The sequence below is a fragment of the Paraburkholderia fungorum genome (assembly GCF_003610895.1).
GTDB classification, from domain to species: Bacteria; Pseudomonadota; Gammaproteobacteria; order Burkholderiales; family Burkholderiaceae; genus Paraburkholderia; species Paraburkholderia fungorum_B.
This window is the reverse complement of record NZ_MCAS01000067.1, coordinates 1-115343: the sequence shown is the minus strand read 5'-3', so window position 1 is coordinate 115343 and position 115343 is coordinate 1. Positions and strand designations below refer to the sequence as shown.

The window sequence follows — 115343 nt, the reverse complement described above, 5'->3', positions numbered from 1 at the left end:
GCGGAAACCCCGGACGGTGTGAAGCATATCTACGCCATGCCGGAAACGCCGGCTTCATCAGCGGCGGGTGCGGCGGGTGCCGCCGGCGACGATACGCTGGCGAGCGCGGACGGCGCGTCGGACGCATTGCCCGCTACCGTCAAATCGGGCGCCGCGGCCGGCGTAATGCAACCGGTCGGCGACTCCGGTCCCGCGACACCTACGCCGTTGCCGACGAAGTGAAACTCTGGAGATGATGGACATGTACGAACCACTCGAAACCTGTGCCGCCGATTTCAATAATTTGCAGAAGATGCTCGACGATCCGGCGGGCGGTCCACGCCTCACCGCGATTCGCACGGCGCTCGAAGCCACGGCCAAAAATATCAGCGAGGCGACCGGCGCGACCGAGGTCGATCGCAACAATCTCGCGAAACTGTATCGCGGCCTGCTCGCTGCCAGCCGGATCGTGTCGCACCTGCAGGACAAACGCGGCGCGGCTTGAGGGCGCTCGCTACCGGCGCAGCGCGCCGGGCACCAGGCTGGTTTTGCACGGCACATGCTTCGAGAGAATGTGCAAGACGGCAAACTTTTCATCTAGACCGAGGAGGTTTTTATGGCTTTGAGCGGAGCAGCAATGGGTGCGATGGATGGCATGACGGCCCAGGGGATTGCAACCACCCTGGATTCAGCCAAGGATCAGCAGGAGCTGTCCGAAGCTGGCGCGGTCGGCAACATCATGAAGACGCTTGGCAGCAATCTGAGCCAGGCATCCCAGCACCAGGGTTGACGCGGGCCGGCAACGCCCCGCAGCAGGCCGCACGACGGCTGCCTGCTGCCCTTCGCAACACCGGGCGGTTTGCGCGTTTCGCGCATGCCGCTCGCTCTTTTTCGCCTGCCCGGCCGCTGCGGCCTGAATCTCCTGGACTCCACAGTTGGACACCACAGACAGCTCCGAGCGCTATGTGCAACTGGTCCGCGACCTCTGCAATACGGTAGGGCTCGCCGACGCCGAGCATGTGCTGCGCACACGCTCGATCGAAGTCGAGGGCTTCGACGTTCAACTCGAACACTTCGAGAACGACCTCGAGGCAATCTACGCCAATTTCCACTATGGCGCTGTCACCACCGGGCGCACGCTCACCGTGTTCCGGCTGATGCTCGAAGCAAATCTGCTGATCTACGCGCAGGACCAGGCGCAACTCGGTCTCGACACCGATACGGGCGGCATCGTGCTGGTGCTGCGCGTACCAATGACCTACGACGTGGACGGCGCGGTGCTTGCCGATCTGCTCGCGCATTACGCGGAGCACGGGCGCTACTGGCGGCAGAACATCATCGAATCCACCGACGAGATGTTCGAGGGTGTGGCCGCGGGCGACTATGTGTGGTTGCGCGCGTGAACCACGTGGGTGAGCGCATTCCTGCGCTTCAGCGCCTCACCCCGCGCACCACCCTGCACATTGCCCGGGAATCAGACCTTGCGTGAGGCTTCGAGAATGACGTCGGCGGCTTTCGTCGCGACGCCCGCGAGTTTTTCCGCGTCCCGGCCGGCTTGCCGCAAAAGACTGCCTGCGATCTGAGTCAATCCCACGTGATTGTGTGCCGGATGTTGCGGCACATCGGGGGCTGCAGAAGTACGAAATGATTTTCCGGCGCTCTGCGTCGTCACGCCGCTCAGCGCAACGAGCGCCGCGCCAGGTTTCGTTTGCGTGGGCGTCGCTACGGCTGTTTTCCCAGTGGGCGCGAGCGGCGTGCCGTTTTCCGGTGTGCTGCCCGATGTGCCACGAACCGACAAGCTATCGATTTTCGTCATTGCGCTGAACCTCTCGATGGAATCCGCGCGGCCTGCTTCCAACCCGCGCACGGGTCCGCCATTTATAGCGAAACGCCGACAGGTGCATGGCCCGTCATGCGAAGGAGGGGGATGCCACCCGAAGCAGTTCATGACTCGTGCTTTTGTGCATTGCGCCATGAAATGAACCACGCGGACCACGCTTCTGGCAGCGTCGGGTGTCGTGGCATCGCTGCCATACGTTCGCGCGTGTGCGTGCTGCTTCGCGATCCGTCCGTGGACCCTGCCATGAATCCGACACAATCGGTTAATCCACTGTGCGCGGAGTCTGCCGATGTCCCAGTTTCGTCCTCCTGAATTGATCGAGTCCGACGAACTGCTGCTGCGTCCACCGGAACCACGCGACGCCGCGATGCTCTTCGACGAAATGCTCGGCGATCCCGAGACGACGCGTTATCTGTGCTTTCGCTGCCACGCCTCGCTCGACGAAACCCAGACTTTCATCGACGAATCGCAGCGGGGCTGGCAGGACGGCACGCTGATTCGCTGGGTGCTCGAGGACAAGACAAGCGGCCGGCTTACCGCCCTGATCGAGTTGCGCCCGCGGCCGCCGCGCGCCGAACTGGGCGTCGTCATCAGCCGCCGCGGCGGCGCGCGACGGCGGCGCGCCGGAATCTACGCGTTGCGCAAGTTGCTCAAATGGTTGCTGGCCCAGCCTCCGATTTTCCGTATATACGCGTATTGCGCCGTCGATGGCGATGCACACAGCAGCATGGAGCGGCTGGGCTTTACGCTCGAGGCAAAGCTGATCAATCACGAATGCCGGCCGAATCTGGGGCTTCTTGCCGGCGATAGTTACCTGTACGCGATGACCCGTCCGCTGATCGCGCCACCCGTGACGGCAGCGGCGGCGTGGTTGACCGAGCACGTCGAATGGGAACCGGCGTGACCCGGCAAGCATGGCTCGCACGCTACCGCAAAGCCTAAGGATTTGACAAAGCTCTCCTTGCTCATCCGCTCGACACGCCATAAGCTTGCGGCATTTCATTGCGCGCTCCTCGCGCCAGGTCGGCACGCACACGCATGTCGAAGCCGGGGGCAGCGCGGCGCGGCCGCATTCTGTGCATGCGCCACCCACCGTACCGCTCTGCCCATCCCTGCTGGAGATCCACGATGTCGTTAACGCGACCTACGGTGCTGGTCATTGCCTTCGGCCGCTACCGGTTGTCGCAGAACCCGCCGCGGCTCACCGTCGACGGCGTCGCCGTCGAAATCAGCGGTCGCGCCCTCGAACTCCTGTTCGCGCTCGTCGAAGCCGAAGGGCGGCCGGTTCCGCTCGCCGAACTCGGCCAGCGCGCATGGCCGAGCGTGAACGTCGAGGCCAATACCGTGCAGGCCCAGGTGTCCGCGCTGCGCCGCGCGCTGGGCAACGATCGCGATCTGATCGCAACCGTGCCGGGATACGGCTACCGCTTCGCCGGCCGCGCGCAGACGCTCGATGCCGACGCCGCCGCGCCTGGACCGGACGGGTCCGCGGTTGCGAGCACGAGCCCTGCGGCGCCGGCATCGCTTGAACCGCCTCCCCTGCGCATGCCGGTGCGTCTTACGACATTTATCGGCAGGCACGCCGAACTGTCCGAACTGCTCGGGCTCATGTCCACCGCCCGCGTCGTCACGCTGACCGGCACACCTGGGCTCGGTAAGACACGCCTCGCACACGAAGCCGCACGGCGGCTCGCCGCGCATGTTCCCGATGGCGTATTCACCATCACGCTGCCGCCGCACGTGCCGGCGGACAGTCTGATCGACACCTGGGCAATCGCCATGCGAATCGCGCCGAAGCCGGGTATGCCGGTGTTCGAACGCGTGCTTGCAGCGATCGGCACACGCCGGCTGCTGCTGATCGTCGATTGCAGCGAGCCGCTGCGCGAGCCCACGGCCCATCTGCTCGACAGGCTCGTTTCCGCAACCCCGGGGTTGCGGGTGATCGTCACGGGGACCGCGCCTCTATTCATGGCGAGCGAGCATGTCATGGCGCTCGGACCGCTACGCACCCCTGATCATGTCAAGGTGAGCGCCGTTGAAGCACGGGAATTCGATGCGCTGCGCCTGCTGTTCGCGCGGCTCGCACTGCTGCTGCACACGCATGAGCAACGCCCCGTGCGCCAGCGAACGGCTGCCGACCTGCAGCCACTGTCGGACCTCGACACCGGACATCTCGCCCCGAACACGCTCGCGAAGGCTGCGCTGATCGCGCGGCGCCTCGATGGTGTTCCGCTTGCGCTCGAACTGGCCGCCTCGGCCATCGAGCGGCGCATGCGCACGCAACTCACGCTCGACGCCGCGTTGTTCGCGTTCGCTCGCGATCTGGACGACCTGATGGTACGCAGTGCCGGCACACCCAATTTGCCGCTGTCCCGGCTCGCGCCGGTTGCCGCCGCGCTGCAGTTGTACAGCGCTGAATTCCCCGAGGTAACCCGCACAATTTTCCGGCGGCTCGGCGTTTTCAATGGCGAATTTACCCGCTGCTCGGCGGTCCGCCTGCTGGCGGAATGCTCGCCGTCGCAAGACGGCAGCGACGCGAATGCCGTGCACGCCGAACGCGGAATCGAAGTGTCGCTCGATGACCTGCTTGACGCAGGGCTCATCGAACAGGTAGAGGGCGACGCGCAAACCACACTGCGCCTGCCGCGCGCCGTGCAGTTGTTCGCGCGCGATGCGCTCGCCCAGGCAGGCGAGTCCGACCTGGCCGCGGCGGCCCACGCGCAGTCGCTCGCGCCGCGCCTCGCCGCAGGCCGCACGCGCCACGACCGCCAGCCTGGCGAGGTGCTGGATCGCGCCGACATCGAGGACCTGCGCGCCGCGCTCGACTGGTCCTTGCGCAATGACAGGTTCGAAGGCGCGATTGCCTTGATCGAATCGTCCACTGCGCTATGGCGCACACTTTCGCTGACGCATGAGTACCTGCACACGATCCGTGCCGCGCTCGCACGCGTGGAGGCCGGTACACCACGCCGCATACGCGACGAAATGCGACTGCGCGTGGCGCTGGCACACGCCCTCGCTTTGACCCAGGTTCCGCTCGAGGAGGTGACGAACGCCTGGCAGGAAGCCTATGAGCTGGCCAATGCCTGCGCCGACAACATATACCGGCAGCATGCGCTGATCGGTCTGATCGTGTGTTCGGCGAGGGCTGGTGAACTCGAACGTGCGATAGACCTGCAGGCCTCTTACGACCGGATCGCGCAAGCCAACTGGAAGACCGCGCAACGGGCGGGGGAAACCTAGCTCGCGGCTTGCTTCGCATTTCGTGTCATCGCTTCGCCTCACGCTGTTTCCCGCGGGCTCGCGTGTCACATTCGACGGCCATAGTGCAAGCCGGTCCCACGCTGCCGCGCTGCCATGTCCGATCGCAACCGGATCAACCTTCCCGCTCCCGCCGCCTCGCAATTCATCGAAACCGGCCCTGACGCGCGCGCCGCCAATGCGGCCGCCGCGGCACAAGCGCCCGGCACCGCGCCGTCGCATCACGTGAACACGCCTCAGCCGGCGGTCCCTCACGGGGTGCTGGGCCGGCTCAAGTCGTCGCTGTCGCGTTCGGCGGACACCTTGCGTGCGCGGCGCTTCGATCTCAGCACACTGGTCAATCAGCACAGCACGCACGGCAGAACCTCGGGGCCGGAGAACCACGTCGAAGGCAGCAAGCGCTACGCGCCGCAGCAGCCTCCAAGGCAGGTGCGAGTGGCCGGCTCGGCGCTCGAGATCACCGACGAACTGGTGTCGCAGGCTGTCGCGCAAACGGCATTGCCGGCGGCGTCCGGCGCGACGCCCGCAGAACGGCCGCGCCCTGCCCCGCTCGACACGGTCGCCAGCCGCGAAGATCTGCTCGCCTACGTGCAACAGCAGTTCATCTGTCCGCCCGAGCGCCTGCTCGATGTCAGCGCGCTCGCGTCCCGGCTCTACCATCTCACGCCGCCAGACGCCGCGACGCACACGGCACCGGCCACCGCCGCCACACGCGGCGCATTGCTTGCGCAAGCCATCAAGCAGGCAGGCGTTACGGATGTCCAGCACGCGCAGCTGGCGCTCGAACGCGTCGGTATGCTCGACTTCCACGCGCCGCACACGCGCCATTCCACCAGCCCAGCCGAGCGCGAGGCGTGGCAGATCGCGCGTGTGTTGTCGCGTTCGAGCGAAGGTTTCGAGACCCTCGGCGCGCTGCGTGCGTCCGTCATGCAGCCGTTCACCGGCGCGGGCCAGCGGCTCGCCGTCAAGGTCCTGCTGGAGAGTGCCGATGCGCTCGACTCCACGCCGCCGGGCACGCCGTACCCGCCCGGACAGGATCGTGCCCCCGGTGCGATCGCACTGCAGGCCGGACTCGGCAACGGTCCGCTCACCGCTGACGAACCCGGGCCGAACGCGCTGGCGAAGCGCGCCTTCGATGCCGCGGCGACACTCCTCGAACACGGCCGCGGCGCACTGACGCCCGATCAGCGAGGTGCGTTCTTCGCCTGGCGCCAATCGTTCAGCGAAGACGAACGGCATAGCGATCTATCGCAGGCCCGCGAGCGGTTGAACAAGTTCTCCGCGAAGACGATCGGCCGGGTGAGCGAAAACCGCTGGAAAACGCTGCTGCCGCGCATGTTCCGCGGCAAGCACAAGTCGCCGCTGTCCGCCTTGCGTTACGGCACTCAGGGCGTGCCGCGCAAGACCGTCGAAGAAGAGCGTGCCGCGTTGCAAAAGGGGCTGCGCGAAGCACGCCTGACGTTCGACCAGAGCGCCGCGTTGCGGCCCGCGGCAGCGCTCACTCATGCGCGGCCGGAACGTTCGCTGGTCGAGCTGGCAGCGCTGCATACGTGGCTCGAGCGCGGTGGTTTTCCACATGGCCGGATGGACGAAGACGCGATCGTCGCGACCGCGCAGCGCGCCCAGCAGATGAGCGCGGAACTGCAACCGGGCGACGTCCCTTCAGCGCGCCTCCTCGCCCATGTCCAGCAGTTGACGGCGCGCTGGAGCGCGATGACGCCACAGCAGCTCGCCAAAACCCGGCCGTTCAGCGCGATCGCCAAACAGCCGTTCACGATCGAACGGCTGGCGGTCTGGGGCAAGGTTGCGCGCGTACCAGACGACGCCCCGTTCTGGGTCTCGGTCGACACGCTACGCACGCTCGCCGAACCCGCGACCCCGGCGCGCGCCGCCGACAATGCGGACGACGTGCGCGCGACGCTCAAGGACGTGATCGAAGGATTGCCGTCAGGCGCGCGCCTGCGGCTGACCGATGGCAGCCGCCAGGGTATCAGCACGCGCGGCCTCAACGCGACGTTGATGCAAGCCCATGGCATTCCGGTTTCGCCGCGCCTCGACCTGCGGGCGTCGCGCACGCGTGAGTCGGTCGTCGAAGTGAGCCGCGCGACGCACGGGGTCGAAATGTTCGTCGGCACCGCGGAAAGCACCTCGCGTCACGTGGGCGCCGGGCTGATGGTCGGCTACGACCTCGAAGCGGGCGTCACCGCCGTGCGCGCGGGACTGGTCACCAACGTGATCCTCCATTCGCGGGAACTCACGCAGCCGCGCGGCGTATCGTTGCGCGTCGCGCGCCGCCTCAAGCCCGATGGCACCGGCTACGACGACAAGGCGATGCGCGAGAAGCTGAACGAAATTGTCGACCACGTCTTCAACGAAGCCACCCAGGCCCATGGCGATGGCTCGAACGGCGTCTGGAACCGTCTTGCGGAACGCTTCTTCGACGATCCCGACGTGTCGATCAGCTGGACCGCCGGGCAGGCCAGCAATACGCGGCGCGGCGTCACGGTCGATGCAACCGCAACCGTCAAGCTGCCGGCCTTCGGCCATGGTACGGAGCGGATGTCGGTCCGGGTTGGTCCGTCGCTTGGCGTGGGCTGGGAAAAGTCGCGGCAGACGGTCGATTCCGCCGAGCGCACCGGCCGCCTCCAGGTCGAACAGCATCGTGTGGGACTGGGCAGCCTCTGGCAGGTGCGCGCCGGCATCGCACCCGGTTTTTCGCATGCGCTCGATTCGGCCGGCAAAACCAGTGTCGGCCTGTTTTCGGTCGACACGCCAGCCGCCACGATGACGCTCAGCGACCGGAACCGCTCCGCCAAGCTGCAACTGGTGCGCGAAGACGGCAAACTGAACTACCGTGCCTGCATGCTCGACGTCGAATTCCTCAGCGCCAGCATGTACACGCGTGCCGTCGACGCTGCCCGCCCCGAGCTGATCGGGCTCTTCGCCGCGAATATCGTCGCTCAGCGGCAGCGCGAGGGCCCGCAGGCGCTCGCGGGCGGCCCGGCGCCGCAGGAGGATCCACAGGTGCTCGCCGGCCGGCGCATCGACCAGCATCTGGCGACGGTGCGCAAGAACCAGCGGCCCAATCTGACCTACATGTACCGCTATCGCCTGCATCGCGACGCGGCACTGCGGCTCGACGCGAACGCGGCTTTGCTCGCGCAATCGGGCAACGATCCGCACGTGAAGGAGACGGTCGACGCGCGTAACGCGGAGATTCTCGGCGCGCCGTCGTCATGGATGCCGATCGAGTTGAAGGTCAAGGAGCGCAACACCTATACGCAAAGCTTCGGACCCAACATGATGTTCCAGCTGAGTACCCGAACCAGTGCGACGGGTGACCGCGAAATCGTGACCGAGAGTGTGTCGTTCGACGTGCTGGAGGCGCTCGACGAGCGAGGCGTGTAACGTGTCAGACGCTCTCCCGCGCGGCACGCTTGAGTTCGCAAGCGAACCGGCCACTTGATTTGCGAAGTTTTCCGTTTGCCAATCGTCGTGCGGATTGCCTAAGATCAGACGATCGATGACCTCAAGCCGGTAGACCCAGTGCAGCGACAGTCGATCAAAACCGCTTCCCTCTCGTTTGGCGTTGCTCTCGTCGTCGCGACATCGGCGCACGCTGCGCCGGACTACGCGGACCTGGCCTGCCAGGCCGAAGCCCATTCGGCGCAAGCCATCGCGCGGGATCGCGATGCGGGAGTTTCGAAGGAAAGCGAACTGCGCAAGATCATGCTGGAGAGCGAGCAGATGCCTTACGAGACGGCGATGCGCGCGCGGGCCGAGTTGCCGGCCTTCGTCAACGGCCTGTACGGCAAATACGCCAACGTGCCGGCCACCGACGTCTACCCCAAATATCTCGCCTACTGCCGCGGACAGCTCGCCAAGGGGCGCGGCGCGCAGTAGCGCTGCCCGTAGGTGAAGGGAGGATTCCGCGGTCAGGCTGCCAGATCGTAGTCCTCGCTGCCACCTGCCGCCTTGCGTGCCCTGATGTCTTTCAAGGCGTCGTCTCGCGCCACGTTGATTTCTGACATCCCCTGCCCGTCGCCGCCCAGGTCCGGATGATGCTGCTTTGAAAGCGCCCTGTGGGCCGCCTGTATCTCATGCTCGTCGGCATCCGGCGATACGCCGAGGACGGACGCCCACGCGGGCACTTCCCGGCGCTCTCCGGTTGGCGGCGTCGCAGTGCGGCCGGTGGCGCCGGTGCGATTCGACCAACTGCTTGCGCCGCGCGGCGGCTGGCGGCATACCCCACGCCCGCCCCCAGGCGTTCTGACGCGGCCCGTACTGACCGTTCGACGGCACAGCATTGCCGCTGTACCCACAGCCGTATTGAGCGGATCTCATCAGGCTGGCGCGCCGCATGGCGGAGAACGCGGCCGCGCCCACCAGCAGGGGCAGCAGGCCCACGCCGCTCATGCTCAGCGCGCTCACGCCCAGCATGCCCACCCCATAACCCGCCAGCATGGCCATCCCTCCACCGAGCCCGCTTAGAAGCGGTGCGCCGTAGCGCATCCTGCCGGACATCGGTTGGGTAAAAGCGGAGTAAGACGGACCGTAACCGCCGCCCTGGCGCGGCCAGCCTGCCGCGAAGCGCCCACCCAGTGGCCGTGGAAAACCGAAGAAGCGCTGACCCGCCGTGCGTGCGCTCGCCATCCCGGCTTTTGCCTGGACCCGCGCACTGCGAAACGTGTCGCGCAGTTTTGCATCCGCCTGGCGCAGCCCGCCTGCCATCCGCTGCTGCGCGCCAGCGAGACCGGACAGGCCAGCCATGACCGCGCCGCGGATGCCGCCGCGCGGCGCATCCGCTTGCGACGCACGGGTCGCGCCCCGCGCTTCGTCAGACTGCGGCCCTGCGGCAGAACCGGCCGCAGACCCTTCCGGAATCCTCATGGACATAACCCAGCTCCTCGGCAAAACGTGAACGAGGTAAACACGCAAACGCGCCCGACAGGCCGAACACCTCGAACACGTCAAACGGAAACGGGCCTGCGAAGGCCCTCGGCCATTATTCGCCGGCCAGACTGTCGTGCCGCCCTCCTTGCGAAGCCAGCGCTGTGTGCGCGAAGCGGGGAGCCAGAAGCGCCGGACATTCACGGCACCGGCTATCGGCGCGCCATCACCGTTCTCATCGCAGCCACGTCACCGCGATCAGGCTCGTTCGATTGGGGCTCCGCGGCCTTGCTCTTTGCCGCAGTGGTCGCGCTGCCGGTGGGTTTGGCCGGATCGGTGGCGAGCCTGGTCTCGATCTTGCGAACGACGATGCTCTGGATGGCCGCCGTCGCTTCGCTGCGCCGCATGCCGAGATCGCGCAGCAGGTCATAAGCTGTGCGAAGGTTGGCGTCGCCTTTGACTAAAGCGGTAAGCACCTTCTTCTTTTCGCGCAGCGAAGCCCCTGGCCGATGCACGTCGCGATGAAACTGCTCGAGATTGCCAAAGCCACGGGCAGCGAACTGGTCGACGTGATAGTCGATCACGGTCAACGCGTGCGCCGCCACCTGATCGCCGAGTTCGCCCTTCTTCTCCGAGGACTTCTGCTCATTGATGATGCTGCCCGGAAAGATCTTGCCGAACACCTTCGCGTCGGCCTCGACTCGCGCGCTGTCTCGCATGGCGGCATGAACGCCGTCTATGGCTTCGTCCGGCGTGCCCTCGGGTATGGCACCTGGCTGCAGATTCAGCCGTTGTCTGAGGAAGTTGTTCTTGATCTCCTTCTGCTTGTCATCGCGGATACGCTGTTTGACGCCTCGCACCCCCTTGCCCACATCGAGCGCATTCGCCATGCCGATGCCGAGTCCGGCCTGCTTGGTCGCAATCGCCGGCGCGCTGGCCGCAGCAGCCGCGACACCGTGCGTTCCTGCCACCAGCAGCGCCGCGGACGTCACGCCCAAGGTGTTGCGCCCGAGCTCATAGAGGGCGCGGTTCTGGCGCTTGCCCGCCACTTCGTCCTTGATATAGGCAGTCAACAAGACGTTTTTTGCATGGGCGATTTCGTCCGCGTATTTCGGGTTGTCGCTCGCGGCCAGCTTCGCGACCTTGGGAAGGTCGTAGGTAAACCGCCCCTTCCTGTCTCTCGTGACGATCATCGTTTCCTGATTCGGATTGCTCCTGAAACGCTGCACGTCTCGTTGCAGCATCGACGCAAGCTGATTGCCATAACGTGCGCGCTTTCTTCCCGAGGCGAACAACGCATGACCGTTGAAGCCGCCGGCCACCAGTTCATGCGCTCCACCGACGGATATCCCAGTGAGTGCCAGATCGGTACCTTGCTCGCCGTGCGAGTTGGCAGCGAAGGCGTTGAAGAGATTGCCGTACGGCCTGATGCCGTTGACTTCGACCGCGGTGAAACCCGGCTTGCTTCGATCGAATGCCTGACCGGGCTGCGACTTCGTCGAAGGCACGACGAACCCGGGATCGTCAGCGCCCTCAGCCTTGGCGGCGGGCTGCGCCAGCGAAGCGTGATCGACATGGGGAATACCGTTGAGCCAGTCCGATCCGTCTGGCGTAAACGACAGAGGCTTGAACTCGACGCTCTCCGACGATGTGGATAACGAAGTTTGTTGCCCTCGCGACGGCAGGCGCCAGGTTCCGAGCGAGCGGAATCTGTCGAGGGGATTGTCGGTGCGCCTGGTCGCGTTCGTTGCGGTAGTGGATTGCTGGCCACCGGCAGAAGGCGGCACCAGAGACTTTGCCTCGGGCGTGAATTTGACGTGCGGTGTGGGCTGTGGCCGCGTACTGACGGGTGTCGAGACTCCGAAGCTGTGCCCGGTCTGCGGCAACGGCTTGATCGCTTCGAAGTGGCCACCCTCGTCCCAGACCACCACGCGATGGGTCGGTTCGCTGCCAGGCGGTCTCGTGCCGCTGCCTTCATACACGCCAAGCTGCGTGACAGGGTGTGATGCTTCGATACCGGCCTGGACCACGCCTACGGCCATATCCACGTTGTACCGTTGATTGACCAGCGAGATCAGTTCGGACGCGTGGCCGCCCTGCTGCCCGTCGAGCAGCAGCATGTTCCCCTGCTCGTCGGGATGACGCTGGTCGAACTGCTGACGGATGTCAGCCACTACCCGGTCGAGCGCGGGTCCTCGCAGGGTGGGCGACGCGTGTTGCACGAGTGCATAGATTGCGCAATTGTTTCCCCTTCCCGGGTTCGGGACGACCTGCAATCCATGGTCCGCGAGAAATGCGCGAAAACGGCTATTGGGTTCCGCAAACGCCGCATGTTGCTGCATGCGATTGCTGGAAGACACCTGGGCGACCTGTCCCGTTGGAGCCATCGTGCCGGATGTGCCGCTGCCCGCAGCACGCGCAGCTGACAACGCGTCCTGATTGCCACGCCGGTTGGGCGTCGTAAAACCCAGCACATCGAAGGGATGCGTCGGCGGCAAGGCGGCGCCGTTGGCGTTGGCGTTGGCCTTGGTGGGTACCGTATCGCCACGCGTGCTGAGTCTGAGCTGAGCTAACTCGATGCCGACCTGTGTTCCGGCCGCCTTTGGTTTGCCTTTTCCGATGGAATCCTGATTAATATCTTTCGGATCAGCGGTAGTGGAAGTCGAATTTCGGAGGCCAGCGTAGATTTTCGAAAACATCGAGCGACTCCCGGAATGCCAGATGCCGGTTGACTTGCCAAGCCTAAGCCAGGGAATTTTTCAGGGTAATCGTGTCGGAACGAGGGAGAGATGAAGAGGCGAAGTCAGTCGTTGAAAGCCGAAGCAGCCTGATCGCACAAAAGAAAAAGCCACTCATGAAGAGTGGCTTTCAGGTGTTTGGTGGGCCTCCCGTGAGTCGAACACGGCACCAACGGATTATGCTTACCAGCTACGGCTTTCACCGCCCCTTTCGGGTTTGTGGTCTGGACTGTCTCTTGTCTTTACGACCTGCCCGTTCAGTCTCTACACGTTCTCTACAAGAGAGCTTCGCTCGGGATTACCACGCTGCCAAGGCAACAGAGGGTTCCCCGAATTTGAGCAGTTCTACCGAGGGGCAGAGCTAACTTACCCCAAGGCAACCCATTCTTGACTCACCATGCCGTACTGCATGGTTTAGGTGAGCCTTTGCTAAGTCCGCTGCTCTAACCAAGCATGAGCTAGAGGCCCTGAAAACTGAAGATTTTACTGTATCTGATAACGATCGACGCAATCAAACGCCATCAAACACAGCCAAAGAAAAAGGACCTGGTCATGAAGGCCGGGCCCATTCCGATTGGCCGACATACTACACGAAAATAAGCTAAAACTCGCGAAAAAAGGGCCTCCGCAACCGCTTCGCCGAAACGAAACAACCGGGAGGCCCCTTCAAACTGCTACGTCGTTTCCCACAACCGCCAGGCTTCGATCAATTCCCTTCGAGGAACGACTTCAGCTTGTCCGAGCGGCTCGGGTGACGCAGTTTGCGCAGCGCCTTCGCCTCGATCTGACGAATCCGTTCACGCGTCACGTCGAACTGTTTACCGACTTCTTCGAGCGTGTGATCGGTGCTCATCTCGATACCGAAACGCATACGCAGCACCTTCGCTTCACGCGGCGTCAGCGAATCGAGCACGTCTTTCACGACATCGCGCATGCTGGCATGCAAGGCGGCGTCGGCCGGCGCGACCGTATTCGTATCTTCGATGAAGTCGCCCAGATGCGAATCGTCGTCGTCACCGATCGGCGTTTCCATCGAGATCGGCTCTTTCGCGATCTTCATGATCTTGCGGATCTTGTCTTCCGGCATTTCCATCTTCTCGGCCAGCGTTGCCGGATCCGGCTCGAGACCGGTTTCCTGCAAAATCTGGCGCGAGATGCGGTTCATCTTGTTGATCGTTTCGATCATGTGAACCGGAATCCGGATCGTACGCGCCTGGTCAGCAATCGAACGCGTAATGGCCTGACGGATCCACCACGTGGCATACGTGGAGAATTTGTAGCCGCGACGATATTCGAACTTGTCCACCGCCTTCATCAGGCCGATGTTGCCTTCCTGGATCAGATCGAGGAACTGCAGACCGCGGTTCGTGTACTTCTTCGCGATCGAGATCACGAGCCGCAAATTCGCCTCGGTCATTTCACGCTTGGCCTGACGCGCCTTCAGTTCACCGGCCGCCATCTGGCGGTTGGTTTCCTTCAGGTCCTTCAGCGGCAATACGACGCGCGCCTGCAAATCGAGCAGACGCTGCTGCTGTTCCTGAATGGCCGGAATGTTGCGCGTGAGGATCGCGCTATACGCGTGCCCTTCACCGACGATCTTGTCAGCCCAGTCCAGATCCGTTTCGCTGCCCGGGAAACGCGCGATAAATTCCGCACGCGGCATGCCGCACTTGTCGACCACCGTATGCAGAATCTGACGCTCGACCTGACGCACTTCGTCTACCTGCGCACGCAACGTGTCGCACAGACGCTCGACGGTGCGCGCGGTAAAGCGGATCGTCATCAGTTCGTTCTGGATCGTTTCCTGCGCCTTCAGATACGACTTGGACTTGTAGCCTTCCTTTTCGAACGCGCGACGCATCTTGTCGAACCATTCGCTGATCAGAGCGAACTTCTCGAGGGACGCACGCTTGAGCGCTTCCATCTGCGCCGCGTTGGCCGTGGCTTGCGCCGCGCCGTCGTCTTCTTCCTCGTCGTCCGACTCTTCTTCCTCTTCTTCCTCGTCTTCGTTCTCGATCGCTTCCGCTTCCTGCACCGAGAAGCCGTCGGCATCTTCCGCGTTGGCGTCGATCAGGCCGTCGACCAGTTCGTCGATACGGATTTCCTCGTTCGCGACGCGCTCAGCCATGGCCAGAATGTCGGCGATCGTGGTCGGGCACGCGGAGATCGCCATCACCATGTGCTTGAGGCCGTCTTCGATCCGCTTGGCGATTTCGATTTCGCCTTCGCGCGTGAGCAGCTCGACCGTACCCATTTCACGCATGTACATGCGGACCGGGTCGGTGGTGCGGCCGAATTCCGAGTCGACCGTGGAGAGCGCGACTTCCGCCTCCTCTTCCACTTCGTCGTCTGACGAGGCCGCGGGTGCGTTGTCGTTCAACAGCAGCGTTTCGGCATCCGGCGCCTGTTCATACACCGCCACGCCCATGTCATTGAACGTGCTGATGATGCCTTCGATCGCCTCGGTCTCGGTGAAGTTGTCCGGCAGGTGGTCGTTGATTTCCGCGTACGTGAGGAAGCCGCGCTCCTTGCCGAGCTTGATCAGCGTGCGCAGTTTGGAGCGGCGCTCTTCGAGTTCCTCGACGGTGCCCGGCTGCGACGACGCAAACGCGTCTTTCAGCAGTGCTTTTTCCTTTGCACGACGATCGCGAGCCTTGACCTTCTCCACCTTGCCGGGAACGGCCGCAGGGGTTTCTTCGCTTTGGGTTGCGTCGTCATCGACGGGTGTTTCGTTCAGCTTTTTCGTCATGGAGTTCGTCGTACCGGCTGTAGTCTCGACTCGCGGCTGTTGGACAACAGCCGGTTGAACCGTGGATACTGGAATCTCGCGCTCTACCGCATCGTCCTGCGCGGCAGGCGCTTCCCTTGCGCTTCTGACACCCGGCCGTTTTGCGGCCGGTGGTGGTACAGCTTTCGCCGCCCTGACCGGCTCCGCGCGCGCAGCGGAACTGGTCGAGGATTTCTTCCCGGCTGCAGGTGTGACGCTTGCGGCAGACGTTTTTCTGGGGGAAGAAGCTAACTTGGCCTCAGTGACCTTTCTGGTCGGCTCATTAGAGCCCGTGCCCGCTGCTTTTTTTCCGCCTGGTGTCTTTGCCATCGCAATCGCCTTTTCGCCTTTGCTAGGAAAACCATTGAAAAAACAAACCGCTAGAAACCTTTTATTATAGCACTCGGCCTTCTGCCACCTCGCTTACAGCCCGAGCTGGCGCTTCATCTCGGCCCGCTTCTGATTCAGCCCCGTCAGCTCAAGAAACTCCTCCGGCGTGTGCCGGGATTGCCGTGAAAGCTGCTCGAGGCGATCGCAGTAAGCGTCGTATCGCATCTTCAGAATCGCCGCTTTCAACTCCTCTCCGACGATCCGCTCCTGCTCGCGCCGTTCCTCGATGACGGTCGCATCCTCCGGGTCTTTCAGCAGTAAATCCCGAACGTTTTCATCATAGTCTAGAATTTTGCGAAAGATTTCCTCGAAAGTTGGGGCATTTGCGCCGTTTCGCAATAGGTCGGAAAGCAACTGAAATTCCGCCGAATCGCCCAGTGCGCGCGCATGCGTCGTCACTTCTTCGAACAACTCGCCGTGCCGCGTGACGCTCAGGAGCGCTTGCTCGGCTTCCTCGTCGAGCACCGCCACCGTGCGCGGGTGCATCACCAGATTGCGCAGCGTTTTTTCTTCGATCCCGGTCACACTGCGCCGGTCCTTGCGGGCCGGCGCCGATCGGGCAGCCGCCGCGATCCGGGCATCGACCTCGCATAATGCGGCCACTTCCTCGAACGGCACGTCGAGCCGGTCGGCAAACATATGCATGATCTGCGCGCGCAGCGCGTTCGCCGGCAATTGCTGCAGCAACGGTTTCGCGTCGAACAGCGCACGGGCGCGGCCTTCCGGCTGGTCCAGCTCCTTGCCGGTCAGCACCTCGTTCAGCATGAATTGCGACAGCGGCATGGCACGCTCGACCTGCTCGGCGAACGCCTCGGTGCCGAATTCGCGCACGTAGCTGTCCGGATCGTGCTCGGACGGCAGAAACAGGAACCGGATGGTCCGGTTGTCCGCCGCATGCGGCAGGCAGGCGTCCAGCGCCCGGCGCGCCGCGCGGCGCCCGGCCGAATCGCCGTCGAAGCTGAAAATGACCGTATCGGTCTGGCGCATCAATTTCTGCACATGAATCGGCGTGCAGGCCGTGCCGAGCGTGGCCACCGCATTCTGGAACCCCAATTGGGCCAGCGCGACTACGTCCATGTAACCTTCGACCACCAGCACGTAATGCTGTTCGCGAATCGCCAGACGTGCCTCGAACAGCCCGTACAGCTCGCTGCCTTTGTTAAATAGTGGCGTTTCGGGCGAATTCAAATACTTCGGCTCGCCGCCGTCCAGTACGCGCCCGCCGAAGCCGATCACCTGTCCTTTCACATTACGTATCGGGAACATGATCCGCTCGCGGAAGCGGTCGTAGCGGCGGTTCTGACCTTGCGCATCCGACTTTTCGCTGACGATCACGAGCCCCGATTCGACCAGGGAATCATCCCGATAGTTGGGGAACGCGGGTTCGAGATTCTGCCAGCCGTCCGGCGCATAACCGAGGCCGAAGCGGGCGGCGATCTCGCCGGTCAGGCCACGCTTCTTCAGATACTGGATCGCGACCGGCGCGCCGCGCAGTTGCTTGCGGTAGAAATCGCAGGCGGTCTGCATGACATCGGACAGCGCCGTGGTGACCGCCTTGGAGGCAGCCGGCGAATAACCACCCGACCCGCCCCCGCCATATCCCGGCGAAGGCTCATTCGGCACGGTCAAGCCGACCGATTGCGCGAGTTCGTTGACCGCCTCCGGAAAGGTGGAGCCGACGTGCTCCATCAGGAAACCGATCGCCGTACCATGCGCGCCGCAACCGAAACAGTGATAGAACTGCTTAGTCGGACTAACGGTAAACGAGGGGCTTTTCTCGTTGTGAAACGGGCACAGCCCCATGAAGTTCGCGCCGCCCTTTTTCAACTGCACATACCGGCCGACCACGTCGACAATATCGACGCGGTTAAGCAGGTCCTGCAGGAATGACGGTGGAATCACAGTGAATGACGCTACCTAAAAAAGCTCAAGTCCGCGCGTGCCGTCGAACAACGGCGCGCACCGACCGGAAATACAGGAATTACTTCGCGAGCGCGGCTTTGACCTGCGCCGAGACAGCGGTCATGTCGGCACGGCCGGCCAGTTTCGGCTTGAGCACGCCCATCACCTTGCCCATGTCCTGCGGGCCGGCGGCGCCGGTTTGCGCGACCGCGGCCTGAACCTCGGCAACGATCTCCGCTTCGGACATCTGCGCCGGCATATAGGCGGACAGAATGGCCAGTTCGGCCTTTTCCTTGTCGGCGAGATCCGTACGGCCGGCGGCTTCGAACTGGCTGATCGAGTCTTTGCGCTGCTTGATCATCTTGTCGATGACGGCGGTGATCGCCGTGTCGTCAAGGGTGACGCGCTCGTCGACTTCGCGCTGCTTGACCGCCGCGAGCAGCAAGCGGATCGTGCCGAGACGCTCGGTCTCACGCGCCCGCATGGCAGCTTTCATATCGTCGTTGATCTGGTCCTTGAGACTCATCACTCACCTGAATGCGTTGAAAATTTAAAAACCGGCCGCTGACGGTACCAATGCGCCGAATCCAACACAAACGCCCGCTTGGGACTGCTTCCTCAAGCGGGTTGGCGCAATTTTGCGTAATGGATGCGACCCTGCCGGCTGGCCCGAAGGGCCGTATTTTCCGTGACGGCACCTGCTGCGCCCTCACCGGTTGGATGTCGCCGCTCCGTTCGACAGGAACCGCGGCAACGCCAGAATCAGTAGAACTTCTTTGGCAGCATCTGGCTACGCAGACGCTTGAAATGACGCTTAACCGCAGCCGCCTTCTTGCGCTTGCGCTCAGCTGTAGGCTTTTCGTAAAACTCGCGGGCGCGCAGTTCGGTCAGCAACCCGTTTTTCTCCATCGTGCGCTTGAAGCGCCGCATGGCAACTTCAAACGGCTCGTTGTCTTTTACGAGGATGGTCGTCATTTTTCAATAACGGAACTTTGTAAAGGTTCAGGAGTATAGCAGAGCTTTCTCACAAAGCTAATGCGCCGTCAAGCCCCTGAAACGTAGTCCGCCGCCGCCTGGCCGGCCGCCACGCCGGAGGCCCACGCCCATTGGAAGTTGTAGCCGCCGAGCCAGCCGGTCACGTCGACTGCCTCGCCGATAAAGTACAAACCCGGCGTGCGGGCGCTCATCATCGTCGCCGACGACAGCTCGCGCGTGTCGATCCCCCCGCGCGTGACTTCGGCCTTGCGGTAGCCTTCAGTGCCGTTCGGGGTGAGCGTCCAGCGCGACAACGCCTCACCGACGCGGCGCAGCGTCTTGTCCGGCAGATCGGCCACACGCGCCTCGGCGGGAATCTGGTGGGTTTCCAGCCAGACATGGGCAAGCCGTTGTGGCACCCATTCCGAAAGCAGGTTGGCGATCTGGCGCTTCGTGCCGGTTTTGGCCTCCAGCAACGAGCTCGTGGCGTCCTGCTCGGGCAGCAGATTGATGTGAATCGGCTCGCCGGGCTGCCAGTAACTCGAAATCTGCAGAACCCCCGGACCCGACAGGCCGCGATGCGTGAGCAGCAGATCTTCGTTGAATTCGGCGCCGGTCTTTTTGTTGCCGGTTGCCAGTTGCACTTCGAGCGAGACGCCGGAGAGCGCCGCGAACGGTTCCCAGTCGGCCGGGGCAAAGGTCAGCGGAACCAGCGCGGGGCGGGTGTCGATCAGTTTGTGACCGAATTGCTTGGCGAGGCGGTAGGCGAAATCGGTGGCGCCGATCTTGGGAATCGACAGGCCGCCGGTCGCCACGATGAGCGCGCGAGCCGTGATCTGGCCCGAATGGGTATCCAGCGTGAACCGCCCTTCGGCGTCATGCCGCACCTGTTCGACCGCAAGCGGCGTGCGCCACGCAATGCGGCCTGCGTCGCACTCGTTCTTCAGCACGTTGATGACCGCGTCGCTCGACTGATCGCAAAACAGCTGCCCCTTGTGCTTCTCGTGCCACGTCACGTGATGCCGCTTGAGGAGCGCCATGAAGTCGCGCGGCGTATAACGCGCTAGCGCCGAGCGGCAGAAATGGGGATTGGCCGACAGGTAATTGGCCGGTCCGGCGTACAGATTCGTGAAGTTGCACCGGCCGCCGCCGGAAATGCGGATTTTTTCCGCGAGACGCTGCGAGTGGTCGATCAGCACCACGCGACGGCCGAGTTGCCCGGCCACGGCCGCACACATCATGCCGGCCGCGCCCGCGCCGATCACTGCGATATCGAAGGATTCCATGGGGCCGCATTGTACCCGCGCGTCTGCGGCCCCTTGCCCGCGCTGCTATACTTTCAGGCTTACCTTTTCACTTTTGGGCGCCGGAGTGGCTTTACCCGCGCGCCCGCTGACACCGGCCCAATCCCCCCACCATGCTCGTTCTCGGCATCGAAAGCTCCTGCGACGAAACTGGTCTCGCGCTCTACGACACAGAGCGCGGCCTGCTCGCGCACGCGCTGCATTCGCAAATTGCGATGCACCGGGAGTACGGCGGCGTGGTCCCGGAGTTGGCGTCGCGCGACCATATCCGGCGCGCGCTGCCTCTGCTCGAAGAAGTGATGGAGCGGGCCGGCGCGGTACGCAGCGACATCGACGCGATCGCCTACACGCAGGGTCCCGGCCTCGCGGGCGCGCTGCTGGTCGGCGCGAGCGTCGCCAATTCGCTCGCCATGGCCTGGGACAAACCGACCATCGGCATCCACCATCTCGAAGGGCATCTGCTGTCGCCGCTGCTGGTGGACGAGCCGCCGCCGTTTCCGTTCGTCGCACTGCTGGTGTCGGGCGGCCACACGCAGTTGATGCGCGTAACGGACGTGGGCGTCTACGAGACGCTCGGTGAAACGCTGGACGATGCCGCCGGTGAAGCCTTCGACAAAACCGCCAAGCTGCTCGGCCTCGGTTATCCGGGCGGTCCGGAAGTGTCGCGAATGGCTGAATTCGGCACGCCCGGTGCCGTGGTCCTGCCGCGCCCAATGCTGCATTCCGGCGACCTCGATTTCAGCTTCAGCGGCCTTAAGACCGCTGTCCTCACGCATGCCAGAAAGCTCGGCGGCGCAAATATCTGCGAGCAGGCGAAGGCCGATCTGGCGCGTGGTTTCGTCGACGCCGCCGTAGACGTGCTGGCGGCGAAATCGCTGGCCGCGCTCAAACGCACGAAATTGAACCGGCTGGTGGTGGCAGGCGGCGTGGGTGCGAACCGGCAATTGCGCGAGGCGCTTTCCGCTGCAGCCAAGAAACGAAATTTCTTCGTGCACTATCCGGACTTGTCGCTGTGTACGGATAACGGCGCGATGATCGCACTGGCAGGGGCATTGCGATTGCAACGCTGGCCCGATCAGTCCGGCAAAGACTACGCGTTCACGGTGAAGCCACGCTGGGACCTGACGTCGCTCGCACGCTGAATTTCAGCAACTTGACGGTGTAAAAAAAGAGCCGCTCGAAAGAGCGGCTCTTTATATTCCGGCAATGAAGCGCGCGAATCAGGCCGCCCGCTTATCCCGCTCGATCACGGCATACGCGCTGTGATTGTGAATCGATTCGAAGTTCTCAGCTTCGAGCACGTAAGCGACGATGCGTTCGTCCGCGTTCAGACGCTGCGCGACATCACGCACCAGGTCTTCGACGAACTTCGGATTTTCGTAGGCACGTTCGGTGACGAACTTCTCGTCCGGACGCTTGAGCAGGCCCCACAGTTCGCACGAGGCTTCTTCTTCCGCGATACGAACCAGCTCTTCCACCGCCACGTCGCCCGCCAACTCCGCATTGATCGTGACGTGCGAGCGCTGGTTGTGCGCGCCATACTGCGAAATCTTCTTCGAGCACGGGCACAGGCTCGTGACCGGCACCAGTACTTTCAGGAACAGACGCGTCGCGCCGTTGCGGGTCTCGCCTGTCAACGTGACTTCATAGTCGAGCAGACTTTGCACGCCCGACACCGGCGCGGTCTTGTTCACGAAGTACGGGAACGACACCTCGATGCGACCCGCCTCGGCCTCGAGCTTTTCGAGCATCGCGGCGAGCATGGTGCGGAACGTGGCCGCCTCGAGCGGCGCCTTGTTCTCTTCAAGCAGGGCGACGAAACGCGACATGTGTGTGCCTTTCTGATCGGCCGGCAGATGCACGTCGAGGTTCCATGTGCCGACCGTCGGCTGCACTTCGCCGCCTTGCGTGCGCACTGTCAACGGATGGCGCACTGCCTTGACCCCGACTCGTTGAATCGGAATCTGACGCGTATCAGGCGTGCTTTGCACGTCGGGCATCACAAAGGCGGGATTCATCTGGTTCATGTTCTTGTCCTTTCAAGAAAACGCCGGGCCGGGCCAAGCTGGCCACCCCAAGTTTTCCGCTCCGCGGGAAAGCCTCCCGCCCCTAGGGAAGTCCCAAGGAAGATTAGCGGATTACCCCATCGGGGGTTGTCGCCAGGCGACAGGTTTGCGTGCTCCTGGCGACCCTGCGGGCCGGGCAATCGGGCCGCACAATGGCGAACGCCGGCCCCTGCCGGCGTTGGATGATGGACCCGAAGGTCCATCGACTCAAGTTGGAGATTGCTATGGCCGCCATAGCCGCGGCATGGCGCACGGCAGAGCGGCTGAACGACTCAGCCAACCGACCCAGTCAAGTGATGCAACCAGGCGACGCAGTTAAGCAACCCGCTTCACCGAGGATTGACCGGCGAGCGCGCCGCTGGAGAGAAAACGTTCGCGAATCGACTTGGCAATGCCCGTGGCGTCGAGACCACACGCGGCGAGCAACTTGGCCGGATCTCCATGATCGATGAAGCGATCCGGAAGGCCCAATTGTAGTACGGGCCGCATAACCCCACTCTCAAGCAGGGCTTCGACGCAAGCCGAACCCGCGCCGCCCATCACACAGCCTTCTTCGATCGTGACAATGGCGTCGTGTGTTTCGGCCAGCTGGCGGACCAGCTCGGCGTCCAGCGGTTTCACGAAGCGCATGTTCGCCACCGTGGCGTCCAGCTGCTCGGCCGCGGCGAGCGAGGGTGCCACCATCGTACCGAAGGCCAGAATCGCAATCCGCTTGCCGGCCGGTTGCGACGTTTCGCGACGAATCTCACCCTTGCCGAGCGGCAGCGCCGTCATCTGCTTGACGGTTGCAACGCCCGTGCCGGCACCGCGCGGATAGCGCACCGCCGTCGGATTCGGCTGCTGCAGCGCGGTGTACAGCATCTGACGGCATTCGTTTTCGTCCGATGCCGCCATCACGGTCATGTTCGGGATACAGCGCATGAACGCCAGATCGTAGGCACCGGCGTGCGTGGCGCCGTCCGCGCCGACCAGACCCGCGCGGTCGATGGCGAACACCACCGGCAGGTTTTGCAGCGCGACGTCGTGGATCAACTGATCGTAAGCACGTTGCAGGAAGGTCGAGTAGATCGCGACCACCGGCTTCATGCCGTCCGCGGCCAGGCCGCCGGCGAACGTCACCGCGTGCTGCTCGGCAATACCGACGTCGAAGTAGCGATCCGGGAAACGCTTCTCGAACTCGACCATGCCCGAACCTTCACGCATGGCCGGCGTGATACCGACCACGCGCGCGTCCAGCTCGGCCGCGTCGCACAGCCATTCGCCGAACACCTGCGTGTAGGTCTTCTTCGACGGCGTGGTGGCCGGCTTGATGCCTTCGGCCGGGTTGAACTTGCCCGGGCCGTGGTACAGCACCGGATCGGCTTCGGCCAGCTTGTAGCCCTGACCCTTTTTCGTCACGACGTGCAGGAATTGCGGACCGCGCAGTTCCTTGATGTTCTGCAGCGTCGGGATGAGCGAATCGAGGTCGTGACCGTCGATCGGGCCGATGTAGTTGAAACCGAACTCTTCGAAGAGCGTGGCAGGCACGATCATGCCCTTCGCGTGCTCTTCCAGCTTGCGCGCCAGGTCGAGCATGGGCGGCGCCACGCGCAGCACGCGTTCGACGCCCGCACGCGCGGCGGCGTAGAAGCGGCCCGACATCAGGCGTGCCAGATGGCGATTCAGCGCGCCGACCGGCGGCGAAATCGACATGTCGTTGTCGTTCAGAATGACCAGCAGCGGCACGTCGTCTTCGACGCCGGCGTTGTTCATCGCCTCGAAGGCCATGCCGGCCGTCATCGCGCCGTCGCCGATCACGGCGATGCCCATGCGGTTCTCGCCCTGCAGCTTGCTGGCGACCGCCATGCCGAGCGCGGCCGAGATCGAGGTGCTGGAGTGCGCGGTGCCGAACGTGTCGTATTCCGACTCGTCACGCTTCGGGAAACCCGAGATGCCGCCCAGCTGACGCAGCGTGTGCATCTGGTCGCGGCGGCCCGTCAGGATTTTGTGCGGGTAGGTTTGATGGCCGACGTCCCACACGATCCGGTCGCGCGGTGTATCGAACACATAGTGCAGAGCAATGGTCAACTCGACCGTGCCGAGATTGGACGAAAGATGGCCGCCCGTCTGCGATACGCTGTCGAGCACAAAAGCACGCAACTCGTCGGCAAGCGGTTGCAATTGGCGGCGATCGAGGCGGCGCAGGGCTGCCGGGTCGTCGATGGTTTTCAGCAAGTCGTACATCGTCGTTCCATTGTAGGAAAACTTACGCGCCCGCACTTCATACATGCACCTCGTAGCAAAGGTGCGCGGCGGCGGGCTTTCGCGTTCAGCTAACCCGGTTCACCACCAGGTCGGCCAATTCGGCAAGACGCTGCGCGCGCGCGCCAAACGGCGCAAGCGCAGCGTGAGCGTCGCTGCGCAGTTGCGCAGCAAGCGCACGTGACGCATCTAGCCCAATGATCGACACGTAGGTCGGCTTGCCGTCCTTCGCGTCTTTACCCGCCGTCTTGCCAAGCGTCGCGGAGTCGGTCGTGACGTCGAGAATATCGTCGACAACCTGAAACGCGAGGCCGACAGCGGCTGCATACGCGTCGAGCGAACGCATGGCGTCCGCATCCGGCGTTTCACCCGCCAGCGCGCCCATGCGCACCGCGGCACGCAGCAAGGCGCCGGTTTTCATCCGGTGCATGGTTTCGAGTTGCGCGCGCGTCAGCGTGTGGCCGACGCTCGCGAGGTCGATGGCCTGGCCGCCGCACATGCCGACCGAACCGCTCGCCAAAGCCAGTTCACGCACGAGCGATGCCTGCTGCGCCGGCGCCAGCACCTCCGACGTCAGCGCGACGAATGCCTGCGCCTGCAGCGCGTCGCCGACCAGCAGCGCCGTGGCTTCGTCATACTTGACGTGTACCGTGGGTTTGCCGCGACGCAGCGCGTCGTCGTCCATGCAGGGCATGTCGTCGTGCACGAGCGAATACACGTGGATCATTTCCAGTGCCGCCGCCGCCGCATCCAGGCACTCGGCCCGCGCGCCAGTCAGCTCGCCGGCCGCGTGGCACAGCAGCGGGCGCACCCGCTTGCCGCCGCCCAGCACCGCATAGCGCATGGCTTCATGCAGTTTGGCCGGCTCGGTTGCTTCCGTGGGCAGGTAGTGTTCTAGTGCCGCTTCGACGCGTTCGAGTACTGCGCGCGTCCATTGTTCGAATGTCATAGGTCGTCCCCGCTTTCAGTAGCGGCTGTGCCTGCGGTATTCATGGGCAGTGGCTTGAGTGTCTCGCCATCGAGCACGCGCACCTGCTGCTCGACCTTCTCGAGCTGCTGCTGGCAAAACGCGACGAGGGCCGCACCGCGCCGGTAGGCGGCGAGCGACTCCTCGAGGCTGAGATTGCCGCCTTCCATGCGCGCAACCAGCCCTTCCAGCTCGGCCTGAGCCGCCTCGTAGTTCTCGGGCAGCGGCGTGGTGTCGACGCCTTCAGCCGACGCGGCAGCAGTATCTTTCGACGCGGTCTTCGCCATGAATAGTCGCAAAATTAAAACAAGTCGGACATTCTACGGCAAAAGCGACATTTCCGATCCCACCGGCCGCCCACGCCCCGTCATTACCCTCCGTATCCGGCCCTCAGTCTCGCAGAAAAAATTCGATTGGTCTGCGGCAAAAACCGTGAACTTCTCTGACATTTTTGACCCAAATCAGGCACTTAAGCGCCCCAAGGAAGGGGAATCGGGTATAATCGCGGGCTCCCTAAATCGAATCCATCGATGGTTGGGTTGTTCACTGCTTTCACGTCTTCACGGGAGTGGGAATGTCCAATCTGAGCAATGCATTGCAGTTGCGGTCTGTCCACAGCCAGCTGCCAGTCACGGCTTACTTTGACGAAGCGCTTCTAACGCGCGAAATCGACACCCTTTTCAAGAAAGGTCCTCGCTACATCGGCCACGATCTCATGGTGCCCGAAGCGGGAAATTATTTTGCCTTGCCCAGCGAGAGCGAAGGGCGTGTGCTCGTCCGTAACCAGCAGTCACAAGTCGAACTGCTGTCGAACGTGTGCCGCCACCGGCAAGCCATCATGCTCAACGGCCGCGGCCAGGCGGAGAACATCGTCTGCCCCCTGCATCGCTGGACGTACGATCTGAACGGCCAGCTCCTCGGCGCGCCGCATTTCGCGGACAACCCCTGCCTGAATCTCGGCGCCACGCCGCTGCAGAACTGGCAAGGCCTGCTGTTCGAAGCGCAGGGGCGCGACGTCGCGCGGGATCTGGCACGCCTCGGCACCAAGCAGCACTTCGATTTTTCGGGCTTCATGTTCGATCACGTCGAAGTGCACGAGTGCAATTACAACTGGAAGTCCTTTATCGAGGTCTACCTGGAGGACTACCACGTCGCGCCGTTCCATCCGGGCCTCGGCAGCTTCGTCAATTGCGACGATCTGACGTGGGAATTCGGCGAGTGGTATAGCGTGCAGACGGTCGGCGTCCACAAGGATCTGGAGCAGCCGGGCAGTCCGACGTACCGTAAATGGCACGACGCGGTGCTGCGCTTCCGCGGCGGCAATCCGCCCGAATTCGGCGCGATCTGGATGGTGTACTACCCCGGCATCATGATCGAGTGGTATCCCCACGTGCTGGTCGTGTCGTGGTTGATTCCGCGTGGCCCGCAAAAAACCACCAACGTGGTCGAGTTCTATTACCCTGAGGAAATCGCGTTGTTCGAGCGTGAGTTCGTCGAAGCCGAGCGCGCCGCCTATATGGAAACGGCCCGCGAAGACGACGAGATCGCCGAGCGTATGGACGCGGGACGCCGCGCGCTGATGGAACGCGGCGAATCGCAGGTCGGTCCGTATCAGAGTCCGATGGAAGACGGCATGCAGCACTTCCACGAATTCTTGCGGCGCGAGCTCGGCACAATCTGATCCGCGCGGGGTCCGCGCGTGCTCCGTATGCATCGGCGTTTGAACCGATCGCTTGCGCGAGCCGCATCAAAGCATGGAAAGACGGGCTTCGGCCCGTCTTTTTTTGTTTAGACTATCAGTATCGTTCGGCCATTCGCTAACGGCGCCAAGCCGCCGGGCGAGCGCCGCAATCGCCCGCTTTACAACCATCTTGCATGGGACCGGAGACGTCATGCCGCACACTCACTACACCACACTCATCTCCGCGACCAACCTCGCGGAACGGCTGGCTGCCGCGCCGGGCACCGTGTTCGTCATCGATTGCCGCTTCGATCTGGTCGACACCGAGGCGGGCGAGAAAGCCTATCTGGCTGGGCATTTGCCCGGTGCGCATTATCTGAACCTCGATCGCGATCTGTCAGGGCCGAAGAACGGCAGCAATGGCCGCCATCCGCTGCCGGACCGCGCGCGGCTGGTGGAGACGCTGGAGTCCCGCGGGCTCAAGCAGGGGCAGCAGGTAGTCGCTTATGACGCGCAGGGGGGCATGTATGCCGCGCGTGCATGGTGGCTGCTGCGCTGGCTCGGCCACGACGCGGTTGCGCTGCTCGACGGCGGATTGCAAGCCTGGCAGGCCGCCGGCCATCCGCTGACGCAGGACGCGCCGGCGCAGAACACCGGCGACTTCAAGGCAGGCGCACCGCTTTCTGTCACCGTCGACGCGCAGACCGTCGAGCGCAATCTGGGCACGAAAGAACGCGTGGTGGTCGATGCACGCGCGAACGATCGTTATCGCGGCGAGAACGAAACGCTGGATCGCGTCGGCGGCCATATTCCTGGCGCGCTCAACCGGTTCTTCAAGGACAACCTCACCGCCGACGGCCGCTACAAACCGGCCCACACGCTACGCGAGGAATTCCATGCATTGCTGGGCGACACGTCGCCGGAGCACGTGGTGCTGCAGTGCGGCTCGGGCGTGACGGCATGTGTAAACGCGCTCGCCATGGAAGTTGCGGGCCTGCATGGCGCCGCGCTCTATGCGGGGTCCTGGAGCGAATGGAGTTCCGACCCGAAGCGGCCGGTGGCAACGGGTCCGAATCCTTAAGCGACCTGAGCGCCCAAACGGCTTAAACGGTTCAGGCAACGCCGTGCTGCTTGAACCACGCCAGCACGCGGCGCCAGCCATCTTCAGCATCGACTTTCTTGTAGCTCGGCCGGTAGTCGGCAAAAAACGCGTGGCCCGCGTCGTCGTACACGACGAACTGCGAGCCGCGCCCCGCCTGCGGGCCCTGCGCGATGGCCTGCTTCATCTGTTCGAGCGTGTCCTGCGGAATGCTTTGGTCCTGGCGGCCGTATAGACCCAGCACGGGTGCGTGCAGATCGGCCACACGGTCGAGCGGGTTCGCCGGGTTCGTTGCGCTGTGATCGCCGCCGACCCGGCCATACCATGCCGCGGCCGCCTTCAGCCGGGGATTGTGCTCGGCATACAGCCACGCGATACGTCCTCCCCAGCAAAAGCCATTCACGCCTAACCGGTTCAGATCGCCGCCGTGTTCGCCCGCCCACGCGACCGTGGCGTCGAGATCGCTCAGCGCCTGCTCGTCGGGCACCTTACTCAGAATTTGACTGCTGATTTGCTGGATGGTCGGCAGCGTCGACGGATCGCCTTCGCGGACGAACAGATCGGGCGCAATCGCCAGATAACCGAGCTTGGCAAAGCGCCGGCACACATCGGCGATATGCTCATGAACGCCAAAGGCCTCATGGATGACGATGATCACCGGCAAATGCGTCTTGCCCTTGGGCTGCGCGCGATAGGCCGGCACCAGCGTGTCACCGGAATGTACCGCGATCTCGCCGGCTTCAAGACCCTCGCTATCGGTATGGATGGTTTGCGCCGACACCGGCAGCACAGCAGCGGCGAAACCGGTGCCGAGCGCGGCTTTGATGAAGGTGCGGCGATTGAAGGGAACGTGCGGGACCAGGCTGTCAATTTCGGGTTTCAGCATGCGGCGCTCCTCGTGGGGAAGGGTGGATGCAACAGAATACGCTTCAGCGGCATCCTGTTGCAGATGCACCCTTCTCAGGCGCGCTCAGCCTGCCACCAGGCTTCAGTGCAGTTTGACCCGCGGCAGTGTGGTGCGCCGCAGCCAGTGCGCGAAGGTGTCGAGCACCATCCGCGCGTAGCCATGCAACGCCGCGATATGCAGCCGGTAGAGCGACATGTACATGAAGCGCGCGAACAGCCCTTCGATCAACATATTGCCGCCGATCACACCGCCCATCAGATTGCCGACCGCGCTGAAGTGCCCGAGCGACACCAGCGAGCCGAAGTCGCGGTAGGTGAACTCCGGCAGCGGCTTGTTCTCGAGCCGGGCCGCCAGCGCCTTCATCAGGAAGCTCGCCTGCTGGTGTGCCGCCTGTGCCCGCGGCGGCACGTTGCGCTCATTGCCCGGCCACGGGCAAGCTGCGCAATCGCCGAGCGCGAAGATGTTGTCGTCGATTTCGGTTTGCAGCGTGCGGCGCACGACGAGTTGCCCCAGACGATTGACCGGCAGGCCGTCGAGCTCGCTCAGGACGGCCGGCGCCTTGATGCCTGCCGCCCATACCGTCAGGTCCGCACGCACGGTTTTGCCGCTGGCCGTGCGGATCATGCCGGGCGCGACTTCCGCCACGGTCTCGCCGATCATCAGCTTCACGCCGAGCTTGGTGAGCAATTCGGCGGTGGCGGTCGATACACGCTCCTGCAAGGCCGGCAAAATGCGCGGGCCCGCTTCGATCAACACGATGCCGACGTCGTGCCGCGGATCGAGCTTATGCAAGCCGTAAGCGGACAACACCTGGGCCGTGTTGCGCAACTCCGCCGAGAGTTCGACGCCCGTCGCGCCGCCGCCGACGATCGCCACCTGGATGCGCGGCTCGGACGAAGGCGAGGTACCCGGGTTCGATTCGACCGGCTCATGCACCTGATGCTCAGCGCGCATGCAAGCCGCGATCAGGCGCTTGCGGAAGCGCTCTGCCTGGCTGACCGTGTCGAGCGCGAGAGAAAACTCGGGCGCGCCCTTCACGCCGAAGAACGCCGTAGTGCTGCCGATCGCGATGATCAGCGTGTCGTATTCGAGTTCGCGTGCGGGCAGCAATTCGGCGCCATCGTCGTCGAGCACGGTGCCGAGCGTGAGACGTTTGTTCGCGCGGTCCAGCCCGGTCAACTCGCCCTGCTGAAACTCGAAGCCATGCCAGCGCGCTTGCGCCGCATATTCGAGTTCCTGGGTGAACGGGTCCATGCTGCCGGCCGCCACTTCATGCAGCAGCGGCTTCCAGATATGGGTTGGGTTACGGTCGACGAGCGTTACTTGCGCGCGCACACCGCCTTTATTCTTGTGAGGCGCATAGCGGTCACCTAAGCGTGTCGCCAGTTCCAGCCCTCCCGCACCTCCGCCAACGACGATAAAACGATGCATTGAACTCTCCGTATTTGCCGATGGGTTATGCGTCGCGACGGCGCGCCTTGAGCATCAAGAACGCGCCGCCTGTTCTGGCTGATTGTCCGCGAGCAGTACGGGTTGTCACAAGCTATCAATACGCATATGTGACATGTGCACGACGTTATCGCCTTTCAGGCGCCTTCGTCACATTCACGTCAATGCGCTTCTTCCCAGTTCAGGCCGGCGCCCACTTCGGCGACCAGCGGCACTTTCAGCGCGGCGACACCGCACATCAGTTCCGGCAAGCGCTTACGTACATCGGACAGTTCCGCGTCTGGCACCTCGAGAATCAGTTCGTCGTGCACCTGCATGATCATGCGCGTGCCGACCTTCGATTCTTCGATCCACTTCTGCACCGCGATCATCGAGAGCTTGATCAGATCGGCGGCCGTGCCCTGCATCGGCGCATTAATGGCTGCGCGCTCCGCTGCCTGGCGGCGCGGACCGTTACCGCCGTTGATCTCCGGCAGCCACAGGCGGCGACCGAACGCCGTTTCCACGTAGCCCTTGGCCTTCGCGCTCAGACGCGTTTCGTCCATATAACGCGCGACGCCCGGATAACGCGCGAAGTAGCGGTCGATATACAGCTTCGCTGCGTCGCGCGTAATGCCGAGGTTCGCGGCAAGACCGAACGCGCTCATGCCGTAGATCAGGCCGAAGTTGATGACCTTCGCCACGCGCCGCTGATCGCTCGAGACTTCGAGCGGCGTTACGCTGAAAATTTCCGCTGCGGTGGCGCGGTGAATGTCTTCGCCTTGGGAGAATGCGCGCAGCAGCGATTCGTCGCCGGAAATGTGCGCCATGATGCGCAACTCGATCTGCGAGTAATCGGCGGACACGAGCTTGTGACCCGGCGGCGCGATGAACGCCTCGCGAATGCGGCGGCCTTCGCCAGTGCGCACGGGAATGTTCTGCAGGTTCGGATCGTTCGACGCCAGCCGGCCCGTGACCGCTACCGCCTGCGCATAGTTCGTATGCACGCGGCCGGTGGTGGCGTTGACCATGCGCGGCAGCTTGTCGGTATACGTCGATTTCAGCTTCGACAAACCGCGGTGTTCGAGCAGGATCTTCGGCAGCGGATAGTCTTCGGCGAGCTTTTGCAGCACTTCTTCGTCGGTGGACGGCGCGCCGCTCGGGGTCTTCTTGACCACCGGCAATTCGAGCTTTTCAAAGAAGATCTGGCCGATCTGCTTCGGCGAACCCAGATTGAATTCGCCGCCGGCCAGCACGTACGCTTCGCTTTCCAGTTGAATCAGACGCGCGGCGATTTCGCTGCTTTGCGCGCGCAGCTTTTCCGCGTCGATCAGCACACCGGTACGCTCCATCTTGCGCAAGACGCGCGAAGTGGGCACTTCGATGTCGCGATACACGTAGTCGAGCGTTTTCTCCGCGGCCACTTGCGGATACAAGGCCTGATGCAGACGCAAGGTAATGTCGGCGTCTTCCGCTGCATACTCGGCGGCCTGCTCCAACGCGACTTCGTCGAAGCCGATTTGCGATGCGCCCTTACCCGCGACCTCTTCGTATTTGATCGTCTTGATGCCGAGATGGCGCAGCGCGAGGCTGTCCATATCGTGTGTGCGATGCGACTCGAGCACGTACGATTCCAGCAGCGTGTCGTGTTCGACGCCGCGCATTTCGATGCCGTAGTTCGCCAGCACCTGTTCGTCGTACTTCATGTGCTGGCCGACTTTTTTATGTTCGGCACTCTCCAGCCACGGCTTGAGCTTTGCCAGCACTTCCTCGCGCGGCAGTTGCACGGGCGCGTCCGGACCGCGATGCGCAAGCGGCACATAAGCGGCATAGCCCGGTTCGACCGACAACGACACGCCCACGATTTGCGCGGTCATGGGATCGAGCGAGGTGGTTTCAGTATCGAACGCGGTCAATTCGGCCGCGTTGATTTTCTCGAGCCACGCGTCGAACTGTTCCCAGGTCTGCACGGTGTCGTAGTGACGTTCGTGATCCACGGTGAGCGCCGGCGGCACGTCGGTCTCGGGACCTTCCACGACCTCGGCGACTTCCACTTCGCGCAGCCAGGTCTTGAAGCCGTTGCGCGTGAACACGTCGCGCAATTCCTCGCGCGATTCCGGCCGGCTTTGCAGGCTTTCCTCGATCGACACGATATGGCCGGTCAGATCGCATTGCCGCTCGACGGTGACGAGTTTCTTCGCCATCGGCAGAAAATCGAGCGCACGTCGCAGATTGTCTCCTACCGCACCTTTAATTTCGTCCGCATGTGCGACGATGCCGTCGAGTGTCTCGTACTGCGTGAGCCATTTGATCGCCGTTTTCGGCCCGCATTTGTCGACGCCGGGCACGTTGTCGACGGTATCGCCGATCAACGACAGGTAGTCGATGATGCGCTCCGGCGGCACGCCGAATTTGGCGATCACGCCTTCGCGGTCGAGCTTCTCATTAGTCATCGTATTGATGAGGGTGACATGATCCGACACGAGCTGCGCCAGATCCTTGTCCCCAGTCGACACGATCACATTCATGCCGCGTTTTTCGGCCTCGGTGCTGAGCGTGCCGATCACGTCGTCGGCTTCGACACCTTCGATCATCAGCAGCGGCCAGCCGAGCGCGCGCACGGCGACGTGAATCGGCTCGATCTGGCGGGCGAGGTCGTCCGGCATGGACGGCCGGTTCGCCTTATAGTCGGCATACCAGTCGTCACGGAACGTTTTGCCCTTGGCGTCGAACACGCACGCGCTATACTCTGCGGTGACTTCCTTGCGCATGCGCCGCAGCATGTTGATCATTCCATAGAGCGCACCCGTCGGACCACCTTCGGGTCCGCGCAGATCAGGCATCGCATGGTAGGCCCGGTACAGATAACTCGAACCGTCGACCAATAGCAGGGTCTTACCTTCAAGGCTTCGTTCTTCAGGCATTATGACTAAGAGAAAAGTGATTCCGAGTCTGCGATCACTCGCAGATCAAGAGCGCGCTACGGCTAAGAAGGCCCGCGCATCGTGGCAGATGTTCACGATTATGGCAGAGTTTATCGAGGCGACCGAGTACCTCTCGGAGATTCGTCCGGCTGTCAGCATCTACGGTTCAGCGCGCCTGAAACCGAACTCGCCCTATTACAAACTCGCCACGCAAATCGCGCGCAAACTGTCGGACGCGGGCTTCGCGGTCATCTCCGGCGGCGGCCCCGGCATTATGGAAGCCGCCAACAAGGGCGCTCATGCCGGCAAGGCCCCTTCGGTCGGCCTGAATATCGAACTGCCGCACGAGCAATCGGGCAATCAGTGGCAGGACATTTCGCTGCGTTTTCGCCACTTCTTCACGCGCAAGGTCACGTTCGTCAAGAACTCGGATGCGGTGATCGTCATGCCTGGCGGCTTCGGCACGCTTGACGAGCTCGCCGAAGTCCTCACGCTGATTCAAACCAAGAAATCGCGCCACGTGCCGATCATTCTGGTGGGCGGCGAATTCTGGGAAGGCCTGCTTGCGTGGTTCAAGAATTCGCTCACGCCGATGGGCCTGATCAATCCGACAGATATGGACTTGATGCAGGTGATCGACGATCCGGACCAGGTGCTCGAAGCGGTGCTGAAGTTCTACGAAGACCGCGAAGAAGCCGAGCCTCATCCGGCCAAGTCGGATGAAGACCGGATGTTCTATCTGTAAAGCTGTATCTTCGCGCCCCGTGCGTGAAGCAAGTGCGCCCGGTAACTGCGTACAACTGCGCACTATTCAAGCCGCATTGAGCAACGTGCGCGGGTTCTAGCGGGCGGCCTCCAGGCCGCTCGCTTCCGCCACATCAGTCTGATCCCCCTGCGCCTGCAGCCATTGGCAGAACTGCGCCACGAGCGGCGCCTGCGCGACCTCCCGCCTCGCCACCCACCAATAACCGCGTGCATCGATACGTGGACCAGACAGGGGCACAACGAGCCGCCCCGATGCCAGCTCATCCGCCAGCAAAGGCAACGGACCGAGCGCCACGCCGAGACCGTCCACCGCCGCCTGCAAGGCCAGATAGAAGTGATCGAACGACTGCTTTTTCCGGCATTTCGCGGTGACCCCTGCTGCCGATAACCAGTTACTCCACGCGTCGGGCCGCGTGTCCGAATGCAGCAGCACGTGCTTCGCGAGATCGTCGGCCACCTTGATCGGCGAGCGTTGCAGGAGCGCCGGGCTGCACACCGGGATTTCGCTCTCGCCAAGGAAATGGCCGCTCACGCAGTTCGGCCAATGCGCCGGACCACGCCGCACCGCGACGTCGAAGCTGTCCAGCGTTTCGACCGGTGCGTTTGAAGTCGACAAGCGCAGTTCCACATTCGGTACTTTGCGCTGGAACTGATGGAGTCGCGGCAGCAGCCATTTCATTGCGAAGGTCGGCAGCGCATTCACCCTTAAAACGTGAACTACACCCGTATCACGCAGTTGGTCCGTGGCCAGCGCGATGCTGTCGAACGCGGCCTGCACGGTGGCCAGATAACGGCGGCCGTCGTCGGTCAGGCGCACGCGCTTGCCGCGTCGATGGAACACCTGCACACCGAGCCAGGTTTCGAAAGACGCAACTTGCCGGCTGATTGCACCGTGCGTCACATGCAATTCGTTCGCCGCGGCGGTGAAGCTTTCATGCCGCGCGGCAGCTTCGAAGGCACGCAGCGCGGGGAAGGGAGGAAGATTACGGGCCATGCTTGTGATTCTAAGTCACAAAGGCGCGCTCAAAAATCGTTTTGCCTGGAGCCGGTTCGGCGCTAACCTCCTGAGCTTGAACTGGAAGCTTAGCGATATGGATCAGGATCTCACTTCGGCCGAGGCCGCTCTCGCGCCCACGCCCACACTGCAGGAAATTTTTGGCGGCTTTCTCGGCCTCGGGCTGATCTCGTTCGGCGGGGCGCTGCCGCTGGCACGGCGCGCCCTGGTCGAGCAGCGGCGCTGGCTGACCGGCGCGGAATTCACCGATTTGCTCGGCTTATGCCAGTTCTTACCGGGCGGCAACGTAATCAACCTTTCGGTAGCGATCGGGATGCGCTTTCGCGGCGTGCCGGGTGCGCTGGCGGGATTGCTCGGGTTGATCGCGGGGCCGTCGCTGGTGGTGATCGGCCTTGGCGTGCTGTACGAACATACGCAGAACGACCCGCACGTTCGCCATCTGTTTGCCGGTCTCGCCGCTGCGGCGTCCGGTCTGCTGATCTCGATGGCCGTGAAAATCCTGCTGCCGTTGCGCAATAAACCGATGGCCGCGCTTATCGCGGCGCTCGGTTTCATCGCGATTGCCATCATGCGTCTGCCGCTTCTGCCGACGATGCTGGTGCTCACGCCGCTCAGCATCTACATCGCGTCGAGGGCCGCACCATGAACGACACGCTCATTTCGCTTGCGATTATTTTCAGTCAGCTTTCGCTGCTCGCATTTGGTGGCGGCAACACGATTCTTCCGGAGATGCAGCGTCAGGTCGTGGATGTGCATCACTGGATGCCGGCCAGCGAATTCAGCGCGCTGTTCGCGCTCGCCCAGGCCGCGCCGGGGCCGAATCTGATGATCGTCACGCTGATCGGCTGGCACGTGGCCGGTTGGGCGGGGATGCTGGTGACTTCGGTGGCGAAATTCGGACCGTCTTCGCTTGTGACGATTCTCGCGCTGCATGCGTGGGATCGCTTCAAGGACCGCCCATGGCGGCGTTACGCGCAAATGGGGCTGGTGCCGGTGACGGCCGGCATCGTCGCGGCAAGCGCGTCGCTGATCGCTGAGGCGTCGAACCCGACGGCGATTGCCTGGGCAATCTGCGCTTTTACCGCGGTGCTGGCGTTGAAGACGCGGATTCATCCGCTGTGGCTGCTGGCGGCTGGGAGTTTGATCGGGTTGACGGGGTTTGGGCAGTTCTGAATCGCTTCAGGCGAGGGCGAGCGGAACAGACGCTCGCCCTCGCCTCATCGTGCCGTATCGACAGACGCTCACTGAAACGCCACTTCCGCAAAACTACGCAGCTTCCGGCTATGCAACCGGTGCAGCCCATTCATCCGCAACAACTCCATCGCCTTCACGCCGATCTGCAGATGCTGATCGACCTGCGCGCGATAAAACTGATCCGCCATGCCCGGCAGTTTCAATTCGCCATGCAAAGGCTTGTCCGACACGCATAGCAAGGTGCCGTAAGGCACGCGGAAACGGAAGCCATTCGCGGCGATCGTCGCGCTTTCCATATCGAGTGCGACCGCACGGCTTTGCGACAGCCGCTGCACCGGCTCGCGATGGTCGCGCAGCTCCCAGTTGCGGTTATCCACACTCGCAACCGTGCCCGTGCGCATCACGCGCTTCAATTCGACGCCGTCCAGTTGTGTGACTTGCGCGACCGCGCGTTCCAACGCCACCTGCACTTCGGCAAGCGCGGGAATCGGCACCCACAGCGGCAAATCGTCGTCGAGCACGTGATCTTCACGCACATAGCCGTGCGCCAGCACGTAGTCGCCCAAACGCTGCGTATTGCGCAGACCCGCGCAGTGACCAAGCATGACCCACGCATGCGGGCGCAGCACGGCAATGTGATCCGTAATCGTCTTCGCATTCGACGGCCCGACACCGATGTTGACCATCGTGATGCCGCTACCGTCGGCCCGCTTCAGATGGTACGCGGGCATCTGCGGCAAACGCGGCGGCGCCGTGCCTTCCTGCGCCTGCTCGCCGAGATTCTCGTTGTAGGTGATCACGTCGCCCGGCTCGACGAACGACGTGTATTCGCTGCGATAGGCGCGCAGTTCCTCGTCGTCGGTATGGGCCATCATCGTGCGGCCGAGTTTGACGAACTCGTCGATGTAGAACTGGTAGTTCGTGTACAGCACGTAGTTCTGGCAATGCGTGGGCGAGGTCGCCGTGTAGTGCTTCAGCCGATGCAGCGAAAAATCCACCCGCGCCGCCGTGAACAGCGCGAGCGGATGCGGCTCGCCCGGCAGCGGCTCATAGGTGCCGTTGACGATGCGGTCGTCGAGCAGCGCGAGGTCCGGCGTATCGAACACGTCGCGCATCAGGAAGAGGCGCTCGCGATCCAGATCGCCTTCGAGGTGAATGCCTTCAGCGAACGCGAAGTGAATCGGAATCGGCTGGTCGGAGACACCCACTTCGATCTTCACGTGGTGGTTCTTCGCCAGCAGACGCAATTGTTCACGATAGTAGTTGCCGAACAGGTCGGGACGCGTGACGCTCGTCTCGAACACACCCGGGCCCGCGACAAACCCGTACGAGCGGCGCGAGTCGATATGCGTGTTGACTTCGGTACACACGCGCACGAACGGGTAGCAGGCGCGCACCCGGCTTTCGAACAGTTCGTTGCGGCGATAGCGCGCGAAGGCGTCGCGCAGGAACGAGGTGTTCGCCTCATAAATCGCCGACAGGCGCGTGACAGCGTCGGTCGCGTCGTCAAAGGATTCGGTTGGGAAGCTGTTGGCGGGAGTCTGCACCGCGCGTTGATTGGTATCGTTGTTCATCTTCATTCACCTCAATTGATGAGACGACATTACCACGGAACCTGTGATCGCCAAATGACCCCGCGGCGCCTACCACAACTGCCGCGATGGCGGCCGCAAGATTGCGCGCACGTCGCGCGAAAGCGGCGCAAAATAAGGTGATCGCGCCCGGGGGCAAAGCTGGATTTGCTAGAATCGGGGCACCATATTGGAGAATCACCATGAAGCCGCTCCTTCCCGTCGCCGTTGCACTGGCCTTCGCCTTTGGCAACGCCGCGATGGCTGCCCAGCCTGTCGATGACACTCCGCCCCCCGATGCACCCCAGTCCGCTAATGAACGGGCCGGTTTGCCTGACCTGGCGAAGATCAATCGTCCGGCCGCCGAGGTCAGCTCGAAGGTCGAAATCAACGTCCCGCGCACGCCGAGCTTCTACGAACGCAGCGCCAACGGCACCGAAATCACCGAATATCGCGACAAAGGCAAGCCCGTCGAAATCAACGTGCATTCGAATCTCGGCACGCGCTATCAGATGAGCGCACCGCTCGACACGTCACCCACCGTGCGCGACAACGGTCGCGCGAGCACGCGTTTGCCGTCGGTGAATCTGACTTATTGATGCATGCCGGGGCGGCGGCGCGACGTAAGCCGCCCCCCTCTATCTGTGCGGCCCACGGGCGTCGCCCCGGGCTTTCACCCTGCTTGCCGATTTTCAGCACCTCACACCTCGCACTGGCCGCCTTGCGCCAGCCCGACTAACCTGATCCGACGTTTCCCGCATGGCTGTCTTCACCGCTGTCACCGAACCCCAACTAGCAAAATGGATGCGTCACTACGATCTCGGCGAAGTCGTCGAGTTTCGCGGCATCCCGTCCGGTATTGAGAACAGCAACTTCTTTCTGACGACGACGCGCGGCGAATACGTCCTCACGATTTTCGAAAAGCTGACGGCCGGGCAACTGCCGTTCTATCTCGATCTGATGCAGCATCTGGCCGCACACCGCGTGCCGGTGCCGGATCCCATGCCACGCGAAGACGGCGCGCTGTTCGGCACGCTGCACGGCAAGCCCGCGGCCATCGTGACCAAGCTCGAAGGCGCGCCGGAGATGGCGCCGCAAGTCGAACACTGCGTCGAGGTCGGGCAAATGCTCGCGCGCATGCATCTGGCGGGCCGCGATTACCCGCGCCATCAGCCGAACCTGCGCAGCCTGCCGTGGTGGAAGGAAACGGTGCCGACCATCCTGCCGTTCCTCGAGGGCGAGCAACGCGACCTGCTGTCGTCCGAACTCGCGCATCAGGAGGCGTTCTTCGCCTCGGCGGACTACGCCAGGTTGCCCGAGGGCCCCTGCCACGCCGATCTGTTCCGCGACAATGCGCTGTTCGCGCATGCCGCGCCGGAAACCGGCCATGAGGTGCGCCTGGGCGGCTTCTTCGACTTCTATTTCGCCGGCTGCGACAAGTGGTTGTTCGATGTCGCGGTGACGGTCAACGACTGGTGCGTCGACCTCGCCACCGGCAAGCTCGACGAGGCGCGCACCGAAGCCATGTTGCGCGCCTATCAGACCGTGCGCCCGTTCACCGCCGAAGAAAACCGCCATTGGGGCGACATGCTGCGTGCGGGCGCTTACCGCTTCTGGGTCTCGCGCCTGTATGATTTTCATTTGCCGCGCGCGGCCGAGCTGCTCAAACCGCACGACCCCGGCCATTTCGAGCGCATCCTGCGCGAACGCCTGACCGGCGTTGCACTTCCAGGCATTCATACCTCATGCAACTGATCGAAGTCCCCGCGAAAACCGGCTATGTCTGGTTCCGGCAGGGTATCTGGCTGTTCCGCAAGAACCCGCTCGCGTTTCTGACGCTGTTCTTCACCTATCTGCTGGTCATGACGCTGGCGGCGCAGATTCCGGTCGTCGGCGGGGTGCTGCCGCTGATCTTCATCCCGGGCGTCGCGGTCGGCTTCATGGCGGCATGCCGCAACACCATCGCGGGCAAACCCGTGTTCCCGACCATTCTGGTGGACGGCTTCCACTCGTACGGCCCCGGGGTCGCCAAACGTCTGCTGCTGCTGGGCGTGCTGTACGTTGCCGCAATGGCGCTGGTGCTGGCCGGCTCGGCGCTCGCCGACGGCGGCATGCTGCTGAAGGTCATGCTCGGCATGGCCACGGTGGATCAGGACGTGGTCGCCAACAGCAATATTCCGCTGGCGGTGCTGACCGCGTTCGCGTTCTATGTACCGGTCGCCATGATTTTCTGGTTCTCACCAATTCTTACCGCGTGGCACGATGTGCCGCCCGTCAAGGCGATGTTTTTTAGCGTTGTCAGTTGCTGGCGCAATCGTGGTGCGTTCATCGTATTCGGCGCCTTGTGGTTCGCCGTGGCGACAACGGTCTCGTTCGGTCTGACCGCACTGATGCAGGCGCTCGGCGCGGGCGACTTCGCCTTCGCGATCCTGATGCCCGCCACGATGATCGTCACGACCATGCTGTATTGCTCGTTCTACGCGACCTACCGCGGCTGCTTCGGCGTGCAAACGCCCGAAGCGCCGGACCTGCCGACCACGCCGGCGGCTTGAGCACTTGCGAGGCGGGGCGCTTTTCTGCGCCCCGCCCGCCGTCCTGCCCTGGCGCGCGCCGCCCGCGGCTTCATTGAATCCTCCGACTCGTCAGCCTGCCCCGATTTGCGGCACAATGGTTTGCGCGCAATCGATTTGCACGCTCTTTTATTATGCGAGATGCAACATGACCCAGCGCCCCGCCTTACCCTTCACGCTCGACGAGCAACTCTGCTTCGCCCTCTATTCGACCTCGCTTGCGATGACGAAAGCGTACAAGCCGCTCCTCGACAAGCTCAACCTCACTTATCCGCAATATCTGGCGATGCTGGTGCTGTGGGAGGCCGACGACGTGACGGTCAAGGACCTCGCGGCGCGCTTGAATCTCGACTCGGCAACCGTCACGCCACTGCTCAAACGTCTCGAAGCGCAGGGCTACCTGGAGCGGGTACGCGGCGTCGAGGATGAGCGGCTCGTCTATATCCGCCTCACCAAAGCCGGCACCGCCCTGAAACGTCAGGCACGCGAAGTGCCCGCGGAAATCTTCTGCGCGACCCAGCAGTCGCCGGAATTCCTGCTCCGTCTACGCGACGATCTGACACGTTTGCGCACTACACTCAACGATTACATGGACCAGTAACCGGCCTGCTTCAAAACGCACGCTATCGACACGATGCAAAAATTCATTTGCACACAAATGATTTGTGTACTATCTTTATCACATGCCGCTTCGATAGCACCTCGCCAGAACGGCTGGCAAGCAACAAGCGGCAAGCAAGCAAACCCTGACAACCGAGATAAAGGAGCAACACCATGAACATCCTGTACAAGGCAAGCGCAACGAGCACCGGTGGCCGCGATGGTCGTGCAGTGTCGTCGGACAATGCACTGGACGTGAAACTGGCTGCACCGCGCGAACTGGGCGGCAACGGCGCCGCCGGTACCAACCCGGAACAACTCTTTGCGGCCGGCTACTCGGCGTGTTTCCTGAGCGCGATGAAATTTGTCGCCGGTCAGCACAAGCAGGCTTTGCCGGCTGACACGCAGGTTACGGCAGAAGTCGGCATCGGCCCGAACGACAAGGGTGGCTTCGCGCTCGACATCGATCTGCGCGTCTCGCTGCCGGGCCTTGCTGCAGACGCGGCCAAGGAACTGGTCGATGCAGCACATCAGGTCTGCCCGTACTCGAACGCCACGCGCAACAACGTCGCGGTACGCCTGCAAGTGGTCTAAGCCACGGACTGAATGGTTCGTTGATGAGTAATTGACACCGCGCGGCAAAACCGCGCCGCGCCGAACAGCGCCCGCACCCTGCAAAACAGGGCCGGGCGCTGCACCGTTTTATGGGTGCGGCACGTAATGTGCGTTATGGGAGCATGCAATCACTTACCATCGCCAATTCTGTGAATAATCGCCCGGTTCCGTCATATTGTCTCCGGGCAGCTCATCATTGCGCCGGTCGATGCTCGATCACGCAGCCATTCACCCTCGTCCACGATTCCGATGACACGCGTCCGACGCCTGAACGACACTTTCGATACCGGCCTGGTCTGGTTTCGCCGCGACCTGCGCAGCACGGACAACGCCGCGCTCTACTACGCGCTCAAGCATTGCGAGCGCGTCTGGTGCGTGTTCGTATTCGACACGACGATCCTGCAACCGCTGATCGACGCCTGGCAGACCCGCCATCCGGATACACAAGCGCAGGACCGCCGCATCGAGTTCATCCTTGCCGCGTTGGGCGAGTTGGACGAGGCATTGCGCGCCAAGGGCGGCGGCCTCGCCGTGCTGTATGGCGACCCGGTCGATCTCATCCCCAGGCTTGCCGAAGAACTCGGCGTCGACGCGGTTTTCGCGAATCACGACTACGAACCGGTCGCGATCGAACGTGACGAGACAGTGCGGGAGCGGCTTGCCGACGCTGGACGCCAATGGCTGACGTTCAAGGACCAGGTGATTTTTGAGCGTAATGAAGTGCTGACGGGTCAGAACAAACCGTTCACGGTGTTCACACCGTACAAGAACGCATGGCTCAAGCAGTTGACGGCCTTCGATTTGAAGCCGTATCCGGTGGAAATCTATTCGAATCGTCTGACCGCGCTGCCGCCGAAACTGGACCGCCAGTTGCCGACGCTCGATCAGTTGGGCTTCGCACGGAGCAATCTCGCGCAACTCAACTTGCCCACCGGCATGAGCGGCGCGCAACGTCTGCTCGACGACTTCATGACCCGCATCGACAGTTATCAGGACCGGCGCGACTTTCCCGCCGTCAAAGGCCCGAGCTACCTGTCGATGCATCTGCGTTTCGGCACGGTCTCGATCCGCACGCTCGCGCGGTTCGCCTACGAAAACTCGCTGCAGCCCGACGGGCAAGGCTCGGCCACCTGGCTTTCGGAACTGGTCTGGCGGGATTTTTACTTCATGATCCTCTCGCACCATCCGCGGCTGGCGGCCGGCGCTTCGTTCAAGGAAGAATACGACCGGCTCCGCTGGGAGCAAGGCCCGGCGGCGGACGACGCTTTTGCCGCGTGGTGCGACGGCCGCACCGGCTATCCGCTAGTCGATGCCGCGATGCTGCAGCTGAACCAGACGGGCTACATGCACAACCGCCTGCGGATGGTGACGGCGAGTTTTCTGGTGAAGGATCTGGGTATCGACTGGCGGCTCGGCGAGCGCTATTTCGCCGAGCAATTGAACGACTTCGATTTCGCGGCGAACAACGGCGGCTGGCAGTGGGCGGCATCGACGGGATGCGACGCGCAACCATACTTCCGGATTTTCAACCCGATCACACAATCTGAAAAATTCGACGCCGAAGGGCGTTTCGTCAAACGCTATCTGCCGCAACTGGAGAAATTGCCGACCAAATGGATTCACGCGCCATGGCTGGCGGGTGCGGAACGGCTTGCGGAATTCGGCGTGATATTAGGCCAGGATTACCCGGCGCCGATCGTGGATCATGCTGAGGCGCGGCAACGTACACTTGCGCGTTTCGGCAAGTAAGTGCTCGCTCACATCATTTGTTCAAAAATGTCTGGAGGAGACTGAGCGATGCGTCTTTTGCTGTCGCGAGACTTCCAGCGACTTGTGGTTTGTGGCTTGTGACAGTTGGGCCAACCGACCCCAAACACCGGCGTTCTTCACTACGCGCCGATGTTGCAAACCCGCGCAGCTTAATGCTGGCTCATCCACGACGGATGACGGGCGGTGGCTTCACGGTCCAGCTTGCGCATACGGAATTCCAGATCGTACAGATCGGTTGCTTCTGCGAGGAATGCGTCAGCGCGTTCTTTCGCGAGTTGATCGGGCGATTTGGTCAGAAACAGAAACAGGCGGGTAAGCAGGTACACGGTCAACCTCGACAATGAATTTAGGCGTTAACGCCTAAGGGATAACCCGTATTATAGGGAAAACCCTAGGAATGCGCCAATACTCATTTCGAAGTGTTGCTCCAACCTTACTGTGTGTCCGCCGAGGCTTCTGTGGCGGTGCTTTCAGCGATACGCCCGGTGCCCGTGCGGCGCTGGTGTCTGAAAAACTCCCACACCATGGCACTCGCGTCCGGACCTTTGGCGGAATGGAACGGCACGGCGTCGTCACCGCCGCTCCAGGCGTGCGCGAGACCTTGCACGCGGCACAGTCGAACCACGCGCCGCCCGCCTCGCAGATAGTCGCGCATCACCACGCCGCCTTTGCGCTCTTCCTTGACTTCGCCGGATTTGCGCGCGCCTTTCTCGTCGACGATCCGGTTAAGGCGGAGGAACTGCACCGCCAACTGGTCCGCATTGACCGGCGCAACCACGTGATCGGTGTCACCGTGGAGAATGATGGCCGGCATGCCGGGGTATTCGGCCACATTAACGAGTTCGTCGACCAGCTCGGCCGGCTCGCGGCGCGCACCGCGCCGCATCACGTCCATGGCCGCAATGCCCGAGCGGGCCTCACCGAAAGCGGGGCCGGAATGCAGCGCGACCGCCGCGAAATGCTCCGGATAGTTGACGGCCAGAAGCGCTGTCAGGCCTGCGCCGGCAGAGATGCCGGCAACATACACACGCTCGCTATCGAAACCATGCTGGGCAATCAGCGAATCCACCAGCGAGACGACCGCGCGCGCCTCGGCGCCGCCGGCGCTGTCGCCTGCGTCGTACCAATGCCAGCAGCGATGCGAATGCACGTGCTTTGACTGTTCCGGATAAACCACGGCGAAACCGAACCGGTCCGCCAGCACGTTCATCCGCGTGCCTTCCGCGAATTCGTCAATCGACTGGGTACAGCCGTGCAGCATCACGACCAGCGGCATCGACTCGTGCGCATGGCCGGACGGGATATACAAACCATACTGAAGATGGTTGACGAGCCGCCCGGGCGCAGCAGGCGCCGAGTGGAACGAGCGCGTCCACGAACCGCTTGCCCAGGCCGAAGCGCGCGGGCGAACCCGCGACTCCCGTGGGGCGGCGCGCGGCGCTTCCCGTTTCGCGGACGCGCGTAGCGCGGCCACGGATTTGGCAGGGCGGACCTTGGCCGAAGGCTTGCTGGTGGCGGCGCGTGCCGGGCGCGTGGGGGCGCGCTTAGTGGTTGCCTGGGCGTGCTCGGTTTGAATGGCGAGCAGCCGCTTGAGGCCGCGCAGCCAGATTTTCGATAGACTTTTTGCCATCGGCGGGTAACCTCGCAAAAAGGGACAGGTGCCGTCCGATAGGACGACGCTTTGTTGTGCAATGCACAATAACACCAATCCTCATGCGATGCTGGCGGCCTGAATCACTGTCGAGCACCGAATTTTCCGCCCGGCGAACCTTGTAGCAGCGACAACGTCAAACCTCTGCAGTGCCTGTTCGCCAGCCAACGGCCCGCCACAAAAAGCGTGGCGCGTGGCAAGTCTGCTCCGAAGCACCCGTCTATACTGGTGAGTAAATAATTTCGGAATACGCCTTCGCGGCGTCGGCGCTTCACGCCGTTCGCGCGTTAAACCATTACCAACCCGATTCTACGCGGCCTTGGTCGCTCTTTTGCCATGCCCGATTTACCTGTCCACCTGTGGTACTCGATCACCAGCCTCGGCGGCGCCGGCATGACGTTGCCGCTCGCGTTCGCCATCGCGCTTTGGCTGGGAATCGGCTACTCGTGGCGCATGGCGGCTGGCTGGTTGTTGCTGCTTGGCGCGGCCATCGGCATTGTGACGGTGACCAAGCTGGCCTTTCTCGGCTGGGGTGTCGGCATACGCGAACTGGATTTCACCGGCGTCAGCGGTCATGCCATGCTGTCTACCGCCGTCTATCCTGTCGCCCTCTTCCTGATGCTGCTGCCGGCGCGACCGGCCATCCGTCTACTGGGCGTCGTGTTCGGCCTGGCCGCGGGCATCGCGGTCGGCTTGTCGCGCGTCGTGCTGAGCGCTCACTCACCGTCTGAAGCCGTTACGGGCTGCCTGGTCGGCGCACTGGCGGCGCTGGTTTTCGTGCGCATGGCGTGGAATCTCCAGCCGGGCCGGCTGTCGGCGTGGCCCGTTACCGCAAGTCTGATGGTCCTCGCGGTGCTGATGCACGGCGTGCATGTCCCGACGCAACGCTGGGTCACGCATATCGCGCTGAAAGTGTCCGGTCACGACCGGCCGTTCATTCGCGCCAAGTGGCGAGCCGTACGCGACGTCCGCCCCGCTACGGCACCGGTATCTCAAACGCTCAATACGCTTACGCCGTCGCACACTCCGGACGTCTGAAGCACTCTTAGCCGGGCGCGCTCCCGGCGGCTGCAGCCTCCGCAGGCCGATCCGCGCGGCACTTCATGCGCGCAACTGAATAGTCGTCATGGGTACCGCTATAACCTTTCATATATTACGATAGCGTTTTAACCCGCTGTTCCGGCCCCTGCCGGACATCCATACCTTCATGACACTGTCCCGCCGCCTTGTGAAACATGCGCTGTTCATCGCCAGCGCCGTCTCCGTTGCCGTTAGCGCCAACGCACGTGCCGACGAACTGGTGGTCTCCGCCGCCGCCAGCCTGACCAACGCGTTCAAAGCAGTGAGCGAGGTTTTCGAACAGCAGCATCCGGGCACCAAGGTCCTCCTGAACTTCGGCGCGTCCGATGTGCTGATGCAGCAAATCGTCAAGGGCGCGCCTGCCGACGTGTTCGCCTCCGCCGACCAGAAAGCGATGGACAAGGCCGCCGCGGAAAAAGTGATCGTTCCTGCCACACGTAAAGACTTCGCCGCCAATTCGCTGGTTCTGATCGTGCCGGCCGACAGCCATTTCGCACCGGCCTCGCTGAACGAGTTGACGTCCGCGACGGTGAAGCGCGTGGCCTATGGCGATCCGGCCTCGGTGCCGGTTGGCCGCTACACGCAAGGCGCGCTGCAGGCCGCAGGGGTATGGGACGCGGTCAACGCGAAGGCCGTGCTGGCATCGAACGTACGCCAGAGCCTCGACTACGTGTCGCGCGGCGAAGTCGACGCCGGCTTCGTGTTCAGCACCGATGCCGCGGTCATGCCCGACAAGGTCAAAGTCGCGATGAACGTGCCGACGCAAACCTCGATCACTTATCCGATCGCGCAGGTCGAAGGCAGCCGTCACGCAGCCGACGCACAAGCCTTTATGAGCTTCGTGCTCTCGCCGGCCGGCCAGGCCGTGCTCGCGAAGTACGGCTTCAAGCCGGCGCACTAACTCGGGTACCGCACACTCATGCAACAGGCCTGGATTCCGCTCCTGCTATCGCTGAAAGTAGCGGGCTGGGCCACCGCGCTCAATCTGGTGTTCGGCGTCGCGGCCGGCTTCGGTTTGTCGCGCTGGCGCTCCGGCGCGCGCGACGTGATCGATTCGCTGCTGATGTTGCCGCTCGTGATGCCGCCTACCGTGCTGGGCTACTACCTGCTCGTGGTGCTTGGCCGACGCGGCGTGATCGGCGGGTGGCTCGACCGCTTCGATATCCAGCTGGTGTTCACCTGGCAGGGTGCGGTGATCGCGTCGACGGTGGTGGCGTTCCCGCTCGTCCTGAAGTCGGCGCGCGCCGCCTTTGAAGCGGTCGATCCGCAGCTCGAGCGGGCCGCGCGCACGCTCGGCGTCAGCGAGACCGCGCTCTTCTTTCGCGTGACGCTACCCCTCGCCGCGCGCGGCATTCTCGCCGGCGGATTGCTGGCATTTGCGCGCGCGCTCGGAGAGTTCGGCGCGACGCTGATGATCGCGGGCAACTTGCCGGGCCGCACGCAGACGCTTTCAGTCGCGGTCTATTCAGCCGTGCAGGCCGGCGACGACAGCACCGCCAATTTCCTCGTGCTTGTGACTTCGGTCACGTGTGTCGTGATCCTGTTGCTCGCGGGCCGTCTGGTACCGCAGCACACGCTTTTGACGTCCCGCTGATATGCCGCTCGCCGTCGACATCCGCAAGACTTTCCAGAGCGCCGAGCGCCGCTTCACGCTCGACGTCGCATTCAGGACCACCACGCAGCGCGTTGTGCTGTTCGGGCCGTCCGGTGCGGGAAAGAGCTTAACGCTACAGGCCATCGCCGGCTTGCTGCGTCCCGACGAAGGGTCGATCACGCTGCACGGCAATGCGCTATTCGACAGCGCGCGCAGCGTCGATCAGAAACCGCAGGCGCGCAAGATTGCGTATCTGTTTCAGGACTACGCGCTGTTTCCGCATCTGAACGTGCGGCAGAACATCGGCTTCGGGTTGCAGCAGGGCTGGCTCAATCCGCGCGCGCGAATCTCGCACCCGCAAGTCGACTACTGGCTCGATGCGCTTGAATTGAAAAGCGTGGCGGGCAATCATCCGGCGCAGCTTTCAGGCGGACAGAAGCAGCGCGTGGCGCTGGCGCGGGCGCTGGTCGCGCGACCTCAATTGCTGTTGCTGGACGAGCCGTTTTCCGCGCTCGATAGCGCGCTGCGTCAGCGCATGCGCAGCGAATTATCGGACCTGCAAACGCGGCTCGATATTCCAATGGTGTTGATCACGCACGATCCTGACGATGTCGCCGCGTTCGGCGATCAGGTTGTGCAGGTCAGCGATGGTTGCGTGCGCGAGAATCAGACATTCGCAGGCTACGTGCGCAGCGAGTCTTGACCTGATGGCGCGCCTTTGCAGCGCCCCTGGTCCACTCAGTCCTTCACGCCGAGAATCACGCTCGACGCCTTGAATGCCGCAACCGCGGTTCCGCCTTCCACAAGCCCGAGCGTATCGACGCTTTCATTCGTGACGACCGCGGTAATCACCGCGCCGCCCTCCAGCACCAACGACACCTCGGCGTTGACCGCGCCGCGCTTCACGCTCTGCACGGTACCGCGCAACTGATTGCGCGCCGACAGTTGCAAGGGCGCGCCGTTTTCGTTCTCCACGAGCAACACGACCCACGACGCCTTGATCAACGCGAACGCCGCCGCGCCCTCCACGAGGCCCAGCGTCTCGGTGCTCTCGTGCGTGAGAACCGCAACGAGCGCGTGGCCGCCTGGCAGCGCCAGCGTCACTTCATCGTTGACCGTTCCGCGCGTGATCGCCGTCACCGTTCCATACAGCTGATTACGCGCGCTTGTTTTCACGCCGATGCGGCCGATCAGATCCCACTCCGTCGCAAAGCCTTCAATGGCCGCCCCCGCCCGTTCGAGAAAGCGCCGATGCTCGCGCTCGACCGCGCGAAACGTCTCGATCAGCTTTACGGCGCGCGGCGTAAGCGTGGTGCCGCCACCGCCTTTGCCGCCCGTCGAGCGCACCACGAGCGGCTCACCGGCGAGGTTGTTCATCGTGTCGATGGCGTCCCACGCGCCCTTGTAGCTCATGCCGATGGCTTTCGCCGCGCTGGTGATCGAGCCGGTCTCGCCGATCGCCGCAAGCAGCGCGATCCGCGACGCGCCGCCGAGCGTTTGCGCGCCGGCCTGAAACCAGATGGAGCCGCCGAGTTCAAGGGATTCATGAGACGGATCGAGATGGTCGGATGTCATGGCGGCGGCAGGCGATGTGCGAGGAAAGGACAGCGAACCATTATAGCGACGCAGCACCGCCCATCTCATTCGCCAGTCACTCAAACCGCGTATTGCGCGATCCCGTTTCCGAACGACCAGTTTTCCTTCAGCACTTCGACGAGATTGATGAACACATCCTCTCGTCGCAGCCCCGGCGACTCCGCCAGTTCATCCGCCATACGCTTGTACAGCGCCTTCTTTTGCTCGAGCGTGCGCGTGTTGTTCAACGTAATCTGAACGATCACGAGATCGTCGCTTCGTTCGACGTTCAGATACTGCCTGTCGTACACAAAGTTGCCGGCTTCGTGCTCGGTGATAAGCATGAAGATGTCGTCTTTCGGCACGTTGCACGTCTCCACCAGTGAGCGCTGGATGCTGTCCGTCAACGCCTTCCGGTATTCCTCTGACTTTCCTGCACGCAATGCGATTCGTGTGAGCGGCATGATGAAACTCCCTGGTTGCAGTGATTGGGTAAACACAGCTTAGGCGCACTCGGTCATAATGAATAGCCATCATCGGCTATTTCATCTATATTCAACTGAAATGAAAGTCCTCGATCTCGATGCCGTGCGCGCCTTCGTGCTGGTCGCCGATCTGCACAGCTTCACGCGGGCCGCCGACGCGCTCGACACCACGCAATCGGCCGTCAGCCTGAAGCTCAAGCGGCTGGAGGCGCACCTCGGCAAGCAGTTGGTGGAGCGCACGCCGCGCGTCGTGCGTCTTTCCGCGGACGGCAACGCGTTCCTTGGCGCGGCCCGCGATCTGCTGGGCGCGCATGAGCGGGCGCTGGGTTCGCTGTCGGTGGCGCGCCGGCGGCTCACGCTGGGGCTGAGCGAGCATGTCGCGGGGCCGAACCTGCCGCAATTGCTGGCGCGGCTCAACGCGCACGATCCGGGTCTGGTGGTGGAATTGCATCTGGGCACGTCGGCGACGCTGCTCGCGCAATTCGATGAACGGCGCCTCGACGCGGTGATCATCCGCTATGGCGCCGACGAGCCACCGCGCGACGACGCGCAGGTGCTGTTCACCGAGCCGCTCGGCTGGCTCGCCATGCCGGAATGGCTGCCACGCGTCGGCGAGCCGTTGGCGTTGGCGCTGCTGAGTCCACCGTGCAATGTGCGCGACGTCGCGCTGCACACGCTGAATGAGGCCGGGATTGCCTGGCAGGAAGTGTTCGTCGGTGGCGGTGTGGCGGCGGTCGGCGCCGCGGTGGCAGCCGGTCTCGCCGTGTCGCCGCTGGCGCGCAGGGTGGCGCCGCGGGGCCTGGTGGAGGTTGGCGCCCGGCTGGGTTTGCCACAATTACCGGAATCGCGCGTGACGCTGAATTCGCGAGTGAGGGACAAGCGATCGATGGAGACGTTGCGATTGGTGACGAATGGATTGGCAACGTAATGACGAAACGACTTGTCGCGCCAGACCATGAATAAAGTTCGCCAGCTTTCGCTTACGCTGAACAGCTAACCATTTCATCCAAGAAGCAGATTAGTGGACCTCGACCCCCGACAAACCACCGCCGTCCGTGCGGTCATCGAAACAGGCAGCTTCGAGCAGGCCGCCGCGCGCCTGAACATCACGTCATCGGCGGTATCGCAGCGTGTGCGTGCGCTCGAAACGCGCCTGGGCAGTCCGCTGATCGTGCGCACGCGCCCATGCCGCGCGACGCAGATGGGCCAGCGTCTATTGCAGTATTTACGGCGCGCCGCCCTGCTCGAAGACGACTTTGCGAGCGATCTGGCCGGCGCCAATGAAGCGCTGCTGAACGTCGCCGCGGCCGTGAACGCCGATACGCTGTCCACGTGGTTTTTCCCCGCGCTCTCCGAGATCCTGCTGCGGGAAAACGTCCTGCTGGATCTGACGGTCGACGACCAGGATCACACCCACGCGCTGCTCGCCTCAGGCCTCGCGATCGGCTGCATTACGACCGAACCCGCGCCAATGCGCGGCTGCTTCGCGGAGCGGCTCGGCGCGATGCGCTACCGGCTGGTGGCCTCGCCTGCGTTCGTCGAGCGATGGTTTCCGAATGGCTTGACGCGTGAAAGCGCACGGCGCGCGCCGGTGATCCTGTCTTCACGCAAGGACGCGTTGCAGGCGCGCTTTCTCGAGACGCGCTTCGGCCTGCCGCCGGAAGCTTATCCGTGCCATTACGTGCCGGCGCCGGTACCACGTTACATGGCGATCCAGCGTGGCCTCGCGTACGGCATGGTGCCCGAACTGGAATTCGGCAATGCCGTGGAGCGCGGCGAACTGGTCGATCTTGCGCCGAAGCAGCCCACCGATGTCGAGCTGTACTGGCACGCCTGGAAGGTCCAGTCGCCACGGCTCGAAAAACTCTCGGCGCGCATCGTCGAACTCGGCCGCGCCGCACTGGGTCCACCGGGCGCCAAGACCAAACGCAAACGCGCCGCCTGAACCGGCGACTAGTGAAGGATCGGCGGCAATGAACCGCTGCTGGCGGTAGCCGGATTAGCGTTGGAGCCTGCGGGACTTGCCGTGACGCTTGCGGCAGCCGGGTTCGGCGCTATGTTTGCGGCCTTGGCAGGCGCGCTCATGGAAACGGCAGCCGGTTTCGCCGCCACCTTAACCGTATGGGGGTGCGCTGCATGGCCTGGGATCAGATTGGCGCGCACGATCTTGCCTTGACCCGGCTTCGCCTGAGTCATTTTTGCGTGCGGCTTTTTACCCTGCGCCGCCACGGCGGCCTTCGATTTAGGCTTGCCCGCGTTCTTGACCGCGCCGCTGCGGCCAGCATTCTTGTCCGCGACCTTCTTTACGCCGCCATGCGCGCCGCTCTTCGACGCCGACGCAACCCGCTGCGCGCCATGCTGAGCGCTCGCGGCGTGCTTCGAATCCGTCTTTGCGCCGGCTGCCGGCTTGACCTTGGCAGCCCCCGCCGGTTTTTTCGCATGCTTCGCCGCATGCCCGGTCGACTCGGGTGGATTCCACACTTCCGCATAACCAGCGGCCATTGCTACACCCGATACACACCACACTGCAACTGCTGTTGCTACTGCACGAACCCACATCTCCTGCTTCTCCTGATCTTCGGCTTCATAACGAGCCGGGATTATATTCTCTTGCAAAAATCCATATTTAGACTAATATCAACAACAAGTACAGATAAGGACTCACCCAGTCATGGCTCACGCTGCCCGCGCCACCCAGCCCGAATCGCCGATCCGTCGGCCGGTTTCGGAACCCACGCTCACAGAAATGTCGGCGGCAGGCTTGCGCGCGTTCTTCAACATCGCGCGAGACTGGGACTTGAGCGCCGACGAGCAGATCGTGCTGCTAGGCTCGCCGGGCCGCTCCACCTATTTCAAGTGGAAATCCACGCCGCAAACAGCACGTCTGGGTCGCGATACGCTGGAACGCCTGTCGCTGCTGCTTGGCATCTATAAGGCACTGCAAATTCTGCTGCCGCAGCCCAGCGCCGCCGACACCTGGATCAGGCGCCCCAATAGCGCGCCGCCGTTCGGCGGCCGCCGCGCGCTCGACCGCATGCTGGCCGGCAACATCAGCGATCTCGTGGCCGTGCGCCAGTATCTCGACGCGATGCGAGGCGGCTGGGCGTGACAAAACCGCATTGGCAGGACCGCTGGCGCAGCGCGCCGCTCGACTGGTCGCCCGCGTATCGCGTGATTCCCACGCGCTTTCCGGCCGTCAATCTGTTCGACCGTGTCGCATCGCCCGAAGATTTCGACGCCCTCTACGCGCTCGAAGCGATGACCAACGACCGCTTGCGCACCGAAGTCGGCGAACTCGATCTCGTGCCGCGCGAAGAGCGCCGTTTCGGCCCGGGATATGGACCGATCATGGCCGCGCTGACGCATCTGAATCCACTCGGCAGCCGCTTCTCGGACGGCACGTATGGCGTCTTCTACTGTGCCCGCTCGCGTGCCACCGCAATCGCCGAAACGCGCTATCACACGGGAAAGTTTCTGGAGGCGACCGCCGAGCCGCCCATGCGGCAGCAGATGCGCCTCTACACCGTGGCGGCACAAGGCAACGTGGTCGATATTCGCGGCGACGCATCGTTCGATCTCGCGGTGTTGTCGCCCGACGACTATGTCGCCGGACAATCGCTCGGCCGCGCCGTGCGCGAGGCCGGCGCGCCGGGCATCGTGTATCCGTCGGTACGGGATGAAGAAGGCGAGTGCCTCGCCGCGTTCAGCACCACGCTGCTGCGTGACTGCCATCATGCGGCTTATCTGGAATACAACTGGAACGGCGCGGCTATCGATATCGTGTTCGAACTCAATCAGGTAGGTTGAGCGGCAATCAAGGCAAGGCTAGCGCCGCCGCTCCGCTCTCCCGCGCCGCCTCGACTGAGATCGACCAGCGCCTCAGCGCCAGGGGTTCCACGATCGTCAGCTTGCCGCCAGGTCCGAATGCGCCGGTGTCGATAAACACCTGTGAGCCGACCTGCTGGATGTCGCGCATCGGCGTATGGCCGCAATACGTCAATGAAAGTCCGCGCTGCCGCTGCGGATCGCCATTACCCAAGGCCAGATCGCGCCCCCACAGCAATTGCTGGCGCGTTTCGGCGGAAAAATTGCCGGCATCGAGTTCGGCGTCCGTGCCGAAAAATTCGGCATGCAGAATATTGAAGCGCTCCTTGCCGCTGCCCACCACGCGCACGAGCGGCAGCGTTCGCAGACGTTCGGCGTACTGCTGCAAGCGCTCGTCGGGCACATCCGCGGCCCACGTCCCGCCGATTCCATACCACCACTGGCGCCGCATGCGCCCATCGACGACCGCGCACAACGTGTCTTCGTGATTGCCTAGCACTGCGTAAAACCACGGCTTGTCGAGCAGGGCCAACGCCTGCTCGGAATGTTCGCCACGATCCACCAGATCGCCGACCGAAAAGAGCCGGTCGCGCGCCGGATCGAATGCGATGTCGCGCAGCAGATAGCGCAATGCATCGACACAGCCATGCAAGTCGCCTACGACAAAGTCGCGGCCGCCCGGATTGGCTGGATGATGCTGAACGAGGTTGACGAGTGCGGAATCCATGCGCTCATGATAGTTCGGCATCCGCAAGTGCGTATGCGCGGTCCCTATCTTTCCTGGCGTCACAGATCACCGGATTCACGTAGAAACGACGCAAAAATGGCGCGCCTCCGGCAGAACTTACCGGCAAACGCGCCAATAGCACAGTCGTTATTGCTGCGTACGCAATTTGGCAATCTGATCCGCCGTCACCGTGGACTGCGGATTACCGAACTGTTTGGTCACATAGTTGGTGATGGCCGCCACCTGATCGTCGGTGAGCTCAGTGCTGAACGCGGGCATCAGCACGTCGGCCTGTTTCGTCGTACGAGTGACGCCGTGCAGGATCACCATCGCCAGATTATTGGCGTCGCTCGCGCCGACCGCCGAGTTGTGGATCAACGACGGGTACGCCCCCGGCGCGCTTGCGCCAACGCCCTGCCCGGTCCAGTTATGGCACGTCGCACAATTGGCGATGAACAGTTGCGCGCCGTTCACCGTATTGATCGTGGTGCCGCGTAGCGCGGTGACGTCGTCGGCGGCCGGATTGCCCCACTGGTCACGCGGGCGCGATTCACCGCCGTTGATCGGCGGCAGCGAGCGCAGATACTTGACGATCGAGCCGACGTCTTCCTGCGTCAGATACTGCGTGCTGTCGGTCACCACTTCGGCCATCGGGCCGGCCGCATTGGCGCGCCCCGGCGCCGCGCCGGTCGAGAGATACGCCGCCAGTTCGTCATCGCTCCAGTTGCCCACGCCGCTGTTCTTGTCGGGCGTGATGTTGTACGCATGCCAGCCGGCCTGAACCGCGCCGGAGAAACGCGAACTCGTCTTCAAACCCTGCATGAAATTGCGCGGCGTATGACATTCCTCGCAATGCGCGAGACCTTGAACCAGATACGCGCCGCGATTCCACTCGGCGCTTTGCTTCGGATCGGGCACAAAGCGGCCTTCGTTGAAATTGAACAGGTTCCAGAACACCATCAGCCAGCGCTGATTGAAGGGAAAGTTGAGCGTATTGCCCGGCGGTGCATAGTGAATCGGCGCCAGTGTCTTCAGATACGCGCGAATCGCCATCACGTCCTGATCGGTGACCTTGGTGTACTCCACATACGGGAAGGCCGGATACAGCCGCTCACCGCTCTTGCCGATACCTTCATGCATCGCGCGCAGAAAATCGGCGTCGCTCCATTGCCCGATGCCGGTGTCCGGATCGGGCGTGATGTTGGGCGTCACGATCGTGCCGACCGGCGTGTTGATCGCGAGGCCCCCCGCGAACGGGCGTGTTTTGTCAGCCGTGTGACAGGCCACGCAGTCGCCGACGCGCGCAAGATATTCGCCGCGTTTCACGAGATCGCTGCTGGCCACCGCCTCGGGCGTACCCGCGGCATTGGCTGGTTGCGAAGCGTCGTCCGCGTGGGCCTGCATGATCGGCAGTTCGTCGTTATGCCGTGCGCCAGGCCCATGCGCCTCGTGCCAGGCCACGTACAGCGCGAATAGCGAAAAAATGGCCGCGAGCGTTGCCATCCGGAACCGGCGGCGACGCATGTTCTGAAGCGGCAGATCGGCCTGCTGCACGCGAGAGGTGTTCTTCGTCATGTTGGCTCTCCGTTCAGGCTCAGATTTCACGCTTGAGCTTGTCGGCCAGCTTCAGCGACAAGGCCGCGATCGTCAGCGTGCAATTCACGGAGGCCGCAGTCGGCATCACACCGCTGCTGGCGATAAACAGATTCGAGTGATCGTGCGTGCGGCAGTCCACGTCGACGACCGAATCCCCTGGGTCGCTGCCCATGATGGTGGTACCCATAATGTGATTGTTCGGCGCGAACGTATCGTCGAACGAGACCTCGGCGCCGCCGAACAGCGTGGCAATCTGCGCGTACAGTTCGTGCGTGTTCGCCGCGCTCTTCCTCACGTAGTCGTTGATCGAGTAGTAGATCTCGGGCTGCGGAATACCGAGCGCATCCTTGTGATCCGCCGACGGCACCACACGGTTCTGCGGCTCCGCGAGATGCTCGTGAAAGCTGTTGATGTTCAGCGTGCGGGCCGCGCGATCGCGAATCTGGCGATCGAGCTCGGCGCCCGTGAGGCCTTTTTTCAGCAGATCGGCGCTCACGCCCATGGTCGGCACGCCGTTCGACAGATGCAGTTTTTTCGCCGCGTAATCGGAGCGGAACGCGCCGTCGCGAAAGTTGACGATCGAGGTCATCTCCATCGGTCCTCGTCCGGGCCACAGCGGCTCATTGGCGAGGAAGGTGACACCCGTGCCCGGATGATCCATCAGATTACGGCCCACCTGATCGGAGCTGTTGCCGATGCCGTGCGGGAACTTGTCGGATGTCGACATCAACATCAGCTTCGGCGTTTCGATGCCGTTTGCGGCGAGCACGAACAGCTTGCCGGTCACGCGTGTGCTGTTGCCGTTCGGGTCCTTGTAGTGGACGGCGGTGATGAGCCCTTTGTTGTCCGCTTCGACGCGGTACACGACCGCCTCGGGAATCAGCTTCGCGCCGGCCTGCTCGGCCTTCTCCGCATGCACCACGCCGTTGTACATCGCGGCGATCGGGCAGATCGGCATGCAGTTGTTGTTGCCGCAGCAGGTGGGCCGTGCGTCATAGGGGCGGCTGTTGCGCGCAACCGGTTCGGGCACCACCTTGAAGCCCTGTGCATTGAGCACGTCGCTAAAGCGCTGATCCATGTACGACAGCGGCAGTTGGCTCATCGGATAAGGTTTCGATCGCGGTGAGCCGAGATCGATCGTGGTGTCCGGTCCGGAAACGCCCAGTTGCACTTCAGCCGCCTGGTACCAGGGCTCCAGTGTTTCATACGGATAAGGCCAGTCACGTCCCACGCCATACAGTGTGTGCAACCTGAAATCCGACGGCAGCAGCCGCCAGGCAGCGGCCGCCCAGTGCCACGTCGTGCCGCCAACCAGCCGCACATACTGTGAGTTGTACGGATAATCGCCCTTCTGGATCAGGTAATTGTTGGCGGGCGTGTACTCGGGATGCGGCGCGTACGGCGTTGAGGGATACGGCGTCGCGAAGTCGGACTTGGCGGGCGAGTTGCGAAAGTTCTCGACGATCTGCCAGCGTGGAATGCGCGGCCCCGCTTCGAGCAGAATCACCGATGCACCGGCCAACGCCATCTGATGCGCAACCAGCCCACCTGCCACGCCCGACCCGACCACGACGATGTCGGCGGAATTTGAGTTTGCCATTGTTGCCCTCTTTGCTTGCTGGCTTATCGTTGCTTGCTGGCCCCGCGTGCCGCCTTGCCACCGTTGCGTCGAACGGCTGAATCAGGCGAAAAGACGCCACGGCAATACGGCACGCGCGAGAGAAACGTCGTTCAGGCACTCGCCGGTTTCTGCGTCCAATAGAACGGCACATCGCGGCAATAGGACGGAATCGTCAACACGTCCTTGACCGGCTCGAACATCAGTGCTTTTTCATAAGCGACCACCTGCACATGTGGCATATCGCCCACCAGACCGAGATACCACGCACGCATGATCGCGCCGACCGACTTGGCGAGCGCAGGCTGATCGACCTCCAGTGCCTGCGTGACGGTATCGGACGGCACCCCGCCATGGGTCTGCAACCACGTGTTGAGCGCAGCAACGTTCTGCGAAAACTGGCTATCGGATTTGGCGAGGGCGTCATAGACGCGCTTGCCGAGCACGGCGTCGAAGGCCGTATGGCCGGTGAGACGTTGCGAGAGCGCGAGGAACGCATCGAGTCCGCCGCCGGCGGGCGCATCGGCGAGCGCCGGGGTGATCCACGAGAGCGAGCGGCCCGCGCCGGCAAATGCGAGCGCGGCGGCAGTGGCACATGCGCCCAGCACCCATACCCGGCGCGAGGCAGAGAACGAAAACGACTGCGAAGGCGATGCTTGAAGCGAAGGCGACTGCGAGGAGGACGAAGTTGACGATGAGAAACCGGACAAATGCGTCACTTCGTGGTGCGCATCTTTGTTCTCAGAAGCATCTGTCATGGGGACTCCAGATGGTGAGTCGATCGTGAGTCGTTCCGACAGGCATGTTGCCTGCCAATCGCCTTTCAACTGAAACCGGCGCACAAGACCACTGCAAAAGACTATAGCCTGTGATTCGCCGATTCGACAAATGGCACTCGAAGCGCGAGTAGAATCCGCGACACAGACGGCCCTCCACACTTGACCCTATGCCCATAAAATTTTATCCGCAGGTTCTTCGTAATCGGCCCCGCATGCTGGCCGGCCTCGCCGTCGGCCTCGTGATCGCGCTGCTGGTGCTCCCCGAACACACCCACTCCATGGTGCGCGTGCTGGCCGGCTGGGATGCGGCTGTGTGGAGCTATCTCGCACTGATCTGGGTCCACATGGCCGCCGCCGACGAAGGCCGGGTCCGCGAGTTCGCACGGCGCGACGATGAAAACGCCGGGGTGGTGCTAGTCGTGATCTGCGTCGCGACGATCGCCAGTATTGTCGCGATCGTGCTCGAACTGGCCTCGGCGAAGGGCACAGCCGGCACCTCGACGCTGTGGCACTACCTGCTGACCGGCCTCACGATGTTCGGCGCGTGGTTCCTGATTCCGACCATCTTCACCATGCATTACGCACGGCTCTACTACGACGCGGATGCAACGGAGACCGCGCTGCTGTTTCCCGACCACAAGCTCCAGCCTAACTACTGGGACTTCCTGTACTTCTCGTTCACCATTGCGGTCGCCTCGCAAACCTCGGACGTGGTGCTGCGCTCCCGGTCGATCCGCCGCGCGGCGCTCGCGCAGTCGATCCTGTCGTTCTACTTCAATGTCGCCGTGCTCGGCCTGTGCGTGAACATCGCAGCGGGCCTGCTCGGCTCCTAGCCGTGTAAAACCCGGACCACGCCCGCCGGTTTTACACGCGGGCCGTCCGCGCCGACGGGCAATACCGCCTCGAGCCGCTTCCGTGCCACTGCCGCGCCCCCTCCTGCGGGGCGCGCATCCCCACCCTTTCGCTTCCGTCCATCCAGCGCCCGAAAGCACTGGCACAGCGTTTGCTGCGTCTTGCGAATAGTTCTGGCCGGTCCCGCGCCCTCGACGCCTGGCGTCAAAGCACCTGTTACTGGCCAGCGGCGTGACGATCTTTGCACTACATTGACCTGTACGCGCCCTCGCTTTGCGCATCGCGCGGTATCCGGCTCTGGAAGCCCAATGAGCGCTGTGATCGCATGTCAATTGCATCCACACCGCAGCAGGACGAATCTGGAAACGACCGATGGAATCTCCAAACGGGTACGCGCCACGGATTTATTTTTTTCATTCACTTCTCGTCGGGCCGCTCGATGCATGGCCCGCCCAGTTCGCTCACGCAGCCGGACTGGGCTTCGATCATGCGCTGATCGGCGGCATTTTCGAGCCGGGCCGGGCGGGGCATGGACAAGTGGTCGGCAACCACGGCCGGCTGCACCCGGTGTTCGACACCCAGCAATCCGCCCCGGCGGCGCTCCGCACGCTCGCCCACGCCGCTCGCCAGAACGGTCTGGCCTTGCTGGTCGATCTGGTGATCGACCGGATGGCCGCCGATGGCGTGCTGTACGCCGAACATGCCGGCTGGTTCCATCCATTCGAGTCCGAAGAGGCCCGCCTCGATCCGCGCCATGTGCATCACGAGGACAACGTCGCGTATGCCAACTTCAGTAATGACGCCAGCCTCGCGGCGCTAGTCGGCTGGTGGACCCAGCAACTGCTGGCGCTCGCTGAAGCGGGGGTGAGCGGCTTCCGGTTCGATTCGCCGCATCGCGTACCGGCCGCCGTCTGGCGGCAACTCGGCGACGCGGTTCGCGCGCAGCATCCTGAAGTGCGCTTCCTCGCCGCGACGCCGGGTCTCGCCCGTGGCGACCTGCTCGGCCTTGAAGGCGCGGGCTTCGACAGCGTGTTTTCGTCGGTGCGCTGGTGGGACTTCCGCGCCAGCTGGATGGTGGAAGAGCACGCCGCCCTCGCACGCATCGCCGCCCCCATCGCCTTTCCCGAAGCGCCTTATGGCACCCGCCTTGCCGCCGATCTCAGCGACGCGCACGACGCTGCCATCGTCGAGCGGGCCTACCGGCGCGCGTTGTTCGCAGCGGCCTCGACCGGCAACGGCTGGATGATGCCCATGGGCTTCGAATCCGGCATCACCGAACCGATGTCGCAGACACGCGGCAATGCTGCGCAGTTCGCCCTCGCCAGCCAGTCGAAGCCATTCGATCTCTCGGAGCGCATCAGCCATGCGAACGAGGTGGCCCGCAACACGAAGACGCTGCAGGCCAACGGCGAATTGCGCACGCTGAGCGGGCCGGGCGCGCCCGCGGCGGTGTTGCTGCGCGCCGCCACGCCCGATCTGCGCAACGCCGGCGAAGCCGTCCTGATCGCCATCAATCCTGAGCTCGGCGCGCCTGTGCGCGTCGATCCCGCCCGCTTCCTCCCAGGCGTGCCGGGCAATTTCACGCGCTTTGTCCCGCTCGACAAACCCGGTCATGCCACGCCCGCCGCGTTGACGCCGTTCACGCTCGCCCCCGGCGCAGTCCGTTTGTTCCGCGCTGTCGCCGATCAGCCAATCCGTCTCGCGCCGCCAATCGACAAGGCCAACAGCAAGCGCAGCGGCCATAAGACCGTGCTCGAAGCGATCAACGCGCCGCGCGTGGCGATCGAGAGCGTGACGGCCTCGGTCGATAACGGACGCTTTCCCGCCAAGCGTACGGTGGGCGAGCGCGCCGAAGTCAGCGCCGCGATCTTCGCCGAAGGCCACGACAAGATTGCCGCCGCAGTCGTCTGGCGTGCCGCCGATGAAACCGCCTGGCACGAAGTGCCGATGCGCCCGGCACAACCTGCCGGGCTCGACATCTGGAGCGCGCGCATCCCGCTGGAGCGGCTCGGCCGTCACGAATTCACCGTCATTGCATGGCGCGACGATTTTGCTTCGCTGGTCGAGCATATCCAGAAGAAGCTGAAAGCGGGCCAAACCGTCGAACTCGAACTTGATGAAGCCGCGCATCTGTTCGCGCTGGTGCTCGCCGAAGTGGAAACGGCGGGCGGCGCACAGACCGAACCCCTCGAGCAGATCGTCAAGCGCTTCACCAAAGGCGACGCCGCAACGAAGCTCGCGCTGCTGCTCGAACCGGCCACCGCGCAGGCGATGAGCGCCGCGCGCCACCGCCCGTTCCTGAGCCGCGATCCGATCGTCTACAAGATCGACGCCGAGCGCACTGCCGCAGGTTTCGCCAGCTGGTACGAGATCTTCCCGCGCTCGATGAGCGACGACGAATCGCGTCACGGCACCTTCGCCGACGTCGTCACGAAACTGCCACGCATCCGCGACATGGGTTTCGATGTGCTGTACTTCCCGCCGATCCACCCAATCGGCATAGCGAACCGCAAAGGCCGCAACAATACGCTGAACGCGCAACCGGGCGATGTAGGCAGCCCGTACGCAATCGGCGCGGCCGAAGGCGGCCACACTGCCGTGCATCCCGAACTTGGCACGCTCGACGACTTCAAACAGATGCTGGCCGCCGCGCATGCGCACGGCCTCGAAATCGCGCTCGACTTCGCCATCCAGTGCTCGCCGGATCACCCCTGGCTGAAGGAGCATCCGACGTGGTTCGCGTGGCGCCCGGACGGTACGCTGCGATACGCGGAAAATCCGCCGAAGAAGTATCAGGACATCGTCAATCCCGACTTCTATGCACACGACGCCAAGCCCGATTTGTGGCTCGCGCTGCGCGACGTCTTCCTGTTCTGGATCGAAGCCGGCGTGCATATCTTCCGGGTCGACAATCCGCACACCAAGCCGCTGCCGTTCTGGGAATGGGTGATTGACGACGTACGCTCGCGCTATCCCGACACGATCTTCCTCGCCGAAGCGTTCACGCGGCCACGCATGATGAACCGCCTCGGCAAGATCGGTTTCTCACAGTCGTACACCTATTTCACGTGGCGCGAATCGAAGCGCGATTTCATCGAGTATCTGACCGAACTCACGCAAACCAGCGCGCGTGATTTCTACCGGCCGAACTTCTTTGTCAATACGCCGGACATCAATCCGCGGCATTTGCAGTCGTCGGGGCGCTCGGGGTTTCTGATTCGCGCGGCGCTCGCGTCCACCCTTGCCGGTTTATGGGGCGTGTATAGCGGTTTCGAATTGTGCGAAGCCGCCGCGCTGCCGAACAGCGAGGAATATCTCGACTCCGAGAAGTATCAGTTGCGCGCGTGGGACTGGAATCGGCCAGGCAATATCGTCGGCGAGATCAGTGCGCTGAACCGGATCCGGCGCGCGAACCCGGCGCTGCAAACCCATCTCGGCCTCACGTTCCTCACCGCGCACAACGACAACATCCTGTTCTTCGAGAAAGCGACCGAAGCACGCGACAACGTCATCCTGGTGGCAATCAATCTCGACCCGTTCAACGAACAGGGCGCGGATATCGAATTGTCGTGGAACACTTTCCAGCGCTGGAATCTGCACGACCATGGCGCGCTGGAAGTGACCGATCAGATGACCGGCGCGCGCTTCGAATGGCACGGCCGCTGGCAACACGTCCGGCTCGGCTCTGACCAACCGTTTTCGATCTGGCGCATCGCGCCGCTCGGCGGCCTGCCCGCTGAACGCCCCGATGGCGCCGACAGCGACTATCACGCAGACGACGCTGGCAACCCAAGCTTTACGGAAGGTGCGACATGAAGCGTGACGATCCAGCCCAAACTCCGCCGCAGGCTCCCGCGAATGCCAATACCGGCAGCGCCGCCAAGGCGCGCTCGCATCGGCGCGGCAAGCCGGTGGCCTTGAGCGACGATCCGCTCTGGTACAAAGACGCGATCATTTATCAAGTGCACATCAAGTCGTTCTTCGACGCGAACAACGACGGCGTGGGCGACTTTCCCGGTTTGATCGCGAAGCTCGATTACATTGCCGAGCTCGGTGTGAATGCGATCTGGCTGCTGCCGTTCTATCCGTCGCCACGCCGCGACGATGGCTACGATATCGCCGACTACCGCAATGTGCATCCGGACTACGGCCAGCTTTCCGACGTGAAACGCTTCATTCAGGAAGCGCACGCACGCGGCATCCGCGTGATTACGGAGCTGGTGATCAACCACACGTCGGATCAGCACCCGTGGTTTCAGCGCGCCCGCCGCGCGAAGCCGGGGTCGAATCACCGCAACTTCTATGTGTGGTCCGATACCGATCAGAAGTACCAGGAAACGCGGATCATCTTTATCGATTCGGAGCCGTCGAACTGGACGCATGATCCGGTTGCGGGCGCTTACTTCTGGCACCGCTTCTATTCGCACCAGCCCGATCTGAATTTCGACAATCCGGCCGTGCTGAAGGAAGTGCTGCAGATCATGCGCTTCTGGCTCGATATGGGTATCGACGGGCTGCGGCTCGACGCCGTGCCGTATCTGGTCGAACGCGAAGGCACCAACAACGAGAATCTGCCGGAAACGCACGCCGTGCTGAAAAAGATTCGCGCGACCATCGACGCCGAATATCCGAACCGGATGCTGCTCGCCGAAGCGAACCAGTGGCCGGAAGACGTGAAGGAATATTTCGGCGACGAAGACGAATGCCACATGGCGTTCCACTTCCCGCTGATGCCGCGCATCTATATGTCGATCGCGAGCGAGGACCGCTTCCCGATCACCGACATCATGCGGCAGACGCCGGACCTCGCGCCGAGCAACCAGTGGGCGATTTTCCTGCGCAATCACGACGAACTGACGCTCGAAATGGTCACGGATTCCGAGCGCGATTACCTGTGGAACACCTATGCGAGCGATCGCCGTGCGCGCCTGAACCTCGGCATTCGCCGCCGCCTCGCACCGCTGATGGAGCGCGACCGCCGCCGCATCGAACTGATTAATTCGCTGCTGCTGTCGATGCCCGGCACACCCGTGATCTATTACGGCGACGAGCTCGGCATGGGCGACAACATCCACCTCGGCGATCGCGACGGCGTGCGTACACCGATGCAATGGTCGTCGGATCGCAATGGCGGATTCTCGCGCGCCGATCCGGAACAACTGGTGTTGCCGCCGGTGATGGGTTCGCTGTATGGCTTCGACGCCGTCAATGTCGAAGCGCAAAGCCGCGATCCGCATTCGCTGCTGAACTGGACGCGGCGCATGCTCGCCACGCGTCGAGCGAAGCAGACATTCGGACGCGGCACGATCCGTTTCCTGAAACCTGAAAACCGCAAGATTCTCGCGTATCTGCGCGAAGTTCCGGACGAACCGCCGATCCTGTGCGTGGCGAATCTGTCGCGCGCGCCGCAGGCGGTCGAACTCGATCTATCGGAATTCAACGGCGCGGTGCCGGTTGAAATGACCGCGGATTCCGTATTCCCCGCAATCGGTCAGCTCACCTATCTGCTGACCTTCCCGCCGTACGGTTTCCTGTGGTTCATGCTGTGCTCGGGCGGCCAGCGTCCGACATGGGCGCAAGCGCATTCCGAACCGCTGCCCGAATTCGTCACGATCGTGATCCGCGAGGGTCAGGCCGGCCCGACGCCGGAAAACGTCCGGCTGCTCGAATCCGAGGTGCTGCCGTCATGGCTGAGCCGGCGCCGCTGGTTTGCCTCGAAGGATCAGAAGATGCACGCGGTGCGTCTCGCCGCGCTGACCACGATCCCTCACGGCGGCTTCGCATTCACTGAAATAGAAGCCGACGTGGGCGACCATACCGAACGCTACGTGGTGCCGATCGCGATCACGTGGGGCGGTGAAACCACCACGCCGCTCTTCATGCAGCTGGCGCTCGCGCGGGTTCGCCGTGGCCGCAACGTCGGTCATCTGACCGATGCATTCGCCCTGCCGATCTTCGCGCATGGCGTATTGCGCAAGCTGCGTGAGCGCGCGGTTATTCCGACCGTGCAGAAGAGCGAAATCAGGTTCATCCCGACCGAGCGTTTCTCCGAACTCGAGCATCTCGACGAGCGGCCCGAGATCCGCTGGCTGGCAGCCGAACAAAGCAACAGCTCTTTGATTGTCGCCGATGCCGCCGTGCTGAAACTGGTGCGGCGTCTGGTGAGCGGCATTCATCCGGAAGCGGAATTGAGCCGCTATCTGACCCAGCTCGGCTACGCGAATACTGCGCCGCTGTACGGTGAAGTGGTGCGCGTCGATCCCGAAGGCGTGCCGCACACACTCGCGATCTTGCAGGGCTATATCGACAATCAGGGCGACGCGTGGAACTGGTCGCTCGACTACCTGCGCCGCTCGGTGGACGAGCTCGCCATCGCCGTCGATACGGAGGCGCAATCGCCGGATCGCGACAACGAAGCGATCCTCGTGGAAGGCTACAGTTCGCTGGCCGGCATCATCGGCAAACGGCTCGGCGAATTGCACGTGACTCTCGCCTCGCCCTCCGACAATCCGGCGTTCGCGCCGGAACCCGCCAGCGCCGAACAGGTGAAGGCGTGGGTCGACGGCACGCAGTCCATGCTCGCCAGCGCGCTCGACCTGCTCGCGCCGCGCATCGGGCAGATGAGCGATCCGGACACCCAGGCATTGGCGCAAAGTCTGATCGACCGCCGCGCCGCCCTGGTCGAGGCCGTCAGCAAGCTGGTGCCGGACAATGCCGGTGCATTGCGCACGCGGATTCACGGCGATTTCCATCTGGGCCAGGTGCTGGTCGCGCAGGGCGACGCGTATCTGATCGACTTCGAGGGCGAGCCCGCACGCACGTTGGAGGAGCGGCGTCAGAAATCGAGTCCGCTGCGCGACGTGGCCGGTTTGATGCGCTCGCTGTCCTACGCAAGCGCCGCGGCACAGTCCACGATGGAAAGCGCTCCGCTGCAGACCGCCGATCGCAAGCGTGCCCTGTTCGAGCGTTTCCGCGCGCATGCAACCGAAACGTTCCTGAAGGAATACCGCGCGGCTGCCGCGAATTCGCCGACGCCGCTGGTGGCGCCCGAAGCCGAACAGGCCTTGCTCGATCTGTTCCTGATCGAGAAAGCCGCGTACGAAATCCGTTACGAAGCGGCCAACCGTCCGACCTGGCTCAGTTTGCCGGTACGCGGCCTCGCCGCGCTCACCAGTCGCCTGCTCGGCGACACCGGCAGCGCGCAGCACGGTTCGTCAACCCAGGCGTCAGATGCCGCCACACCGCCTCCCCCGGCCGAGGGCGACTATGAGTGAGCACGATCCGGCCGCAGGCCTCCAACCGCTGGATATCGACGCGCTCGTGGAAGCGCGTCACCCCGATCCTTTCTCGCAACTCGGCATGCATCAGACGCCCACAGGTCCGGTGGTGCGCGCGCTGTTGCCCAACGCCTTGCATGTCGCGGTGATCTCGCGCAGCGACGGCGCCACGCTTGGCGAACTCGAGCAACTCAGGCCGGGGCTGTTTGCCGGTCGCGTGAGCTCGGCGGCGCCCTATCGCCTGCGCATCGACTGGCACGGCACCGTGCAGGAAATCGAGGACACCTATTCGTTCGGCCCCGTTCTCGGCGACGAGCCGTTGGGGCGTCTCGCCGGCGGTGACCCTTACGCGGTGCTCGAATGCCTCGGCTCCCGCCCAATGGAAGTGGCCGGCGTGCCAGGCGTGCGTTTTGCCGTGTGGGCGCCGAATGCGCGGCGGGTGTCGGTGGTCGGCGACTTCAATTCGTGGGACGGACGCCGTCATCCGATGCGGCTGCGTCATCAGGCCGGTGTGTGGGAATTGTTCGTGCCGCGCGTCGGCCCAGGCACGCGCTATAAATACGAGTTGCTTGCGCGTGACGGCCATCCACTGCCGCTGAAAGCCGATCCATGCGCCATGCAAACGGAAAGACCGCCGGGTACCGCATCGGTGGTCGCGCATGTCGACGAGATCGAGCAATTTGCGTGGACCGACCAGGACTGGATTCAATCGCGCGCCGCCAGACAGACGCCGGGCGCGCCGGTCTCGATCTACGAAGTGCATGCCGAATCGTGGCTGCGCGTCGCCGAAGAGGGCCAGCGCGGCCTCACCTGGGAAGAACTCGCCGAGCGGCTGATTCCTTACGCGAAGAGCATGGGCTTCACGCACGTCGAGTTCATGCCGATTGCCGAGCATCCATTCGGCGGTTCATGGGGCTATCAGCCGCTCGGACAGTTCGCGCCGTCCGCGCGTTTCGGCAAGCCCGAGCAGTTCGCCCTGTTCGTCGACAAGGCGCACGCGGCCGGTCTCGGCGTGATTCTCGACTGGGTGCCGGCACACTTTCCGAACGACGCGCATGGCCTGATCGACTTCGACGGCACGCCGCTCTATGAGCACGCCGATCCGCGCGAAGGCTATCACCAGGACTGGAACACGATGATCTACAACCTCGGCCGCAACGAGGTGAGCGCGTTCCTGGTGGCGTCAGGCCTCGCATGGTTGAAGCGCTATCACGTCGACGGCCTGCGCGTGGATGCGGTCGCCTCGATGCTGTATCGCGACTATTCACGCGAACCCGGTCAGTGGGTACCGAATATCTACGGCGGGCGCGAAAACCTCGAATCGATCGCGTTTCTGAAGCGGCTGAATCATGAAGTGGGCTATGTGCCCGGCGTACCGGGTGCGATCACGATCGCCGAAGAGTCTACCGCATGGCCGGGCGTGACGGCACGCGTCGAGGACGGCGGCCTCGGTTTTCAGTTCAAATGGAACATGGGCTGGATGCACGACACGCTGCACTACATGGCCGAAGACCCGGTGTACCGCCAATACCATCACCACATGATGACGTTCGGCATGGTGTACGCGTATTCCGAGCGCTTCGTGCTGCCGCTTTCGCACGACGAGGTGGTGCACGGCAAAGGCTCGCTGCTCGGCAAGATGCCCGGCGACCGGTGGCAAAAGTTTGCCAATCTGCGCGCGTACTTCGGCTTCATGTGGACGCATCCGGGCAAGAAGCTGCTGTTCATGGGCGGCGAATTCGGCCAGATGGCCGAGTTCGACCATGACACGTCACCACACTGGCATCTGCTCGACGATCCGAACCATCACGGCGTGCAGAAGCTCGTGCGCGATCTGAACCATCTGTACCACGAGGAGCCCGCCCTCCACCGGCTCGACAGCGAGCCGGGCGGCTTCCAGTGGCTGGTCGGCGACGACAACGGCAATAGCGTGTATGCCTGGCGCCGCAGCGATGGCGAGGGGCGCGAAGTCGTCGTCGTATGCAACATGACACCGGTGCCGCGGCTCGGATACCGGATCGGCATGCCGCGCGGCGGCCGCTGGGTGGAAGTGCTGAACACGGACGCCGGCGTGTATGGCGGCTCGAACATGGGCAACGGCGGCGTGATCCATACCGACACCACCTCGAGCCATGGTTGGCCGCATTCCGCCGCGCTGACGCTGCCGCCTTTGGCGACGATCGTTTTGCGCGCGGATTGATGGAAGTGGAGTAAAGCGAGTGCGCCGCCGACGGGCCGCTCGCTTGTTGCATGAAGTCCCACGAGAGCGTTCATAAAACAGAACAAGGAAGGGGAATCATGTCGCACGCAATGCCCGACCGGCTTCAGCCCGGTTCGCCCTATCCGCTCGGCGCCAGCTGGGACGGTCTCGGGGTCAACTTTGCGGTGTTCTCGGCGAATGCGCAAAAAATCGAGCTTTGTCTGTTCGACCCCACCGGCCGCAAAGAAATCAGGCGCTTCACGCTGCCCGAATGCACCGACGAAGTCTGGCACGGCTATCTGCCCAATGCGCACCCCGGCACCGCGTACGGTTTCCGGGCGCATGGGCCGTATCAGCCGCAGCATGGGCATCGCTTCAATCCGCACAAGCTGCTGCTCGATCCGTATGCACGCAAACTGGTCGGACAGTTTCGCTGGTCCGACGCGCTGTTCGGCTATCGCGTGCATTCGAATCGTGCCGACCTGTCTATCGACCGCCGCGATTCGGCGCCGGCCATGCCGAAGTGCGTCGTGATCGACGAAGCCTTCGACTGGTCGCACGACCAGCGCCCGAATGTGCCGTGGGGCGAAACCATCATCTACGAAGCGCATGTGCGCGGCGTCTCGATGTCGCGCCCCGATTTGCGTCAGCACGAACGCGGCACGTTCGCCGCGCTGGCTGCGCCGGAATTCATCGAACATCTGCTGAAACTCGGCGTGACCGCCGTGGAATTGCTGCCCGTGCATGCGTTTCTGAACGACCGCTTTCTGGTGGAGCGCGGTCTGCGCAATTACTGGGGTTACAACACCGCGGCCTTTTTTGCACCGGAACCCTCGTATCTGAGCACACACCGGCTCGATGAAATGCGCATTGCGGTGCGCCAGTTACACGCGGCCGGCATCGAGGTGATTCTCGACGTGGTCTACAACCACACCTGCGAAGGCAACGAGTCGGGGCCGACCGTCTCATGGCGCGGCCTCGACAATGCAAGCTACTACCGGCTGGTTCCCGGCGACGAACGCCACGATATCAACGACACAGGCTGCGGCAACACCGTCAACCTCGCGCACCCGCGGGTCCTGCAGATGGTGATGGATTCGCTGCGCTACTGGTCGACCAAATTCAATATCGACGGTTTCCGTTTCGATCTCGGCGTGACGCTCGGCCGCGAGCAACACGGTTTCGATCCCGGTTCCGGCTTCTTCGACGCCTTGCGCCAGGACCCGATCCTGTCGCAACGCAAGCTGATTTCCGAGCCATGGGACATTGGCCCAGGCGGTTACCAGCTCGGCAATCATCCGCCGGGCCTCGCGGAATGGAACGACCGTTTTCGCGACACGGTGCGCCGCTTCTGGCGCGGCGACGCGGGTCTGCGCCCCGATCTCGCCGCGCGGCTGACCGGTTCCGCCGACCTGTTCAACCGGCGCTTCAGGAAACCGTGGGCTTCGATCAACTTTGTCACCTCGCATGACGGCTTTACGCTTGCCGACGTCACCGCATACGAGCACAAGCATAACGAAGCAAATCGCGAAGACAACAACGACGGCCACAACGAAAACTGCAGCCGCAATTGGGGCGTGGAAGGCCCGGCCGACGATCCGCTCATTCTCGAAACCCGCAAGCGTGTGGCCCGCTCGCTCGTCGCCACGCTGCTGGTAGCGCTCGGCACGCCCATGCTGCTGGCAGGCGACGAATCGTTGCGTACGCAGAATGGCAACAACAATGCGTATTGCCAGGATAACGAACTATCATGGCTCGACTGGGATCGCATGGCGTCGCTCGAAGGCCGTCAGATGACCGCGTTCGTCGCGCGCGTGATTGCGCTGCGCAAAGCGCACCCGCTGCTGCGCGAAACGCGCTTTCTGTTCGGCGATCGCGAAGTGTTGCCAGGACTGTTCGACGTCGGCTGGTTCGACGAACACGGCGACCCGCTCACCATCGAAGCCTGGCAAGACCCGGAAGGTCGCGCGTTCACGCTGCGCCGGGCAGGGCCAGGCTTGAATGGCGAAACGGAAGTATTGTTGATGATGCTCAACGCTTCGGCCGAGACCTTGCGTTTCGTGCCGCCCGCACCGCACCTGGAATGGCATGTGCTGCTGGACACGGCTGAGCCGGAAAGCGCGCCGCACCCTCTGCTGGAACCCGAGATCGAAGTGGCCGCACACAGTCTCGTGATGCTGGCCGCGCAACCGGTCGGCGAAGCGGATTGGCAGACGGGCTGGAAGGCCGGCGCGCAGCACGGGCCGCGATTGTTGACCGCCCTGCCGCCCGACCCGGGCGCAAATCCGCCGGGCAACGAGCCGTCGCCGGCCACGTAGGCGGGAAGCAAAACCGAATGGTGATGAATCATGTCCGAAAGTCCGATTGATCCTCACGCGCATCATCACGCGCATTGCCTGCCGTTCAGCGCGCAGTTGCTGGGCGCGACGGGCGCGAAGCCGCGCACCCGGTTCCGTTTCTGGGCGCCTTCGTGCAAGACAGTGCAGGTGGAAATCGAAAACGGACCGGCCCAGGGCGCGCATGAGATGACTTCCGCCGGCGGCGGCTGGTTCGAAACGACCGTCGACAGCGGCGCGGGCACGCTGTATCGCTTCCGGCTCGATGGCGGGCATGCGGTGCCCGATCCTGCGTCGCGCTTCCAGCCGCAAGACGTGCACGGCCCGAGCGAAGTGATCGACCCACGCGCATACCGCTGGGAGCATACGAACTGGCATGGCCGCCCGTGGGAAGAAACCGTGCTGTACGAATTGCACGTCGGCGCGATGGGCGGTTATGCGGGCGTGCTGAGGCGTTTGCCCGCGCTGGTCGCGCTCGGTGTCACGGCCATCGAATTGATGCCGTTGAACGACTTTCCCGGTCAGCACAATTGGGGCTACGACGGCGTGCTGCCGTATGCGCCCGACTCCGCGTACGGCCGCCCCGAGGAACTGAAAGCGCTGATCGACGCCGCACACGGCCTCGGCCTGATGGTGTTTCTCGACGTGGTGTACAACCACTTTGGCCCGGACGGCAATTATCTGCACCAATACGCCCGCTCGTTCTTCCGCGAGGACATCCACACGCCGTGGGGCCCTGCGATCGACTTCGACCGCTGTGAAGTGAGCGACTTCTTCACTGACAACGCTGTTTACTGGATCAACGAATATCGCATCGACGGCCTGCGTTTCGATGCGGTACATGCCATCGACAATCCTGCGTGGCTACGCGAATTGTCCGACCATATCCGCGCGAAAGTTCAGCACGGACGGCATGTGCACCTGGTGCTGGAAAACGAGCGCAATAGCGCGAGCCTGCTGGAAACGCATTTCGACGCGCAATGGAACGACGACGCGCACAACACGCTGCACGTTCTGCTGACAGGCGAAACCGAAGGCTATTACCACGCTTATGAAGATCAGCCGATCCGCCGCCTCGCGCGCGTGTTGTCGGAAGGCTTCGCGTATCAGGGCGAATCATCGCCGATTCACGAAGGCGCGCTGCGCGGTGAATCGAGCGGGCATCTGCCGACCACTTCATTCGTGATGTTTTTGCAGAATCACGATCAGATCGGTAATCGCGCATTCGGCGAGCGTCTGCGCAAACTGACCTCGGACGAGGCGTTGCGCGCCGCCACCGGCTTGCTGCTGCTGTCGCCGCAGATCCCCATGCTGTTCATGGACGAGGAATACGGTTCGACCCAGCCGTTCCTGTTTTTCACCGACTACAGCGGCGAACTCGCCGATGCCGTGCGCGAAGGACGGCGCCGCGAGTTCGCGCGCTTTTCGGCGTTCAGCGACGAGAAGCGGCGCGCGCAGATTCCCGACCCGAACGACGTGAAGACTTTCGCCGCTTCGTCACCGCCTGAGCCGGCTCAAAGCCCGGGCGCGGACGGCGACGCGAAAGACCGCCTCGACTGGATGCACTTCTACAAATCCGCGCTCGCCGTGCGGGCCAAGCTGATTACGCCGCGCCTGAAACATTCGAAAGCGCTCGGCTCAAGCGTGCTCGCCGCCGCACACGGCGGCGATGCCAACGCGCTGATCGCCCGCTGGAAACTCAGCGACGGCGAGACGCTGTCGATCGCGCTGAATCTCTCGAAAGAAGACGTGGCATTCCCCGATCTGCCCGCCGGCAAAGTGATTTTCGAAACGCCGCCGCGCGTGCGCGACCAGGTGGACGCGAAAGTGTTGCCGTCATGCGCGTTGGTCGCGTGGGTAACCGGCGACGTCAGCGACTACGCCATCGGCCACGATGCGCGCATCGCGAGCCAACAGGAGCACCACGCGTGAGCACCCGACGTCCGACCGATACGATCGCTACCCTTGCCACGCGCGCCGGCTTCGAGGTCGAGTGGCGGGATGCGCACCATACAACGCAGCAGGTGCCCGAGAGCACGCTCGCCGTACTGCTCGAGCGGATGGGTTTGCCGTGCGGTAACGCCACGCAGATCCGGCACAGCGCGGCCACGCTGGAAAGCGAACTGTCCGGACGCAAACTGCCGCCGTTGATGACCGCGGAGGTCGACCGCGGCATCGCGCTGCCAGCCGCGGCGATCAGATCCGCCACGCACTACCGGATCGAACTCGAAAGCGGCTCGATCATCGACGGCCGCTTCACCGCGCCCAAGGGTGAGGAGGCGTTGCTCACACCCGTCGACGAGCCCGGCTATCACACGCTGGTGATCCACGACCAGCGCGTGACGTTAGCCGTGGCGCCGTCACGCTGCTATACCGTCGCGGATGCATGGAACACGCTGCACGGCGGCGCCACGGCCCAAACACCGAAAGCGCCGCCGCTGTGGGGCATTGCCGCGCAGTTATACGGTTTGCGGCGCACGGGGGATGGCGGCATCGGCGACTATACGGCGCTCGCGCAGATGGCGACGGAAAGCGCGAAGCGTGGCGCCCATGCGCTCGCCGTCAGCCCCACGCACGCGATGTTCAGCGCCGAACCGGATCGCTTCAGTCCGTATTCGCCGTCGTCGCGTTTATGGCTGAACGTCACGCATATCGACCCGGCCGCCGTGTTCGGCGCGGACGCTGCGCGCGCCGCGCTCGAAACCGCGCAAGGCGTCAGCGCATGGTCGGCGCTCGAAGACTTGCCGCTGATCGATTGGCCGAAGGCCGTAGTGCTGAAGCTGAAGGTCTTGCGCGCGCTGTACGAGAACTTCTGCGCCCAGGAAAGCGCACACGACACGCCGCGCGCGCTCGAATTTCATGGCTTCTGTGAACGTGCCGGCCGTGCGCTCGAAGATCACGCGCGTTTCGAGGCACTGCAAGCGGCGCAGTTGGCTCAAGGAGACGGCAAGGGTCACTGGCGCGACTGGCCCGAGGCGTTGCGCGATCCGCGCAGTCCGGAAGTCGAAGCCTTTGCCGAAGCGCATCGGCATGAAGTCGATTTTCATCTGTTTCTGCAGTGGCTCGCCGCCAAGGGTCTGTCGCACGCGCAGCAGGCGGCGACCGATGCCGGGATGGCCGTCGGCCTGATCGCCGACCTGGCCGTTGGGTGCGATAGTGCCGGCAGCCACGCATGGTCGTACCGCGACGACATGCTGCAAGGCATTTCAGTGGGCGCGCCGCCCGATCTGTTCAACCAGGCCGGCCAGGCATGGGGGCTCACCACCTTCTCGCCACGCGCGATGCGCACGCAGGGCTTCTCCGCATTCATCGACATGCTGCGCGCAGCGTTCGCGCATGCAGGCGGTGTCCGTATCGATCACATTCTCGGTTTGCGGCGCCTGTGGCTCGTGCCCGAAGGCGAAAGCGCGCGCAACGGCGCGTATCTGCGTTATCCGCTCGAAGACCTGCTGCGCCTGATCGCGCTCGAATCGTGGCGGCATCGCGCGATCGTGATCGGCGAAGATCTCGGCACCGTGCCGCACGGCTTTCGCGAGCGGCTCGACGAGCACGGTCTCGCCGGCATTCGTGTGCTGTGGTTCGAGGGCGCGGAAGGCGGCGCGGGTTTCAAGCCGCCGCAGGCATGGGATCGCAACGCGGTCGGCACCACGACGACCCACGACCTGCCGACCGTGGCGGGCTGGTGGCGCGGCAGCGACATCACGTGGCGCAACCGGATCGGTCAGACGATGGTGCGCGCCGATGGCCGCGACGCGGAGCAGGTGGCGCAGGAAGAGCGCGCCGCCGATCGCGCTCTGCTGTGGCGGGCGTTCCAGCAGGCCGGCGTCGCCGCGCCGGACGTGGCAGCGCCGCCGCCCGACGCGGCGCCCGTGGATGAGGCGCTCGCCTTCGTCGCCGCCACGCCTGGGCCGCTCGTCACGTTTCCGCTCGAAGATCTGCTCGCGCTCGCCGAGCAGCCGAATCTGCCCGGCTCGATCGACGAACATCCGAACTGGCGCCGCCGCATGAGCTTGCCGATCGACGCATTGTTCCAGGACGACACCTTCAGCGATCGCCTGCTGGCCGTCGACCGCGCGCGCCGCGGCGCAACCGTTCCTGCTTCTTCCAACGCTTCTTCGGAGCCTGATACGCCATGACCGTCCCGCGCTCCACGCTTCGCCTCCAGTTTCATCGAGGCTTTACCTTCGACGACGCCGTGAAGCACGTCGACTACTTCGCCGCGCTCGGCATCAGCCACCTGTACGCGTCGCCCATCACCACCGCCGAGCCGGGCTCGATGCATGGCTACGATACCGTCGACTACACCCAGGTCAACGCCGAATATGGCGGTGAGGCGGGCCTGAAACGCCTTGTCGATAAACTGCGCGCGCACAACATGGGACTGATCGTCGACGTGGTGCCGAACCATATGGGCGTGGGCGGCTCGAGTAACGCGTGGTGGCTCGATATCCTCGAATGGGGCCGGCACAGTGCATACGCGCGCCATTTCGACGTCGACTGGCATTCGCCCGATCCGGCCTTGCGCGGCAAGGTGCTGGCGCCCACGCTCGGCGCGCCATACGGCGACGAACTCGCGGCAGGCCGGATCGCGCTGCATTTCGCGGCCGACAGCGGGCGCTTTTATATCGGCTACGGGCCGCATGTGTTTCCGGTGTGCCCAACCGACTACGCCGCGATTCTGCAAAGCGCGGACCGCGCCGATCTCAGCGCACTGGCCGAGCGTTTTCAGGGTCTGACAACGCAACCGGCCGATCAGCCGCGCGCCGCCGAAGGACGCGACATGCTGCGCGAGTTCGTCGCGCAAAATGGCGCCTCGGCGATCGAACTGGTGCTGGAAACGTATGCGCCCGCGGATCCGGTAGCACGTGACCGTCTGCATCGCCTGATCGAGCGGCAGCACTTCCGCCTCGCATGGTGGCGCACCGCTTCGGACGAGGTGAACTGGCGGCGTTTCTTCGACATCTCGACGCTGGCCGGCGTGCGTGTGGAACGGCCCGAGGTGTTCGAGGCCGTTCACGCGCTGGTTTTCCGTCTGTATCAGGAAGGCGTGGTGGACGGTTTGCGGATCGATCACGTTGACGGTCTGGCCGAACCGCGTGAGTACTGTCAGCGTCTGCGGCAACGGCTCACCGAATTGCGCGACACCGCGCCGTACGTGGTCGTCGAAAAAATTCTCGGCCGCGGTGAGCCACTGCGCGACGACTGGCCGGTGGACGGCACAACCGGCTACGATTTCATGAACAACGTAGGCGCCCTGCTGCACGATCCGGCCGGCGCCGAGCTGCTCGGAGAGACGTGGGCCGAGCTCACCGGCCGCAGCCCGCGATTCGCCGACGAAGCCCTGGCCGCGCGACGCAAGATTCTCGCGGAGAACCTCTCCGCGGAACTGGATCGTGCAGCGCGGGCATTGCATCGTGTCGCCCGCGACTCGCTGGCGATTCGCGATTTCACTTTCACCGCGCTGCGGCGTGTGCTGACCGAACTGGTCGTGCATTTCCCTGTGTATCGGATCTATTCACAGAACGGCCTGCGCAGCGCCGCCGACAACGTTTATTTCGAGCAGGCGCTGGCAGGCGCGAAACAGGCGCTTTCGCGCGCGGACTACGTCGTGCTCGACCGTGTGAACGCGTGGCTCGGCGGCAGCGCCGAAGAAATGCCGGGGCCGAATGCACGCGGCAACGCACAATCGCAGCAGCAGGGGGCGAGTGGCGCCCCGCCTCATACAGGTTCGGCACGGCGCACCGCGCAGACACTGTTCGCACAACTGACCGCGCCGGTTGCGGCGAAAGCGGTTGAAGATACAGCGTGCTATCGCTATGGCCGTTTACTGTCACGCAACGAAGTCGGCTCGGACCCGGGTGATTTTGCGTTGTCGGTTGAACAATTTCATGCTGCGAATCTCGAGCGCTCGCAGCGTTTTCCGCACACGATGCTCGCCACGGCGACGCACGACCACAAGCGTGGAGAAGACGTGCGCGCGCGGCTTGCCGTGTTGAGCGAAATCGCGGACGAATGGAGCGCGAAGTTGCGCGCGTGGTCGACACTGAACGCTCCGCATCGCCGCGCGCTCGACGGTGCGCCGATCAGCAGCGTCAGCCACGACATCCGCTACGACTGGGCGCCGGGCCCCGCCGCCGAAGCAATGCTGTATCAGACCTTGGTGGGCTGCTGGCCACCCGACTTGAAGCCGGACGACGAAGCGGGCATCAAGGAACTGGCCGAGCGGGTCGCGCAATGGCAATTGAAAGCGCTGCGGGAAGCGAAACTGCAGACCAACTGGCTCGCGCCCGACGAAGCCTATGAGGCCGGCTGCCGCGCTTTTCTGTTCGACATTCTGGCGCCGCAGCGGCGCGATGGTTTCCTGCGCGAGTTGTCTACATTCGTGGCGCGAATCGGGCGCGCTGGTGCGCTCAATAGTTTGCAGCAAACGGTGTTACGGTTGGCGTCGCCTGGGATTCCCGATCTTTACCAGGGCACGGAGTTGTGGGACTTCAGTCTGGTCGATCCTGACAATCGGCGGCCCGTCGATTTTGCCAAACGTGAGGCATGGCTCGTACAGACTCCGCCTTCGGAATTCCTAGCGAACTGGCGTGACGGCCGGGTAAAGCTCGCGGTCGTGCAGCGTGTGCTGGCGTTGCGCGCGCATCTGCCGGAGTTGCTGAGTCAGAGCATCTATCTGCCGCTCGAGGTGCGCGGTTCGCATGCGTCGAATGTAATCGCGTTTGCACGGCGGCATGGGAATGCCTGGGCCGTGGTGGTGGCAAGCCGGCTCGCTGCGGAATTGCTCGGCGAAACCAGCGAAAGCGGCGATCTGCCGATGGTCGATCCGGATAAATGGGGCGATACGGCCATCGAGATGCCTGCGGATCTCGCCGCGCGAGCGCTGTTCGACTGGTTGAGTCCGGCGGCACCCAAGGTCGATGAAAACGGCTTGCTGTATCTGCGCGATGCGTTAGGCGCAATGCCTATCGCCGTGTTGGTGGAAGACGGCGTACCGCGCAGTTGATCCGCGTTTTCTGGAAGGTTGCAGGCGGTTAAAGCTAGCGTGCTTTAACCGCCTTTTTCATTGGCTCACTTAGTGGCTCTTGCAAGGCGCAGCATCACGCCGCTGAACCGCCTTGTTGCGCGCGCTTGACTGCTTCGGCCACCTGTTCCGCCACCCGCCTCGTGTCCCAATACACCTGCCCTTTGTACATCCGCTCACCGCGCAGGTTGAAACGGTCGACGCCCTGCCAGTTGAGCGCTTGCCCGGCCACAGTGGCCGATGCCCGCCACTCGATCATGACGGCGTCGCCGGTGGGCGCCCATTGGAGGACGTCGACTTTCAGGTCCGGGAGTTGGGTCAGAACCTGACGGAAGTGTTCGATGACGCCTTTCCGGTCGGCCGGCTCCGTCATGGGTGGGATCAGGTTTCGTGTGTCCTCGTGCATGAGCGCTTCGAGGTTGTCGGCGACGGGGTGTTGCCACTCCGAAGCGAAACGTTGCACGGCTATCCGGGCATTGGCTAACTGCTCCGCGCTCGGGGGAAGGTATTTTTCTGCAGACGTCATGTGGATTTGCTCCTGAATGGGTTGCTTGCCTACGGTGTTGTTGCCCGGGTAGTCAGGCCGTGGCCAAAGGCTGTTTCAACATACAATGAGACTTTCACATACACCGTGTATGTATACTACAATCAGAATGTGAAAAATCAAGGGATAAAAACGAAGCCCATGCCAATCGCAGGTCCAACTCCAAAATCGCGGCGCGAGGAATATGCGGACGCGACCCGACAGGCGCTCATCGCCGCTGCGGGCGAGCTGTTCACTTCACAGGGGTATCAGCAAGTCGGGATCGAAGCCATTGCGCGTAACGCACGCGTGACTCGTGGCGCCTTCTATCACCACTTCGCTGACAAGGCCGAGTTGTTCGACGCCCTGGTCGAATCTCTCCAGGCAGACGCGGCGTCGAAAGTCAGATCCGCTGCCGAAGCCGCTTCTCCGGCAAAACGGATGAGCGCGGGCATTCGCGAATTCCTGGAGGTCTGCACCGAGCCCGCCTACCGGCAACTCGTCATTGAAACCGCACCCGCCGTGCTCGGCCCGGCGCGGTGCCGCGAGATCGAAGAAGCACACGTCTATGGGTTGCTCATCGGCGCTCTGACGAACCAGGCCTCCGGCAATGAAAAGGCCAAGGCGTACCTCGCCGCGCGCATGATCGGCAGCATGGTGTGCGAAGCGGCACAATTGCTCGATGGCGCGGACGACCCCGTCGCCCTGAAGGCCAACGCGTTGAAGCTCGTTGAAAGCATGGTCGGCGCGCTGACTGCCGAGAAGAGCCGGGCTGCAACGGTCCGCAAGTAAGCCGTATTCAAGAGGAATCCCGATGCAGATCGACTGGCCGAGTATCCAAACTGGGAGTGCCGACACATTGCACGGCACGCGTGTCGACATATCGGGCTGGATGATTCCCCTCGACCCGCAAGCGGACGCGGTCGATTATTTTCTGCTGAACGCCGACGAGCCGTGTTGTGGAGGCTGCGTGCCGCGCAATCCACTCACGTCGATCGAGGTGCAGATGGCCGTGCCGCTCGCGCCACAAGCAGAGGCATTGACTCTGCGGGGCCGCCTGATGCGCCTTGTGGACGATCCCGCGGGCTGGCGGTATCGCCTCGTCGATGCGCTCCCAGTTGAGCCTCCAGCAGCGCCACAGCGCCGCTTCAGCCGGCGCGCGTTTCTGGCATCGAGCGCGGCGCTGGGCTTGACGGCTTGTACGCCTGGGCGCTTTGGCGGCTATACCGAGGCGCACGACGAGACGGCACAACCAGCGCAGACAGCACAACCCACGCAATCCGTAACCAGGCCGGAATGGCAGGCGCCGCGCGGCACGCTCACCATGGACATGCACAGCCACGCCGGCCGCGTGACCGTGTCGCGCAATCCCGCGATCGGTGCGAATCGTCCGTTCGTCCCGTTGGCTGCTCCGATGCGCGCCGGCGGCATGAACGTCATCTGCCTTGCAATCGTTACCGATACGACCGTCACGCGTGTGGCGGACAACCGTAAGCGTTTCGAAGCATGGCGTGAGCCACAACCCGGCGAGCTCTATGCGCTCGGCCAGGCCGAGTTCCAGCGCGCGCATCAGTTGGTCGAACAGCAACAATTGCGGGTGGTGACGGACACTGCGTCGCTTTCGGCCCAAGGTCCACTCGGACCCTGCGCGATCATCTCCGCCGAGGGTGCGGATTTTCTCGAAGGCCAGGTGGATCGTGTCGACGAGGCATACACGAAGCATCAGTTACGGCATCTGCAACTGACGCACTACCGCGTCAACGACCTTGGCGATATCCAGACCGAGCCCCCAGTGCATGGTGGCCTGACGGATACCGGCGTACAGGTGGTGCGGCGCTGCAACGCCTTGGGGATCGTGGTCGACGTTGCACACGGGACCTACGACCTGGTGAAGCGTGCGGCGGATACGTCGACCAAACCGCTGGTGTTGTCGCATTCGGCGTTGGCCACGCATCCGGGTGCGCGAAGCCGGCTCATCACGCCGGACCATGCGCGAGTGATCGCCGGCACGGGTGGCGTGATCGGCGTGTGGCCGAGCTCAGGCACATTTCACGATTTGCATGCGATGGCCGAGGGCGTCAAGCGCATGGCGGATGTAGTGGGCGTGGAACACGTCGGCCTGGGGACAGACATGCTCGGGTTTATTTCACCCCCTGTGTTCACGAGCTACAGGCAGTTGCCCGATCTGGCCAGTGCGCTGTTGCAAACCGGATTCTCGCAAGCAGAAGTCGGGGCGATTCTGGGGGGAAATTACCGGCGGGTGTTCGAGGCTTCGGTGGGCTGAGATTTCACGCGATTCGCACACATGCCCCTGGCTTCAGGCCCTAGCGCCCTGCCGCCCACAGCAATGAAACGCCGGATGACAACATCAACCCGTCAACGACGAGTTTGAAAACGGCGGGGCTCATGCGGACCACAATCAGCCGCGCGGAAAAGGACCCGATCATGAGCGCCGAGCCGGTGATCAAACCGTCGATCACCACATGCAACGGCAGGGCGCCGAAATGATTGAAAACCGCGACTTTGGTGCCGTAGACCGCCAGTGACCCAGCTGCTTCGGTTGCGAGAAAGGCGCCTTTAACGAGGCCATACGACATAAACACCGGCACCGTGATCGGTCCGGTGGACACGACGATACCGGTGAGAAAGCCCACCACGCCGCCGATCAGCGAGAGTTGCCACAAACTGAATTTGATCGAGCGCCGCGCGAGCCAGCGCCGGGTCGGCACCATCGCCACAAAGAACAGGCCCAACGCCAGTTCGACGGCATGTGGCGGCAACGCAAGAAGCGTCCGTACACCCAGCGCCGCGCCCGGAACCGCAGTCGCGCAATAAGCGCCGCAAGCGCGCCAGTCGATCTCGCGCCACCATGCAATGATCTTGCCGAAATTGCCCATGATCGCGGCGATCGCCATGATCGGCACGGCCTGCTGCGGTCCGAACAGCATCACCAGAACCGGCATCAGCATCATCGACGAACCTGTGCCGATCACGCCGCTCAACGTGCCGGCCAGCAAGCCGACGCACAGCACCAACACATATCCCATCTCGCCCCCCGCGGTATCGAGGGCGATTTTACGCGAGCAATGCTGCAGTTGACTTACGACCGGCGTGGTACCGACGCCGACTAAAGCGGGTTAGCCGCCTTCGTCGTCGAAGACTTTCGGATAAACGCGCACGAGCACGATGCGCGGCCCCTTCATCTTCTTGACCACCACGTCGAAGCGATCGAACTCGATGCGCTGCCCTTCCGTTGGCAGATCGTTGAGCGCCTGAATCACCAGACCGCCGACCGACTCAGCCTTGCCTTCGTCGATATCGATCCCGAGCGCGCGCTCCAGTGACACCACCGGCAAGCTGCCTTTGCCCATCAAGGTGCCGTCGTCCATGCGCGTCCAGTCGGCGTCGCCCTGGCGGAATTCGTCGTGGATCTGCCCAACCAGTGCGCCGAGCAGATTGTCCAGCGTGAGAAAGCCGATCGGCTTCGAGTTCTTGTGGCCAACCAGCGCGAAATGCGGTGCCCCCTTGCGGAAGCGGCGAAACAGTTCGAGCGCCGGCATGTCCGGCTTTACATACTGCACGGGGCGCGCATATTTGGAGAGGTCGTCGAGCGTGCTGCCCGCGTGCCGCGCCAGCAGCAAGTCCTTCAAATGGATCATGCCGGCCACGCGCTCGCCGGCCGCGTCTTCGAACAACGGATAGCGACTGAAGCGGTGCCGCGCTACCACCTGCATGTTTTCGCGCAACGGCAAATCGCGCCGCAGGCCGACCATTTCATAGGACGGGCGCATCAGGTCCGAAACGGTCATGCGCGAAAAATCCAGCGAATGCGCAATCGTGTTCCATTCGTCCTGGCTATAGGCGCCGTCCGGCGTGCCAAGCTCGGTCGCGACATTGGCGCGGCGGCCACGCAGGATCAGCTTGAGTTCGTCGGTCGAGTAATGGGAGTCGTGGCCGTGCTCCCCATTGAGACCCGCGAGTTTCAGCACCGCGTTGGCGCTCGTGTTGAGCACCCAGATCGCCGGATACATCGCCCAGTAGAAACCGTACAGCGGCGTGGCGGCCCACAACGAAACCTTCTCCGACTCACGAATGGCCAGCGATTTCGGCGCCAGTTCGCCCACCACGATATGCAGGAACGAAATACAAGAGAACGCGAAGAACAAGGAGATGCCGTGAATCAGCTTCTCCGATTCCACGCCAAGCAGGCTGAAAACCGGGGTGAGCAGCTCCGCGAACGCCGGCTCGCCGATCCAGCCGAGCCCAAGCGACGCCAGCGTAATCCCGAGCTGACAGGCCGACAGATAGGCGTCGAGCCGCCCGTGCACCTTCGCCAGCAAACGCCCCCGCATACCGTGCCGCGCCGCGAGGCTTTGCACGCGGGTTTGCCGCAGCTTCACCAGACCGAATTCGGCGGCGACGAAAAAACCGTTGAGGGCAACGAGAAACAATGCACCGATAAGGGCGACAACCTGGATCAAAGCGAGGGGCTCCGGCAACAAAAGTTGTCAGTATAAAACGTGAAAGCAAAACGAAAGTTAATCGCGCGCTGAAACGTGTGCGGACAGCGGCGGCATCACGTGGGCGTCGATGCACTCAGCGGTACATGCAGCGCGAGCGTAACAGTTTCGCTCTCCGGTGCGTCGCTTTGCTCGAAGCTGCCGCCGTGCGCTTCCGCGACGCGCTTACACAGCGCGAACACCCACGCGGTCCGCTTGGCTTCGCGCGGTTCACGCGCCTGTTTGCGGGCAAAAGCTTCCAGCACGTGGGGCACGGAAGGATCGTCCAGCGCGGCGGCACTCTGATTGAAGGTAACCGTGGCGTACCACCGGGAGGTGTCCGCACGCGTGGCCAGCGTGACTGCGGCGCCCGCCGCACTCGCTTCAACGGCAAACGTGAGCATCACCCACAGCGCGGCGGCGAGGCGCTCACGGTCGCCATTGAGCTGTTCGGTAGCGAGTTGCGACTCGACCGCCACTTCCACGCCACGCGCGCGCGCCAGTCCGGAGCGGACCTCCTCCACGGTTTCATCGAGTAGTGGATGCAGCGGAAACGGCGCCACAGCAAGCGCCAGCGCCCGGGTCTCGGTGCGCGTAGCATCCACAATCGTTTCCAGCAGCTTCACCTGCTGGTCCACGCCGTTACGAATTCCGGTGACGGCGCGCTGCGAATTAGGGTCGTTTGCATCGAGCTTGCGCTCGAGCACGTACGCCCAGCTATGAATGGCGTTCAGCGGACCACGCAGGTCATGCGAGACCAGCGACAGCACGTGATCCCGCATGAACAGCGCGGTCTCCGCGCGCAGACGCGCGGTGCGTTCGGAGACGACGAGGCCGGAAGGAACCGGCTTTGCGCCGGCGATCCCGGTGGAAGACGTGGTCACGATCGAACCCTCTCAGGCAGTACGTTGAAGATTGAATGAAACCCCATTATAGGCATGCGGCCCTGTTCAACCAGCCTGGCCGGATGGCTAACAGGGACGCAAACCGCATACCACCTGCCAATCCTCGGCGATGCGGCGCCAACACGCCTACAATGTCGGTTTTTACGTTTTTGACCTAAGGAGCGACACATGTCGACTGTGACTACCGAATCTGGCCTGAAATACGAAGACATCGTTGAAGGCACTGGCGCCGAAGCAGTTGCCGGCAAGACCGTCAGCGTGCACTACACGGGCTGGCTGACCGACGGTCAGAAGTTCGACTCGAGCAAGGACCGCAATGACCCGTTCGCCTTCGTGCTGGGCGGCGGCATGGTCATCAAGGGCTGGGACGAAGGCGTGCAAGGCATGAAGGTCGGCGGCACGCGCAAGCTGACGATTCCGCCGCAACTCGGCTATGGCGTGCGTGGCGCGGGCGGCGTGATTCCGCCGAATGCGACGCTCGTGTTCGAAGTCGAACTGCTCGACGTCTAAGTTTTCTCTGCTTTGCAATTGGGCTGCGCCAATGAGTCACCCCGCCGTCACCGCACCTAGCGTTTCGCTGCGCCGTTACGGCGCGGTCGAAGCGTCGGACGTGCACGACTTTCATCAGGTCGTGCTCGGGCTCGACGGCGCGATGGTGATGGCGGTAGACGGCGTCGCGCAACAGATCGACGCCCGTTCCGCCTGGCTCATCCCGGCCGGGGCGCGGCACGAATACGCGGGCATCGGCGAGAACCGGCAATTGGTGCTGGATCTCCCGGCCGCCTCGCTGGCCGTGCCGGAACGGCTATTCGAGCGCGCACGGGCCGTGACGGTGGATGCCTCGCTCACCCAGCTCGTGCATCGGATTGCGGCGCACGCCACGGGCGGCGCTCAAACCGGCGATCTGGAGACCCGACGCTTTCAATGGGATGCAGCCGCCCGATTGGGCGCTGCGTTGGTAGCCGATACCGGCACGGCGGCCGAGGCGCGGGAATACGGCGCCGGCCTCGACTTCACGCGCATCGACCGCTGGCTGCGCGCGCATCTTTCTGAGCCGCTGCGTATCGCCGACCTTGCCGCGCACTGCGGCTTCGGCATGCGGCGCTTTCATCAGCTTTTTATCGACGCCTTCGGCGAAACGCCGCATCGCTATTTGCAGCGTCTGCGGCTCGATACGTCGCTTGGCTTGCTGTCCGATCCACGTTTATCGCTCAGCGATATCGCACTGGAAATCGGTTTTGGCGACCAGAGCGCCTACACCCACGCATTCACGCGGCGTTTCGGCCTGGCGCCAGGTCAATGGCGCGCGCTGCGCCATTGAGTGTGCGCGATCCGCGAGCCACCTGAAAAAGGCGGCCCGCGTTTGTTACCACTTCATTGCTGCTCTCTTGCTGCACCTGCCTCGCGCGATCAGCGAGCGCAATTAACGATTAACCCGCCGCCAGCCCGCGCGCCAGATCGCCGCGGATATCACCGGCGTTTTCCAAACCCACTGCAAGACGGATCAGGCCTTCGCTGATACCTGCCGCGGCGCGCGCCTCCGGCGTCACGCGACCGTGCGTGGTAGTCGCCGGATGCGTGATGGTGGTACGCGTATCGCCGAGGTTGCCGGTGATCGAGCAGATCTTCGTGCTGTCGATCACGCGCCAGGCATTCGCGCGCATCTGCTCAGGCGTATCGCCCTTCAGCTCGAACGACAGGATCGCGCCGCCCGCCTTCTGCTGACGCATGGCCAGCGCGTGCTGCGGATGCGATTCGAGCCCCGGATAGAACACGCGGTTCACCGCGGGATGCGTTTCCAGCCAACGCGCGATTTCGAGCGCATTCGCCGACTGCTTTTCGACCCGCAGCGACAGGGTTTCCATGCCCTTGAGCAGCACCCATGCATTGAACGCGGACAGCGTCGGCCCGGCACTGCGCACGAACGGGAACACCTTTTCCATGATGAACTTCTTCGAGCCCACTAGCGCTCCGCCCAGCACCCGACCCTGACCGTCGAGGAACTTGGTGGCCGAATGCATCACGACATCCGCACCAAGCTTCAGCGGCTGTTGCAGAGCGGGGCTGCAGAAACAGTTATCGACCACGAAGACCGCATCGGCCGCCTTCGCGATCTTGCTGATCGCTTCGATATCGGCGACTTCGGTCAGCGGGTTAGACGGCGTTTCGAGGAAGAACATCTTCGTCTCCGGGCGCACGGCGTTTTTCCATGCGTCCAGATCGGTCGGATCGACAAAGGTCGTCGTAATCCCGAACTTGCTGAAGATCTGCGAGAACATGCCGAGCGTCGAACCGAACAGCGCCTGCGAGCTCACCAGATGGTCGCCCGCCTGCAGCGTGGACATCACCACCGACATGATCGCCGCCATCCCCGAAGCCGTAGCCATGCACGCTTCGCCGCCTTCGAGCGCGGCCAGACGGTCCTGGAACATCGAGACCGTCGGGTTCGTAAAGCGCGAGTACGTGTAGTTGTCTTCGGAATTCTTGAATTTCTCAGCGGCGTCAGCAGCACTCGCGAAGACGAAGCTCGACGTCAGGAAAATCGCTTCCGAATGCTCGTTGAAGTCGCTGCGCGCTGTGCCCGAGCGGATTGCCAGCGTATCGAAGTTCAGTGAGTCGTCCATGTTAGTTCTGGTTTCCAATGTTCCATGACTGGGTTCGGCATGCACGGCTTAAAGGCAAAGTGCGCGCAACGCCAAACGACAGCAACAAAAAAGCCCGCTTTTGCGTCGGCATAAGCGGGCTTCATGTGCGGGGAAAGCTGGAGCGGAGGCGGATGACTGCGGCTTTTCCACCATTCGCTTTAGCTGTTTTGGGTTGCCCCGCGTCCGCAAGCTGAGATCAAATCGACGCAAGCCGTCATGCTAACACGCTCGCGGCGTGGCGTGCAGCGGGCCACCAACATGGCACACCGCACGCGGGATTGCTCAACCAACCGACAATTGCAGATGCAGTTGCGAACGCGACGGGCCGCCCTCGGCTGCTTCGCTCGCGGCGTCGCGGTCCGATTGCGAGGACGGTGCGAGACGCGCGGTTTCGATGCGGTCGAGATACTCGGTGGTGACATCGCCCGTCACGTAGTTGCCGTCGAAGCACGAAGCTTCGAATTCTTTCAGCGCCGGGTTGATATCGCGCACCGCCTGCTTCAGGGCGTCGACGTCCTGATAAACGAGATGGTCTGCGCCGATCATGCGCGCAACTTCTTCGTCCGTACGGCCATGGGCGACGAGTTCGCCGCGCGTCGGCATATCGATACCGTAGACGTTCGGATACTTCACCGGCGGCGCCGCCGAAGCGAAGATCACCTTGTTCGCGCCGGCATCGCGCGCCATCTGCACGATTTCATGCGAGGTGGTGCCGCGCACGATCGAATCGTCGACGATCAGCACGTTCTTGCCCTTGAATTCGATCCCCATGGCGTTCAGCTTCTGGCGCACCGACTTCTTGCGCATCGCCTGGCCGGGCATGATGAAGGTGCGGCCCACGTAACGGTTCTTGAAGAAGCCTTCGCGATACTCGACGCCCAGCTTCTTCGCGACCTGCATCGCGGCCGGACGGGAGGAATCGGGGATCGGCATCACGACGTCGATTGGGACGTCGGGCAATTCGCGCTTGATCTTCTCAGCGAGGTAATCGCCCATGCGTAGACGCACGTTGTAGACCGGCACGCCGTCGAGCACCGAGTCCGGACGCGCGAGGTACACGAGTTCGAAAATGCACGGATTCAGGCTCGGGTTCGTCGCGCATTGTTGCGAATGCAGATTGCCTTCGAGATCGATGAAAATGGCTTCGCCCGGCGCAATGTCGCGCACAAATTCGAAACCGATACCTTCGATCGCAACCGATTCCGACGCCAGGATCCACTCGACGCCTTCCGACGTTTCCTGCTTGCCGAGGCACAACGGGCGGATGCCGAACGGGTCACGGAAGCCGAGCAAACCGTAGCCGGCGATCAGCGACACGATCGCGTACGAACCCCGCACCCGGCGATGCACGCCCGACACCGCCTTGAACAGCGCCGCCGGATCGAGTTGCAGGCTCGAACTGGAGAGCTGCAATTCGTGCGCGAGCACGTTGAGCATCACTTCAGTGTCGGAGTTGGTGTTGATGTGGCGGCGATCGATGCGGAACATCTCATCTTTCAGTTGCTGCCAGTTGGTCAGATTGCCGTTGTGCGCGAGGATGATGCCGAACGGCGCGTTCACGTAGAACGGTTGGGCTTCTTCTTCGCTCGATGCAGAGCCGGCGGTCGGGTAGCGAACCTGGCCGATACCGGTGGTGCCGGGCAGGCTGCGCATGTTGCGCGTGCGGAACACGTCGCGCACCATGCCGTTGGCCTTGTGCATGTGGAAATTGCTGCCGTTCGCTGTCGCGATGCCGGCGGCGTCCTGACCGCGGTGCTGCAGAAGCAGCAGGCTGTCATAGATCAGCTGATTGACCGGAGAGTGGGAAACTACGCCTACGATGCCGCACATGGCATGTCCTTCAAAGGTACGAAATTCGTAACGGCGGCCGGTGCCTGCAATGCAGCGCGAGGGTACGCGATGGTGCGTGCAGGCAATCGGATTGCGCCGGAGTCCTGCAACTTCCCTTGGCTGCCCGCCTGATCGTCACACGTGGACGTAGGCAGCGAGCGTCTCGGGAAGCAGCGGTTTCATTATGTGCACGCCCTCGACCGCATAGGGCCGAAGCAAGGCGTTGCGCCAGAATTCCTGTTGGGGCAGTTCGGTCAAGCCTGCAAGGGCGACCAGAATCAGCACCAGAATGACCCCGCGCACGAGGCCGAACATCAAACCGAGCGAGCGGTCCACGCCGCTCAAGCCGGTCGCCTGCACAATGCGGCTCAGCAACGCGTTCAGCACGCTTGCCACCAGCACCACGCCGATCACCACCAGCGCGAACGCCAGAAGCCACTGGGTCAGCGCGCCGCCCGGCCACGTGGCAGGGATAAACGGCACGACATACCCGACGAAGCGGCACGCAATGAAGAACGCCGCGATCCAGCCGATCAGTCCGAATATCTCAGACAAAAACCCGCGCCATGTGCCGCGCAAGGCCGACAAACTGATCACCGCCATTACAGCGTAGTCGAAGGCAGTGAACATCGCTCGCTTACTGTGCGGAGCCGCTGTTCGCGCCCGACGTCAAACCGGCCTCACGAACCTTTGCAATTGCGGCGGAAGCCGCTGCACGGTCGGCGAACGGGCCGGCCCGCAATAGCGTAAGCGTCGAACCGTCGGCCTGTTTCCGATGTTCGGTATATGCGGGCACACCGGCCGCTTTCAACTTGGCGGCCCAATTGCGCGCGTTGGCGTCGTTCGCAAACGCGCCGAGCTGGACGGCAAAACGGCTGCCCGGCGGCGAAGCCGGTGTGCCGGAATTGGCATCCGCGCTTGCGGCCGCGGTATTCGTGCTGTCTGCGCCCGGTGCTGGCGCGTTCGCCACGCTTTGTGTGACGGGCGCATTGGTCGATTTAGCCGGTTTGGCAGGCGCTGCAGGCGCCGTATTGGCGGCCATTGCGGGCGCTTGTGACTTCGTTGCCGGCTTGGCTGCGGCCGCCGCCGTGCTCGTAGCCGCGCTTTGCTGTTTGCCAGCGCCTGACTGACTTTGCGTGGCTGCCGTTGTCGGCGCAAGGCTGGAAGCGGCAAGCGCCGTGTCGGGCGCTGGGTTATCCGGCGCTACGCCGGCCTGCGTGTCTTCGTCGGTCTTGGCGACCTTTGGCGCGGGACGGCTCGGAATGTCGATGGAGATGTCGTCCGTAACCGGCTTGGGATGCGAATCCAGCACCATGGGCAGGATCACCACCGCCGCGACAACCAGCGCGATCGCGCCAACGAGTCTGCGCCGCGCACGCTGCTTTTCAGGCAACGTAGGGTCGAGCAGCATCGCATCGGCATCCACGGTGCGCTCCGTGCGGCGGGTTCGCCGCTCCACGCGCTCGCCACGGGCGGCCCGGGTGGAACTGGTGTTTGCGCCGCGCCGGGTGGGCGCGTCGTCTTTCTTGCCGAACGAGAAAATTCCCATGAATCGCTTGGTTCGAGCCTGGCGCCCGTTCAGTGTTGCTGCGATTTACGGTAGGCCATTACGCCTGCTACCGTATAGAAACTGCCGAAAACCACGATTCTATCATTCTCTGACGCTCGTTTTAGCGCGTCTTGGAAAGCTTCCGCCGGTGTCGCATGGCGCGTCACGCTGCTGTCATTGCCTTCGCTTACGCCCTGCTCGCGCAAAGCCGCTTCGAGTTCTTCCGCCGAAGCCGCACGCGGGGTCGGCAGACCGGTCACGCACCAGTGGTCGATTTCTCCTTTCAGGTGCGCCAGTACGCCGGCAATGTCCTTATCGCGCATTGCGCCGAACACGGCGTAGGTGTACGGAAAAAAGCCCATATTGCCGAGATTTTGCGCCAACACCGCCGCAGCGTGCGGATTGTGCCCGACGTCGAGCACGATGGCAGGCTTGCCGGGCAGCACCTGGAAGCGCCCCGGCAATTCGACGTTGGCGAGACCAAGCCGGATATCCTGTGCCGACACCGGCAAACGGTCACGCAGCGCTTCGAGACCGGCCAGCGCAGCCGACGTGTTGATCAACTGATTCGCGCCGCGCAACGCCGGATAGGCCAGTGCGGAGCGGCGCATGGTCGGGCCGACGTAGCTCCATTGCTGGCGCTCGCTGCCTGCCTGCCCTTCGTAGCGGAAATCGCGGCCAAACAGCCACAGTTCAGCGCCGATCTTTTCCGCATGGTCGATCAGGGTTTGCGGCGGCACCGGATCGGCGCAGATCGCCGGCTTGCCTGGACGGAAAATACCGGCCTTTTCGAAGGCGATCTTCTCGCGCGTGTCACCGAGATATTCGGTGTGGTCGATATCGATGCTGGTGATGATCGCGCAATCCGCATCGAGGATGTTGACCGCGTCGAGACGGCCGCCCAGGCCGACTTCGAAGATCACCGCGTCCAGTCCGCGCGAGGCGAACAGGCTCATGATCGCCAGCGTCGTGAATTCGAAATAAGTCAGCGTGACCGGTTCGGCAAGGCTCAGGCGTGCGGCTTCGACGGCTTCGAAATGCGGCAGCAGGTCCGCGTCGCTCGCCATTTCGCCGTTCACGCGCGCCCGTTCGTTGAACGACAGCAGATGCGGCGACGTGTGGCAGCCAACCGTGAAACCCGCGCGCAGCAAAATCGATTCGAGAATCGCGCAGGTCGACCCTTTGCCGTTCGTGCCGCCGACCGTGATGATCGGGCACTCAAACGACAACTGCATCGCGTCACGTACCTGCGTGATACGGCCCAAACCCATGTCGATGCCGACCGGATGCGCGGATTCAAGGTGCGTGAGCCACGCGTCGAGGGTGGGGAATGTGGTCATCGAGTCAATCTGTGCTGCGTTGCGAGATCGTGATTATCCCGGAAATGACAACGCGCCGCTTGATGACTCTCGCGGCGCGCTATTTTTTGACTGCTTTTCTTGACGGCGGCCGCGCCTGAACAGGCACGGCGCTGAATCGATACGGGTTTGTGACTTACGCGACAGCGTCGGCCGGCTGATGGCTCAGCAGCGCCATCAGTTGCGCGATTTCTTCGCGCAGCTTGCGGCGATCAACGATCATGTCGACCGCGCCCTTCGTGAGCAGGAACTCGGCGCGCTGGAAGCCTTCCGGCAGCTTTTCGCGCACAGTTTGCTCGATCACGCGCGGGCCGGCGAAACCGATCAGCGCCTTCGGCTCCGCGATCACCACGTCGCCGAGGAACGCGAAACTCGCCGACACGCCGCCCATGGTCGGATCGGTCAGCACGGAAATGAACGGCAGCTTGGCTTCGGCCAGCCTGGTCAGCATCGCCGTGGTCTTCGCCATTTGCATCAGCGACAGCAGGCTTTCCTGCATCCGCGCACCGCCCGAAGCGGTGAAGCAGATAAACGGCACCTTCTGTTCGAGCGCATTCTGCGCGCCGCGCGCGAAACGCTCGCCGACCACCGAACCCATCGAGCCACCCATGAACGAGAACTCGAAGCAGGCGACCACCACCGGCAGCGTGTGGATGGCACCGCCCATCACGACCATCGCGTCGGTTTCGTCGGTGTCGTCCATCGCCTCTTTCAGGCGGTCCGGGTACTTGCGGCTGTCTTTGAACTTGAGCGCGTCGACCGGCACGATTTCCTGACCGATCTCGTAGCGGCCTTCCGGGTCGAGCAGGCCGTCGAGCCGCTCACGCGCGCCAATGCGCATGTGATGGTCGCACTTTGGGCAAACGTGCAGATTGGCCTCGACGTCATTGCGGTACAGCACGGCTTCGCACGACGGGCACTTGATCCACAGGCCTTCCGGAATCCCCTTGCGGCTCTTCGGGTCGGTTTGTTTGATTTTCGGCGGCAGCAGCTTATCGAGCCAGCTCATATTGAATCCTTCTGGGGTCAACGGTTGCGCAAACGGCGGGACGAACCCGCCGTTCACACTACAGACGACAAAAATAACTGTTATCGGGCAGTCGCAACGCTATCGATCGCCTCGCGCACTTCAGCAATGAAGCGCGTGAGCGTCTCGGCGGCGGCCTCGGGGGCCGCTTGTTCGAGCAACTGCACGATACGGCTGCCGATTACGACGGCATCGGACACTTCGGCCACCAGACGCGCTGTTTGCGCGTCACGGATGCCAAAACCGACGCCCACCGGCAGGGGGACGCGCGACTTGATGGCCGGGATTTTACTCGCGATGCTGGAAACGTCCAGATTTGCCGCGCCGGTCACGCCTTTCAACGACACATAATAGACGTAACCGCTGGCGATTTTGCCGACTTCCGCGATGCGCTCATCCGTGGAGGTGGGTGCAAGCAGAAAGATCGGATCGATGCCAGCAGATCGCATCTGTTCGGCGAAGTTAACGCACTCTTCAGGTGGGTAGTCGACAACTAGCACGCCGTCCACTCCGGCTTCCTGGGCTGCTCTCGCGAACGCTTCGGTACCCATGCGTTCGATCGGGTTGGCGTAGCCCATCAGCACCACCGGCGTCTTGTCGTTGGTTTCGCGGAAGCGCTTCACGTCGGCCAGCACGCGGCGCAGCGACACGCCATGCGCCAGCGCGCGTTCGGAGGACTGCTGGATCACCGGACCGTCGGCCATGGGGTCGGAAAACGGTACACCGAGTTCGATCACGTCGGCGCCGCCGGCGGCGAGCGCGTGCATGAATTCGACGGTGCGCGCCGGATCCGGGTCGCCGGCGGTCATGAACGGAATCAGGCCTTTCTTACCCTGGGCGGACAACGCAGCAAACGTATTCTTGATACGGGACATGGAATATTCTCGGATTTGTAGCTACTGCGCGCTTATTGCGCCTCGGTTTGCCGCTCGGCTTTGGCCGCAGCCTTGCGAGTCTTGCGGGCGGCAGTGGGCGCCGACGCGGCCGCGCTAACGCGTTCGCGCGCTATTGCGCAGTAACTTTCATTGATCTCATAGCCGACGAATTCGCGCTGCTGCCGGGCGCAAGCGACTGCGGTGGTGCCACTGCCCATGAACGGGTCGAGCACGCGCCCGCCCTTTGGACAACTTGCCAGCACCATCCGCTCGACGATTTCCAGAGGTTTCTGGGTCGGATGATCGACGCGCTCGGCGTGTTGCCGATGCAGCCGCGATACCGACCAGACATCCTTAGGATTATAGCCAAGCTCCAGCCACTTGCTGCCTTCGAACAATTTACGCGAACGCGCCTTCTTCGTGACGGCATCGTACGGGATGCGGACGGGATCGAGATCGAAAAAGTAATCTTTCGACACCGCGAAAAAGCCGATGTTGTCGTGCACCGAGGTAAAACGGCGCACGGTTCCGCCCATGCTCGGCACGCGCCGGTCCCAGATGATTTCGTTGATCATCGTGAGTTTTGTCTTCAGGAAGCTGAAGATTTCCGGTGCGTACTGCCACGTGCAGAAGATGTACAGCGAACCCGACGGCTTGAGCTTCGGAATAGCCAGTTCGAGCCAGCCACGTGTCCAGGCGAGAAAATCTTCGCCTGAGCGCATGTCGGAGTCGTTGCCGTAATCCTTGCCGAGCCCATAAGGCGGATCGCAAAGGATCAGGTCGATCGACCCGTCGGGGATATTCGCCACATCGGACAAAAAATCGCGGTTCAACAGCCGGATACCGGCGGGCACCTGCGGCAACAAAAGTGCAGGCGCCTCGGCCGCCACGACCTCGGCGACCGGGGTCGTGGCTTCAAGTGCCGGTTGCGGCTCGTCGAACTCGTCGCGCATCGTCGCGGCGCTCAGAACTGGATACCCGATCGCTCAGCGACCGTGTGCATGTCCTTGTCGCCGCGGCCCGACAGATTGACCAGAAGGACCTTGTCCTTGGGCAGCGTCGGCGCGAGTTTCGCGGCATAGGCCAGCGCGTGGCTGGATTCCAGTGCCGGAATAATGCCCTCGATGCGACAGCAATCGTGGAATCCCTTGAGCGCTTCTTCGTCGGTGATGCTGACGTATTGCGCGCGGTTGCTGTCTTTTAGCCACGCATGCTCGGGACCCACGCCCGGATAGTCCAGCCCGGCCGAGATCGAATGGGTTTCCATGATCTGACCGTTCTCGTCCTGCAGCAGATACGTGCGGTTGCCATGCAGCACGCCCGGCGTGCCGCCGAGCAGCGAGGCCGCGTGCCGCCCGGTTTCGATCCCGTCGCCGGCCGGTTCAACGCCGATCAGTTGCACCGAAGTGTCGTCAATGTACGGGTAAAAGATACCCATTGCATTCGAACCACCGCCAACGCATGCAATCACCGCATCCGGCTGACGCCCCACCAGCTCGGGCATCTGCACCTTGCACTCGTCGCCGATCACGCGCTGGAAGTCGCGCACCATCATCGGATAGGGATGCGGTCCCGCCACCGTGCCGATGATGTAAAAGGTATTTTCGACGTTGGTCACCCAGTCGCGCATGGCTTCATTGAGCGCGTCTTTCAGCGTGCGCGAGCCGGACTGCACAGGTACGACGGTCGCGCCGAGCAGCTTCATCCGGTAGACGTTGGCGGCCTGGCGGCGCACGTCTTCCTCGCCCATGTAGACCACGCATTCCATGCCGAAGCGCGCCGCGATGGTCGCAGTCGCCACGCCGTGCTGGCCCGCGCCGGTTTCCGCGATCACGCGCGGCTTGCCCATGCGCTTGGCGAGCAACGCCTGGCCGATCACGTTATTGATCTTGTGCGCGCCGGTGTGATTCAGATCTTCACGCTTGAGGAAAATCTGCGCGCCGCCGAGCATTTCGCTCCAGCGCTGTGCGTGATAAATCGGGGACGGACGACCCACGAAATGCTTCAGTTCGCGCTCGTATTCGGCGACGAATTCCGGGTCTTTCTGATATTTCTCGTACGCGACACGCAGCTCGTTGAGTGCGTGAACCAGCGTTTCAGCGACGAACACGCCGCCATACGGGCCGAAATGGCCCCTTTCGTCAGGCAAGTTATACATGGTGATCACTCTTCTCAGTGTGGCGCACGGTTCTCAGATGAGACAACCGCGTCGCCTGAATCATTCAGCGTCCGCTGCGCGCACTGCGCGTACGAACGCCGCCATCCGGGCGTGATCTTTCACGCCCTTGGCGCCCGGCACTTCGATGCCGCTCGAGACATCGACCGCGTACGGGCGCACGCGATGGATCGCGTCACTGACGTTTTGCGCGTTCAACCCACCACTCAAAACGGCCCGACGCGCGAGCTCTGCTGGAATAAGTGACCAATCGAAAACCTTCCCGCCGCCGCCATAGCCTTCGACATGGGTGTCGAACAGGAGGCCGCTGGCTGCTGAATAGTTAAGCGCCGATTTTACCAAATCTGCCGGTTGAGTATCCGCCGCAACGCGCAGAGCGCGCAACCAAGGCAAACCCGCAACGCCGGCGAGGGATTCGCATTGCTCCGCGGTTTCGTCGCCGTGGAACTGCAGCAGCGTGAGCCCGACGTTACTGGCGACTTCACGAATCCAGTCCTGCGTTGGGTTCACGAACAGGCCGACTACCGACACGAACGGCGGCACGTCATGCACCAGCTCGACGGCCTGCGCGACGCTCACGGAGCGCGCGCTCGGCGGATAGAACACGAGGCCGATCGCGTCGGCGCCGAGGTCGATCGCCTGAGTCACGTCTTCCGGCTTCGACAAGCCGCAAAGTTTGATACGCGTGCGGCGCGGCGCGGCGAGTTGCGAACCGCTCGCGTGAGCTTCGGCCGCCAGGTTTGCGGTTGATTTCATGTTTGCGCTTGCTCGGTCCATACGGTACTCCAGGGCACGCTGCCAATCTGCGGCGCGGGCACGGCGAATTGCTGAGGATAGCCTACCTGCGCGAGGTACAGGCCATCAGGCATGAAAGTCGGCGCGGCACAATCGCGATCGCGACTAGCGAGTACCTCGGCCATCCATTCGGCCGGATGGCGCCCCCGCCCGATATCGACAAGACACCCCATCAGGTTGCGCACCATGTGGTGCAGGAACGCGTTCGCCCGAAAGCGGAAATGAATGAAGTCGCCCTGTTGCAGTATGTCGATCTGATACAGATGCTTGACCGGCGTCTTCGCCTGGCATTGAGACGAGCGAAACGCCGAAAAATCGTGCTCGCCGATCAGGTGGGCGGCCGCCGCTCGCATGGCGTCGACGTCGAGCGGTGTGTGCATCCAGCCGGCCCGCGTAGCCTGCATCGGCGAGCGGAACGGATGGACGTACAGCACGTAGTAATAGGTCCGCTCGAACGCCGAAAAGCGCGCGTGAAACGCATCCGGCATCGGCTTGGCCCATTGCACGGCGATCGTTTTCGGCAGAAAAGCGTTGGTGCCGCGAACCCACGAAAAGTCCGTGCGATCGAGTTCGGTGTCGAAGTGCACCACCTGGCCGAGGCCATGCACGCCGGTATCCGTGCGGCCAGCCACAACGGTTTGCACAGGCGTTTGCGCGAACTCGCGCAACGCCCGTTCGAGCTCGTCCTGCACGGTCTTGCCGTGCGGCTGCGACTGCCAGCCGCAGAATGCCGAGCCGTCGTACTGAACGCCTAGTGCAATACGCTTCACGACAAGGGCGCGAGCGTCGAGAGCAGCGCGCGGGCCTCGGTGCGCGTGGCCGGATCGTTCGCTTCGATCACTTCGTTGATGAGCAGGCGCGCGCCGGACAGATCGCCGAGATCGATATATTCGGCGGCCAGATCCAGCTTGTTACGGGCGATGCGGGTGAGATCGGCCGACGTGAAAACCGGCAACGGCTGAGCCGGACTCGGCGGCAACTCGAGGTCGAAATCAAGCTTCAGCGCGCCGAACCCGACCGCGCCCAAGCCTGCAACGGCTGCATGGCCCGCGGTACCGGCGGAGATTTCATCGGCGATGTGCGGGGCGTCATCCAGATCGTGCTGCGCCGTGGTTTCCGGGGATGCAACCGGTTGCGCCGGCAGCGATCCAGGCGCGCTCATAGCTGCGTCGGTCGATTCGATTCGCGGCGGCAACGGCATGTCCAGACTGCTGAATGCATCGACAGCGTCGCGCGGGAACTCGGTCGGAATGGGCAGCGCCGGCGGAATTTGCGCGACGGGCGCCGGCTCGACACTCGGCGTGCCGTCGGGCGTCGCGGATTCAGCCTGTTGATGCGACTGGTGTTGCGGCTCATAGAACGGCTCGCCGACAGTCGAAGCCGTGTGCGGCTCGACATTCGGCTGCGTGAAATCGATGACCGGCGACGGGGTGTCGACAGGATTCTGCGGCTCAGCGGGCAGCACGTGCGTCGACTCTGCCAACGGCGCGCCCGATGCCGGTTCGTCATCCCATTGCAGACGATGCGGCGGCACTTCTTCCGGGAAGATTCCGCTAACCGGCTCAAGCGGTGTGTGCGGCAATGCTTCTGCACCGAGTTCCGCCGCAGCTGCAAGACTCGCAGCCGTGGTCGCGCCATCGAGGCTCTCGTGATGAGCGCCGGAAAGCGGTTCGGAAGCGGAGCCGCTTTGGGCAGCCGATGTTAGCTCCGCGCTCGGCTGCTCGGGGTCGATGGGGATGGGCGCCGGGTGGCGTTCGCGCCACACGTGTTGGGATGCGCTGGGATCCTGCGCCGGCACATCTGTGTGCGGTTGGCCGATCGCAGCCTCATGTTCCGCTGCGGCGTGTTCTGCCGCTTCGCGCTCCGCTGTTGCACGTTCTTCAGCCGCGCGGTCGGTTGCGGCTTGTTCCGCCGCTGCACGCTCCCGCTCTGCCGTCTCACGCTCCGCAGCCGCGCGAATTTCCGCTTCGCGCTCTGCCGCCACGCGTTCTGCCGTTTCCCGAGCCGCTGCGTCACGCTCCGCGGCCTCCTGGTCAGCTGACGTCAGCGTCACCGCGTATCCTGCTGCCGCGTCTGCGCCCTCGTCCGACGCTTCGGGTATCGGGGTCGGCTCGCGCGTCGAACCATCCTGCTGCTCGGCCGCACGCGCGGCAGCCGCCGCTGCATCTGCAGCAAGCGTCCCCTGAGCCGCGGCAACAGCGACGCGCTTACGTCGACGCATACGGAAAACCGCCAGCAACACGACCAATGCCGCGCCGATTGCCGCCGCCACGCTCAAATTCGTCTGCGAGATGCCAATGTCGTTCGATGCGGGAGCCGCAGCGCCGCCATTGGCGGACACGGCAGCGGCAGCCGAGACGCCAGCGGCCGGCTGCGCCGCGTTCGTTGAAGGCCTGACCGGCGCGGCAGGCGAGCCGCCGATGCCATGTTTCTGCAACTCCATCAGCACGCGGTTTTTCAGCGCAAGCAACTGCTGCAAGCTGGACACCTGCGCGCGCGGCTGCGATGCCGGCTGTGCGGTAGCCGTGCCAGGGGCGGCCGCCGAAGCACCCTCGGCAGATTCGCTGGCCGGCGGCTGGATCGCGCCCGACCAGACATGTGCAGCGCTACCAGGCACCGCACCAGAAGCCTGTGAGCCCGCAACAGGCGCAGCCGCGATCGTGCCCGCCGCTGCCGAACTGCCGGGCGTCGCAGGGCCTGCTCCAATCGCTGAACTGGCCGCTCCTGAAATCGCGGGCGTGGCGGGTTCCGCGGCACGAGCCGCCGCGCTAGCCGCGCTCGCGGCGGCGGCATTGACCTGCGCCACGCCGCTCGCCGCGGCGGGCGCCGGCACGCTCGGCCCGGAAGCAGGCGCAGCAGCAGCAGCCGACGGTGCCGCAGGCGCGGACCCCGCGAGCGGAGCCGAAGCCGCCAGCGCGCCCGACGCATCCAGTGCCGGAATCGTCAGCAGCGCGCCGACACGCATCCGGCTCGGATCATGACTCATAAAGGCATTCGGGTTCGCATCGAAAAGCGCGCGCGAAGCGCGTGCGAGCGTCCCCTTGTCGTGCGATTGCGTGACGGCAATCGCCACGTCGTTCAGCGATTGCCCGGGCCGCACCGTATATTGACTCCCGGCGGCGTAAGACACGGAGGCACCCTCCGGCGCGCTCGCCGCGTCGCCGGGCGCGGCCACCGCGCTATTCACGCCGGCACCGGCCAGCGCAAGCGCCAAAGCGGCTGCGGCCGTCAGTCGGACCATATCTTGATGCATAAACGTAGCCCGAAGGGAGGAGAGTCGAAGGTTCATCGGGACCCCTGGCGCGTCAGCGCGCAGCCCTTTTTTGCGGTTGGAAAGAGACAAGATAATCGGAGCACACAATGAAAAAAGCGCCGCGCAAGCGCGACGCTTCTTGAGTTTTCTACGCGTCGTGAGCGCGTAGTTTACTTTACTTGTCGAGCACAATGCGAAGCATGCGACGCAGCGGTTCCGCCGCGCCCCACAGCAGTTGATCGCCGACCGTGAAGGCCGACAGATATTCGCCGCCCATCGCCAGTTTGCGCACACGGCCAACCGGCACGGTCAGCGTGCCCGTCACCACGGCCGGGGACAGATCGCGCATCGACGCTTCGCGTTCATTCGGCACGACCTTGACCCAGTCATTGCCCGACGCGAGGATGCTATTCACTTCGTCCAGCGGCACATCCTTGTTCAGCTTGATGGTCAGCGCCTGCGAGTGGCAGCGCATTGCGCCGATCCGCACACAGAGGCCGTCAACCGGGATTGAACCCGGCGTGCCCATGGCCGGCTTGCCGAGGATCTTGTTAGTTTCCGCGCCGCCCTTCCACTCTTCCTTCGACATGCCGTTGCCGAGATCCTTGTCGATCCACGGAATCAGCGAGCCGGCGAGCGGCACGCCGAAGTTGTCGGTCGGCATACGATCGCTGTTCATGGCGCTCAGCACACGGCGGTCGATGTCGAGAATCGCCGACGACGGATCAGCCAGGTCTTCCTTGGCCGCGCCGTACAGCGTGCCCATTTGCTGCAGCAGTTCGCGCATGTTTTGCGCGCCCGCGCCCGAAGCGGCCTGATACGTCATGGCCGTCATCCAGTCGACGAGGTTTTCGCGGAACAGACCGCCCAGCGCCATCAACATCAGGCTAACCGTGCAGTTGCCGCCGATGAAATTCTTCTGGCCCTTGACCAGCGCGTTCTTGATTACGTCGAGGTTGACCGGATCGAGAATGATGACTGCATCGTCTTTCATGCGCAGCGAAGAAGCCGCGTCGATCCAGTAGCCGTTCCAGCCCGCTGCGCGCAGCTTCGGGAACACTTCATTCGTGTAATCGCCGCCCTGGCAGGAAATGATCGCTTCGCACTTCTTCAGGTCTTCGATGCTTGTTGCATCTTTGAGCTTGGTCTCGTTTTTGGCGAACGACGGCGCGTTGCCGCCCGCGTTGCTGGTGCTGAAAAACACCGGTTCGATCAAGTCGAAATCGCCTTCCTGCTGCATACGTTGCATCAGGACGCTACCGACCATACCGCGCCAACCTACGAGACCTACGTTCATGACTTCATACCCTTCGAATGGAAACTTCCCCGCATCTTTGCCCGCAGTGACCGCGCGGGGAAGATGAGCGGGCACGACGGACGATCAGCGTTTCGTGATCGTTTTCGGGGTAATCGTTTTGGTGGTGGTAATGGCGAGCTCAACCACACGGGCGGTTTTGCCGTGGAGTTTCGAAATCAGGGAGATTTGAGCCGTGTGCGCCATCGCTACAATATACACGAAAACCGGAATCTGGCGGCCTGATTGTCTGCCGCGATCGTCCGTATTACGCGCGAATCGGCCTGTTTCGAGGCCAATTCGCGTTTTAAAGGCCGTTTGACGACCTAACCAACGCCTTGCTACTTCCTGCGCCAAAGCGCCTTACAGCGCGGCGACGACTGCATCGCCCATCGCCACGGTGCCGACCTGCTTGCAGCCCGGCGTCAGAATGTCGCCGGTGCGGAAGCCCTGTTCCAACACCTTTTTCACCGCCGTTTCGATACGATCCGCCTGTTCCGCCTTGTTCAGCGAATAGCGCAGCATCATCGCGGCCGACAGGATCGTTGCCAGCGGATTCGCCACACCCTTACCGGCGATGTCCGGCGCGGAGCCGTGCGAGGGCTCGTACAAGCCCTTGTTATTCTTGTCCAGCGAGGCCGACGGCAGCATGCCGATCGAACCCGTGAGCATGGCGGCCTCGTCGGAGAGGATGTCGCCGAACATGTTGCCGGTCACCACCACGTCGAATGCCTTCGGCGCTTTCACCAGCTGCATCGCCGCGTTGTCCACGTACATGTGCGACAGCTCGACGTCCGCATATTCCTTCGACACGTCGATCATCACGTCACGCCAGAACTGCGACGTTTCGAGCACATTCGCCTTGTCCACGCTCGTCAGTTTCTTCTGGCGCTTTTGCGCGGCCTGGAACGCGACGTGCGCGATGCGGCGCACTTCAGGTTCCGAATAACGCATCGTGTCGAAGCCTTCTTTCGCGCCTTCGAACAGCCCATCCGGCGAAGAACGCACACCGCGCGGTGCGCCGAAGTAAATGTCGCCGTTCAGTTCGCGCACGATCAGGATGTCGAGACCCGAGACGATTTCTTCCTTCAGCGACGAAGCGCCGGTGAGTTGCGGATAGCAGATCGCCGGACGGAAGTTCGCGAACAATTGCAAGTGCTTACGCAGACCGAGAATCGCCTGCTCCGGGCGCAGCGCGCGCTCGAGCGAGTCGTACTTCCAGTCGCCAACGGCGCCGAACAGGATCGCATCGGCCTCTTTCGCCAGCGCCAGCGTCGAATCGGGCAGCGGATGGCCCTTCGCTTCGTAGCCCGCGCCGCCAACCGGCGCTTCTTCGAGCTCGAACTTTTCGCCGAGCACGTTCAGGACCTTCACGGCCTCCTTGACGATTTCGGGACCGATGCCGTCGCCCGGCAAGACTGCGATCTTCATGCGAGTTTCCTTGATGATTTTCTTCGAAACTTCATTAGCGCCCCCAGACCTGTCGCTTCGCTCCAGGCCCCCGAGGGGAGCGAGAAAGCTTGGGACGGCCCGGCGTTTTCTTGAGAGCGTAATTCAGTGAGCCGCCGGGCTCTCAGGCCTGAAAGCCTTTAACCGACGATGCGGTGATTCAGCCACGGCTGCTTGGCGATCCGCTCAGCTTCGAACTGGCGAATCTTGTCCGCGTGACGCAGCGTCAGGCCGATATCGTCAAAGCCGTTCAGCAGGCAGTACTTGCGGAAGCCCGCGACTTCGAACGGATACGCGGCGGCGCCGTCCGACGTGCGCACGACTTGCGCGTCCAGGTCGATGGTCAACTGGAAGCCGTTGAATGCGTACGTTTCGTTGAACAGATGGTCGACTTGCTGTTCGGTCAGCACGATCGGCAGCAGGCCGTTCTTGAAGCAGTTGTTGTAGAAAATATCGGCGAAGCTCGGCGCGATGATTGCGCGGAAGCCGTATTGCTGCAGCGCCCACGGTGCGTGCTCACGCGAGCTGCCGCAACCGAAGTTTTTGCGCGCCAACAGCACCGATGCGCCCTGATAGCGCGGCTGATTCAGCACGAAATCCGGATTCAGCGGACGCTTCGAGTTGTCCTGACCCGGTTCGCCGTGATCGAGGTAACGCCATTCGTCGAACGCGTTCGGACCGAAGCCCGTGCGCTTGATCGACTTCAGGAATTGCTTCGGAATGATCGCGTCCGTGTCGACGTTCTCGCGATCGAGCGGCGCCACAACGCCGGTGTGTACGATGAATTTATCCATGACGCTTGCGCCTGTTTCAAGACCGGGCGATGCGCGTGGCGACCGGAAAGCCGCCCGGCGCGCCGCCGGCAAAAATCAAAAATCGCTTATTTGTCAGCGTGATTGCTGATCGAATTGCCGAGGTGCGACATGTCCTCGCCGAATCCGTGCACCGTGTTGCAGCCGGCCAGACCGAGCAATAGCCCGGCGAGCGTACCGAGTGCGAGGCGGCGCAATAGAGTGGTGCGATTCATGTTCTTCATCATGCGTGTTTATCCAAGCTTGCGAATATCGACGAAATGCCCTTCGATAGCCGCAGCGGCAGCCATCGCGGGGCTCACGAGGTGGGTACGGCCACCGGCGCCCTGACGACCTTCGAAATTACGATTCGACGTGGATGCGCAACGCTCGCCCGGGTCCAGCCGGTCGGCGTTCATTGCAAGACACATCGAGCAACCGGGCTCACGCCATTCGAAACCGGCATCGGTAAAGACCTTGTCGAGGCCTTCGCGTTCCGCTTGCGCCTTCACCAGACCCGAACCCGGCACGACCATGGCCAGACGGATGTTCGGTGCGACGCGGCGGCCCAGCTTTTTCACGACGTAAGCCGCAGCGCGAATGTCTTCAATGCGCGCGTTGGTGCACGACCCGATGAAGATTTTATCCGGCTTGATGGATTCGATCGGCGCGTTCGGTTCGAGCGCCATGTACTTCAGCGCGCGTTCCATCGCGTCGCGCTTGACCGGGTCCTTTTCGCGTTCCGGATCCGGCACGCGGCCGTCGATTGCCGTGACCATCTCCGGCGACGTGCCCCACGTGACTTGCGGCACGATTTCCGCCGCGTTCAACTCGACCACGCGATCGAATTGGGCGCCTTCGTCCGTCTTGAACTGCTTCCAGTACTCGACCGCGTGATCCCACTCGACGCCTGCCGGCGAGAACGGACGGCCCTTCAGGTATTCAATGGTGGTGTCGTCCACGGCGACCATGCCGGCGCGCGCGCCCGCTTCGATCGCCATGTTGCAGACCGTCATGCGGCCTTCCATGGACAACGCGCGAATCGTTGAACCGCCGAATTCGATTGCGTAGCCGGTGCCGCCTGCCGTGCCGATCTTGCCGATAATCGCGAGCACGATGTCTTTCGCGGTACAACCGCGCGGCAACGGGCCTTCGACCTTTACCAGCATGTTCTTGCTCTTCTTCTGCAAGAGCGTTTGTGTGGCCAGCACGTGCTCGACTTCCGAGGTGCCGATGCCGTGCGCCAGTGCGCCGAACGCACCGTGCGTGGACGTGTGCGAGTCACCGCAGACGATCGTCATGCCCGGCAGGGTAGCGCCCTGTTCCGGCCCGATAATGTGCACGATGCCTTGACGCAAGTCGTTCATCTTGAACTGCGTGATGCCATAGGCGTCGCAGTTCGTGTCGAGTGTATCGACTTGCAGCTTGGAGACCGGATCGGCAATGCCGTGGCTGCGATCCGTGGTGGGGACGTTGTGGTCCGACACTGCCAGATTCGCGCTGATACGCCACACCGGACGCTCAGCCAGTTTCAGGCCTTCAAACGCCTGAGGGCTGGTGACTTCGTGCAGCAGGTGACGGTCGATATAGAGAATCGTCGTGCCGTCTTCTTCCGTGTGGACCACGTGTGTGTTCCACAATTTGTCGTAGAGCGTCTGTGCCATGGTATGCGGGGTAGTAATGACTGCGGGACTGACTGTGTCAGTCGATTATGCCACGCAGAACCGCGCTTTGGGACCATGAACCGAGGGAAAAACCGATAAAAAACAGTGAGTTGGGTAGTAGTGACGATACCTGTATGGGCGTTACCCGGCATGAGAGTGCGCGGCGTGCGCGATGCAGCGCCAAGCACGTTCAGGGATCGCGGCGCGACACGCGAACACGCACATCGGCTTGAAACGGACCTATTGCGGGCGCCGCACCGCGTCTGACAGTTCCGCGGCAAGACTTTGCTCCCATTCGAGCCAGTCTTCGCCAAGCAATTCAACGGGATGTTGTGTGCGGACGTTGCCGTTTCCGCAGCTCATCGAATCAGCGGCACAGTATTTATCGCATCCCCAGCAATTTCGTTCGGGATGCTTCGGGTGAATAGGGAACTTCTTTGCCATTTGATTGGCCCTCCTCGCGGATGGAAGACGCGAAGAGCGGTTGCTGGCTTCGCACCGTCTCTCATTTTCTGCCTGCTCGGACCTGCCGGACGCAGGCTGCGGCAATTGGCATCAGGATTTGCTCCGCTCGCGCTCATTTGCCGCACGCGAATTGCACGCACCCAAAACAAAACGCCTCAACGGTCAACCCGTTGAGGCGTTTTTTATCCATCCTGCTTCGCGCGCTGTACGACCCTCAGGCCATGCAACGCGGGGAACGACTACCGCTTAGCGTTGCGCAATCGGCTTCGCTTCGCGTTGCGTGTCGCCGATGAACAGCTGACGCGGACGGCCAATCTTCTGTTCCGGATCGGCAATCATTTCGTTCCACTGTGCAATCCAGCCGACCGTACGTGCCATCGCGAAGATACACGTGAACATCGAGGTCGGGATGCCCAGCGCGCGTTGCACGATGCCCGAGTAGAAGTCGACGTTCGGGTACAGCTTGCGCGACACGAAGTATTCGTCTTCCAGCGCGATTTTTTCCAGCGCCATGGCCAGCTTGAACAGCGGGTCGTCGTGCAGGCCCAGTTCTTCCAGCACTTCGTGGCAGGTTTCGCGCATCAGCTTCGCACGCGGATCGTAGTTCTTGTAGACGCGGTGACCGAAGCCCATCAGCTTCACGCCAGAGTTCTTGTCCTTCACCTGCTTGATGAACTCAGGAATGTTGTCGACCGAGCCGATTTCTTCCAGCATGTTCAGTGCGGCTTCGTTCGCACCGCCGTGCGCCGGGCCCCACAGACAAGCGATACCGGCCGCGATACACGCGAACGGGTTAGCGCCCGACGAACCCGCCAGACGAACCGTCGAAGTCGACGCATTCTGTTCGTGGTCAGCGTGCAGGATCAGGATGCGGTCGAGCGCGCGCACCAGCACATCGTTGACCTTGTACTCTTCGCACGGGTTCGAGAACATCATGTGCATGAAGTTCGCGCTGTACGACAGGTCGTTCTTCGGGTACGCAAACGGCTGGCCGATGCTGTACTTGTACGCCATGGCGACCAGCGTGGGCAGCTTCGCGATCATGCGAATCGCCGACACTTCACGGTGACGCGGATTGTTGATGTCGAGCGAGTCGTGATAGAACGCCGACAGTGCGCCGACGGCCGCGACCAGAATCGCCATCGGGTGTGCGTCACGGCGGAAACCACGGAAGAAGAAGTGCATCTGCTCGTGCACCATCGTGTGCTTCGTGACGGTGTTGACGAACTCGGCCTTCTGCTGCTCGTTCGGCAGTTCGCCCTTCAGCAGCAGGTAGCACGTTTCGAGGAAGTCGGCGTTTTGCGCGAGGTTGTCGATCGGGTAGCCGCGGTACAGCAGCTCGCCCTTATCGCCGTCGATGTAGGTGATCGCCGAATTGCACGCCGCCGTCGACATGAAGCCCGGGTCGTACGTGAACTTGCCAGTCTGGCCGTACAGTTTGCGAATGTCGATCACGTCCGGGCCGAGAGTGCCCTTATAAATCGGCATTTCAACGCTCGGCGAATTGTCGCTGAACGATAGCGTGGCTTTAACATCTGACGGGGTCATAGCACATCCTCAATCGAAGTATGGAAACAGGGTTTCGATAATTTGCACGCCTGGGAACAACGGACAAGCGGCGCTCGAGACGTTAGCGGCGCTCAAGCATTCCGCAACAGCTCCAGCACCCGGATCACATCCGGGTCGGCAAGCTCGCCTTCCGGTTCCTTGCGGGCCAGCAGCAAGTCCATCAGGTCGTTATCGCTCAGCTCGAGCAGGTGCGTGAGCGCACCCACGTCGGCATCGCTGAGGTCATGCTCATATCGGCTGAAAAAACGTTCAAAGATCAGATCGTTTTCCAGCAGGCCCCGCCGCGCACGCCAGCGAAGACGCGCGCGGCGGAGAGGGTCGGACTGATGCGATGTTTCGGTGTTCATGTCAGTGCGCGCCGGAGCGCCCCAAGCGTACCGACCGTCCCCTCGGGGGCAGCGAACGACAGGGAGCGTGGGCGCTATTCATATCAAACTGCGCGGCGAACCATCAATTCCTTGATCTTGCCAATCGCCTTGGTCGGGTTCAGGCCCTTCGGGCAGACGTCGACGCAATTCATGATGGTATGGCAACGGAACAGACGGTACGGATCTTCCAGGTTGTCGAGGCGCTCACCCGTGGCTTCGTCGCGGCTATCCGCGATGAAACGATAGGCTTGCAACAGGCCAGCCGGGCCGACGAACTTGTCCGGATTCCACCAGAAGCTCGGGCACGAGGTCGAGCAGCTGGCACACAGAATACATTCGTACAGGCCGTCGAGCTCGTCGCGTTCTTCCGGCGACTGCAGACGTTCCTTTTCCGGCGGCGGCGTATCGTTGATCAGATACGGCTTGATCGAGTGGTACTGGTTGAAGAACTGCGTGAAGTCGCAGATCAGGTCGCGCACGACCGGCAGGCCCGGCAGCGGACGCAGCACGATCTTTTGCGGCAGGTCGTTCATGTTCTGCAAGCAGGCCAGACCGTTCTTGCCGTTGATGTTCATTGCGTCCGAACCGCACACGCCTTCGCGGCACGAACGGCGGAACGACAAGGTTTCGTCCATCGCCTTCAGCTTGAGCAGCGCGTCGAGCAGCATGCGTTCGTGCGAGTCGATTTCGATCTCGTACGTTTGCATGCGCGGTGCTGCGTCCTTATCCGGATCGTAGCGGTAAATTTCGAATGTACGCTTAGCCATTTTCCTGAATTCCTTTGACTTGTGCCTTAGAAGGTACGCGCTTTCGGCGGCACCGATTCGACGGTCAGCGGTTGCATTTGAACCGGCTTGTAGTCGAGGCGATCGCCTTCGCTGAACCACAGCGTATGGCGCAGCCAGTTTTCGTCGTCGCGATGTTCAAAGTCGTTTTGCGCATGCGCGCCACGGCTTTCCTTGCGCGCCTCGGCGGAAACCATCGTGGCGCGCGCCACTTCAATCAGGTTCTCCACTTCCAACGCTTCAATACGCGCCGTGTTGAACACCTTCGACTTGTCTTTCAGGTAGATGTTGTCGACCCGGTCAGCCACTTCGCGAATCCGCTCGACGCCTTCGGCCAGCAGCTTCGACGTACGGAACACGCCGGCGTGTGCCTGCATCGTGGAACGGATGTCGGCCGCAACGGTTTGCGAGTATTCGCCCGACGTGGACTTGTCCAGCTTGTTCAGACGTGCCAGCGAGAAATCGCCCGCGTCGGCCGGCAGCGGCTTGTGTTCCTTGATGTCCTTCACATGCTTGACGATGTGGTTGCCGGCCGCCCGGCCGAATACCACCAGGTCGAGCAGCGAGTTCGTGCCGAGACGGTTCGCGCCGTGCACCGACACGCACGAGCATTCGCCCACTGCGTAGAAACCGTTGACGACTTCCTTGTGATCCCGCGACGTGCCAACGACCTGGCCGTTGATGTTCGTCGGGATACCGCCCATCTGATAGTGGATGGTCGGCACAACCGGAATCGGCTCTTTAATACAATCGACGTTCGCAAACTTCATCGCGATTTCGCGGATCGACGGCAGACGCTTCATGATCGTCTCGGCGCCGATGTGCGACAGGTCGAGCAGCACGTGATCCTTGTTCGGACCCACGCCGCGGCCTTCCTTGATTTCCTGATCCATCGAACGCGAAACGAAGTCGCGCGGCGCCAGATCCTTCAGCGTCGGCGCGTAGCGTTCCATGAAACGCTCGCCGTTCGAGTTACGCAGAATGCCGCCTTCACCACGCACACCTTCGGTAATCAGCACGCCCGCGCCGGCCACGCCGGTGGGGTGGAATTGCCAGAATTCCATGTCTTGCAGCGCGATGCCCGAACGCGCCGCCATGCCCAGACCGTCACCCGTGTTGATGAACGCGTTCGTGGATGCCGCGAAGATCCGGCCTGCGCCGCCCGTAGCGAACAGCGTGGTCTTGCCTTCGAGGATGTAAACGTCACCCGTTTCCATTTCCAGCGCGGTCACGCCAAGCACGTCGCCGTCGGCGTCGCGGATCAGATCCAGCGCCATCCATTCGACGAAGAACTGCGTCTTGGCAGCCACGTTTTGCTGATACAGCGTGTGCAGCAGCGCGTGACCGGTACGGTCAGCCGCCGCGCAAGCGCGTTGCACCGGCTTTTCGCCGTAGTTCGCGGTGTGACCGCCGAACGGGCGTTGGTAAATCGTGCCGTCGGCGTTGCGGTCGAACGGCATGCCGAAGTGTTCGAGCTCGTACACGGCGTTCGGTGCTTCACGGCACATGAACTCGATCGCGTCCTGGTCGCCGAGCCAGTCGGAACCCTTGATCGTGTCGTAGAAGTGATAGTGCCAATTGTCTTCGCTCATGTTGCCGAGCGATGCGCCGATGCCGCCTTGAGCGGCGACCGTGTGCGAACGCGTCGGGAACACCTTGGACAGAACGCAAACCGACAGACCGGCGCGCGCGAGTTGCAGCGAAGCGCGCATCCCCGAGCCGCCTGCGCCGACGATAACCACGTCAAACTTGCGACGCGGCAGAGAATTCTTGATTGCAGCCATTCTTTTACACTCTCCAGAGAATCTGCGCAGCGTAGCCCGCACATGCGAGCAGCCAGACGATCGTCAGCGCCTGAAGAAACAGACGCATGCCAACGGGCTTCACATAGTCCATCCAGATGTCGCGGATACCAACCCACGCGTGATAGAACAGCGACAGCAGCGTGACAAACGTGGCGAGCTTCATCCATTGCGTTGCAAAGATCGACGCCCAACCGTCATACGAGAAATCGCGCGCGCCGAAGAACCACGCGAGCAGGATCACCGTGTAGACGGCCATGATGCAGGCGGTAATGCGCTGGGCAAGCCAGTCGCGCAGACCGTAATGTGCGCCGACGACGAGACGCTTCGGACCGATTCGGTTATTAGCTGCCATTTTTTTAGAATGCTCCGAAGAGTTTGAGCGCAAAAGCAATCGTCAGAAGCGACGAAACGACCAGCACCACGATGGAAGTCTGCTTGCCCTTCTCTTTAGTCGTGAGGCCGTGGCTCGTGTCCATGAACAGGTGACGCACGCCTGCGCAGAAGTGGAACAGGAAGGCCCACGCGAGAACGAGCGTGATGAGTTTGACGACGATGTTGGAGAGGAAGCCCTTGAAGACTTCGAAGCTCAGTTCGGAAGTCAGGCTCTGATCGAAGAGGTACAGCAGGAACGGAAGAAAAACAAAAAGCAGCCCACCGCTTAGGCGGTGCAAGATCGACACGCGCCCCGCTAGCGGGAGACGGTATGCCGTCAAAATCTGCCCGATACCGATGTTCCGGAATTCCGGCCTCGGTTTTTTTACGGCTTCAGCCATGCTAGACCCCTACTATGTAGTCACACTAATCCGCAATTTTAGCGCCTTTTTATATCGCGCTGCAGCGAAAACCACCACAGGTCCGTTACAGCACGCGCGATAAAGGCGCCTTCAAACAGGCGCGCGCGTGGGGCGCGGCGCCTTTTTTCATCCTGCTTCAGCTCAGATCGTTCTGATAGTAATACCCGGTTGTGACATACCAACCACGGCGCACCTCAACCGGCCGGTCTCCATATGTATAGGACACCCGGTCGACCGACAGCAGCGGAAAACCCGCCGGCACATGCAGCAGGTCAGCCACTGCCGGTTCGGCCGCGACCGCGCGGATCTTCTCGGTGGCGCGGATCATACGTGTGCCGAATTCCGTCTCGAACATCGCGTAGAGGGGACCTTTATACTCCGACAGCCGCTCGAGCGTGAGCCCGCGAAACACCGCGCCGGGCAACCAGATTTCGTCGAGTACGGTGACTTCGCCGTCGAACTGCAGCAAGCGCTTGATCAACACCACCGGATCGGCGGGTTTGAGATCGAGTTGCCGGGCGATGTCCGCCGAAGCGCGCAAGCGCCGGCATTCAAGCAGGCGGCTGACGTGCGGGTGTTCCGCGCCGTCATCGGCCAGTAATCTGAGGAAGCGGAACTGGGCACGGTCTTCATTGTGCGTTGCAACAAAAGTGCCCTTGCCCTGGCGGCGCACCAGCAGGTTGTCGGCGGCAAGCTCGTCGATCGCCTTGCGCACCGTTCCTTGACTGACCTTGTATCTGGCCGCCAATTCGACTTCACTAGGAATGATCTCGCCAGGTTTCCATTCGCCGCTTTCCAGGCTCTGCGTAATCAAGCCCTTGATCTGCTGATACAGCGGGCTGAAAGTGGGCGATGTGGCGGTCGAGGCAGCGGATACACCCTCGCCCGCGGCCCCATGGCCGCTCGGATTCGTGGTGTTCGCCGGGTTCGAATTCATCCGCGCATTTCATCATAAAGGGCCGGGCCGCGTCTAGGGTTTTCCCCGCAACAGATATGTCTTATATAAGACATAAGATAATGTTGACTTTGTGTCTGACGACTCCTACACTCCTTGTCGAGCAAGGGTTTGCGGGTTTTCCGGCGGCTGTTTTGCACTACGCAATGCAGCGCCGTGGCGCACCGGCAGCCACTCTGCACCATGCTGTTCCCACGCAGTCCAGGTTTCGATTCGCCGCCATTCGTTGGTCAGACGCTTGCCGAAACGCGCTGTTTGCTGGAGCCCGCACCGTGCAGCGGCTACCCGGCGCCAGGATGCCCCGCTCCCCGCACTCTCAAGCAGTGGTACAGGTTTCCGGCATGGCGGTCTTGCCGCAGCGCGCCGCACGGCCTCGGAAAATTACGAGGCTGTACGCGAACAGTGAATTCCGCCGTGTTTCACAACGCTTCGCTGAACGCGCATATAGAATGGCGTTTTCCCTAGCGTCTAACGCATCGTCCTGGAGATTTCTCAATGGCTAAGCCCGCAAAGCGCGTTGCCGTCACCGGCGCCGCAGGTCAAATCGCTTACTCCCTGCTGTTCCGCATCGCCAACGGCGATCTGCTCGGCAAGGATCAGCCGGTTATCCTGCAGCTGCTCGATCTGCCGCAAGCGCAAGGCGCCGTCAAAGGCGTCGTGATGGAACTGGATGATTGCGCATTCCCGCTGCTGTCGGGTGTCGTGATCACCGACGACCCGAAGGTTGCATTCAAGGATGCAGACGTTGCCCTGCTGGTCGGCGCACGTCCGCGTTCGAAAGGCATGGAGCGTAAAGACCTGCTGTCGGCAAACGCCGAAATCTTCACGGTTCAGGGCAAGGCGCTGAACGAAGTCGCCAGCCGCGACGTGAAGGTGCTGGTGGTCGGCAACCCGGCCAACACCAATGCTTACATCGCGATGAAGTCGGCGCCGGATCTGCCGAAGAAGAACTTCACCGCCATGCTGCGTCTGGACCACAACCGCGCGCTGTCGCAACTGGCTGCCAAGTCGGGCAAGCCGGTGGCTTCGATCGAAAAGCTGGCTGTGTGGGGCAACCACTCGCCGACCATGTACCCGGACTTCCGCGTTGCAACGGCTGAAGGTCAAGACCTGACCAAGCTGATCAACGACGAAGAATGGAACCGCAACACGTTCATCCCGACCGTCGGCAAGCGCGGCGCAGCGATTATCGAAGCGCGCGGCCTGTCGTCGGCAGCGTCGGCAGCTAACGCTGCAATCGACCACGTGCGTGACTGGGTGCTCGGCACGAACGGCAAGTGGGTCACGATGGGTATCCCGTCGGACGGCTCGTACGGCATTCCGGAAGACATCATCTACGGTGTGCCGGTTACGTGCGAAAACGGCGAGTACAAGCGCGTCGAAGGTCTGGCAATCGACGCGTTCTCGCGTGAAAAGATGGACGGCACGCTGAACGAGTTGCTCGAAGAGCGCGAAGGCGTTCAACACCTGCTCGGCTAAGCGCCAGATGCAGACGAACCGGAACTCCGTGGCGCTATCGCGGCGGGTTCCGGTTTTTTACGTGCGAATGCAGGTACATCCCACGAAATTGCGATTCACTGCGCAATTTGTCGTGCCAACATTCGCCTCTGATTCGAACGCGCTTTGCCGCACGGCTGGCTGATCGCCTGGCAGAGCGCGTCCGAATCCGATTTACCCACCCGACCACCCAGAATCCTGACGCCGAAGATGCGCGCCCTCACCCCCGCCGAAGTGCTGTTTGACGGCGAAGTGCCGCCCGCTGTGCTGCCTGCCTGCGATCACTACGCCGGCAGCGAAAAGCTGATGCTGAAATCTCTGGCATTGCAGCAGCAACTCGGCCCGGTGTTCGACATCACGCTCGATTGTGAAGACGGCGCGCAGGTCGGCCGGGAAGCCGAGCACGCGGAGCTGGTCGCGTCGCTGCTGGGCAGCGAACACGACCGCTTTGGCCGCGTCGGCGTGCGGATTCACGACTTCGATCACGCGCATTGGCGTGACGACGTCCGCCTCATTCTGCGCGCGGCGAAGCGTGCACCTGCTTACATCACCCTCCCGAAGATCCGCAGCGTCCCCGATGCTGCTGAAATGGTTGCGTTCATCGAGGCTACACGGCGCGAACTCGGCATTGCGCAGCCTGTTCCGGTGCAATTGCTGGTGGAAACGCATGGCGCGTTGACTCGCGTGTTCGATCTGGCCGCGCTCCCCGGTGTCGAGGCGCTCAGCTTCGGACTGATGGACTTTGTTTCCGCGCACGACGGCGCGATTCCCGATACCGCGATGCGCTCGCCCGGTCAATTCGATCATCCGCTGGTGCGACGCGCGAAGCTCGAGATTTCGGCAGCCTGTCACGCGTACGGCAAGGTGCCCTCGCATAACGTCAGCACGGAAGTACGCGACATGAGCGTGGTGGCGAACGATGCGGCCCGTGCCCGCAACGAATTCGGCTACACGCGGATGTGGAGCATCCATCCGGCGCAGATCGAGGCGATCGTGGCGGCGTTTGCACCGCGCGACGAAGAAATCGCCACCGCTACCGAAATTCTGCTGGCTGCGCAGTCCGCGCAATGGGGGCCCACGCGCCATCACGACACGCTGCACGACCGGGCCAGCTATCGCTACTACTGGTCCGTGCTGCGTCGCGCGAAATCCACGGGCCGCGCCGTCCCGCAAGACGCCGCGCCGCTCTTCACGGAAGTGGGCGCTAACGGGCAAGCCGCATCATGAGCAGGCATAAAGGAGATTGCGGAAGATGAGCGAGACGACGCAAACCGCCGGCGCACAAGGCGAGAACGAATCCAAAAGCGCCTTCAAACCGAAGAAATCCGTCGCCCTGTCCGGCGTGACGGCGGGCAACACGGCGCTGTGCACGGTCGGCAAGACTGGCAACGATCTGCACTACCGCGGCTACGACATTCTGGACATCGCCGGCGCCTGCGAATTCGAAGAGATCGCCTATCTGCTGGTCCACGAAAAGCTGCCGACCCAGGCCGAACTGAGCGCCTACAAGACGAAGCTCAAGGCGCTGCGCGGCCTGCCCGCGAACGTCAAGGCCGCGCTGGAATGGATCCCGGCCGCCGCGCACCCGATGGACGTGATGCGCACCGGCGTCTCGGTGCTCGGCACCGTGCTGCCGGAGAAGGACGATCACAACCTGGCGGGCGCGCGCGATATCGCCGACAAGCTGATGGCCTCGCTCGGCTCGATGCTGCTGTACTGGTACCACTACTCGCACAACGGCAAGCGCATCGAAGTCGAAACCGACGACGACTCGATCGGCGGCCACTTCCTGCACCTGCTGCACGGCGTGGAGCCGTCGAAGGCGTGGGTCGACGCGATGCACGTGTCGCTGAACCTGTACGCCGAACATGAATTCAACGCCTCGACGTTCACTGGCCGCGTGATCGCGGGCACGGGCTCGGACATTTACTCGGCGATCACCGGCGCGATCGGCGCGCTGCGCGGCCCGAAGCACGGCGGCGCCAACGAAGTCGCGTTCGAAATCCAGTCGCGCTACCAGACGCCTGACGAAGCCGAAGCGGACATCCGCAGGCGCGTGGAAAACAAGGAAGTGGTGATCGGTTTCGGTCACCCGGTGTACACGATCTCCGACCCGCGCAACAAGGTCATCAAGGAAGTCGCGAAGAAGCTCTCGAAGGAAGCGGGCAACCTGAAGCTGTTCAGCATCGCCGAGCGGCTGGAAACCGTGATGGCGGACGCGAAGAAGATGTTCCCGAATCTCGACTGGTTCAGCGCGGTGTCGTATCACATGATGGGCGTGCCGACGGCGATGTTCACGCCGCTGTTCGTGATCGCCCGTACAGCGGGCTGGAGCGCGCACATCATCGAGCAACGGATCGACAACAAGATCATCCGGCCGAGCGCGAATTACAC

The 115343-nt window shown here is 62.9% G+C and carries 98 protein-coding genes (1 of these 98 running past the window's edge); 43 read left to right on the top strand and 55 right to left on the bottom strand.

Features of this window, described 5'->3' with window-relative positions; genetic code table 11:
- The 4 genes from BCY88_RS36100 to BCY88_RS36090 form a co-directional block, all read left to right on the top strand.
- Positions 1-222, top strand: partial view of a secretion protein gene (locus tag BCY88_RS36100; RefSeq protein WP_120348856.1) — the 3' end only. 1020 nt of this gene lie to the left of the window's left edge; only the last 222 of its 1242 coding nucleotides appear in the window; its start codon lies beyond the left edge, outside the window; its stop codon occupies positions 220-222.
- A gap of 19 nt (positions 223-241) precedes the next feature.
- Entirely contained in the window at positions 242-484 is a 243-nt protein-coding gene (locus BCY88_RS36095; protein WP_183081535.1) for a type III secretion protein, read from the top strand.
- A gap of 111 nt (positions 485-595) precedes the next feature.
- Positions 596-769, top strand: coding sequence for a hypothetical protein (locus tag BCY88_RS40040; RefSeq protein ID WP_153142043.1), 174 nt, complete (start codon positions 596-598; stop codon positions 767-769).
- 145 nt (positions 770-914) lie between these two features.
- The gene (locus BCY88_RS36090; protein WP_120348854.1) at positions 915-1382 is read left to right on the top strand and encodes a CesT family type III secretion system chaperone; all 468 of its coding nucleotides are present in this window, start codon (positions 915-917) and stop codon (positions 1380-1382) included.
- 71 nt (positions 1383-1453) lie between these two features.
- Here BCY88_RS36090 and BCY88_RS36085 read toward each other — a convergent pair whose 3' ends face one another.
- Positions 1454-1795: a hypothetical protein gene (locus BCY88_RS36085; protein WP_120348853.1), complete on the bottom strand. Its 342-nt coding sequence runs from the start codon at positions 1793-1795 to the stop codon at positions 1454-1456.
- A 313-nt stretch (positions 1796-2108) separates the two neighbouring features.
- On the opposite strand from BCY88_RS36085, the gene BCY88_RS36080 reads away from it, so the two are divergent.
- From BCY88_RS36080 to BCY88_RS36065, 4 genes are all read left to right on the top strand, one after another.
- Positions 2109-2723, top strand: a complete 615-nt coding sequence (locus BCY88_RS36080) for a GNAT family N-acetyltransferase (RefSeq protein ID WP_120348852.1) — start codon at positions 2109-2111, stop codon at positions 2721-2723.
- A 224-nt stretch (positions 2724-2947) separates the two neighbouring features.
- Entirely contained in the window at positions 2948-5062 is a 2115-nt protein-coding gene (locus tag BCY88_RS36075; RefSeq protein WP_183081534.1) for an ATP-binding protein, read from the top strand.
- Positions 5063-5176: 114 nt separating this feature from the next.
- Positions 5177-8488, top strand: a complete 3312-nt coding sequence (locus BCY88_RS36070) for an autotransporter (RefSeq protein ID WP_120348850.1) — start codon at positions 5177-5179, stop codon at positions 8486-8488.
- 138 nt (positions 8489-8626) lie between these two features.
- On the top strand, positions 8627-8983 hold the full coding sequence (locus tag BCY88_RS36065; protein ID WP_120348849.1) for a hypothetical protein: 357 nt from the start codon (positions 8627-8629) through the stop codon (positions 8981-8983).
- Positions 8984-9178: 195 nt separating this feature from the next.
- Here the strand turns inward: BCY88_RS36065 and BCY88_RS40030 are convergent, their stop codons facing one another.
- The 7 genes from BCY88_RS40030 to BCY88_RS36030 form a co-directional block, all read right to left on the bottom strand.
- Positions 9179-9976: a hypothetical protein gene (locus BCY88_RS40030; RefSeq protein WP_183081532.1), complete on the bottom strand. Its 798-nt coding sequence runs from the start codon at positions 9974-9976 to the stop codon at positions 9179-9181.
- 206 nt (positions 9977-10182) lie between these two features.
- Positions 10183-12669, bottom strand: a complete 2487-nt coding sequence (locus BCY88_RS36055; protein ID WP_120348847.1) for a hypothetical protein — start codon at positions 12667-12669, stop codon at positions 10183-10185.
- A 745-nt stretch (positions 12670-13414) separates the two neighbouring features.
- The gene (rpoD, locus tag BCY88_RS36050; protein ID WP_120348846.1) at positions 13415-15805 is read right to left on the bottom strand and encodes an RNA polymerase sigma factor RpoD; all 2391 of its coding nucleotides are present in this window, start codon (positions 15803-15805) and stop codon (positions 13415-13417) included.
- A 93-nt stretch (positions 15806-15898) separates the two neighbouring features.
- Positions 15899-17767: a DNA primase gene (gene dnaG / locus BCY88_RS36045; RefSeq protein ID WP_120348845.1), complete on the bottom strand. Its 1869-nt coding sequence runs from the start codon at positions 17765-17767 to the stop codon at positions 15899-15901.
- A 79-nt stretch (positions 17768-17846) separates the two neighbouring features.
- A complete protein-coding gene (locus BCY88_RS36040) occupies positions 17847-18293 on the bottom strand; it encodes a GatB/YqeY domain-containing protein (RefSeq protein ID WP_120348844.1) in 447 nt (148 codons plus the stop codon).
- A 236-nt stretch (positions 18294-18529) separates the two neighbouring features.
- The gene (rpsU, locus tag BCY88_RS36035; protein WP_120348843.1) at positions 18530-18742 is read right to left on the bottom strand and encodes a 30S ribosomal protein S21; all 213 of its coding nucleotides are present in this window, start codon (positions 18740-18742) and stop codon (positions 18530-18532) included.
- Between the two features lie 68 nt (positions 18743-18810).
- Positions 18811-20028: a BaiN/RdsA family NAD(P)/FAD-dependent oxidoreductase gene (locus BCY88_RS36030; RefSeq protein ID WP_120348842.1), complete on the bottom strand. Its 1218-nt coding sequence runs from the start codon at positions 20026-20028 to the stop codon at positions 18811-18813.
- 131 nt (positions 20029-20159) lie between these two features.
- Between BCY88_RS36030 and tsaD the strand changes: the two genes are divergently transcribed.
- Positions 20160-21188, top strand: coding sequence for a tRNA (adenosine(37)-N6)-threonylcarbamoyltransferase complex transferase subunit TsaD (tsaD, locus tag BCY88_RS36025; protein ID WP_120348841.1), 1029 nt, complete (start codon positions 20160-20162; stop codon positions 21186-21188).
- Positions 21189-21266: 78 nt separating this feature from the next.
- Here tsaD and folE2 read toward each other — a convergent pair whose 3' ends face one another.
- From folE2 to BCY88_RS36005, 4 genes are all read right to left on the bottom strand, one after another.
- The gene (folE2, locus tag BCY88_RS36020; RefSeq protein WP_120348840.1) at positions 21267-22073 is read right to left on the bottom strand and encodes a GTP cyclohydrolase FolE2; all 807 of its coding nucleotides are present in this window, start codon (positions 22071-22073) and stop codon (positions 21267-21269) included.
- Between the two features lie 354 nt (positions 22074-22427).
- The gene (dxs, locus tag BCY88_RS36015; protein ID WP_120348839.1) at positions 22428-24335 is read right to left on the bottom strand and encodes a 1-deoxy-D-xylulose-5-phosphate synthase; all 1908 of its coding nucleotides are present in this window, start codon (positions 24333-24335) and stop codon (positions 22428-22430) included.
- Positions 24336-24420: 85 nt separating this feature from the next.
- Positions 24421-25302: a polyprenyl synthetase family protein gene (locus tag BCY88_RS36010; protein WP_120348838.1), complete on the bottom strand. Its 882-nt coding sequence runs from the start codon at positions 25300-25302 to the stop codon at positions 24421-24423.
- Positions 25299-25607, bottom strand: a complete 309-nt coding sequence (locus tag BCY88_RS36005) for an exodeoxyribonuclease VII small subunit (RefSeq protein WP_120348837.1) — start codon at positions 25605-25607, stop codon at positions 25299-25301. The genes BCY88_RS36010 and BCY88_RS36005 overlap by 4 nt, the downstream gene beginning before the upstream one ends.
- Positions 25608-25894: 287 nt before the next feature.
- Here BCY88_RS36005 and BCY88_RS36000 point away from each other — a divergent pair, with 287 nt between their 5' ends.
- Both BCY88_RS36000 and BCY88_RS35995 read left to right on the top strand, forming a co-directional pair.
- Positions 25895-27001: an aromatic ring-hydroxylating oxygenase subunit alpha gene (locus BCY88_RS36000; RefSeq protein ID WP_120348836.1), complete on the top strand. Its 1107-nt coding sequence runs from the start codon at positions 25895-25897 to the stop codon at positions 26999-27001.
- 211 nt (positions 27002-27212) lie between these two features.
- Positions 27213-28082, top strand: coding sequence for a sulfurtransferase (locus BCY88_RS35995; protein ID WP_120348835.1), 870 nt, complete (start codon positions 27213-27215; stop codon positions 28080-28082).
- Positions 28083-28113: 31 nt separating this feature from the next.
- On the opposite strand, the gene BCY88_RS35990 is transcribed toward BCY88_RS35995, so the two are convergent.
- From BCY88_RS35990 to polA, 3 genes are all read right to left on the bottom strand, one after another.
- Positions 28114-28986 carry a dienelactone hydrolase family protein gene (locus tag BCY88_RS35990; RefSeq protein WP_120348834.1) on the bottom strand — a complete coding sequence of 291 codons (873 nt, stop codon included), beginning with the start codon at positions 28984-28986 and terminating at the stop codon, positions 28114-28116.
- 102 nt (positions 28987-29088) lie between these two features.
- A complete protein-coding gene (locus BCY88_RS35985) occupies positions 29089-30438 on the bottom strand; it encodes an NAD(P)/FAD-dependent oxidoreductase (protein WP_120348833.1) in 1350 nt (449 codons plus the stop codon).
- Positions 30439-30617: 179 nt separating this feature from the next.
- Positions 30618-33359 (bottom strand): DNA polymerase I, encoded by a 2742-nt coding sequence (polA, locus tag BCY88_RS35980; protein WP_120348832.1) that lies wholly within the window; start codon positions 33357-33359, stop codon positions 30618-30620.
- A gap of 1 nt (position 33360) precedes the next feature.
- Here polA and BCY88_RS35975 point away from each other — a divergent pair, with 1 nt between their 5' ends.
- Positions 33361-34104: an LOG family protein gene (locus BCY88_RS35975; protein WP_054034825.1), complete on the top strand. Its 744-nt coding sequence runs from the start codon at positions 33361-33363 to the stop codon at positions 34102-34104.
- 96 nt (positions 34105-34200) lie between these two features.
- On the opposite strand, the gene BCY88_RS35970 is transcribed toward BCY88_RS35975, so the two are convergent.
- A complete protein-coding gene (locus BCY88_RS35970; RefSeq protein WP_120348831.1) occupies positions 34201-35118 on the bottom strand; it encodes a transcriptional regulator GcvA in 918 nt (305 codons plus the stop codon).
- Between the two features lie 97 nt (positions 35119-35215).
- On the opposite strand from BCY88_RS35970, the gene BCY88_RS35965 reads away from it, so the two are divergent.
- Positions 35216-35785, top strand: a complete 570-nt coding sequence (locus BCY88_RS35965) for a chromate transporter (protein WP_120349010.1) — start codon at positions 35216-35218, stop codon at positions 35783-35785.
- Positions 35782-36312, top strand: coding sequence for a chromate transporter (locus tag BCY88_RS35960; RefSeq protein ID WP_120348830.1), 531 nt, complete (start codon positions 35782-35784; stop codon positions 36310-36312). The genes BCY88_RS35965 and BCY88_RS35960 overlap by 4 nt, the downstream gene beginning before the upstream one ends.
- 68 nt (positions 36313-36380) lie before the next feature.
- Here the strand turns inward: BCY88_RS35960 and BCY88_RS35955 are convergent, their stop codons facing one another.
- Positions 36381-37907, bottom strand: a complete 1527-nt coding sequence (locus tag BCY88_RS35955) for an AMP nucleosidase (RefSeq protein WP_120349009.1) — start codon at positions 37905-37907, stop codon at positions 36381-36383.
- Between the two features lie 200 nt (positions 37908-38107).
- On the opposite strand from BCY88_RS35955, the gene BCY88_RS35950 reads away from it, so the two are divergent.
- The 6 genes from BCY88_RS35950 to BCY88_RS35925 all read left to right on the top strand — a co-directional run bounded on the left by BCY88_RS35950 (position 38108) and on the right by BCY88_RS35925 (position 43438).
- Complete coding sequence (locus BCY88_RS35950; RefSeq protein ID WP_120348829.1) at positions 38108-38503, top strand: hypothetical protein; 396 nt, start codon at positions 38108-38110, stop codon at positions 38501-38503.
- A 160-nt stretch (positions 38504-38663) separates the two neighbouring features.
- A complete protein-coding gene (locus BCY88_RS35945; RefSeq protein WP_120348828.1) occupies positions 38664-39659 on the top strand; it encodes a homoserine kinase in 996 nt (331 codons plus the stop codon).
- The gene (locus BCY88_RS35940) at positions 39650-40456 is read left to right on the top strand and encodes a BPSS1780 family membrane protein (protein ID WP_120348827.1); all 807 of its coding nucleotides are present in this window, start codon (positions 39650-39652) and stop codon (positions 40454-40456) included. The genes BCY88_RS35945 and BCY88_RS35940 overlap by 10 nt, the downstream gene beginning before the upstream one ends.
- Positions 40457-40622: 166 nt before the next feature.
- Entirely contained in the window at positions 40623-41075 is a 453-nt protein-coding gene (locus BCY88_RS35935) for a MarR family winged helix-turn-helix transcriptional regulator (RefSeq protein ID WP_120348826.1), read from the top strand.
- A 173-nt stretch (positions 41076-41248) separates the two neighbouring features.
- On the top strand, positions 41249-41668 hold the full coding sequence (locus tag BCY88_RS35930) for an organic hydroperoxide resistance protein (RefSeq protein ID WP_120348825.1): 420 nt from the start codon (positions 41249-41251) through the stop codon (positions 41666-41668).
- Between the two features lie 270 nt (positions 41669-41938).
- Positions 41939-43438, top strand: coding sequence for a cryptochrome/photolyase family protein (locus BCY88_RS35925; protein ID WP_120348824.1), 1500 nt, complete (start codon positions 41939-41941; stop codon positions 43436-43438).
- Between the two features lie 170 nt (positions 43439-43608).
- Here the strand turns inward: BCY88_RS35925 and BCY88_RS35920 are convergent, their stop codons facing one another.
- Complete coding sequence (locus BCY88_RS35920) at positions 43609-43785, bottom strand: DUF3563 family protein (RefSeq protein ID WP_120349008.1); 177 nt, start codon at positions 43783-43785, stop codon at positions 43609-43611.
- A 107-nt stretch (positions 43786-43892) separates the two neighbouring features.
- On the bottom strand, positions 43893-45089 hold the full coding sequence (locus BCY88_RS35915) for an extracellular catalytic domain type 1 short-chain-length polyhydroxyalkanoate depolymerase (RefSeq protein ID WP_120348823.1): 1197 nt from the start codon (positions 45087-45089) through the stop codon (positions 43893-43895).
- Positions 45090-45446: 357 nt separating this feature from the next.
- Here BCY88_RS35915 and BCY88_RS35910 point away from each other — a divergent pair, with 357 nt between their 5' ends.
- The 4 genes from BCY88_RS35910 to BCY88_RS35895 all read left to right on the top strand — a co-directional run bounded on the left by BCY88_RS35910 (position 45447) and on the right by BCY88_RS35895 (position 48487).
- Positions 45447-46148, top strand: coding sequence for a phosphatase PAP2 family protein (locus tag BCY88_RS35910; RefSeq protein WP_120348822.1), 702 nt, complete (start codon positions 45447-45449; stop codon positions 46146-46148).
- A gap of 169 nt (positions 46149-46317) precedes the next feature.
- Entirely contained in the window at positions 46318-47091 is a 774-nt protein-coding gene (gene modA / locus BCY88_RS35905; protein WP_120348821.1) for a molybdate ABC transporter substrate-binding protein, read from the top strand.
- Positions 47092-47109: 18 nt separating this feature from the next.
- The gene (modB, locus tag BCY88_RS35900; protein WP_120348820.1) at positions 47110-47784 is read left to right on the top strand and encodes a molybdate ABC transporter permease subunit; all 675 of its coding nucleotides are present in this window, start codon (positions 47110-47112) and stop codon (positions 47782-47784) included.
- Between the two features lies 1 nt (position 47785).
- Positions 47786-48487, top strand: coding sequence for a sulfate/molybdate ABC transporter ATP-binding protein (locus BCY88_RS35895; protein ID WP_120348819.1), 702 nt, complete (start codon positions 47786-47788; stop codon positions 48485-48487).
- 35 nt (positions 48488-48522) lie between these two features.
- Here the strand turns inward: BCY88_RS35895 and BCY88_RS35890 are convergent, their stop codons facing one another.
- Both BCY88_RS35890 and BCY88_RS35885 read right to left on the bottom strand, forming a co-directional pair.
- Complete coding sequence (locus BCY88_RS35890; protein ID WP_120349007.1) at positions 48523-49359, bottom strand: TOBE domain-containing protein; 837 nt, start codon at positions 49357-49359, stop codon at positions 48523-48525.
- Positions 49360-49439: 80 nt separating this feature from the next.
- On the bottom strand, positions 49440-49823 hold the full coding sequence (locus BCY88_RS35885) for a tautomerase family protein (protein ID WP_120348818.1): 384 nt from the start codon (positions 49821-49823) through the stop codon (positions 49440-49442).
- Between the two features lie 100 nt (positions 49824-49923).
- Here BCY88_RS35885 and BCY88_RS35880 point away from each other — a divergent pair, with 100 nt between their 5' ends.
- Both BCY88_RS35880 and BCY88_RS35875 read left to right on the top strand, forming a co-directional pair.
- Positions 49924-50772: a LysR family transcriptional regulator gene (locus BCY88_RS35880; RefSeq protein WP_120348817.1), complete on the top strand. Its 849-nt coding sequence runs from the start codon at positions 49924-49926 to the stop codon at positions 50770-50772.
- Between the two features lie 93 nt (positions 50773-50865).
- Complete coding sequence (locus tag BCY88_RS35875) at positions 50866-51789, top strand: HTH-type transcriptional regulator ArgP (RefSeq protein ID WP_120348816.1); 924 nt, start codon at positions 50866-50868, stop codon at positions 51787-51789.
- Between the two features lie 8 nt (positions 51790-51797).
- Here BCY88_RS35875 and BCY88_RS35870 read toward each other — a convergent pair whose 3' ends face one another.
- The gene (locus BCY88_RS35870; RefSeq protein ID WP_120348815.1) at positions 51798-52403 is read right to left on the bottom strand and encodes a hypothetical protein; all 606 of its coding nucleotides are present in this window, start codon (positions 52401-52403) and stop codon (positions 51798-51800) included.
- Positions 52404-52515: 112 nt separating this feature from the next.
- Here BCY88_RS35870 and BCY88_RS35865 point away from each other — a divergent pair, with 112 nt between their 5' ends.
- Entirely contained in the window at positions 52516-52953 is a 438-nt protein-coding gene (locus BCY88_RS35865) for an MbcA/ParS/Xre antitoxin family protein (RefSeq protein WP_120348814.1), read from the top strand.
- Positions 52950-53651, top strand: a complete 702-nt coding sequence (locus tag BCY88_RS35860; RefSeq protein ID WP_120348813.1) for an RES family NAD+ phosphorylase — start codon at positions 52950-52952, stop codon at positions 53649-53651. Before BCY88_RS35865 ends, BCY88_RS35860 begins: the two co-directional genes overlap by 4 nt.
- Before the next feature lie 7 nt (positions 53652-53658).
- Here BCY88_RS35860 and BCY88_RS35855 read toward each other — a convergent pair whose 3' ends face one another.
- The 4 genes from BCY88_RS35855 to BCY88_RS35840 all read right to left on the bottom strand — a co-directional run bounded on the left by BCY88_RS35855 (position 53659) and on the right by BCY88_RS35840 (position 58368).
- Positions 53659-54396 (bottom strand): metallophosphoesterase, encoded by a 738-nt coding sequence (locus tag BCY88_RS35855; protein WP_183081531.1) that lies wholly within the window; start codon positions 54394-54396, stop codon positions 53659-53661.
- Positions 54397-54543: 147 nt separating this feature from the next.
- Positions 54544-55971, bottom strand: a complete 1428-nt coding sequence (locus BCY88_RS35850) for a c-type cytochrome (RefSeq protein ID WP_120348811.1) — start codon at positions 55969-55971, stop codon at positions 54544-54546.
- 19 nt (positions 55972-55990) lie between these two features.
- Positions 55991-57592, bottom strand: coding sequence for a GMC family oxidoreductase (locus BCY88_RS35845; RefSeq protein WP_120348810.1), 1602 nt, complete (start codon positions 57590-57592; stop codon positions 55991-55993).
- A gap of 131 nt (positions 57593-57723) precedes the next feature.
- A complete protein-coding gene (locus tag BCY88_RS35840; protein WP_120348809.1) occupies positions 57724-58368 on the bottom strand; it encodes a sugar dehydrogenase complex small subunit in 645 nt (214 codons plus the stop codon).
- Between the two features lie 188 nt (positions 58369-58556).
- Between BCY88_RS35840 and BCY88_RS35835 the strand changes: the two genes are divergently transcribed.
- The 8 genes from BCY88_RS35835 to treY all read left to right on the top strand — a co-directional run bounded on the left by BCY88_RS35835 (position 58557) and on the right by treY (position 78060).
- Positions 58557-59222: a DUF1345 domain-containing protein gene (locus BCY88_RS35835; protein ID WP_120348808.1), complete on the top strand. Its 666-nt coding sequence runs from the start codon at positions 58557-58559 to the stop codon at positions 59220-59222.
- 391 nt (positions 59223-59613) lie between these two features.
- Positions 59614-63057: a maltotransferase domain-containing protein gene (locus tag BCY88_RS35830; RefSeq protein WP_120348807.1), complete on the top strand. Its 3444-nt coding sequence runs from the start codon at positions 59614-59616 to the stop codon at positions 63055-63057.
- The gene (gene treS / locus BCY88_RS35825; protein ID WP_120348806.1) at positions 63054-66515 is read left to right on the top strand and encodes a maltose alpha-D-glucosyltransferase; all 3462 of its coding nucleotides are present in this window, start codon (positions 63054-63056) and stop codon (positions 66513-66515) included. Before BCY88_RS35830 ends, treS begins: the two co-directional genes overlap by 4 nt.
- Complete coding sequence (gene glgB / locus BCY88_RS35820; RefSeq protein WP_120348805.1) at positions 66508-68718, top strand: 1,4-alpha-glucan branching protein GlgB; 2211 nt, start codon at positions 66508-66510, stop codon at positions 68716-68718. The genes treS and glgB overlap by 8 nt, the downstream gene beginning before the upstream one ends.
- A 98-nt stretch (positions 68719-68816) precedes the next feature.
- Positions 68817-71036 carry a glycogen debranching protein GlgX gene (glgX, locus tag BCY88_RS35815; protein ID WP_120348804.1) on the top strand — a complete coding sequence of 740 codons (2220 nt, stop codon included), beginning with the start codon at positions 68817-68819 and terminating at the stop codon, positions 71034-71036.
- Between the two features lie 30 nt (positions 71037-71066).
- Positions 71067-72986: a malto-oligosyltrehalose trehalohydrolase gene (treZ, locus tag BCY88_RS35810; protein WP_120348803.1), complete on the top strand. Its 1920-nt coding sequence runs from the start codon at positions 71067-71069 to the stop codon at positions 72984-72986.
- Positions 72983-75190: a 4-alpha-glucanotransferase gene (malQ, locus tag BCY88_RS35805; protein ID WP_120348802.1), complete on the top strand. Its 2208-nt coding sequence runs from the start codon at positions 72983-72985 to the stop codon at positions 75188-75190. The genes treZ and malQ overlap by 4 nt, the downstream gene beginning before the upstream one ends.
- The gene (treY, locus tag BCY88_RS35800; RefSeq protein WP_120348801.1) at positions 75187-78060 is read left to right on the top strand and encodes a malto-oligosyltrehalose synthase; all 2874 of its coding nucleotides are present in this window, start codon (positions 75187-75189) and stop codon (positions 78058-78060) included. Before malQ ends, treY begins: the two co-directional genes overlap by 4 nt.
- A gap of 94 nt (positions 78061-78154) precedes the next feature.
- Here the strand turns inward: treY and BCY88_RS35795 are convergent, their stop codons facing one another.
- Complete coding sequence (locus BCY88_RS35795) at positions 78155-78604, bottom strand: nuclear transport factor 2 family protein (RefSeq protein WP_120348800.1); 450 nt, start codon at positions 78602-78604, stop codon at positions 78155-78157.
- On the opposite strand from BCY88_RS35795, the gene BCY88_RS35790 reads away from it, so the two are divergent.
- Positions 78605-79393: a TetR/AcrR family transcriptional regulator gene (locus BCY88_RS35790; RefSeq protein WP_147408607.1), complete on the top strand. Its 789-nt coding sequence runs from the start codon at positions 78605-78607 to the stop codon at positions 79391-79393. It begins immediately after the preceding gene.
- Between the two features lie 22 nt (positions 79394-79415).
- Positions 79416-80885 (top strand): dipeptidase, encoded by a 1470-nt coding sequence (locus tag BCY88_RS35785; protein ID WP_120348798.1) that lies wholly within the window; start codon positions 79416-79418, stop codon positions 80883-80885.
- A gap of 40 nt (positions 80886-80925) precedes the next feature.
- Here the strand turns inward: BCY88_RS35785 and BCY88_RS35780 are convergent, their stop codons facing one another.
- From BCY88_RS35780 to BCY88_RS35770, 3 genes are all read right to left on the bottom strand, one after another.
- Positions 80926-81648, bottom strand: coding sequence for a sulfite exporter TauE/SafE family protein (locus tag BCY88_RS35780; RefSeq protein WP_120348797.1), 723 nt, complete (start codon positions 81646-81648; stop codon positions 80926-80928).
- Between the two features lie 90 nt (positions 81649-81738).
- A complete protein-coding gene (locus tag BCY88_RS35775; RefSeq protein WP_120348796.1) occupies positions 81739-83082 on the bottom strand; it encodes a hemolysin family protein in 1344 nt (447 codons plus the stop codon).
- Positions 83083-83177: 95 nt separating this feature from the next.
- Positions 83178-83984, bottom strand: a complete 807-nt coding sequence (locus BCY88_RS35770; RefSeq protein ID WP_120348795.1) for a sensor histidine kinase — start codon at positions 83982-83984, stop codon at positions 83178-83180.
- A 189-nt stretch (positions 83985-84173) separates the two neighbouring features.
- Here BCY88_RS35770 and BCY88_RS35765 point away from each other — a divergent pair, with 189 nt between their 5' ends.
- The gene (locus BCY88_RS35765; protein ID WP_006047612.1) at positions 84174-84515 is read left to right on the top strand and encodes an FKBP-type peptidyl-prolyl cis-trans isomerase; all 342 of its coding nucleotides are present in this window, start codon (positions 84174-84176) and stop codon (positions 84513-84515) included.
- Positions 84516-84546: 31 nt separating this feature from the next.
- Positions 84547-85326: an AraC family transcriptional regulator gene (locus BCY88_RS35760; RefSeq protein ID WP_120348794.1), complete on the top strand. Its 780-nt coding sequence runs from the start codon at positions 84547-84549 to the stop codon at positions 85324-85326.
- Between the two features lie 109 nt (positions 85327-85435).
- Here BCY88_RS35760 and BCY88_RS35755 read toward each other — a convergent pair whose 3' ends face one another.
- From BCY88_RS35755 to BCY88_RS35630, 25 genes are all read right to left on the bottom strand, one after another.
- Positions 85436-86629 (bottom strand): O-succinylhomoserine sulfhydrylase, encoded by a 1194-nt coding sequence (locus tag BCY88_RS35755; protein WP_120348793.1) that lies wholly within the window; start codon positions 86627-86629, stop codon positions 85436-85438.
- Between the two features lie 303 nt (positions 86630-86932).
- Positions 86933-88480 (bottom strand): amidophosphoribosyltransferase, encoded by a 1548-nt coding sequence (gene purF, locus BCY88_RS35750; RefSeq protein ID WP_120348792.1) that lies wholly within the window; start codon positions 88478-88480, stop codon positions 86933-86935.
- A gap of 135 nt (positions 88481-88615) precedes the next feature.
- Entirely contained in the window at positions 88616-89110 is a 495-nt protein-coding gene (locus tag BCY88_RS35745) for a CvpA family protein (protein ID WP_120348791.1), read from the bottom strand.
- 7 nt (positions 89111-89117) lie between these two features.
- Complete coding sequence (locus BCY88_RS35740) at positions 89118-90029, bottom strand: SPOR domain-containing protein (protein WP_120348790.1); 912 nt, start codon at positions 90027-90029, stop codon at positions 89118-89120.
- Positions 90030-90058: 29 nt separating this feature from the next.
- Positions 90059-91369 carry a bifunctional tetrahydrofolate synthase/dihydrofolate synthase gene (folC, locus tag BCY88_RS35735; protein ID WP_120348789.1) on the bottom strand — a complete coding sequence of 437 codons (1311 nt, stop codon included), beginning with the start codon at positions 91367-91369 and terminating at the stop codon, positions 90059-90061.
- Between the two features lie 154 nt (positions 91370-91523).
- On the bottom strand, positions 91524-92396 hold the full coding sequence (accD, locus tag BCY88_RS35730; RefSeq protein ID WP_120348788.1) for an acetyl-CoA carboxylase, carboxyltransferase subunit beta: 873 nt from the start codon (positions 92394-92396) through the stop codon (positions 91524-91526).
- Between the two features lie 80 nt (positions 92397-92476).
- Positions 92477-93289, bottom strand: a complete 813-nt coding sequence (gene trpA / locus BCY88_RS35725; protein WP_120348787.1) for a tryptophan synthase subunit alpha — start codon at positions 93287-93289, stop codon at positions 92477-92479.
- 32 nt (positions 93290-93321) lie between these two features.
- Positions 93322-94242 (bottom strand): DNA-methyltransferase, encoded by a 921-nt coding sequence (locus tag BCY88_RS35720; RefSeq protein WP_120348786.1) that lies wholly within the window; start codon positions 94240-94242, stop codon positions 93322-93324.
- 11 nt (positions 94243-94253) lie between these two features.
- The gene (gene trpB / locus BCY88_RS35715; protein WP_120348785.1) at positions 94254-95447 is read right to left on the bottom strand and encodes a tryptophan synthase subunit beta; all 1194 of its coding nucleotides are present in this window, start codon (positions 95445-95447) and stop codon (positions 94254-94256) included.
- A 60-nt stretch (positions 95448-95507) separates the two neighbouring features.
- Positions 95508-96221, bottom strand: coding sequence for a phosphoribosylanthranilate isomerase (locus BCY88_RS35710; RefSeq protein ID WP_120348784.1), 714 nt, complete (start codon positions 96219-96221; stop codon positions 95508-95510).
- A complete protein-coding gene (gene truA, locus BCY88_RS35705) occupies positions 96218-97030 on the bottom strand; it encodes a tRNA pseudouridine(38-40) synthase TruA (protein ID WP_120348783.1) in 813 nt (270 codons plus the stop codon). Before truA ends, BCY88_RS35710 begins: the two co-directional genes overlap by 4 nt.
- A complete protein-coding gene (locus BCY88_RS35700) occupies positions 97027-99549 on the bottom strand; it encodes a FimV/HubP family polar landmark protein (RefSeq protein ID WP_120348782.1) in 2523 nt (840 codons plus the stop codon). The genes truA and BCY88_RS35700 overlap by 4 nt, the downstream gene beginning before the upstream one ends.
- Positions 99550-99688: 139 nt before the next feature.
- Positions 99689-100810: an aspartate-semialdehyde dehydrogenase gene (gene asd, locus BCY88_RS35695; protein ID WP_027805102.1), complete on the bottom strand. Its 1122-nt coding sequence runs from the start codon at positions 100808-100810 to the stop codon at positions 99689-99691.
- A gap of 360 nt (positions 100811-101170) precedes the next feature.
- Positions 101171-102238, bottom strand: a complete 1068-nt coding sequence (gene leuB, locus BCY88_RS35685; protein WP_074289025.1) for a 3-isopropylmalate dehydrogenase — start codon at positions 102236-102238, stop codon at positions 101171-101173.
- Between the two features lie 158 nt (positions 102239-102396).
- Positions 102397-103050: a 3-isopropylmalate dehydratase small subunit gene (leuD, locus tag BCY88_RS35680; RefSeq protein WP_120348780.1), complete on the bottom strand. Its 654-nt coding sequence runs from the start codon at positions 103048-103050 to the stop codon at positions 102397-102399.
- Positions 103051-103136: 86 nt separating this feature from the next.
- Positions 103137-103295, bottom strand: a complete 159-nt coding sequence (locus tag BCY88_RS35675; RefSeq protein WP_120348779.1) for an entericidin A/B family lipoprotein — start codon at positions 103293-103295, stop codon at positions 103137-103139.
- 6 nt (positions 103296-103301) lie between these two features.
- Positions 103302-104711 carry a 3-isopropylmalate dehydratase large subunit gene (leuC, locus tag BCY88_RS35670; protein WP_120348778.1) on the bottom strand — a complete coding sequence of 470 codons (1410 nt, stop codon included), beginning with the start codon at positions 104709-104711 and terminating at the stop codon, positions 103302-103304.
- A 240-nt stretch (positions 104712-104951) separates the two neighbouring features.
- Positions 104952-105155, bottom strand: coding sequence for a DUF3079 domain-containing protein (locus tag BCY88_RS35665; RefSeq protein WP_120348777.1), 204 nt, complete (start codon positions 105153-105155; stop codon positions 104952-104954).
- Between the two features lie 267 nt (positions 105156-105422).
- Positions 105423-106724 carry a citrate synthase gene (gene gltA / locus BCY88_RS35660; protein WP_120348776.1) on the bottom strand — a complete coding sequence of 434 codons (1302 nt, stop codon included), beginning with the start codon at positions 106722-106724 and terminating at the stop codon, positions 105423-105425.
- A gap of 92 nt (positions 106725-106816) precedes the next feature.
- Entirely contained in the window at positions 106817-107092 is a 276-nt protein-coding gene (locus BCY88_RS35655) for an FAD assembly factor SdhE (protein WP_120348775.1), read from the bottom strand.
- Positions 107093-107175: 83 nt separating this feature from the next.
- Positions 107176-107880, bottom strand: a complete 705-nt coding sequence (locus BCY88_RS35650) for a succinate dehydrogenase iron-sulfur subunit (protein WP_054034792.1) — start codon at positions 107878-107880, stop codon at positions 107176-107178.
- Positions 107881-107906: 26 nt separating this feature from the next.
- Entirely contained in the window at positions 107907-109682 is a 1776-nt protein-coding gene (gene sdhA / locus BCY88_RS35645) for a succinate dehydrogenase flavoprotein subunit (protein WP_028196110.1), read from the bottom strand.
- A gap of 4 nt (positions 109683-109686) precedes the next feature.
- Entirely contained in the window at positions 109687-110055 is a 369-nt protein-coding gene (sdhD, locus tag BCY88_RS35640) for a succinate dehydrogenase, hydrophobic membrane anchor protein (protein ID WP_063498406.1), read from the bottom strand.
- Positions 110056-110059: 4 nt separating this feature from the next.
- Positions 110060-110476 carry a succinate dehydrogenase, cytochrome b556 subunit gene (sdhC, locus tag BCY88_RS35635; RefSeq protein ID WP_074289034.1) on the bottom strand — a complete coding sequence of 139 codons (417 nt, stop codon included), beginning with the start codon at positions 110474-110476 and terminating at the stop codon, positions 110060-110062.
- Positions 110477-110633: 157 nt separating this feature from the next.
- Positions 110634-111434 (bottom strand): GntR family transcriptional regulator, encoded by an 801-nt coding sequence (locus tag BCY88_RS35630; RefSeq protein WP_120348774.1) that lies wholly within the window; start codon positions 111432-111434, stop codon positions 110634-110636.
- A 513-nt stretch (positions 111435-111947) separates the two neighbouring features.
- On the opposite strand from BCY88_RS35630, the gene BCY88_RS35625 reads away from it, so the two are divergent.
- From BCY88_RS35625 to prpC, 3 genes are all read left to right on the top strand, one after another.
- Positions 111948-112931, top strand: a complete 984-nt coding sequence (locus BCY88_RS35625; RefSeq protein WP_074289036.1) for a malate dehydrogenase — start codon at positions 111948-111950, stop codon at positions 112929-112931.
- Positions 112932-113159: 228 nt separating this feature from the next.
- Positions 113160-114176, top strand: a complete 1017-nt coding sequence (locus BCY88_RS35620; protein WP_120349006.1) for an HpcH/HpaI aldolase/citrate lyase family protein — start codon at positions 113160-113162, stop codon at positions 114174-114176.
- A 25-nt stretch (positions 114177-114201) separates the two neighbouring features.
- Positions 114202-115343 (top strand): bifunctional 2-methylcitrate synthase/citrate synthase (gene prpC, locus BCY88_RS35615; protein ID WP_120348773.1); only part of this gene is annotated, 1142 nt, incomplete at its 3' end.

What these genes read in the sequence shown, in the direction of transcription:
- BCY88_RS36095 (WP_183081535.1), top strand. Translation starts at nt 242, where the DNA reads ATGTACGAACCACTCGAAACCTGTGCCGCCGATTTCAATAATTTGCAG.
- BCY88_RS40040 (WP_153142043.1), top strand. Translation starts at nt 596, where the DNA reads ATGGCTTTGAGCGGAGCAGCAATGGGTGCGATGGATGGCATGACGGCC.
- BCY88_RS36085 (WP_120348853.1), bottom strand. Translation starts at nt 1,795, where the DNA reads ATGACGAAAATCGATAGCTTGTCGGTTCGTGGCACATCGGGCAGCACA.
- BCY88_RS36080 (WP_120348852.1), top strand. Translation starts at nt 2,109, where the DNA reads ATGTCCCAGTTTCGTCCTCCTGAATTGATCGAGTCCGACGAACTGCTG.
- BCY88_RS36075 (WP_183081534.1), top strand. Translation starts at nt 2,948, where the DNA reads ATGTCGTTAACGCGACCTACGGTGCTGGTCATTGCCTTCGGCCGCTAC.
- BCY88_RS36070 (WP_120348850.1), top strand. Translation starts at nt 5,177, where the DNA reads ATGTCCGATCGCAACCGGATCAACCTTCCCGCTCCCGCCGCCTCGCAA.
- BCY88_RS40030 (WP_183081532.1), bottom strand. Translation starts at nt 9,976, where the DNA reads ATGTCCATGAGGATTCCGGAAGGGTCTGCGGCCGGTTCTGCCGCAGGG.
- BCY88_RS36055 (WP_120348847.1), bottom strand. Translation starts at nt 12,669, where the DNA reads ATGTTTTCGAAAATCTACGCTGGCCTCCGAAATTCGACTTCCACTACC.
- rpoD (WP_120348846.1), bottom strand. Translation starts at nt 15,805, where the DNA reads ATGGCAAAGACACCAGGCGGAAAAAAAGCAGCGGGCACGGGCTCTAAT.
- BCY88_RS36040 (WP_120348844.1), bottom strand. Translation starts at nt 18,293, where the DNA reads ATGAGTCTCAAGGACCAGATCAACGACGATATGAAAGCTGCCATGCGG.
- rpsU (WP_120348843.1), bottom strand. Translation starts at nt 18,742, where the DNA reads ATGACGACCATCCTCGTAAAAGACAACGAGCCGTTTGAAGTTGCCATG.
- BCY88_RS36030 (WP_120348842.1), bottom strand. Translation starts at nt 20,028, where the DNA reads ATGGAATCCTTCGATATCGCAGTGATCGGCGCGGGCGCGGCCGGCATG.
- tsaD (WP_120348841.1), top strand. Translation starts at nt 20,160, where the DNA reads ATGCTCGTTCTCGGCATCGAAAGCTCCTGCGACGAAACTGGTCTCGCG.
- folE2 (WP_120348840.1), bottom strand. Translation starts at nt 22,073, where the DNA reads ATGAACCAGATGAATCCCGCCTTTGTGATGCCCGACGTGCAAAGCACG.
- dxs (WP_120348839.1), bottom strand. Translation starts at nt 24,335, where the DNA reads ATGTACGACTTGCTGAAAACCATCGACGACCCGGCAGCCCTGCGCCGC.
- BCY88_RS36010 (WP_120348838.1), bottom strand. Translation starts at nt 25,302, where the DNA reads ATGACATTCGAACAATGGACGCGCGCAGTACTCGAACGCGTCGAAGCG.
- BCY88_RS36005 (WP_120348837.1), bottom strand. Translation starts at nt 25,607, where the DNA reads ATGGCGAAGACCGCGTCGAAAGATACTGCTGCCGCGTCGGCTGAAGGC.
- BCY88_RS36000 (WP_120348836.1), top strand. Translation starts at nt 25,895, where the DNA reads ATGTCCAATCTGAGCAATGCATTGCAGTTGCGGTCTGTCCACAGCCAG.
- BCY88_RS35995 (WP_120348835.1), top strand. Translation starts at nt 27,213, where the DNA reads ATGCCGCACACTCACTACACCACACTCATCTCCGCGACCAACCTCGCG.
- BCY88_RS35990 (WP_120348834.1), bottom strand. Translation starts at nt 28,986, where the DNA reads ATGCTGAAACCCGAAATTGACAGCCTGGTCCCGCACGTTCCCTTCAAT.
- BCY88_RS35985 (WP_120348833.1), bottom strand. Translation starts at nt 30,438, where the DNA reads ATGCATCGTTTTATCGTCGTTGGCGGAGGTGCGGGAGGGCTGGAACTG.
- polA (WP_120348832.1), bottom strand. Translation starts at nt 33,359, where the DNA reads ATGCCTGAAGAACGAAGCCTTGAAGGTAAGACCCTGCTATTGGTCGAC.
- BCY88_RS35975 (WP_054034825.1), top strand. Translation starts at nt 33,361, where the DNA reads ATGACTAAGAGAAAAGTGATTCCGAGTCTGCGATCACTCGCAGATCAA.
- BCY88_RS35970 (WP_120348831.1), bottom strand. Translation starts at nt 35,118, where the DNA reads ATGGCCCGTAATCTTCCTCCCTTCCCCGCGCTGCGTGCCTTCGAAGCT.
- BCY88_RS35965 (WP_120349010.1), top strand. Translation starts at nt 35,216, where the DNA reads ATGGATCAGGATCTCACTTCGGCCGAGGCCGCTCTCGCGCCCACGCCC.
- BCY88_RS35960 (WP_120348830.1), top strand. Translation starts at nt 35,782, where the DNA reads ATGAACGACACGCTCATTTCGCTTGCGATTATTTTCAGTCAGCTTTCG.
- BCY88_RS35955 (WP_120349009.1), bottom strand. Translation starts at nt 37,907, where the DNA reads ATGAACAACGATACCAATCAACGCGCGGTGCAGACTCCCGCCAACAGC.
- BCY88_RS35950 (WP_120348829.1), top strand. Translation starts at nt 38,108, where the DNA reads ATGAAGCCGCTCCTTCCCGTCGCCGTTGCACTGGCCTTCGCCTTTGGC.
- BCY88_RS35945 (WP_120348828.1), top strand. Translation starts at nt 38,664, where the DNA reads ATGGCTGTCTTCACCGCTGTCACCGAACCCCAACTAGCAAAATGGATG.
- BCY88_RS35940 (WP_120348827.1), top strand. Translation starts at nt 39,650, where the DNA reads ATGCAACTGATCGAAGTCCCCGCGAAAACCGGCTATGTCTGGTTCCGG.
- BCY88_RS35935 (WP_120348826.1), top strand. Translation starts at nt 40,623, where the DNA reads ATGACCCAGCGCCCCGCCTTACCCTTCACGCTCGACGAGCAACTCTGC.
- BCY88_RS35930 (WP_120348825.1), top strand. Translation starts at nt 41,249, where the DNA reads ATGAACATCCTGTACAAGGCAAGCGCAACGAGCACCGGTGGCCGCGAT.
- BCY88_RS35925 (WP_120348824.1), top strand. Translation starts at nt 41,939, where the DNA reads ATGACACGCGTCCGACGCCTGAACGACACTTTCGATACCGGCCTGGTC.
- BCY88_RS35915 (WP_120348823.1), bottom strand. Translation starts at nt 45,089, where the DNA reads ATGGCAAAAAGTCTATCGAAAATCTGGCTGCGCGGCCTCAAGCGGCTG.
- BCY88_RS35910 (WP_120348822.1), top strand. Translation starts at nt 45,447, where the DNA reads ATGCCCGATTTACCTGTCCACCTGTGGTACTCGATCACCAGCCTCGGC.
- modA (WP_120348821.1), top strand. Translation starts at nt 46,318, where the DNA reads ATGACACTGTCCCGCCGCCTTGTGAAACATGCGCTGTTCATCGCCAGC.
- modB (WP_120348820.1), top strand. Translation starts at nt 47,110, where the DNA reads ATGCAACAGGCCTGGATTCCGCTCCTGCTATCGCTGAAAGTAGCGGGC.
- BCY88_RS35895 (WP_120348819.1), top strand. Translation starts at nt 47,786, where the DNA reads ATGCCGCTCGCCGTCGACATCCGCAAGACTTTCCAGAGCGCCGAGCGC.
- BCY88_RS35890 (WP_120349007.1), bottom strand. Translation starts at nt 49,359, where the DNA reads ATGACATCCGACCATCTCGATCCGTCTCATGAATCCCTTGAACTCGGC.
- BCY88_RS35885 (WP_120348818.1), bottom strand. Translation starts at nt 49,823, where the DNA reads ATGCCGCTCACACGAATCGCATTGCGTGCAGGAAAGTCAGAGGAATAC.
- BCY88_RS35880 (WP_120348817.1), top strand. Translation starts at nt 49,924, where the DNA reads ATGAAAGTCCTCGATCTCGATGCCGTGCGCGCCTTCGTGCTGGTCGCC.
- BCY88_RS35870 (WP_120348815.1), bottom strand. Translation starts at nt 52,403, where the DNA reads ATGTGGGTTCGTGCAGTAGCAACAGCAGTTGCAGTGTGGTGTGTATCG.
- BCY88_RS35865 (WP_120348814.1), top strand. Translation starts at nt 52,516, where the DNA reads ATGGCTCACGCTGCCCGCGCCACCCAGCCCGAATCGCCGATCCGTCGG.
- BCY88_RS35855 (WP_183081531.1), bottom strand. Translation starts at nt 54,396, where the DNA reads ATGGATTCCGCACTCGTCAACCTCGTTCAGCATCATCCAGCCAATCCG.
- BCY88_RS35850 (WP_120348811.1), bottom strand. Translation starts at nt 55,971, where the DNA reads ATGACGAAGAACACCTCTCGCGTGCAGCAGGCCGATCTGCCGCTTCAG.
- BCY88_RS35845 (WP_120348810.1), bottom strand. Translation starts at nt 57,592, where the DNA reads ATGGCAAACTCAAATTCCGCCGACATCGTCGTGGTCGGGTCGGGCGTG.
- BCY88_RS35840 (WP_120348809.1), bottom strand. Translation starts at nt 58,368, where the DNA reads ATGACAGATGCTTCTGAGAACAAAGATGCGCACCACGAAGTGACGCAT.
- BCY88_RS35835 (WP_120348808.1), top strand. Translation starts at nt 58,557, where the DNA reads ATGCCCATAAAATTTTATCCGCAGGTTCTTCGTAATCGGCCCCGCATG.
- BCY88_RS35830 (WP_120348807.1), top strand. Translation starts at nt 59,614, where the DNA reads ATGGAATCTCCAAACGGGTACGCGCCACGGATTTATTTTTTTCATTCA.
- treS (WP_120348806.1), top strand. Translation starts at nt 63,054, where the DNA reads ATGAAGCGTGACGATCCAGCCCAAACTCCGCCGCAGGCTCCCGCGAAT.
- glgB (WP_120348805.1), top strand. Translation starts at nt 66,508, where the DNA reads ATGAGTGAGCACGATCCGGCCGCAGGCCTCCAACCGCTGGATATCGAC.
- glgX (WP_120348804.1), top strand. Translation starts at nt 68,817, where the DNA reads ATGTCGCACGCAATGCCCGACCGGCTTCAGCCCGGTTCGCCCTATCCG.
- treZ (WP_120348803.1), top strand. Translation starts at nt 71,067, where the DNA reads ATGTCCGAAAGTCCGATTGATCCTCACGCGCATCATCACGCGCATTGC.
- treY (WP_120348801.1), top strand. Translation starts at nt 75,187, where the DNA reads ATGACCGTCCCGCGCTCCACGCTTCGCCTCCAGTTTCATCGAGGCTTT.
- BCY88_RS35795 (WP_120348800.1), bottom strand. Translation starts at nt 78,604, where the DNA reads ATGACGTCTGCAGAAAAATACCTTCCCCCGAGCGCGGAGCAGTTAGCC.
- BCY88_RS35785 (WP_120348798.1), top strand. Translation starts at nt 79,416, where the DNA reads ATGCAGATCGACTGGCCGAGTATCCAAACTGGGAGTGCCGACACATTG.
- BCY88_RS35780 (WP_120348797.1), bottom strand. Translation starts at nt 81,648, where the DNA reads ATGGGATATGTGTTGGTGCTGTGCGTCGGCTTGCTGGCCGGCACGTTG.
- BCY88_RS35765 (WP_006047612.1), top strand. Translation starts at nt 84,174, where the DNA reads ATGTCGACTGTGACTACCGAATCTGGCCTGAAATACGAAGACATCGTT.
- BCY88_RS35760 (WP_120348794.1), top strand. Translation starts at nt 84,547, where the DNA reads ATGAGTCACCCCGCCGTCACCGCACCTAGCGTTTCGCTGCGCCGTTAC.
- BCY88_RS35755 (WP_120348793.1), bottom strand. Translation starts at nt 86,629, where the DNA reads ATGGACGACTCACTGAACTTCGATACGCTGGCAATCCGCTCGGGCACA.
- purF (WP_120348792.1), bottom strand. Translation starts at nt 88,480, where the DNA reads ATGTGCGGCATCGTAGGCGTAGTTTCCCACTCTCCGGTCAATCAGCTG.
- BCY88_RS35745 (WP_120348791.1), bottom strand. Translation starts at nt 89,110, where the DNA reads ATGTTCACTGCCTTCGACTACGCTGTAATGGCGGTGATCAGTTTGTCG.
- BCY88_RS35740 (WP_120348790.1), bottom strand. Translation starts at nt 90,029, where the DNA reads ATGGGAATTTTCTCGTTCGGCAAGAAAGACGACGCGCCCACCCGGCGC.
- folC (WP_120348789.1), bottom strand. Translation starts at nt 91,369, where the DNA reads ATGACCACATTCCCCACCCTCGACGCGTGGCTCACGCACCTTGAATCC.
- accD (WP_120348788.1), bottom strand. Translation starts at nt 92,396, where the DNA reads ATGAGCTGGCTCGATAAGCTGCTGCCGCCGAAAATCAAACAAACCGAC.
- trpA (WP_120348787.1), bottom strand. Translation starts at nt 93,289, where the DNA reads ATGTCCCGTATCAAGAATACGTTTGCTGCGTTGTCCGCCCAGGGTAAG.
- BCY88_RS35720 (WP_120348786.1), bottom strand. Translation starts at nt 94,242, where the DNA reads ATGCGCGACGAGTTCGACGAGCCGCAACCGGCACTTGAAGCCACGACC.
- trpB (WP_120348785.1), bottom strand. Translation starts at nt 95,447, where the DNA reads ATGTATAACTTGCCTGACGAAAGGGGCCATTTCGGCCCGTATGGCGGC.
- BCY88_RS35710 (WP_120348784.1), bottom strand. Translation starts at nt 96,221, where the DNA reads ATGAAATCAACCGCAAACCTGGCGGCCGAAGCTCACGCGAGCGGTTCG.
- BCY88_RS35700 (WP_120348782.1), bottom strand. Translation starts at nt 99,549, where the DNA reads ATGAACCTTCGACTCTCCTCCCTTCGGGCTACGTTTATGCATCAAGAT.
- asd (WP_027805102.1), bottom strand. Translation starts at nt 100,810, where the DNA reads ATGAACGTAGGTCTCGTAGGTTGGCGCGGTATGGTCGGTAGCGTCCTG.
- leuB (WP_074289025.1), bottom strand. Translation starts at nt 102,238, where the DNA reads ATGAAGATCGCAGTCTTGCCGGGCGACGGCATCGGTCCCGAAATCGTC.
- leuD (WP_120348780.1), bottom strand. Translation starts at nt 103,050, where the DNA reads ATGGATAAATTCATCGTACACACCGGCGTTGTGGCGCCGCTCGATCGC.
- BCY88_RS35675 (WP_120348779.1), bottom strand. Translation starts at nt 103,295, where the DNA reads ATGATGAAGAACATGAATCGCACCACTCTATTGCGCCGCCTCGCACTC.
- leuC (WP_120348778.1), bottom strand. Translation starts at nt 104,711, where the DNA reads ATGGCACAGACGCTCTACGACAAATTGTGGAACACACACGTGGTCCAC.
- BCY88_RS35665 (WP_120348777.1), bottom strand. Translation starts at nt 105,155, where the DNA reads ATGGCAAAGAAGTTCCCTATTCACCCGAAGCATCCCGAACGAAATTGC.
- gltA (WP_120348776.1), bottom strand. Translation starts at nt 106,724, where the DNA reads ATGACCCCGTCAGATGTTAAAGCCACGCTATCGTTCAGCGACAATTCG.
- BCY88_RS35655 (WP_120348775.1), bottom strand. Translation starts at nt 107,092, where the DNA reads ATGAACACCGAAACATCGCATCAGTCCGACCCTCTCCGCCGCGCGCGT.
- BCY88_RS35650 (WP_054034792.1), bottom strand. Translation starts at nt 107,880, where the DNA reads ATGGCTAAGCGTACATTCGAAATTTACCGCTACGATCCGGATAAGGAC.
- sdhA (WP_028196110.1), bottom strand. Translation starts at nt 109,682, where the DNA reads ATGGCTGCAATCAAGAATTCTCTGCCGCGTCGCAAGTTTGACGTGGTT.
- sdhD (WP_063498406.1), bottom strand. Translation starts at nt 110,055, where the DNA reads ATGGCAGCTAATAACCGAATCGGTCCGAAGCGTCTCGTCGTCGGCGCA.
- sdhC (WP_074289034.1), bottom strand. Translation starts at nt 110,476, where the DNA reads ATGGCTGAAGCCGTAAAAAAACCGAGGCCGGAATTCCGGAACATCGGT.
- BCY88_RS35630 (WP_120348774.1), bottom strand. Translation starts at nt 111,434, where the DNA reads ATGAATTCGAACCCGGCGAACACCACGAATCCGAGCGGCCATGGGGCC.
- BCY88_RS35625 (WP_074289036.1), top strand. Translation starts at nt 111,948, where the DNA reads ATGGCTAAGCCCGCAAAGCGCGTTGCCGTCACCGGCGCCGCAGGTCAA.
- BCY88_RS35620 (WP_120349006.1), top strand. Translation starts at nt 113,160, where the DNA reads ATGCGCGCCCTCACCCCCGCCGAAGTGCTGTTTGACGGCGAAGTGCCG.